At 61.0% G+C, this 115343-nt stretch carries 96 protein-coding genes (1 of these 96 running past the window's edge); 53 read left to right on the top strand and 43 right to left on the bottom strand.

Annotated elements, in window-relative coordinates:
* Nucleotides 1-1241 carry the 5' portion of an NADP-dependent isocitrate dehydrogenase gene (icd, locus tag CRO59_RS13760; RefSeq protein ID WP_003223831.1) on the bottom strand. The gene continues 16 nt to the left of window position 1, outside the view, so the window shows 1241 of its 1257 coding nt (coding positions 1-1241); it begins with the start codon at nt 1239-1241; its stop codon lies beyond the left edge, outside the window.
* Nucleotides 1242-1722: 481 nt separating this feature from the next.
* On the opposite strand from icd, the gene CRO59_RS13750 reads away from it, so the two are divergent.
* The 22 genes from CRO59_RS13750 (at nt 1723) to nuoN (ending at nt 27980) form a co-directional block, all read left to right on the top strand.
* A complete protein-coding gene (locus CRO59_RS13750; protein ID WP_097088115.1) occupies nt 1723-3948 on the top strand; it encodes an NADP-dependent isocitrate dehydrogenase in 2226 nt (741 codons plus the stop codon).
* 190 nt (nt 3949-4138) lie between these two features.
* Nucleotides 4139-4585: an NUDIX hydrolase gene (locus tag CRO59_RS13745; protein ID WP_007964846.1), complete on the top strand. Its 447-nt coding sequence runs from the start codon at nt 4139-4141 to the stop codon at nt 4583-4585.
* Nucleotides 4586-4644: 59 nt separating this feature from the next.
* On the top strand, nt 4645-5769 hold the full coding sequence (gene mnmA, locus CRO59_RS13740; protein ID WP_097088117.1) for a tRNA 2-thiouridine(34) synthase MnmA: 1125 nt from the start codon (nt 4645-4647) through the stop codon (nt 5767-5769).
* Nucleotides 5766-6389 carry a high frequency lysogenization protein HflD gene (hflD, locus tag CRO59_RS13735; protein WP_003223824.1) on the top strand — a complete coding sequence of 208 codons (624 nt, stop codon included), beginning with the start codon at nt 5766-5768 and terminating at the stop codon, nt 6387-6389. The genes mnmA and hflD overlap by 4 nt, the downstream gene beginning before the upstream one ends.
* A 127-nt stretch (nt 6390-6516) precedes the next feature.
* A complete protein-coding gene (gene purB, locus CRO59_RS13730; protein ID WP_027614666.1) occupies nt 6517-7887 on the top strand; it encodes an adenylosuccinate lyase in 1371 nt (456 codons plus the stop codon).
* Between the two features lie 86 nt (nt 7888-7973).
* Nucleotides 7974-9146 carry a cupin domain-containing protein gene (locus tag CRO59_RS13725; RefSeq protein ID WP_003223820.1) on the top strand — a complete coding sequence of 391 codons (1173 nt, stop codon included), beginning with the start codon at nt 7974-7976 and terminating at the stop codon, nt 9144-9146.
* Nucleotides 9139-9564 (top strand): GNAT family N-acetyltransferase, encoded by a 426-nt coding sequence (locus tag CRO59_RS13720; RefSeq protein ID WP_007964849.1) that lies wholly within the window; start codon nt 9139-9141, stop codon nt 9562-9564. The genes CRO59_RS13725 and CRO59_RS13720 overlap by 8 nt, the downstream gene beginning before the upstream one ends.
* A 278-nt stretch (nt 9565-9842) precedes the next feature.
* The gene (locus CRO59_RS13715; protein WP_096795640.1) at nt 9843-10604 is read left to right on the top strand and encodes a secretin N-terminal domain-containing protein; all 762 of its coding nucleotides are present in this window, start codon (nt 9843-9845) and stop codon (nt 10602-10604) included.
* 473 nt (nt 10605-11077) lie between these two features.
* Nucleotides 11078-12403 carry an isocitrate lyase gene (aceA, locus tag CRO59_RS13710; RefSeq protein WP_003223815.1) on the top strand — a complete coding sequence of 442 codons (1326 nt, stop codon included), beginning with the start codon at nt 11078-11080 and terminating at the stop codon, nt 12401-12403.
* Between the two features lie 642 nt (nt 12404-13045).
* Entirely contained in the window at nt 13046-13459 is a 414-nt protein-coding gene (locus CRO59_RS13705) for an NADH-quinone oxidoreductase subunit A (RefSeq protein WP_003223812.1), read from the top strand.
* A gap of 10 nt (nt 13460-13469) precedes the next feature.
* Nucleotides 13470-14144, top strand: coding sequence for an NADH-quinone oxidoreductase subunit B family protein (locus CRO59_RS13700; protein ID WP_003223809.1), 675 nt, complete (start codon nt 13470-13472; stop codon nt 14142-14144).
* A gap of 69 nt (nt 14145-14213) precedes the next feature.
* On the top strand, nt 14214-15998 hold the full coding sequence (gene nuoC / locus CRO59_RS13695; protein ID WP_027614664.1) for an NADH-quinone oxidoreductase subunit C/D: 1785 nt from the start codon (nt 14214-14216) through the stop codon (nt 15996-15998).
* 2 nt (nt 15999-16000) lie between these two features.
* Entirely contained in the window at nt 16001-16498 is a 498-nt protein-coding gene (gene nuoE, locus CRO59_RS13690) for an NADH-quinone oxidoreductase subunit NuoE (RefSeq protein ID WP_003223804.1), read from the top strand.
* Complete coding sequence (nuoF, locus tag CRO59_RS13685; RefSeq protein WP_097088119.1) at nt 16495-17850, top strand: NADH-quinone oxidoreductase subunit NuoF; 1356 nt, start codon at nt 16495-16497, stop codon at nt 17848-17850. The genes nuoE and nuoF overlap by 4 nt, the downstream gene beginning before the upstream one ends.
* Nucleotides 17851-17986: 136 nt before the next feature.
* Nucleotides 17987-20701, top strand: coding sequence for an NADH-quinone oxidoreductase subunit NuoG (gene nuoG, locus CRO59_RS13680; protein WP_097088121.1), 2715 nt, complete (start codon nt 17987-17989; stop codon nt 20699-20701).
* On the top strand, nt 20698-21705 hold the full coding sequence (gene nuoH / locus CRO59_RS13675) for an NADH-quinone oxidoreductase subunit NuoH (protein ID WP_007964859.1): 1008 nt from the start codon (nt 20698-20700) through the stop codon (nt 21703-21705). Before nuoG ends, nuoH begins: the two co-directional genes overlap by 4 nt.
* 11 nt (nt 21706-21716) lie before the next feature.
* Nucleotides 21717-22265, top strand: coding sequence for an NADH-quinone oxidoreductase subunit NuoI (gene nuoI, locus CRO59_RS13670; RefSeq protein ID WP_003223795.1), 549 nt, complete (start codon nt 21717-21719; stop codon nt 22263-22265).
* Between the two features lie 9 nt (nt 22266-22274).
* Complete coding sequence (gene nuoJ, locus CRO59_RS13665) at nt 22275-22775, top strand: NADH-quinone oxidoreductase subunit J (protein ID WP_003223793.1); 501 nt, start codon at nt 22275-22277, stop codon at nt 22773-22775.
* A gap of 3 nt (nt 22776-22778) precedes the next feature.
* Complete coding sequence (nuoK, locus tag CRO59_RS13660; RefSeq protein WP_003180046.1) at nt 22779-23087, top strand: NADH-quinone oxidoreductase subunit NuoK; 309 nt, start codon at nt 22779-22781, stop codon at nt 23085-23087.
* Nucleotides 23084-24937 carry an NADH-quinone oxidoreductase subunit L gene (gene nuoL, locus CRO59_RS13655; protein ID WP_007964862.1) on the top strand — a complete coding sequence of 618 codons (1854 nt, stop codon included), beginning with the start codon at nt 23084-23086 and terminating at the stop codon, nt 24935-24937. The genes nuoK and nuoL overlap by 4 nt, the downstream gene beginning before the upstream one ends.
* Nucleotides 24938-24976: 39 nt before the next feature.
* The gene (gene nuoM / locus CRO59_RS13650) at nt 24977-26509 is read left to right on the top strand and encodes an NADH-quinone oxidoreductase subunit M (protein WP_027614661.1); all 1533 of its coding nucleotides are present in this window, start codon (nt 24977-24979) and stop codon (nt 26507-26509) included.
* A gap of 7 nt (nt 26510-26516) precedes the next feature.
* A complete protein-coding gene (gene nuoN / locus CRO59_RS13645; RefSeq protein ID WP_097088123.1) occupies nt 26517-27980 on the top strand; it encodes an NADH-quinone oxidoreductase subunit NuoN in 1464 nt (487 codons plus the stop codon).
* Between the two features lie 115 nt (nt 27981-28095).
* Here the strand turns inward: nuoN and CRO59_RS13640 are convergent, their stop codons facing one another.
* Complete coding sequence (locus tag CRO59_RS13640; RefSeq protein ID WP_097088124.1) at nt 28096-28560, bottom strand: GNAT family N-acetyltransferase; 465 nt, start codon at nt 28558-28560, stop codon at nt 28096-28098.
* A gap of 370 nt (nt 28561-28930) precedes the next feature.
* Between CRO59_RS13640 and CRO59_RS13635 the strand changes: the two genes are divergently transcribed.
* From CRO59_RS13635 to CRO59_RS13625, 3 genes are all read left to right on the top strand, one after another.
* Complete coding sequence (locus tag CRO59_RS13635) at nt 28931-29281, top strand: toxin (protein ID WP_007964869.1); 351 nt, start codon at nt 28931-28933, stop codon at nt 29279-29281.
* Nucleotides 29271-29585, top strand: coding sequence for a DNA-binding transcriptional regulator (locus CRO59_RS13630; protein ID WP_007964870.1), 315 nt, complete (start codon nt 29271-29273; stop codon nt 29583-29585). The genes CRO59_RS13635 and CRO59_RS13630 overlap by 11 nt, the downstream gene beginning before the upstream one ends.
* 173 nt (nt 29586-29758) lie before the next feature.
* Entirely contained in the window at nt 29759-31084 is a 1326-nt protein-coding gene (locus CRO59_RS13625; protein WP_097088126.1) for an OprD family porin, read from the top strand.
* Between the two features lie 213 nt (nt 31085-31297).
* Here CRO59_RS13625 and CRO59_RS28985 read toward each other — a convergent pair whose 3' ends face one another.
* The 6 genes from CRO59_RS28985 to CRO59_RS13595 form a co-directional block, all read right to left on the bottom strand.
* Nucleotides 31298-31420: a hypothetical protein gene (locus CRO59_RS28985; RefSeq protein ID WP_256214519.1), complete on the bottom strand. Its 123-nt coding sequence runs from the start codon at nt 31418-31420 to the stop codon at nt 31298-31300.
* Nucleotides 31420-31752 (bottom strand): DUF2790 domain-containing protein, encoded by a 333-nt coding sequence (locus tag CRO59_RS13615; RefSeq protein ID WP_097088127.1) that lies wholly within the window; start codon nt 31750-31752, stop codon nt 31420-31422. The genes CRO59_RS28985 and CRO59_RS13615 overlap by 1 nt, the downstream gene beginning before the upstream one ends.
* 66 nt (nt 31753-31818) lie before the next feature.
* Complete coding sequence (locus tag CRO59_RS13610) at nt 31819-32019, bottom strand: co-regulatory protein PtrA N-terminal domain-containing protein (protein WP_097088129.1); 201 nt, start codon at nt 32017-32019, stop codon at nt 31819-31821.
* Between the two features lie 212 nt (nt 32020-32231).
* The gene (locus CRO59_RS13605; RefSeq protein ID WP_097088131.1) at nt 32232-35381 is read right to left on the bottom strand and encodes a CusA/CzcA family heavy metal efflux RND transporter; all 3150 of its coding nucleotides are present in this window, start codon (nt 35379-35381) and stop codon (nt 32232-32234) included.
* A 15-nt stretch (nt 35382-35396) separates the two neighbouring features.
* A complete protein-coding gene (locus CRO59_RS13600) occupies nt 35397-36599 on the bottom strand; it encodes an efflux RND transporter periplasmic adaptor subunit (protein ID WP_097088133.1) in 1203 nt (400 codons plus the stop codon).
* Between the two features lie 49 nt (nt 36600-36648).
* Complete coding sequence (locus CRO59_RS13595; protein WP_097088135.1) at nt 36649-37896, bottom strand: TolC family protein; 1248 nt, start codon at nt 37894-37896, stop codon at nt 36649-36651.
* A gap of 411 nt (nt 37897-38307) precedes the next feature.
* Here CRO59_RS13595 and CRO59_RS13590 point away from each other — a divergent pair, with 411 nt between their 5' ends.
* Together CRO59_RS13590 and CRO59_RS13585 are read left to right on the top strand one after the other, a co-directional pair.
* On the top strand, nt 38308-38982 hold the full coding sequence (locus CRO59_RS13590) for a heavy metal response regulator transcription factor (protein ID WP_097088137.1): 675 nt from the start codon (nt 38308-38310) through the stop codon (nt 38980-38982).
* Nucleotides 38979-40418, top strand: coding sequence for a heavy metal sensor histidine kinase (locus CRO59_RS13585; protein ID WP_097088139.1), 1440 nt, complete (start codon nt 38979-38981; stop codon nt 40416-40418). Before CRO59_RS13590 ends, CRO59_RS13585 begins: the two co-directional genes overlap by 4 nt.
* Before the next feature lie 122 nt (nt 40419-40540).
* On the opposite strand, the gene CRO59_RS13580 is transcribed toward CRO59_RS13585, so the two are convergent.
* The 6 genes from CRO59_RS13580 to CRO59_RS13555 are packed head-to-tail and all read right to left on the bottom strand — an operon-like array spanning nt 40541 to nt 46490.
* Nucleotides 40541-42283, bottom strand: a complete 1743-nt coding sequence (locus CRO59_RS13580) for an ABC transporter substrate-binding protein (RefSeq protein WP_097088140.1) — start codon at nt 42281-42283, stop codon at nt 40541-40543.
* 47 nt (nt 42284-42330) lie between these two features.
* Nucleotides 42331-42603 carry a DUF2160 domain-containing protein gene (locus CRO59_RS13575; RefSeq protein ID WP_027614647.1) on the bottom strand — a complete coding sequence of 91 codons (273 nt, stop codon included), beginning with the start codon at nt 42601-42603 and terminating at the stop codon, nt 42331-42333.
* 10 nt (nt 42604-42613) lie between these two features.
* Complete coding sequence (locus CRO59_RS13570; protein WP_096795652.1) at nt 42614-43414, bottom strand: carbohydrate ABC transporter permease; 801 nt, start codon at nt 43412-43414, stop codon at nt 42614-42616.
* A 9-nt stretch (nt 43415-43423) separates the two neighbouring features.
* A complete protein-coding gene (locus tag CRO59_RS13565) occupies nt 43424-44290 on the bottom strand; it encodes a carbohydrate ABC transporter permease (protein ID WP_007961995.1) in 867 nt (288 codons plus the stop codon).
* A complete protein-coding gene (locus tag CRO59_RS13560) occupies nt 44287-45396 on the bottom strand; it encodes an ABC transporter ATP-binding protein (protein ID WP_027614644.1) in 1110 nt (369 codons plus the stop codon). Before CRO59_RS13560 ends, CRO59_RS13565 begins: the two co-directional genes overlap by 4 nt.
* A complete protein-coding gene (locus tag CRO59_RS13555; RefSeq protein ID WP_097088142.1) occupies nt 45396-46490 on the bottom strand; it encodes an ABC transporter ATP-binding protein in 1095 nt (364 codons plus the stop codon). The genes CRO59_RS13560 and CRO59_RS13555 overlap by 1 nt, the downstream gene beginning before the upstream one ends.
* Nucleotides 46491-46871: 381 nt before the next feature.
* Between CRO59_RS13555 and CRO59_RS13550 the strand changes: the two genes are divergently transcribed.
* Nucleotides 46872-48722 carry a sigma-54-dependent Fis family transcriptional regulator gene (locus CRO59_RS13550; RefSeq protein WP_097088143.1) on the top strand — a complete coding sequence of 617 codons (1851 nt, stop codon included), beginning with the start codon at nt 46872-46874 and terminating at the stop codon, nt 48720-48722.
* A 178-nt stretch (nt 48723-48900) separates the two neighbouring features.
* Here the strand turns inward: CRO59_RS13550 and cysS are convergent, their stop codons facing one another.
* The gene (gene cysS / locus CRO59_RS13545) at nt 48901-50283 is read right to left on the bottom strand and encodes a cysteine--tRNA ligase (RefSeq protein WP_097088145.1); all 1383 of its coding nucleotides are present in this window, start codon (nt 50281-50283) and stop codon (nt 48901-48903) included.
* A gap of 22 nt (nt 50284-50305) precedes the next feature.
* Nucleotides 50306-52006 carry a glutamine--tRNA ligase/YqeY domain fusion protein gene (locus CRO59_RS13540; protein ID WP_027614640.1) on the bottom strand — a complete coding sequence of 567 codons (1701 nt, stop codon included), beginning with the start codon at nt 52004-52006 and terminating at the stop codon, nt 50306-50308.
* A 251-nt stretch (nt 52007-52257) separates the two neighbouring features.
* On the opposite strand from CRO59_RS13540, the gene CRO59_RS13535 reads away from it, so the two are divergent.
* Together CRO59_RS13535 and lpxH are read left to right on the top strand one after the other, a co-directional pair.
* Nucleotides 52258-52764: a peptidylprolyl isomerase gene (locus tag CRO59_RS13535; protein WP_027614639.1), complete on the top strand. Its 507-nt coding sequence runs from the start codon at nt 52258-52260 to the stop codon at nt 52762-52764.
* Nucleotides 52761-53513, top strand: a complete 753-nt coding sequence (gene lpxH, locus CRO59_RS13530) for a UDP-2,3-diacylglucosamine diphosphatase (protein WP_097088147.1) — start codon at nt 52761-52763, stop codon at nt 53511-53513. The genes CRO59_RS13535 and lpxH overlap by 4 nt, the downstream gene beginning before the upstream one ends.
* 125 nt (nt 53514-53638) lie before the next feature.
* Here the strand turns inward: lpxH and CRO59_RS13525 are convergent, their stop codons facing one another.
* The 8 genes from CRO59_RS13525 to CRO59_RS13490 all read right to left on the bottom strand — a co-directional run bounded on the left by CRO59_RS13525 (nt 53639) and on the right by CRO59_RS13490 (nt 66232).
* Nucleotides 53639-55168 (bottom strand): DHA2 family efflux MFS transporter permease subunit, encoded by a 1530-nt coding sequence (locus tag CRO59_RS13525; protein WP_027614637.1) that lies wholly within the window; start codon nt 55166-55168, stop codon nt 53639-53641.
* 138 nt (nt 55169-55306) lie between these two features.
* The gene (locus tag CRO59_RS13520) at nt 55307-56509 is read right to left on the bottom strand and encodes an efflux RND transporter periplasmic adaptor subunit (protein ID WP_096795658.1); all 1203 of its coding nucleotides are present in this window, start codon (nt 56507-56509) and stop codon (nt 55307-55309) included.
* 14 nt (nt 56510-56523) lie between these two features.
* Nucleotides 56524-57993, bottom strand: a complete 1470-nt coding sequence (locus tag CRO59_RS13515; protein ID WP_097088148.1) for an efflux transporter outer membrane subunit — start codon at nt 57991-57993, stop codon at nt 56524-56526.
* The gene (locus tag CRO59_RS13510) at nt 57983-58465 is read right to left on the bottom strand and encodes a MarR family winged helix-turn-helix transcriptional regulator (protein ID WP_097088150.1); all 483 of its coding nucleotides are present in this window, start codon (nt 58463-58465) and stop codon (nt 57983-57985) included. The genes CRO59_RS13515 and CRO59_RS13510 overlap by 11 nt, the downstream gene beginning before the upstream one ends.
* Nucleotides 58466-58702: 237 nt before the next feature.
* The gene (locus tag CRO59_RS13505) at nt 58703-60022 is read right to left on the bottom strand and encodes a hypothetical protein (protein WP_097088151.1); all 1320 of its coding nucleotides are present in this window, start codon (nt 60020-60022) and stop codon (nt 58703-58705) included.
* 94 nt (nt 60023-60116) lie between these two features.
* Nucleotides 60117-63791 carry a translocation/assembly module TamB domain-containing protein gene (locus CRO59_RS13500; RefSeq protein ID WP_097088153.1) on the bottom strand — a complete coding sequence of 1225 codons (3675 nt, stop codon included), beginning with the start codon at nt 63789-63791 and terminating at the stop codon, nt 60117-60119.
* The gene (locus CRO59_RS13495) at nt 63788-65515 is read right to left on the bottom strand and encodes an autotransporter assembly complex family protein (RefSeq protein ID WP_097088154.1); all 1728 of its coding nucleotides are present in this window, start codon (nt 65513-65515) and stop codon (nt 63788-63790) included. Before CRO59_RS13495 ends, CRO59_RS13500 begins: the two co-directional genes overlap by 4 nt.
* A gap of 66 nt (nt 65516-65581) precedes the next feature.
* Complete coding sequence (locus tag CRO59_RS13490; protein WP_097088156.1) at nt 65582-66232, bottom strand: N-acetyltransferase; 651 nt, start codon at nt 66230-66232, stop codon at nt 65582-65584.
* Between the two features lie 304 nt (nt 66233-66536).
* Between CRO59_RS13490 and xthA the strand changes: the two genes are divergently transcribed.
* Together xthA and CRO59_RS13475 are read left to right on the top strand one after the other, a co-directional pair.
* On the top strand, nt 66537-67349 hold the full coding sequence (xthA, locus tag CRO59_RS13480) for an exodeoxyribonuclease III (RefSeq protein WP_095138861.1): 813 nt from the start codon (nt 66537-66539) through the stop codon (nt 67347-67349).
* Between the two features lie 188 nt (nt 67350-67537).
* On the top strand, nt 67538-68872 hold the full coding sequence (locus CRO59_RS13475; protein ID WP_097088158.1) for a substrate-binding domain-containing protein: 1335 nt from the start codon (nt 67538-67540) through the stop codon (nt 68870-68872).
* Between the two features lie 130 nt (nt 68873-69002).
* Here the strand turns inward: CRO59_RS13475 and CRO59_RS13470 are convergent, their stop codons facing one another.
* A complete protein-coding gene (locus CRO59_RS13470) occupies nt 69003-70232 on the bottom strand; it encodes an acyl-CoA dehydrogenase (protein WP_003223710.1) in 1230 nt (409 codons plus the stop codon).
* 157 nt (nt 70233-70389) lie between these two features.
* Here CRO59_RS13470 and CRO59_RS13465 point away from each other — a divergent pair, with 157 nt between their 5' ends.
* The 3 genes from CRO59_RS13465 to CRO59_RS13455 all read left to right on the top strand — a co-directional run bounded on the left by CRO59_RS13465 (nt 70390) and on the right by CRO59_RS13455 (nt 72947).
* On the top strand, nt 70390-71319 hold the full coding sequence (locus tag CRO59_RS13465) for a LysR family transcriptional regulator (protein WP_097088160.1): 930 nt from the start codon (nt 70390-70392) through the stop codon (nt 71317-71319).
* Between the two features lie 178 nt (nt 71320-71497).
* Nucleotides 71498-71899 carry a MerR family DNA-binding transcriptional regulator gene (locus tag CRO59_RS13460; RefSeq protein WP_027614625.1) on the top strand — a complete coding sequence of 134 codons (402 nt, stop codon included), beginning with the start codon at nt 71498-71500 and terminating at the stop codon, nt 71897-71899.
* Between the two features lie 148 nt (nt 71900-72047).
* Nucleotides 72048-72947 (top strand): hydroxymethylglutaryl-CoA lyase, encoded by a 900-nt coding sequence (locus tag CRO59_RS13455; protein ID WP_097088161.1) that lies wholly within the window; start codon nt 72048-72050, stop codon nt 72945-72947.
* Between the two features lie 666 nt (nt 72948-73613).
* Here CRO59_RS13455 and CRO59_RS13450 read toward each other — a convergent pair.
* Entirely contained in the window at nt 73614-75311 is a 1698-nt protein-coding gene (locus CRO59_RS13450) for an AMP-binding protein (protein WP_097088163.1), read from the bottom strand.
* A 359-nt stretch (nt 75312-75670) separates the two neighbouring features.
* On the opposite strand from CRO59_RS13450, the gene CRO59_RS13445 reads away from it, so the two are divergent.
* From CRO59_RS13445 to CRO59_RS13430, 4 genes are all read left to right on the top strand, one after another.
* Complete coding sequence (locus CRO59_RS13445; protein WP_007961115.1) at nt 75671-76834, top strand: isovaleryl-CoA dehydrogenase; 1164 nt, start codon at nt 75671-75673, stop codon at nt 76832-76834.
* A 13-nt stretch (nt 76835-76847) separates the two neighbouring features.
* Nucleotides 76848-78455, top strand: a complete 1608-nt coding sequence (locus tag CRO59_RS13440) for a carboxyl transferase domain-containing protein (protein ID WP_097088164.1) — start codon at nt 76848-76850, stop codon at nt 78453-78455.
* Between the two features lie 120 nt (nt 78456-78575).
* A complete protein-coding gene (locus CRO59_RS13435) occupies nt 78576-79391 on the top strand; it encodes a gamma-carboxygeranoyl-CoA hydratase (RefSeq protein WP_097088166.1) in 816 nt (271 codons plus the stop codon).
* Entirely contained in the window at nt 79391-81340 is a 1950-nt protein-coding gene (locus CRO59_RS13430) for an acetyl/propionyl/methylcrotonyl-CoA carboxylase subunit alpha (protein ID WP_097088167.1), read from the top strand. The genes CRO59_RS13435 and CRO59_RS13430 overlap by 1 nt, the downstream gene beginning before the upstream one ends.
* Nucleotides 81341-81379: 39 nt before the next feature.
* Here the strand turns inward: CRO59_RS13430 and CRO59_RS13425 are convergent, their stop codons facing one another.
* Nucleotides 81380-82039: a LexA family transcriptional regulator gene (locus CRO59_RS13425; protein WP_096795671.1), complete on the bottom strand. Its 660-nt coding sequence runs from the start codon at nt 82037-82039 to the stop codon at nt 81380-81382.
* 131 nt (nt 82040-82170) lie between these two features.
* On the opposite strand from CRO59_RS13425, the gene CRO59_RS13420 reads away from it, so the two are divergent.
* Nucleotides 82171-82509, top strand: coding sequence for a DUF6124 family protein (locus CRO59_RS13420; protein ID WP_097088169.1), 339 nt, complete (start codon nt 82171-82173; stop codon nt 82507-82509).
* Nucleotides 82510-82674: 165 nt separating this feature from the next.
* Here the strand turns inward: CRO59_RS13420 and CRO59_RS13415 are convergent, their stop codons facing one another.
* Nucleotides 82675-82893: a hypothetical protein gene (locus tag CRO59_RS13415; RefSeq protein WP_097088216.1), complete on the bottom strand. Its 219-nt coding sequence runs from the start codon at nt 82891-82893 to the stop codon at nt 82675-82677.
* A gap of 97 nt (nt 82894-82990) precedes the next feature.
* Here CRO59_RS13415 and CRO59_RS13410 point away from each other — a divergent pair, with 97 nt between their 5' ends.
* Entirely contained in the window at nt 82991-84142 is a 1152-nt protein-coding gene (locus tag CRO59_RS13410; RefSeq protein ID WP_097088171.1) for a M14-type cytosolic carboxypeptidase, read from the top strand.
* 149 nt (nt 84143-84291) lie between these two features.
* Entirely contained in the window at nt 84292-85491 is a 1200-nt protein-coding gene (locus CRO59_RS13405; protein WP_097088173.1) for an MFS transporter, read from the top strand.
* Here the strand turns inward: CRO59_RS13405 and CRO59_RS13400 are convergent.
* Nucleotides 85488-86033, bottom strand: coding sequence for a cytochrome b (locus tag CRO59_RS13400; protein WP_027614614.1), 546 nt, complete (start codon nt 86031-86033; stop codon nt 85488-85490). The genes CRO59_RS13405 and CRO59_RS13400 overlap by 4 nt on opposite strands.
* Nucleotides 86030-87124, bottom strand: a complete 1095-nt coding sequence (locus CRO59_RS13395; RefSeq protein WP_097088175.1) for a catalase family peroxidase — start codon at nt 87122-87124, stop codon at nt 86030-86032. The genes CRO59_RS13400 and CRO59_RS13395 overlap by 4 nt, the downstream gene beginning before the upstream one ends.
* A gap of 157 nt (nt 87125-87281) precedes the next feature.
* Here CRO59_RS13395 and CRO59_RS13390 point away from each other — a divergent pair, with 157 nt between their 5' ends.
* Both CRO59_RS13390 and CRO59_RS13385 read left to right on the top strand, forming a co-directional pair.
* Entirely contained in the window at nt 87282-87788 is a 507-nt protein-coding gene (locus tag CRO59_RS13390) for an RNA polymerase sigma factor (RefSeq protein WP_097088177.1), read from the top strand.
* Nucleotides 87785-88540 (top strand): anti-sigma factor, encoded by a 756-nt coding sequence (locus CRO59_RS13385; RefSeq protein WP_097088179.1) that lies wholly within the window; start codon nt 87785-87787, stop codon nt 88538-88540. Before CRO59_RS13390 ends, CRO59_RS13385 begins: the two co-directional genes overlap by 4 nt.
* A gap of 124 nt (nt 88541-88664) precedes the next feature.
* Here the strand turns inward: CRO59_RS13385 and CRO59_RS13380 are convergent, their stop codons facing one another.
* The 7 genes from CRO59_RS13380 to CRO59_RS13350 form a co-directional block, all read right to left on the bottom strand.
* The gene (locus CRO59_RS13380; RefSeq protein ID WP_096795677.1) at nt 88665-89636 is read right to left on the bottom strand and encodes a spore coat U domain-containing protein; all 972 of its coding nucleotides are present in this window, start codon (nt 89634-89636) and stop codon (nt 88665-88667) included.
* Nucleotides 89633-91990 (bottom strand): fimbria/pilus outer membrane usher protein, encoded by a 2358-nt coding sequence (locus CRO59_RS13375; RefSeq protein ID WP_097088180.1) that lies wholly within the window; start codon nt 91988-91990, stop codon nt 89633-89635. The genes CRO59_RS13380 and CRO59_RS13375 overlap by 4 nt, the downstream gene beginning before the upstream one ends.
* 244 nt (nt 91991-92234) lie before the next feature.
* On the bottom strand, nt 92235-93023 hold the full coding sequence (locus CRO59_RS13370; protein WP_097088182.1) for a molecular chaperone: 789 nt from the start codon (nt 93021-93023) through the stop codon (nt 92235-92237).
* 34 nt (nt 93024-93057) lie between these two features.
* Nucleotides 93058-93558 carry a spore coat U domain-containing protein gene (locus CRO59_RS13365; protein WP_095138831.1) on the bottom strand — a complete coding sequence of 167 codons (501 nt, stop codon included), beginning with the start codon at nt 93556-93558 and terminating at the stop codon, nt 93058-93060.
* A 4-nt stretch (nt 93559-93562) separates the two neighbouring features.
* A complete protein-coding gene (locus CRO59_RS13360) occupies nt 93563-94099 on the bottom strand; it encodes a spore coat U domain-containing protein (protein ID WP_027614606.1) in 537 nt (178 codons plus the stop codon).
* Between the two features lie 20 nt (nt 94100-94119).
* Nucleotides 94120-94653, bottom strand: coding sequence for a spore coat U domain-containing protein (locus CRO59_RS13355; protein WP_096795681.1), 534 nt, complete (start codon nt 94651-94653; stop codon nt 94120-94122).
* Nucleotides 94654-94757: 104 nt separating this feature from the next.
* A complete protein-coding gene (locus CRO59_RS13350) occupies nt 94758-95261 on the bottom strand; it encodes a spore coat U domain-containing protein (protein WP_167734198.1) in 504 nt (167 codons plus the stop codon).
* Between the two features lie 305 nt (nt 95262-95566).
* On the opposite strand from CRO59_RS13350, the gene zapE reads away from it, so the two are divergent.
* Entirely contained in the window at nt 95567-96688 is a 1122-nt protein-coding gene (zapE, locus tag CRO59_RS13345) for a cell division protein ZapE (RefSeq protein WP_097088185.1), read from the top strand.
* A 214-nt stretch (nt 96689-96902) separates the two neighbouring features.
* Nucleotides 96903-98216 carry a leucine-rich repeat-containing protein kinase family protein gene (locus CRO59_RS13335; RefSeq protein WP_097088188.1) on the top strand — a complete coding sequence of 438 codons (1314 nt, stop codon included), beginning with the start codon at nt 96903-96905 and terminating at the stop codon, nt 98214-98216.
* A gap of 82 nt (nt 98217-98298) precedes the next feature.
* Here the strand turns inward: CRO59_RS13335 and CRO59_RS13330 are convergent, their stop codons facing one another.
* Nucleotides 98299-99003: a YebC/PmpR family DNA-binding transcriptional regulator gene (locus CRO59_RS13330; protein WP_027614601.1), complete on the bottom strand. Its 705-nt coding sequence runs from the start codon at nt 99001-99003 to the stop codon at nt 98299-98301.
* 219 nt (nt 99004-99222) lie between these two features.
* Here CRO59_RS13330 and CRO59_RS13325 point away from each other — a divergent pair, with 219 nt between their 5' ends.
* Nucleotides 99223-100608, top strand: a complete 1386-nt coding sequence (locus CRO59_RS13325; protein WP_097088190.1) for a type VI secretion system Vgr family protein — start codon at nt 99223-99225, stop codon at nt 100606-100608.
* Between the two features lie 613 nt (nt 100609-101221).
* On the opposite strand, the gene CRO59_RS13320 is transcribed toward CRO59_RS13325, so the two are convergent.
* Both CRO59_RS13320 and CRO59_RS13315 read right to left on the bottom strand, forming a co-directional pair.
* Nucleotides 101222-102613, bottom strand: a complete 1392-nt coding sequence (locus CRO59_RS13320) for an FAD-dependent oxidoreductase (RefSeq protein WP_097088192.1) — start codon at nt 102611-102613, stop codon at nt 101222-101224.
* Between the two features lie 71 nt (nt 102614-102684).
* Entirely contained in the window at nt 102685-104010 is a 1326-nt protein-coding gene (locus CRO59_RS13315; RefSeq protein WP_097088193.1) for an MFS transporter, read from the bottom strand.
* Between the two features lie 270 nt (nt 104011-104280).
* Here CRO59_RS13315 and CRO59_RS13310 point away from each other — a divergent pair, with 270 nt between their 5' ends.
* On the top strand, nt 104281-105153 hold the full coding sequence (locus tag CRO59_RS13310; RefSeq protein ID WP_097088195.1) for a LysR family transcriptional regulator: 873 nt from the start codon (nt 104281-104283) through the stop codon (nt 105151-105153).
* 96 nt (nt 105154-105249) lie between these two features.
* Here the strand turns inward: CRO59_RS13310 and CRO59_RS13305 are convergent, their stop codons facing one another.
* Nucleotides 105250-106110 (bottom strand): LysR substrate-binding domain-containing protein, encoded by an 861-nt coding sequence (locus tag CRO59_RS13305; protein WP_097088196.1) that lies wholly within the window; start codon nt 106108-106110, stop codon nt 105250-105252.
* Between the two features lie 113 nt (nt 106111-106223).
* On the opposite strand from CRO59_RS13305, the gene CRO59_RS13300 reads away from it, so the two are divergent.
* The 3 genes from CRO59_RS13300 to CRO59_RS13290 all read left to right on the top strand — a co-directional run bounded on the left by CRO59_RS13300 (nt 106224) and on the right by CRO59_RS13290 (nt 109047).
* The gene (locus CRO59_RS13300) at nt 106224-107333 is read left to right on the top strand and encodes a 2-aminoethylphosphonate--pyruvate transaminase (protein ID WP_097088197.1); all 1110 of its coding nucleotides are present in this window, start codon (nt 106224-106226) and stop codon (nt 107331-107333) included.
* A gap of 143 nt (nt 107334-107476) precedes the next feature.
* Entirely contained in the window at nt 107477-108304 is an 828-nt protein-coding gene (gene phnX, locus CRO59_RS13295) for a phosphonoacetaldehyde hydrolase (RefSeq protein ID WP_097088199.1), read from the top strand.
* Between the two features lie 194 nt (nt 108305-108498).
* Nucleotides 108499-109047 carry a cytochrome b gene (locus CRO59_RS13290; protein WP_097088200.1) on the top strand — a complete coding sequence of 183 codons (549 nt, stop codon included), beginning with the start codon at nt 108499-108501 and terminating at the stop codon, nt 109045-109047.
* 161 nt (nt 109048-109208) lie between these two features.
* Here CRO59_RS13290 and CRO59_RS13285 read toward each other — a convergent pair whose 3' ends face one another.
* Both CRO59_RS13285 and CRO59_RS13280 read right to left on the bottom strand, forming a co-directional pair.
* On the bottom strand, nt 109209-110135 hold the full coding sequence (locus tag CRO59_RS13285; protein WP_097088202.1) for a 1-aminocyclopropane-1-carboxylate deaminase/D-cysteine desulfhydrase: 927 nt from the start codon (nt 110133-110135) through the stop codon (nt 109209-109211).
* A 161-nt stretch (nt 110136-110296) separates the two neighbouring features.
* Entirely contained in the window at nt 110297-112336 is a 2040-nt protein-coding gene (locus CRO59_RS13280) for an FAD-dependent oxidoreductase (RefSeq protein WP_097088203.1), read from the bottom strand.
* A gap of 206 nt (nt 112337-112542) precedes the next feature.
* Here CRO59_RS13280 and CRO59_RS13275 point away from each other — a divergent pair, with 206 nt between their 5' ends.
* Together CRO59_RS13275 and CRO59_RS13270 are read left to right on the top strand one after the other, a co-directional pair.
* Nucleotides 112543-113673 (top strand): carbon-nitrogen hydrolase family protein, encoded by a 1131-nt coding sequence (locus CRO59_RS13275; protein WP_097088205.1) that lies wholly within the window; start codon nt 112543-112545, stop codon nt 113671-113673.
* 3 nt (nt 113674-113676) lie between these two features.
* Nucleotides 113677-114717, top strand: coding sequence for an AraC family transcriptional regulator (locus CRO59_RS13270; RefSeq protein ID WP_097088207.1), 1041 nt, complete (start codon nt 113677-113679; stop codon nt 114715-114717).
* The last annotated feature ends 626 nt before the right edge of the window (nt 114718-115343 follow it).

Genomic DNA, 115343 nt, shown 5'->3' with positions numbered 1-115343 from the left:
ATCGCCTCACCGAAGCCCGAAGAAGACACCAGTGTTGCACCTTCCATCAGACGCTCGAAGTCATAGGTCACGGTCTTGGCCTTGATGGCGCCGTTGGTGCCCTTGATGATGAGATCCGCCGCTTCGGTCCAGCCCAGATGACGCAACATCATCTCGGCCGACAGAATCACCGAACCCGGGTTGACCTGGTCCTTGCCGGCGTACTTCGGCGCGGTACCGTGGGTCGCCTCGAACATGGCCACGGTGTCGGACAGGTTGGCGCCCGGCGCGATACCGATACCGCCCACTTCCGCCGCCAGGGCGTCGGAGAGGTAGTCACCATTGAGGTTCAGCGTGGCGATCACGTCGTACTCGGCCGGACGCAGCAGGATCTGCTGGAGCATGGCGTCGGCGATGGCATCCTTGACGATGACTTCACGGCCGGTTTTCGGGTTCTTGAATTTCATCCATGGGCCGCCATCGAGCAGCTCGGCGCCGAATTCTTCCTTCGCCACCTCGTAGCCCCAGTCCTTGAAGGCACCTTCGGTGAATTTCATGATGTTGCCCTTGTGCACGATGGTCAGCGACTTGCGGTCGTTGTCCACCACGTATTGCAGGGCCTTGCGCACCAGACGTTTGGTGCCTTCCTTGGAAACAGGCTTGATGCCGATACCGCAATCCTGGTCGAAACGGATCTTGGTGACGCCCATTTCTTCTTTCAGAAACTTGATGACCTTGGTGGCCTCAGGGGAGCCGGCCTTCCATTCGATACCGGCATAAATGTCTTCGGAGTTCTCGCGGAAGATCACCATGTCGACGTCGCCAGGCTTTTTCACCGGGCTCGGTACACCTTCGAACCACACCACGGGACGCAGGCACACATACAGATCGAGTTGCTGGCGCAGGGCAACGTTGAGGGAGCGGATGCCACCACCGACCGGGGTGGTCAGCGGGCCCTTGATGGAGACCACGTAATCCTTGACGGCGTCCAGGGTTTCCTGGGGCAGCCAGGTGTCCTGGTCATAGACCTGAGTCGCTTTTTCGCCAGCGTAAACCTCCATCCAGGAAATCTTGCGCTTGCCCCCGTAAGCCTTGGCCACGGCAGCATCAACCACTTTGATCATCACCGGGCTGACGTCGACGCCAATGCCGTCACCTTCGATGAAGGGGATGATCGGGTTATCAGGAACATTGAGAGAATGGTCTGCATTGACGGTGATTTTGTCGCCGACGGCTGGAACCTGAATCTTCTTGTAACCCATGCTGAACTCCATTGTTTGGATTGAACATCTGGCTTGGTTCGAGCGTAACCCAGTTAAATCAACACGCAAACCCTCTGTTCGCGGCGCGGGCACATCTGGTTTCGTACAAGCCTGAAAGCAAAGGGAAAAGCGCCAAACTCAAGCATTCGCAGCGACTCTACGCCCCACCCGCCCCTGCGACCTTTAGACCAATGGACGAGAATCGTTGCATATGAACCATCGGCAGATTGCCAGCTACCTATGTATAATGCCGCCCGCTGACCAAAGGGTCACGACGGCTGGCCTCTCTAGCACGAGACTTTCCGCCTGATTGGTCGGGTTGTTACCGCAGTCCGACTGCTTGACGCTCTACTGATGCACCCAACATCACCGCGAAGAATCTCGACATTCGGTTCATGGATGACTTTGAACGAACGCGCTTACCCGGCGCCCCTCGAGTTTCTGCGCACGCTTTAGCAAAGAAGAGAGAGTTAATCCGAATATGCCCACCCGCTCGAAGATCATCTATACCTTCACCGACGAAGCTCCAGCCCTCGCCACCTATTCCCTGCTGCCGATCATCGAGGCTTACACCGCCTCGGCCGATATCGCCGTGGAAACCCGCGATATCTCTCTTGCAGCACGCATCCTGGCCAGCTTCCCCGAGCAACTGGGCGACAAAGCCGTAGCCGACCACCTCGCCGAACTGGGCGACCTGGCCGTTACGCCTGAAGCCAACATCATCAAGCTGCCGAACATCAGTGCTTCGGTGCCTCAGCTGCAAGCAGCGATCAAAGAACTGCAAGCCCAGGGTTACAACCTGCCGGACTACCCGGAAACCGTGACCAACGACGCCGAAAAAGAAGCCAAGGCGCGTTACGACAAGGTCAAGGGCAGCGCCGTGAACCCGGTTCTGCGTGAAGGCAACTCCGACCGCCGCGCTCCGCTGTCGGTAAAAAACTACGCTCGCAAGCACCCGCACAAAATGGGCGCCTGGGCCAAAGACTCCAAATCCCACGTCGCTCACATGAGCACCGGCGATTTCTACGGCAGCGAAAAAGCTGCCCTGATCGACGCCGCTGACGCTGTGAAAATCGAGCTGATCGCCAAAGACGGCACCGCAACCGTCCTGAAAGAAAAAACCAGTGTTCAGGCTGGCGAGATCCTCGACTGCGCCGTGATGAGCAAAAACGCCCTGCGCGCGTTCATCGCCGCTGAAATCGACAGCGCCAAGGCGCAAGGCGTACTGCTCTCGGTGCACCTGAAAGCGACCATGATGAAGGTCTCCGACCCGATCATGTTCGGCCAGATCGTTGCCGAGTTCTATAACGACGCCCTGACCAAGCACGCTGACGTGCTGGCCCAGATCGGCTTCAACCTGAACAACGGCATCGGCGACCTGTACGCGCGCATCAAGGCCCTGCCGGCCGAGCAGCAAGCACAGATCGAAGCTGACATCGCAGCGGTCTACGCTGCTCGCCCATCCCTGGCGATGGTCAACTCCGACAAGGGCATCACCAACCTGCACGTGCCGAGCGACGTCATCGTCGACGCCTCGATGCCAGCGATGATCCGTGACTCCGGCAAAATGTGGGGTACCGACGGTCAGTTGCACGACACCAAGGCAGTGATCCCGGATCGTTGCTACGCAACCATCTACCAGGCTGTGATCGAAGATTGCAAAGCCAATGGCGCGTTCGATCCGACCACCATGGGCAGCGTGCCAAACGTTGGCCTGATGGCGAAGAAAGCCGAAGAGTACGGCTCGCACGACAAGACCTTCCAGATCAAGGCTGACGGCGTGGTTCGCGTTACCGACAGCAAGGGCAAGCTGCTGATGGAGCAGGCTGTTGAAGCCGGCGACATCTTCCGCATGTGCCAGACCAAAGATGCGCCGATCCAGGACTGGGTCAAACTGGCCGTCAACCGTGCTCGCGCCAGCAGCACCCCGGCGATCTTCTGGCTGGACCCGATGCGCGCCCACGACGGCGTAGTGATCGAGAAGGTTCAGGCTTACCTGAAGGATCACGACACCAGCGGTCTGGACATCCAGATCATGGCGCCGGTCGATGCCATGAAGTACACCCTGCAGCGCACCCGCGAAGGCAAGGACACCATCTCGGTGACCGGCAACGTACTGCGCGACTACCTGACCGACCTGTTCCCGATCATGGAACTGGGCACTAGCGCCAAGATGCTGTCGATCGTGCCGCTGATGAACGGTGGTGGCCTGTTCGAAACCGGCGCCGGCGGTTCGGCTCCGAAGCACGTGCAGCAACTGGTTGAAGAGAACTTCCTGCGCTGGGATTCGCTGGGCGAATTCCTGGCTCTGGCAGCCTCCCTTGAGCATTTGGGTGTGAACTACAACAACCCGAAAGCGCTGGTTCTGTCGAAAACCCTGGATCAGGCCACCGGTCAGTTCCTCGACAACAACAAGTCGCCATCGCGCAAGGTCGGCAACATCGACAACCGCGGCAGCCACTTCTACCTGGCGCTGTACTGGGCTCAGGCCCTGGCCGCCCAGACCGAAGACGCTGCACTGCAAGCGCAGTTCGCGACCCTGGCCAAAACCCTGACCGAGAACGAGGCGACCATCGTTGCCGAGCTCAACGCCGTGCAGGGCAAGCCAGTGGACATCGGTGGTTACTACCACGCCGACGCCGAGCTGATCAGCAAGGCCATGCGCCCAAGCGCAACCTTCAACGCGGCGATTGCTGCGCTGGTTTAAGGTTGTAAAGGGAACATCACAAACCCCGGCCGTGTGCCGGGGTTTGTGTTTTCAGAATTCACAAAAATCCCTGTGGGAGCGAGCCTGCTCGCGAATGCGGTTTATCATTCACCACCTTCGTTGACTGACCCAACGCTTTCGCGAGCAGGCTCGCTCCCACAGTTGACCGCGCTACCATCGAGGAAACCCTATGGAATGGCTCCCCCACATCACCGTCGCCACCATCGTCGAAGACAACGGCCGCTTCCTGATGGTCGAAGAGCACAAGGCCGGGCGTAATGTGCTCAACCAGCCGGCCGGTCATCTGGACCCGAACGAGACCCTGATCGACGCCGCCATCCGCGAAACCCTTGAGGAAACCGGCTGGGACGTCGAACCCACCGGCGTGATCGGCATTTATCTGTATACCGCGCCGAGCAACGGCGTGACGTATCAACGCGTGTGTTTCAGTGCCAAAGCAGTGAAACACCACCCCGACTATCAACTGGACGACGGCATCGTCGGCGCCAAGTGGTTGACCCGTAGCGAATTAATCGCTCAGCGCGACAACTGGCGCAGCGAGCTGATCATCCGCTGCATCGACGACTATCTGGCCGGCCATCACTTCAGTCTCGAACTGATCCGCCCTTCTCTTTAGCCTTGAGGCCGTGAGCCTGCTAGAATCGCGTCCTTTTTCAAGACACTCATTGAATCCCTATGCGTGATCCAGCCCCTTCTGACACATCCAAGAAGCGCGTCATTGTCGGCATGTCCGGCGGCGTGGACTCTTCCGTTTCCGCTCTCCTGCTGATCGAGCAGGGTTACGAGGTGGAAGGCCTGTTCATGAAGAACTGGGAAGAAGACGACGGAACGGAATACTGCACCGCCATGGACGACCTGGCGGATGCCCAGGCCGTGTGCGACAAGATCGGCATCAAGCTGCACACCGCCAACTTCGCCGCCGAGTACTGGGACAACGTGTTCGAGCACTTCCTCGCCGAATACAAGGCCGGCCGCACGCCGAACCCGGACATCCTGTGCAACCGCGAGATCAAGTTCAAGGCGTTCCTCGACTACGCCATGATGCTTGGCGCCGACCTGATCGCCACCGGCCACTACGTGCGCCGTCGCGACATCGATGGTCGTACCGAACTGCTCAAGGGCCTCGATCCGAACAAGGACCAGAGCTACTTCCTGCACGCTGTCGGCGGCGAACAGATCGCCAAGACCCTGTTCCCGGTCGGTGAACTGGAAAAGTCCGAAGTGCGCGCCATTGCCGAGAAATACGAGCTGGCGACCGCCAAGAAGAAGGATTCCACCGGGATCTGCTTCATCGGCGAGCGACGTTTCAGCGATTTCCTCAAGCAATACTTGCCGGCGCAACCGGGCGAGATCAAGACCACTGAAGGCGAAGTCATCGGCCGTCACCACGGCTTGATGTACCACACCATCGGTCAGCGTCAGGGCCTGGGTATTGGCGGCCTGAAAGATGCCGGCGACGAGCCGTGGTACGTGCTGCGCAAGGATCTGGACACCAACGAGCTGATCGTTGGCCAGGGCAACAACCATCCATGGCTGTTCTCCAGCGCCCTGCTCGCTTCGGAAATCTACTGGGTCAATCCGATCGACCTGAGCCAGCCGCTGCGCCTGACCGCCAAAGTGCGTTATCGCCAGAGCGATCAGGCTTGCACCCTGGAAAAAACCGCAAACGGCTACCGCGCCGTGTTCGACGAACCGCAACGCGCGGTAACCCCGGGTCAGTCCGTGGTGTTCTATGACGGTGAAATCTGCCTCGGTGGCGGCGTGATCGAAGTTGCCGAGCCGTGGAGCGGCCAGGCATGAGCCCGACTCAGGAGCAACTGACGGCGCTGGGCGGGGTGTTTCTCGCCGCCGTGCTGGTCGACCGCATCGCCAAGACCGGGCAGACCAGTGAGGCCGGCCTGAGCTGCATGCTCGGCAGCCTGCTGGTACGCGACCCGAAGGACACACTGGATGTGTACGGCGGCGACGACCTCAATCTGCGCGAGGGTTATCGGGCATTGATCGGCGCCCTCGAGCGCGACCCGAGCACCCTGCAACGCGAACCGCTGCGCTATGCCCTGTCGATGCTCGGCCTCGAACGCCAATTGGCCAAACGTGACGACATGCTCGACACCATTGGCAAGCGCCTGCCGCAGATCCAGTCGCAGGTCGAACACTTCGGCCCGGCCCACGAAAACGTGATCGCCGCCTGCGGTGCGCTGTATCAGGACACCCTGAGCACGCTGCGCCAGCGCATTCAGGTGCATGGCGACATGCGCAACCTGCAGCAACCGAGCAACGCTTCGAAGATCCGCGCCCTGCTGCTGGCCGGCATCCGTTCGGCACGCCTGTGGCGACAGCTCGGCGGCCACCGCTGGCAGTTGGTGATCAGCCGGCGCAAGCTGCTCAAAGAGCTGTATCCGTTGATGCGCAGCGAGTAAATCGTCGCGCAATAAAAGTTTTGTAGTCTGTAGCGCGTAATACGCCGGTCAGTTGGCAACGGACCGGCGGATTTTTTCATGTATGATACGCGCCCCATTTCGTTGCCCGACTGTCCGAGAACACCCCATGCAGCTCTCTTCGCTCACTGCGGTTTCCCCTGTTGACGGCCGCTACGCCGGCAAAACCCAGGCCCTGCGCCCGATTTTCAGCGAGTACGGCCTGATCCGTGCCCGCGTCCTGGTTGAAGTGCGCTGGCTCCAGCGCCTGGCCGCCCACGCCGGTATCCCGGAAGTGCCAGCCTTCTCCGCCGAGGCCAACGCCGTTCTCAATGAACTGGCTGAAAACTTCTCGCTGGAGCACGCTGAGCGCGTCAAAGAGATCGAGCGCACCACCAACCACGACGTCAAGGCGATCGAATACCTGCTCAAGGAGCAGGCGGCCAAGCTGCCGGAGCTGGCCAAGGTCAGCGAGTTCATCCACTTTGCCTGCACCAGTGAAGACATCAACAACCTGTCCCACGCCCTGATGCTGCGCGAAGGCCGTGACGACGTGATGCTGCCGCTGATGCGCCAGACTGCCAACGCCATCCGCGAACTGGCGATCCGTTTCGCCGACGTGCCGATGCTGTCGCGCACCCACGGCCAACCGGCCTCCCCGACTACCCTGGGTAAAGAGCTGGCGAACGTGGTTTACCGTCTCGAGCGTCAGATCGCTCAAGTCGCTGCCGTGCCGCTGCTGGGCAAGATCAATGGCGCCGTAGGCAACTACAACGCGCACCTGTCGGCCTACCCGCAGATCGACTGGGAAGCCAACGCCCGCGCCTTCATCGAAGACGAACTGGGCCTGGGCTTCAACCCGTACACCACGCAGATCGAACCGCATGACTACATCGCCGAGCTGTTCGACGCGATCGCGCGCTTCAACACCATCCTGATCGACTTCGACCGTGACATCTGGGGCTACATTTCCCTGGGTTATTTCAAGCAGCGCACCATCGCTGGCGAAATCGGTTCGTCGACCATGCCGCACAAGGTCAACCCGATCGACTTCGAAAACTCCGAAGGCAACCTGGGCATCGCCAATGCACTGTTCCAGCACCTGGCGAGCAAACTGCCGATCTCCCGCTGGCAGCGCGACCTGACCGACTCCACCGTACTGCGCAACCTCGGTGTGGGCTTTGCTCACAGCGTGATCGCCTACGAAGCCAGCCTCAAAGGCATCAGCAAGCTTGAGCTGAACGCTGACAAGATCGCTGCCGATCTGGACGCTTGCTGGGAAGTATTGGCCGAGCCGATCCAGACCGTGATGCGCCGCTACAACATCGAAAACCCTTACGAAAAGCTCAAAGAACTGACCCGCGGTAAGGGCATCAGCCCGGAAGCGCTGCAGACTTTCATCGACGGCCTGGACATGCCAGCCGAAGCGAAAGCCGAGCTGAAACAGCTGACCCCGGCCAACTACATCGGCAACGCTGTGGCGCAAGCCAAACGCATCTGATCCACCGCTTGACCCGTTTGAGACGCCCGGCCGCGCCGGGCGTTTTTATTCCCGTCTGAAAAATGCTTTTTTTCAATAGGTTACACATGAATCCTGATACTCCTCTTCAACTTCTGGGCGGTCTCACGGCGCGCGAATTCATGCGCGATTACTGGCAGAAAAAGCCGCTGCTGATCCGTCAGGCCATCCCTGACTTCGAAAGCCCGATCGACGCCGACGAGCTGGCCGGCCTGGCCCTGGAAGAAGAGGTCGAGTCGCGCCTGGTGATCGAGCACGGCGAGCGCCCGTGGGAGCTGCGTCGCGGCCCGTTCGCCGAAGACGAATTCAGCAAGCTGCCGGAAAAAGAGTGGACCCTGCTCGTTCAGGCCGTTGATCAATTCGTCCCGGAAGTCAGCGAGCTGCTGGAAAACTTCCGCTTCCTGCCGAGCTGGCGCGTCGATGACGTGATGATCAGCTTCGCCGCCCCGGGTGGCAGCGTTGGCCCGCACTTCGACAACTACGACGTGTTCCTGCTGCAAGGTCATGGCCAGCGCAACTGGAAGATCGGCCAGATGTGCGACTCCGAAAGCCCGCTGCTACAACACGCGGATCTGCGCATCCTCGCCGAATTCCACGAGACCGAAGAGTGGGTGCTGGAACCGGGCGACATGCTCTACCTGCCGCCGCGCCTGGCCCACTGCGGTGTCGCCGTGGACAACTGCATGACCTACTCGGTTGGCTTCCGCGCCCCGAGCGCCTCGGAGGTACTGACCCACTTCACCGACTTCCTCAGCCAGTTCCTGACTGACGAAGAACGCTACACCGACGCCGATGCGAAACCGGTCAGCGATGATCCGCATCAGATCCAGCACGATGCACTCGGTCGCCTGAAAAGCCTGCTCGCCGAGCACATGAGCGACGAGCGCCTGCTGCTGACCTGGTTCGGCCAGTACATGACCGAGCCGCGCTACCCGGAACTGGTGGTCGGCCCGGAAGACGTTGAAGAAGACGACTTCCTCAACGCCCTGCAAGACGGCGCCGTGCTGATCCGCAACCCGAGCGCGCGCCTGGCCTGGTCGGAAGTCGATGACGACCTGCTGCTGTTCGCCAGCGGCCAGAGCCGTTACCTGCCGGGCAAGCTGCGCGAGCTGCTGAAGATGATCTGCGCCGCCGATGCGCTGCATGTCGACAATCTCGGCGAGTGGCTCAACGACGAAGACGGTCGCGGCCTGCTGTGCGAACTGGTCAAACAAGGCAGCCTGGGATTTGCCGATGAATAAGATTCGCGTACGTGTCGCAGACTGGCAAAAGGACAACGCCGAGATCCGGCGCATTCGTGAAACGGTGTTCATCGCCGAACAATCGGTGCCACCCGAGCTGGAATGGGACGCCGATGACGCGACCGCCGTGCATTTTCTGGCGTTCGAAGGCGACTTTCCGATCGGTACCGCCCGCCTGTTGCCCGACGGGCACATTGGTCGGGTTTCGGTACTGAAGGACTGGCGCGGGATGAAGGTGGGCGATGCGCTGATGCAAGCGGTCATCGCCGAAGCCGAAGCCCGCGGCCTGAAAGAGCAGATGCTCAGTGCGCAGGTACAGGCCACGGCGTTCTATGAGCGCCTGGGCTTCAGCCTGGTCAGCGAGGAATTTCTCGAAGCCGGGATTCCGCATGTCGATATGGTTCGGCATTCGGCCTGACCTGAAGTGATCCTGTAATTTCTGGAGATTTTGTGATCTCTGGAGATCCTGTGGTGAGGGGATTTATCCCCGATGGGTCGCGGAGCGGCCCCAAAATTTCAGGTCTGCTTCGCAGCCCATCGGGGATAAATCCCCTCACCACAAAGGCTCTTGAGCCCCCCTCAAAACGCCCCGCCATTTTCCGATGCCGGGGCGTTTTGCTGTCTACGATTCAACTTGCCCCACCCCGGGCCGACAAACTGGCAATATCAAGCCTTTCGAAAGCGGAGATAACGGACATGTCCCTACGCACCCTGCTCACCACCCTGCTGCTCGGTTGCAGTTTTTCGGTGATGGCAGCCACAGAAATCGTGCCCCTCAACTACCGCACCAGCGCCGACATGCTGCCGATGGCGCAAGACTTTATCGGCAAGGACGGTCAGGTCAGCGCCTATGGCAATCAACTGATCATCAAGGCCGAGCCGGACAAGATTCAGGAACTCAAGGCGCTGATTACCCAGCTCGATACTGCGCCCAAACGCCTGTTGATCACGGTTGATACCAATGAAAACAACGGTCGCGGCGATGAAGGCTACTCGGTCAACGGCGCGCAGCCGAATCAGACCCGCATTATCAGCCGCAGCACCGCCAGCCGTGACGGCGGCGTGCAGCAAGTACAGGCCACCGACGGCATGCCGGCGCTGATCCAGGTCGGCCAGAGCGTGCCGATCACCAGCAGCCAGACCAACTCCTACGGCGATTACAGTAGCCAGACCCAATACCGCAACGTCACTCAAGGCTTCTACGTCACCGCCAGCGTCACCGGCGACATCGTTCACCTGGCAATCAGTACCAACCGTGACCGCATGAGCCAGGAACGTCCCGATGTAGTGAACGTGCAAAGTACCGACACAACAGTCAGCGGACGCCTGGGCGAATGGATCACCCTCGCCGGCGTAAATCGCCAGACTCAGGCCGACAAACAGGGCCTGACCCGCAGCTACTCGACTCAAGGCCGGGATGACATGACCTTACGGGTCAAAGTCGACGCCCTGGACTAAAGCACCGAAAACTGACTGATTAGTCGTATTAGACGAAAGATGTAGTGCTTGAAAAAAAGCACTACAAAACGTTTGACGAGCCAAAAAAGCGAAGGCATGATGGCCTCGCTCCCGCTAATCAGAGGCCCTGGCAAGGGCCTTCGAAGCGACGTTCGCACCTACCCCGCGAACCGCTTCGTGTCTGTACCGCCCACAAGGTGTGTTTGACGAGGTTGCCGACTGGAACGAAGTTGTCCCGAGGGACGGAAGCGTAATTAGGTAACCCGGCTTCACGCTGTAGTCCGTATAAAGGCCCACGACGCCCGAATGCGCCCGCAGTCCGCCACTACCTGCTCACTTCCCCTCGAGCCCATCGTTCATCCCGTCGCCTACCCCGCCGAACCCGACTTGACCACCTAAGCTTCTGGTCAGCGAGCGCAGGAATTTTCCACCGCAGAACAACTTTTCATAAAGACGCGACGAGGTTTATCTCCATGGCACTGACACGCGAACAGCAAATTGCAGCCCTTGAAAAAGACTGGGCTGAAAACCCGCGCTGGAAAGGCGTGACTCGCACTTATTCCGCTGCTGACGTCGTCCGTCTGCGTGGCTCGGTTCAACCTGAGCACACCTTTGCGAAAATGGGCGCCGAGAAGCTGTGGAACCTGGTGACCCAGGGTGCCAAGCCGTCCTTCCGCCCAGAGAAAGATTTCGTCAACTGCATGGGCGCCCTGACCGGTGGCCAGGCTGTTCAGCAGGTCAAGGCCGGTATCCAGGCGATCTACCTGTCGGGCTGGCAAGTGGCTGCGGACAACAACTCCGCAGAATCGATGTACCCGGACCAGTCGCTGTACCCGGTGGACTCGGTGCCAACCGTGGTCAAGCGCATCAACAACTCGTTCCGTCGTGCCGACCAGATCCAGTGGAAAGCCGGCAAGAATCCGGGCGACGAAGGCTACATCGACTACTTCGCGCCAATCGTGGCTGACGCTGAAGCCGGTTTCGGCGGCGTGCTGAACGCCTACGAGCTGATGAAGAGCATGATCGAAGCAGGCGCCGCCGGCGTTCACTTCGAAGACCAACTGGCTTCGGTGAAAAAATGCGGCCACATGGGCGGCAAGGTACTGGTTCCTACTCAGGAAGCCGTACAGAAGCTGACCGCTGCACGTCTGGCTGCTGACGTTGCCGGCACGCCGACCATCATCCTGGCGCGTACCGACGCCAACGCGGCTGACCTGCTGACTTCGGACTGCGACCCGTACGACCAGCCGTTCGTGACTGGCGAGCGTACTCAGGAAGGTTTCTACAAGGTACGCGCCGGTCTGGATCAGGCGATTGCCCGTGGCCTGGCCTACGCACCGTACGCCGACCTGATCTGGTGCGAAACCGCCAAACCGGATCTGGAAGAAGCCCGTCGCTTCGCTGAAGCGATCAAGAAGGAATACCCGGACCAACTGCTGTCGTACAACTGCTCGCCTTCCTTCAACTGGAAGAAAAACCTGGACGACGCGACCATCGCCAAGTTCCAGCGCGAACTGTCCGCCATGGGCTACAAGCACCAGTTCATCACCCTGGCCGGCATTCACAACATGTGGCACAGCATGTTCAACCTGGCGCACGACTACGCCCGCAACGACATGACTGCCTACGTGAAGCTGCAGGAGCAGGAATTCGCTGACGCCGCCAAGGGTTACACCTTCGTGGCTCACCAGCAGGAAGTGGGCACCGGCTACTTCGACGACATGACCACCGTGATTCAGGGTGGCTCGTCCTCGGTGACCGCGCTGACCGGTTCGACCGAAGAAGAACAGTTCCACTGATTCGGCTTCGCTGAGCAAACGGCCTTTGCGGATCGTATAGAAAGCTAACCGCAAAGCCGCAAGACTGACGCCCCGACTGGTTCGGGGCGTTTTTTTGCGCGCCGATTCCCCAAACACCACAAAACCCCTGTGGGAGCGGGCTTGCTCGCGAATGCGGTGTGTCAGCCACCGCCTATGCAAACTGACGAGACGCCTTCGCGAGCAAGCCCGCTCCCACAGGTTTAGCGCCGGCCGTGCGACAAAACATTGATCCAGACCAGTACTCAGGTCAGAAAAATCAGCTAAAACGGGCGCCACCGCTACTTGCAGTAACGGGCATATAAGACAACTTTCTGTTTACTGCACCGCTAAACAGTTACAAAACCCCCACAAACGATATTAATTATCATTTAGCCACAACTATGTTCGTTACATTCCCTACAAAACATTATTTGCATAAACCCGGCTAATGCCCGCAACGCATGGGCTGCAGGGCATTGGAGGTACGCTATGTCCTTATTCCAATAAATAATTTCGCTATAGGAATTTTACTTGCCGGGTGTTTAGCCATAAAATCAGCGCGATTGATTGCTGCGACATATCGTCACTGCCTATTTCTTTATCAAGCTCAGAGACCTTTGCTCTCTGTTAAGGATTACCAGCATGCCCGAAGCGACAGGACTCATGGCCCACAACTGGGGCTTTGCCATTTTCCTTCTGGGTGTCGTCGGCCTGTGTGCCTTCATGCTTGGCGTCTCCAGCCTCCTCGGGTCAAAAGCCTGGGGCCGCAGCAAAAACGAACCGTTCGAGTCCGGCATGCTACCTACAGGTGGCGCCCGCTTGCGGCTCTCAGCCAAATTCTATCTGGTCGCGATGCTGTTCGTGATCTTCGATATCGAAGCCCTCTTTCTCTTTGCATGGTCTGTGTCCGTCCGCGAAAGCGGCTGGACCGGATTCGTCGAAGCTCTCGTTTTCATAGCAATTCTGTTGGCAGGTCTTGTCTACCTGTTCCGAGTGGGCGCCCTTGACTGGGCTCCGGAAGCTCGTCGCAAGCGGCAGGCGAAGCTGAAACAATGAGGCTTTGGCAATGCAATACAATCTCACCAGAATCGACCCCGATGCTCCTAACGAGCAGTATCCGATCGGCGAACGGGAAACCGTTTCCGATCCGTTAGAGGATCAAGTTCACAAAAACATTTTCATGGGCAAGCTCGAAGACGTGCTGAGTGGCGCGGTCAACTGGGGGCGTAAAAACTCCCTGTGGCCGTACAACTTCGGCCTTTCGTGCTGCTACGTGGAAATGACCACCGCCTTCACGGCGCCCCACGACATCGCGCGCTTTGGCGCCGAAGTTATCCGGGCATCACCGCGTCAGGCCGACTTCATGGTTATCGCCGGTACCTGCTTCATCAAGATGGCGCCGATCATTCAGCGTCTCTACGAGCAGATGCTCGAGCCTAAGTGGGTTATCTCCATGGGTTCGTGCGCCAACTCCGGTGGCATGTACGACATCTACTCCGTGGTTCAAGGGGTGGACAAGTTCCTGCCCGTGGACGTCTACGTACCTGGCTGCCCGCCTCGTCCAGAAGCATTCCTTCAAGGCTTGATGCTGTTGCAGGAATCGATTGGACAGGAGCGTCGTCCGCTTTCCTGGGTCGTTGGCGACCAAGGCGTTTATCGCGCCGACATGCCTTCGCAAAAGGAACAGCGCCGCGAACAGCGAATCGCAGTCACCAACCTGCGCAGCCCTGACGAAGTCTGATCCAGTCTGTTTCAAAGAAACGAGAAGCTGGCTTCATTCTTTACGTTGACCGAAAGCGAAAAAATAACCATGACTACAGGCAGCGCTCTGTACATCCCGCCTTATAAGGCAGACGACCAGGATGTGGTCGTCGAATTGAACAACCGTTTTGGCGCCGAAGCGTTCACCGCTCAGTCGACCCGCACCGGCATGCCGGTGCTGTGGGTGGCGCGCGCCAGACTCGTCGAAGTCCTGACCTTCCTGCGTAACCTGCCCAAGCCGTACGTCATGCTCTATGACCTGCACGGCGTGGACGAGCGTCTGCGCACCAAGCGTCAAGGGCTGCCATCGGGCGCCGACTTCACCGTGTTCTATCACCTCATGTCGCTTGAGCGTAATAGTGACGTGATGATCAAAGTCGCCTTGTCCGAAAGCGACCTGAGCTTGCCGACCGTCACCAGCATCTGGCCAAACGCCAACTGGTACGAGCGTGAAGTCTGGGACATGTACGGCATCGACTTCAAAGGCCACCCGCACCTGTCGCGCATCATGATGCCGCCGACCTGGGAAGGTCACCCGCTGCGCAAGGACTTCCCGGCGCGCGCCACCGAATTCGATCCGTTCAGCCTCAACCTCGCCAAGCAGCAGCTTGAGGAAGAAGCTGCGCGCTTCCGTCCTGAAGACTGGGGCATGAAGCGTTCCGGGGCCAACGAGGACTACATGTTCCTCAACCTCGGTCCGAACCACCCTTCGGCGCACGGTGCGTTCCGCATCATTCTGCAACTCGATGGCGAAGAGATCGTCGACTGCGTACCGGACATCGGTTACCACCACCGTGGTGCCGAGAAGATGGCCGAGCGTCAGTCCTGGCACAGTTTCATCCCGTACACCGACCGTATCGACTACCTCGGCGGCGTGATGAACAACCTGCCGTACGTGCTCTCGGTCGAGAAGCTGGCCGGCATCAAGGTGCCGGAGAAGGTCGACGTCATCCGCATCATGATGGCCGAGTTCTTCCGGATCACCAGCCACCTGCTGTTCCTGGGGACCTACATCCAGGACGTCGGCGCCATGACCCCGGTGTTCTTCACCTTCACCGACCGCCAGAAGGCATACACGGTGATCGAAGCCATCACCGGTTTCCGTCTGCACCCGGCCTGGTACCGCATCGGTGGTGTTGCCCACGACCTGCCGCGCGGCTGGGACAAACTGGTGAAAGACTTCGTGGAGTGGCTGCCAAAACGCCTCGACGAATACACCAAGGCTGCCCTGCAGAACAGCATCCTCAAAGGTCGGACCATCGGCGTCGCCCAGTACAACACCAAAGAAGCCCTGGAATGGGGAGTCACCGGTGCCGGCCTGCGTTCGACCGGTTGCGACTTCGACCTGCGCAAAGCGCGTCCGTACTCCGGCTACGAGAACTTCGAATTCGAAGTACCGCTGGCCGCCAACGGCGATGCCTACGATCGCTGCATGGTCCGCGTCGAAGAGATGCGCCAGAGCATCAAGATCATCGACCAGTGCATGCGCAACATGCCGGAAGGCCCGTACAAGGCGGATCATCCGCTGACCACGCCGCCGCCGAAAGAGCGCACGCTGCAGCACATCGAAACCCTGATCACGCACTTCCTGCAGGTTTCGTGGGGCCCGGTCATGCCGGCCAACGAATCCTTCCAGATGATCGAAGCGACCAAGGGCATCAACAGTTATTACCTGACGAGCGACGGCGGCACCATGAGCTACCGTACCCGGATCCGTACTCCGAGCTTCCCGCACCTGCAACAGATCCCTTCGGTGATCAAAGGCAGCATGGTCGCGGACTTGATTGCGTACCTGGGTAGTATCGACTTCGTTATGGCCGACGTGGACCGCTAAGCATGAACAGCACGCTTATCCAGACAGACCGTTTCACCTTGAGTGAAACCGAGCGCTCGGCCATCGAGCACGAGCTGCATCACTACGAAGACCCGCGCGCGGCGTCGATCGAAGCCCTGAAGATCGTTCAGAAGGAACGCGGCTGGGTGCCGGATGGCGCCCTGTACGCGATCGGCGAGATCCTCGGCATCCCGGCCAGCGACGTTGAAGGTGTGGCGACGTTCTATAGCCAGATCTTCCGTCAGCCGGTCGGCCGTCACATCATTCGCGTCTGCGACAGCATGGTCTGCTACATCGGCGGCCACGAGTCGGTGGTCAGCGAAATCCAGAACAATCTGGGCATCGGCCTGGGTCAGACCACCGCCGACGGTCGTTTCACCCTGCTGCCTGTCTGCTGCCTCGGCAACTGCGACAAGGCACCGGCGCTGATGATCGACGACGACACCTTTGGCGACGTGCAGCCTGCCGGCGTGGCCAAACTGCTCGAGGGCTACGTATGACCCTGACATCTTTCGGTCCTGCCAACCGCATCAAGCGTTCGGCCGAGACTCACCCACTGACCTGGCGTCTGCGTGACGACGGCGAAGCCGTGTGGCTCGACGAATACCAGGCCAAGAACGGTTACGCCGCTGCGCGCAAGGCCTTCGCCGACATGGCTCAGGACGACATCGTCCAGACCGTAAAAGACGCCGGCCTAAAAGGTCGCGGCGGTGCAGGCTTCCCCACTGGCGTGAAGTGGGGCCTGATGCCCAAGGACGAATCCATCAACATCCGCTACCTGCTGTGCAACGCGGACGAAATGGAACCGAACACCTGGAAAGACCGCATGCTGATGGAGCAACTGCCCCATCTGCTGATCGAAGGCATGCTGATCAGTGCCCGCGCACTGAAAACCTACCGTGGCTACATCTTCCTGCGTGGCGAGTACACCACCGCCGCCAAGCACTTGAATCGTGCCGTGGAAGAAGCCAAGGCTGCAGGCCTGCTGGGCAAGAACATTCTGGGCAGCGGTTTCGACTTCGAACTGTTCGTCCACACCGGCGCCGGGCGTTACATCTGCGGTGAAGAAACCGCACTGATCAACTCCCTCGAAGGCCGCCGCGCCAACCCGCGCTCCAAGCCGCCCTTCCCTGCCGCCGTCGGCGTGTGGGGCAAGCCGACCTGCGTGAACAACGTCGAAACCCTGTGCAACGTGCCGGCGATCATTGCCGACGGCGTTGAATGGTACAAATCGTTGGCCCGCGAAGGCAGCGAAGACATGGGCACCAAACTCATGGGCTTCTCCGGCAAGGTCAAGAATCCGGGTCTGTGGGAGCTGCCATTCGGCGTCACCGGTCGCGAACTGTTCGAAGACTACGCTGGTGGCATGCGCGACGGTTACAAGCTCAAGGCCTGGCAGCCAGGTGGTGCCGGTACCGGTTTCCTCCTGCCAGAACACCTCGACGCGCAAATGTATGCCGGCGGCATCGCCAAAGTGGGCACCCGGATGGGTACCGGCCTGGCCATGGCGGTGGACGACAGCGTCAACATGGTTTCCTTGCTGCGCAATATGGAGCAGTTCTTCGCTCGCGAATCCTGCGGCTTCTGCACCCCGTGCCGTGATGGCCTGCCATGGAGCGTCAAGCTCTTGATGGCCATCGAAGAAGGCCGCGGTCAGCCAGGCGACATCGAGACCCTGCTGGGTCTGGTCGGCTTCCTCGGCCCAGGCAAGACCTTCTGTGCTCACGCACCGGGTGCCGTGGAGCCGTTGGGCAGTGCCATTAAATACTTCCGTCCAGAGTTCGAAGCCGGTATCGCGCCCGCAAGCGCCGCCGTCCCGCCTCTGGCAAGGCCGATCGTAGTCGGCGCGTAAACGCTTAAAAAGGCGAAGGGTCCGTGCCCTTCGCCTTTCGTCCGATGACGCCTTTCGGGGCTGACTGGATTCGGACGGATAACAAGATTCCATTAGCCACGCCCGCTGACACCGGGCCAACGAAGACCTTTGAACCATGGCCACTATCCACGTAGACGGCAAAGCGCTCGAAGTCGACGGGGCAGACAACCTGTTACAGGCATGTCTGTCGCTGGGCCTCGACATCCCTTATTTCTGCTGGCACCCCGCGCTTGGTAGCGTCGGGGCCTGCCGCCAGTGCGCGGTCAAGCAGTACACCGACGAGAACGACACCCGTGGTCGCATCGTCATGTCCTGCATGACCCCTGCCACCGACAACACCTGGATCTCCATCGACGATGAAGAATCCAAGGCGTTCCGCGCCAGTGTTGTCGAATGGCTGATGACCAACCACCCGCACGACTGCCCTGTGTGCGAAGAAGGCGGTCACTGCCACCTGCAAGACATGACGGTGATGACCGGCCACAACGAGCGCCGTTATCGCTTCACCAAACGCACCCACCAGAACCAGCAACTGGGCCCGTTCATTTCCCACGAAATGAACCGCTGCATCGCCTGCTATCGCTGCGTGCGTTTCTACAAGGACTACGCCGGCGGCACCGACCTCGGTGTGTTCGGCGCCCACGACAACGTGTACTTCGGTCGCGTTGAAGACGGCACCCTCGAAAGCGAGTTCTCCGGCAACCTCACCGAGGTCTGCCCGACCGGTGTGTTCACCGACAAGACTCACTCCGAGCGCTACAACCGCAAGTGGGACATGCAGTTCTCGCCGAGCATCTGCCATGGCTGCTCCAGCGGTTGCAACATCTCCCCGGGCGAGCGTTACGGCGAACTGCGTCGCATCGAAAACCGTTTCAACGGTTCGGTGAACCAGTACTTCCTGTGCGACCGTGGCCGTTTCGGTTATGGCTACGTCAACCGCACCGACCGTCCACGTCAGCCAATGCTGGCCGACGGCACCAAGCTGGGCCTGGATCAGGCGCTGGACAAGGCGGCCGATCTGCTGCGCGGTCGCAACATCGTCGGTATCGGTTCGCCGCGTGCCAGCCTCGAAAGCAACTACGCGTTGCGTGAACTGGTCGGCGCCGAGCACTTCTACTCCGGTATCGAGGCCTCCGAACTGGAGCGCATCCGTCTGGTTCTGCAAGTGCTCAAAGACAGCCCGCTGCCCGTGCCGAACATGCGCGACATCGAAGACCACGACGCCGTGTTCGTCCTCGGTGAAGACCTGACCCAGACTGCTGCGCGTATGGCTTTGTCCCTGCGTCAGTCGGTCAAGGGCAAAGCTGAAGACATGGCCGAAGCCATGCGTGTTCAGCCGTGGCTCGACGCCGCGGTGAAGAACATCGGTCAGCACGAACTGAACCCGCTGTTCATCGCCAGCCTGGCGGAAACCAAGCTCGACGACATCGCCGAAGAATGCGTTCACGCCGCTCCGGATGATCTGGCGCGCATCGGTTTCGCCGTGGCTCACGCGCTGGATGCCAGCGCACCGGCCGTTGAAGGTCTGGACGCCGAAGCACTGGAACTGGCTCAGCGTATCGCTGACGCCCTGCTCGCGGCCAAACGTCCGCTGATCATCGCCGGTACTTCGCTGGGTTCCAAAGCCTTGATCGAAGCCGCTGCGAACATCGCCAAGGCCCTGAAGCTGCGCGAGAAGAACGGTTCGATCAGCCTGATCGTGCCGGAAGCCAACAGCCTTGGCCTGGCCATGCTCGGTGGCGAATCGGTCGACGCGGCGCTGCAAGCCGTGATCGACGGCAAGGCCGACGCCATCGTCGTGCTGGAAAACGATCTGTACACCCGCACCTCGAAAGCCAAGGTCGATGCCGCGCTGAACGCTGCGAAAGTAGTGATCGTTGCCGACCACCAGAAGACCGCCACCACTGACCGCGCGCAACTGGTTCTGCCAGCGGCGAGTTTCGCTGAAGGCGACGGTACTTTGGTCAGCCAGGAAGGCCGCGCCCAGCGCTTCTTCCAGGTTTTCGATCCGCAATACATGGATGCGAGCATCCTGGTTCACGAAGGCTGGCGCTGGCTGCACGCCCTGCGCTCGACCCTGCTGAACCAGCCGATCGACTGGACGCAACTCGACCACGTCACCGCTGCCGTGGCTTCGAGCACCGAGCAACTGGCGCGTATCGTCGACGCCGCGCCGTCTGCCGCGTTCCGCATCAAGGGTCTGAAACTGGCGCGTGAGCCGCTGCGTTATTCCGGTCGCACCGCGATGCGCGCCGACATCAGCGTTCACGAACCGCGCACCCCGCAAGACAAAGACACCGCGTTCGCCTTCTCCATGGAAGGTTACTCGGGCTCGGCCGAACCGCGTCAGCAAGTGCCGTTCGCCTGGTCGCCGGGCTGGAACTCGCCGCAAGCCTGGAACAAGTTCCAGGACGAAGTCGGTGGTCACCTGCGTGCTGGCGACCCGGGCACCCGCCTGATCGAAAGCTCCGGTGATTCGCTGAACTGGTTCGCTGCTGCTCCGCGCGCATTCAACCCGGCGCCGGGCACCTGGCAGGCCGTGCCGTTCTACCACCTGTTCGGCAGCGACGAAAACTCGTCGAAAGCCGCACCGGTACAGGAACGCATCCCGGCTCCGTACGTGGCGCTGGCCAAATCCGAAGCGGATCGCCTGGGCGTCAACGACGGTGCTCTGCTGAGCCTGAATGTGGCCGGCCAGACCCTGCGTCTGCCGCTGCGCATCAATGAAGAACTGGGCGCTGGTCTGGTGGCCTTGCCTGCGGGCATCGCCGGCATTCCACCGGCATTCGCCGGCCTGTCCGTCGACGGTCTGCAGGAGGCAGCGCAATGACCTGGTTCACCCCTGAAGTGATCGATGTGATCCTGACGGTCATCAAAGCCATCGTGATTCTGCTGGCCGTTGTGGTCGCGGGCGCGTTGCTCAGCTTTGTCGAACGTCGCCTGCTGGGCTGGTGGCAGGACCGTTACGGTCCGAACCGCGTTGGCCCGTTCGGCATGTTCCAGATCGCCGCCGACATGCTGAAGATGTTCTTCAAGGAAGACTGGACCCCGCCGTTTGCCGACAAGGTGATCTTCACCCTGGCACCGGTGGTGGCCATGTCCGCCCTGCTGATCGCGTTCGCGATCATCCCGATCACCCCGACCTGGGGCGTCGCGGATCTGAACATCGGCCTGCTGTTCTTCTTCGCCATGGCTGGTCTGTCGGTCTACGCGGTGCTGTTCGCCGGCTGGTCGAGCAACAACAAGTTCGCCCTGCTCGGCAGCTTGCGTGCCTCGGCGCAGACCGTGTCCTACGAAGTGTTCATGGGCCTGGCCCTGATGGGCATCGTGGTGCAGGTCGGCTCGTTCAACATGCGCGACATCGTCGAGTACCAGGCGCAGAACCTGTGGTTCATCATTCCGCAGTTCTTCGGCTTCTGTACCTTCTTCATCGCAGGCGTCGCCGTGACTCACCGTCACCCGTTCGACCAGCCGGAAGCGGAACAGGAACTGGCCGACGGTTACCACATTGAATACGCCGGTATGAAATGGGGCATGTTCTTCGTCGGTGAATACATCGGCATCATCCTGATCTCGGCGCTGCTGGTCACCCTGTTCTTCGGTGGCTGGCACGGTCCGTTCGGCATCCTGCCGCAACTGTCCTTCGTCTGGTTCGCACTGAAGACCGCGTTCTTCATCATGCTGTTCATCCTGCTGCGCGCTTCCATCCCGCGTCCGCGTTATGACCAGGTGATGGATTTCAGCTGGAAATTCTGCCTGCCACTGACCCTGATCAATTTGCTGATAACCGCTGCGGTTGTGTTGTGGAACACACCTGCGGTTGCGGTTCAGTGAGGATTTGACCCATGTTCAAATATATTGGCGACATCGTTAAGGGTACCGGTACCCAGTTGCGCAGCCTGGTCATGGTCTTCGGCCATGGCTTTCGCAAGCGCGACACCCTGCAATACCCGGAAGAGCCGGTCTACCTGCCGCCACGCTACCGTGGTCGCATCGTCCTGACCCGTGACCCCGATGGTGAAGAGCGTTGCGTAGCCTGCAACCTGTGCGCCGTGGCTTGCCCGGTAGGTTGCATCTCGCTGCAGAAAGCTGAAACCGAAGACGGTCGCTGGTACCCGGACTTCTTCCGTATCAACTTCTCGCGCTGCATTTTCTGCGGTCTCTGCGAGGAAGCCTGTCCGACCACCGCAATCCAGCTGACTCCGGATTTCGAGATGGCCGAGTTCAAACGTCAGGACCTGGTGTACGAGAAAGAAGATCTTTTGATCTCCGGCCCCGGCAAAAACCCTGATTACAACTTCTATCGTGTTGCAGGTATGGCAATCGCTGGCAAGCCGAAAGGCTCTGCGCAGAACGAAGCCGAACCGATCAACGTGAAGAGCTTGCTGCCTTAAGGAAGAACGATGGAATTCGCTTTCTATTTCGCATCGGGTATCGCGGTTGTGTCCACGCTACGTGTGGTCACCAACACCAACCCTGTGCACGCCCTGCTCTACCTGATCATCTCGTTGATCGCCGTGGCCATGACCTTCTTCGCCCTCGGCGCGCCGTTCGCCGGCGTGCTGGAAGTGATCGCCTACGCCGGCGCCATCATGGTGCTGTTCGTGTTCGTGGTGATGATGCTGAACCTGGGTCCCGCCTCGGTTCAGCAGGAACGCACCTGGCTCAAGCCCGGCATCTGGGCAGGGCCGGTGATTCTCGCCGCCCTGCTGCTGGCCGAACTGCTGTATGTGCTGTTCGCTCACCAGAGCGGTCAGGCCATCGGCCACACCACCGTCGATGCAAAAGCCGTGGGCGTCAGCCTGTTCGGTCCGTATCTGCTGGTGGTCGAACTCGCCTCGATGCTGCTGCTCGCCGCAGCCGTCACGGCGTTCCATTTGGGCCGTAACGAGGCGAAGGAGTAAGACATGCCTGCTATCCCTCTCGAACATGGTCTGGCCGTTGCCGGCATCCTGTTCTGCCTTGGTCTGGTCGGCCTGATGGTCCGCCGCAACATTTTGTTCGTGTTGATGAGTCTGGAAGTGATGATGAACGCCTCTGCCCTGGCCTTCATCGTTGCGGGCGCCCGCTGGGCGCAACCGGATGGACAGATCATGTTCATCCTGGTGATCAGCCTTGCAGCCGCCGAGGCCAGTATTGGCCTGGCGATCCTGCTGCAACTGTATCGCCGCTTCCACACGCTCGATATCGACGCTGCCAGTGAGATGCGCGGATGAACCTAATCTTTCTGACTTTTGTATTCCCTCTGATCGGTTTCCTGCTGCTGTCGTTCTCCCGTGGACGCTGGTCGGAAAACCTCTCGGCGCTGATCGGCGTGGGTTCCATTGGCTTGTCGGCGATTGTCGCCGCCTACGTCATCTGGCAATTCAACGTCGCGCCTCCCGAGGGCGGTCACTACACCCTGGTGCTGTGGAAGTGGATGGCGGTCGAAGGCTTCAAGCCTGACTTCGCCCTCTACATCGATGGCCTGTCGATCACCATGCTCGGCGTGGTGGTGGGCGTGGGTTTCCTGATCCACCTGTTCGCGTCCTGGTACATGCGCGGCGAAGCGGGTTACTCGCGCTTCTTCTCGTACACCAACCTGTTTATCGCCAGCATGCTGTTCCTGGTACTCGGCGATAACCTGTTGTTCCTGTACTTCGGCTGGGAAGGCGTGGGCCTGTGCTCGTACCTGTTGATCGGTTTCTACTACAGCAACCGCAACAACGGTAACGCCGCACTCAAGGCCTTCATCGTGACCCGGATCGGCGACGTGTTCATGGCCATCGGCCTGTTCATCCTGTTCCAGCAAGTGGGCACGCTGAACATCCAGGAACTGCTGGTGCTGGCACCGCAGAAATTCCAGGTCGGCGACTTCTGGATCACCCTGGCGACCCTGATGCTGCTGGGTGGTGCGGTCGGTAAATCGGCGCAACTGCCACTGCAAACCTGGCTCGCGGACGCGATGGCTGGCCCGACCCCGGTGTCGGCACTGATCCACGCCGCGACCATGGTGACCGCTGGTGTCTACCTGATCGCCCGTACCCACGGTCTTTTCACCCTGGCGCCGGAAATCCTGCACCTGGTCGGCATCGTTGGTGGTGTGACTCTGGTACTGGCCGGTTTCGCCGCACTGGTGCAGACCGACATCAAACGTATCCTCGCTTACTCGACCATGAGCCAGATCGGCTACATGTTCCTGGCACTGGGCGTTGGTGCCTGGGATGGCGCGATTTTCCACCTGATGACCCACGCCTTCTTCAAGGCCCTGCTGTTCCTTGCTTCCGGTGCGGTGATCGTTGCCTGCCACCACGAGCAGAACATCTTCAAGATGGGCGGCCTGTGGAAGAAACTGCCACTGGCTTACGCCAGCTTCATCGTCGGTGGTGCTGCACTGGCCGCCCTGCCTCTGGTTACCGCCGGTTTCTACTCCAAGGACGAAATCCTGTGGGAAGCGTTCGCCAGCGGCAACCACGGTCTGCTCTACGCAGGTCTGGTCGGCGCGTTCATGACTTCGCTGTACACCTTCCGCCTGATCTTCATCACGTTCCACGGTGAAGCCAAGACCGAAGCCCACGCCGGTCACGGCATCTCGCACTGGCTGCCTCTGTCGGTACTGATCGTGCTGTCGACCTTCGTCGGCGCCATGATCGTGCCACCGCTGCACGGCGTACTGCCTGAGAGCGTTGGCCATGCCGGTGGTGAAGCCAAGCACAGTCTGGAAATCGCCTCGGGCGCCATCGCTCTGGCCGGTATCCTGCTGGCGGCCCTGCTGTTCCTCGGCAAGCGTCGCTTCGTGACGGCAATCGCCAACAGCGGCATCGGCCGTTTCCTTTCGGCCTGGTGGTTCGCTGCCTGGGGCTTCGACTGGATCTACGACAAACTGTTCGTCAAGCCGTACCTTGCGATCAGCCATGTACTGCGCAGAGACCCGCTCGACCAGACCATCGGTCTGATCCCGCGTATGGCCAAGGGTGGTCACACCGCCCTGAGCCGCACCGAGACCGGTCAACTGCGTTGGTATGCCGCCTCGATGGCTGCTGGTGCCGTGCTGGTAATCGGCGCCATCGTGCTGGTAGCGGTCTGATATGAACCTTGCGAATTTGCGAAAGGAAACGAGCCCGTCATGATTCTGCCTTGGCTAATCCTGATCCCCTTCATCGGCGGCCTGCTGTGCTGGATGGGTGAGCGCTTCGGCGCTACCCTCCCCCGCTGGATTGCGCTGTTGACCATGACCCTGGAACTCGCCCTCGGCCTCTGGCTGTGGGCCCACGGTGACTATTCATTTGCGCCGGCGCCTGGCGCCGATCCGACCTGGGCGCTTGAGTTCAAGCACGTCTGGATCCAGCGCTTCGGCATCAACGTGCATCTGGCCCTCGACGGCCTGTCGCTGTTGATGATCCTGCTGACCGGCCTGCTGGGTATCCTCTCGGTACTCTGCTCGTGGAAAGAGATTCAACGTCACGTTGGCTTCTTCCACCTGAACCTGATGTGGATCCTGGGCGGCGTTGTCGGCGTGTTCCTCGCCCTCGACCTGTTCATGTTCTTCTTCTTCTGGGAAATGATGCTGGTGCCGATGTACTTCCTCATCGCGCTCTGGGGTCACAGTTCTTCGGACGGCAAGAAAACCCGGATCTACGCAGCGACCAAGTTCTTCATCTTCACTCAGGCTTCCGGCCTGATCATGCTGGTGGCGATCCTCGGTCTGGTGCTGGTCAACTTCAACAACACTGGCGTGATTACCTTCAACTACGCCGACCTGTTGAAGACCAAGATGTCGATGACCACCGAGTACATCCTGATGCTCGGCTTCTTCATCGCCTTCGCGGTCAAGCTGCCAGTCGTACCGTTCCACTCGTGGCTGCCTGATGCGCACGCCCAGGCGCCGACTGCCGGTTCCGTCGACCTCGCCGGTATCCTGCTGAAAACCGCGGCCTACGGTCTGCTGCGTTTCGCCCTGCCGCTGTTCCCGAATGCTTCGGCCGAGTTCGCGCCGATCGCCATGACCCTCGGTCTGATCGGGATCTTCTACGGCGCGTTCCTCGCGTTCGCGCAAACCGACATCAAGCGTCTGATCGCCTTCTCGTCCGTTTCCCACATGGGCTTCGTGCTGATCGGCATCTACTCCGGCAGCCAACTGGCGCTGCAAGGTGCAGTGATCCAGATGCTGGCGCACGGTCTGTCGGCCGCGGCCCTGTTTATCCTCAGCGGTCAGCTGTACGAGCGTCTGCACACCCGTGACATGCGTGAGATGGGCGGTCTGTGGTCGCGTATCGCTTACCTGCCGGCGATCAGCCTGTTCTTCGCCGCCGCTTCGCTGGGTCTGCCGGGTACCGGTAACTTCGTCGGCGAGTTCCTGATCCTAATCGGTACGTTCGCCAGTGCGCCATGGATCACCGCGATTGCCACCTCCGGTCTGGTGTTCGGTTCGGTCTACTCGCTGATCATGATCCACCGTGCCTACTTCGGTCCGTCGAAATCGGATTCGATCCTGCACGGCATGGACGGTCGCGAACTGACCATGGTGCTGGGCCTTGCGGCGCTGCTGATTTACCTCGGCGTCTACCCGCAACCGTTCCTCGACACTTCCGCCGCCACGATGCATGGCGTGCAGCAGTGGCTCGGCACCGCCTTCACTCAACTCGCTTCGGCCCGGTAAGAGCGCTATGGAATTCACGATTCAACACTTTATTGCGCTAGCGCCACTGTTGATCACCAGCCTCACCATTATCGTGGTGATGCTGGCAATCGCCTGGCGCCGCAACCACTCGCAGACCTTCCTGATCTCGGTCGCCGGTCTGAACCTGGCCCTGCTGTCGATCCTGCCAGCCCTGAAAGTCGCGCCTCTGGCCGTGACCCCGTTGCTGCAAGTCGACACCTTCGCCTGCCTGTACATGGCGCTGATCCTGGTCGCCACCCTCGCCTGTGTAACCCTCGCCCACGCCTACCTCGGCGATGGCGGTTCGGGTTACCCGGGCAACCGTGAAGAACTGTACCTGCTGATCCTGATGGCCGCCGCCGGGGGTCTGGTTCTGGTCAGCGCGCAGCACCTGGCCGGTTTGTTCATCGGTCTGGAACTGCTGTCGGTGCCGGTCTACGGTCTGGTGGCTTATGCCTTCTTCAACAAGCGTTCGCTGGAAGCCGGCATCAAGTACATGGTGCTGTCGGCCGCCGGTTCCGCGTTCCTGTTGTTCGGTATGGCCCTGCTCTACGCTGACGCCGGCACCCTGAGCTTCGTCGGTATCGGTCAGGCCCTGGCTACCACCAACCTGCCGAGCTCGCTGGCTCAATTGGGTCTGGGCATGATGCTGATCGGTCTGGCGTTCAAGCTGTCGCTGGTACCGTTCCACCTGTGGACCCCGGACGTGTACGAAGGTGCTCCGGCGCCGGTCGCCGCGTTCCTCGCCACGGCGTCGAAGGTTGCCGTGTTTGCGGTGATGGTGCGTCTGTTCCAGATCTCCCCTGCCGCGAGCAGTGGCGTGCTGAGCGACGTACTGAGCGTGATCGCCGTCGCCTCGATCCTGTTCGGTAACCTGCTGGCTCTGACCCAGAGCAACCTCAAGCGTCTGCTCGGTTACTCGTCCATTGCGCACTTCGGCTACCTGCTGATTGCCCTGGTGGCGAGCAAGGGTCTGGCGGTGGAAGCCATCGGCGTGTATCTGGTCACCTACGTGATCACCAGCCTTGGCGCCTTCGGCGTGATCACCCTGATGTCCTCGCCGTACAATGGCCGTGACGCCGACGCGCTGTACGAGTACCGCGGCCTGTTCTGGCGCCGTCCGTACCTGACCGCGGTACTGACCGTGATGATGCTGTCGCTGGCCGGTATCCCGCTGACTGCCGGCTTCATCGGCAAGTTCTACATCATCGCCACCGGTGTCGAGTCGCATCAATGGTGGCTGGTCGGTTCGCTGGTACTGGGCAGCGCCATCGGCGTGTTCTACTACCTGCGTGTGATGGTCACCCTGTACCTGATCGAACCGAACCTGCGCCGCCACGACGCCCAGCTGCACTGGGAACAGAAGGCAGGCGGCGTAATGCTGCTGGCCATCGCCGTGGTCGCGTTCTTCCTCGGTGTGTACCCGCAGCCATTGCTGACTCTGGTTCAGCAGGCGGGTCTGGCGGGCTGATATTCGGCTGGCTGGAAACGGAAACGGCACCTTCGGGTGCCGTTTTTGTTTTAAGGATTCTATGTAGCAACAAATAACCTGTGGCGAGGGAGCTTGCTCCCTCGCCACAATGGCATCACAGTTTCTTCACCATCGGTACACACGCCAGTTGCAGACCCGAAGGTGATTGATAAACCGCGCTCTCCTCCCCGACGTAACCGCAGCGCCGGTAAAAATCGGCAGCGTTCAACGTTGCGTCCAGACACACCTCGGTCAGCCCGAGATCCCGCGCCAAATCTTCGAGAAAGTACAGAACACGCTTGCCCAGCCCACGCTGCATGAAATCCGGGCGAATGAAGATCGCGCCGATTTCACGGTAATCCAGATCGAGCATGCCGGTCGCTACGGCTTCACCCTCGATGCAGCCCAGATAGAAATGTCTCTCCATCAGCGTGTCGTAGCCGTCTTCGGCCGCTCCTTTGGTCCAATCGAGCATTTGCTGCTGGCTGTAGGCACCGATGCATTGGTGCCGGATGGCCAGTCGCCGAATGTCGAATGCGATCTGCGCATCGTCCGGGGTCGCTCTTCTGATGTCGAACATTTCTCTCTCCATGAGGTATGTGCGGACGGGGCATGAAAAAGCCCCGTCCATTGCTGGCGGGGCTTTGGGTAACACGTCAAATGACAAACACGTATGACCTCATGGCCCGCCGGAAGCGGTCATGGAGAAGCACATCATGTTCATTCGAAGTTGGACAGTCATGGGGCGATAGTGCTGCGGATTGTTCCGACACGTCAATTGCTAAGCCTCCTCTCTACTCAATCGAACGTTCTCACCACACTCGTCGATTCGTCCTACAGGTGTTTTTACGACTGGCGTCTACCGTTGAAAAAGGGACGAAAAGCAAGGCCAGGAAGCCTTGACCGATTCGATTATCGAGACAACACTATACGTAGGTAACGTACAGAACATGGATGCTCTATTTATCGAATTACCTGTATTTCAGAAGCACCGAGACGACTATCTGGATGACGATCTGTTTCGCAGCTTTCAATTGGAGTTGCTGAAAAATCCGGAAGCGGGCGATCTCATCGAGGACACAGGCGGGCTTCGTAAAATTCGCTTTAGCGACCAACGAAGAGGGAAAGGCAAGCGCAGCGGATTACGAGTGATTTATTACTGGTGGTCAGGCTTCGATCAGTTCTGGCTCTTTACCGTCTACAACAAAAACGAGCAGGACGATTTGACGCCTGCCCAGAAAAAACTTTTCAGAAAAACACTGGATAGAGAACTCAACGCGAGAAGCCACTATGAAACGTGACATTTTTTCCGAACTGATGGATGGACTGGAAGCACTGGCCGATGAACGCCAAGGCAAAATCACCTTGCGTACCCACAAGGTTCAGCTGCCAAAACTGATGCCGATCACTGCTGAGGAAGTGGTAGCCATCCGTCAGCAACTTAATCTCTCTCGGTCAGTATTCGCGATGTATCTACGCACCAACACGCGAACGCTCGAAAACTGGGAGCAAGGACGAGCAACGCCCAATGCTCAGGCCACAACCCTGATCCGTCTGGTCGAGCGTTTTCCACAGACAATCGAACAACTCGCAGCCCTGACCTGATAGAGGGTTTTCATTCCAGCCACATGACGAAATTGTAATTCCCCCATCACCTTGGCGTTATCCGCAGCTTGCAACGATGTGACCCGGCGACCAATGCCGGCGGGCCTTTGCCCGTCGAACAATAAAACCACGCCGACGCACGTTCCCGTTCTGCCGAACCCAAGGAGTGTTTGATGGTTAACAATACAAAAATGTCGATGGCCGCTTTAGCGGTGGTGGTCGGCACCGGGCCGTCCATGGTGTTTGCAGAAGACAAGCCTGAGGGCTTTGTCGAGGGCAGCAGCCTGACGGTGCTCAATCGCAACTTCTACTTCAATCGTGATCATCGCAACGGCCAGTCCAGCCCCACCGGCAACGGTTACTCCGAAGCCTGGGCGCATGCCGTGATCAGCAAGTTCGAATCCGGTTTCACCCAAGGCACCGTCGGGGTTGGAGTCGATGCGTTTGCGATGATCGGTCTGAAGCTCGATACCGGAGACGGGCGCGACGGCGGGCGCAGTTCGTTCGATGTGTTGCCGGTCAACAGCGACGGCGAAGCACGGGACGAATACACCAAGGTCGGTGGCGCTGCGAAAATTCGGGCGTTCGATACGGTGGTCAAGGTTGGCGATGTGTTCCCGGCCAATCCGGTGGTCGCGGCGGGTGACTCGCGCTTGCTGCCGGAAAGCTTTCGCGGGGTGACGGCGAGCAACACCAGCATTGAAGGTCTGTCGGTGCAGGGCGGTCGTTTGCATGCGATGAGCCAACCGGTGTCCAGCGACATGCGCGAAAATTTCGCCACGTTCTACGCAGGCCCGGTCAACTCGCCGTGGATCGCTTATGGCGGTGGTGATTATGTGCTGAACAAGAACCTTAGTCTCAGCCTGTATTCCAGTCGCCTCAAGGATGCCTGGAACCAGTATTACGCCGGCACCGCATGGACCTACCCACTGTCGGATGACCTGTCGCTGTTCGGCGGCTTGAACTATTACAAGGCAGTCGACGAAGGCAAACAACTGCTCGGCGAATTCGACAACAACATCTGGAGCGGCCGCGTCGGCGTGAAACTCGGCGCGCACTCCGTCGCCCTCTCCCACCAGCGCAACAACGGCAACGACGACTTCGATTACCTGCGCCAGTCCGACTCGATCTTCCTCGACAACTCGATCCAGTACAGCGACTTCAACTCGCCGAAGGAGCGTTCGTGGATGGTGCGTTATGACCTCGACATGAGCACCTACGGCGTACCCGGTCTGTCGTTCATGACCCGTTACGCACGTGGCACCGACGCCGACTATTCCGACGCCAACGCCGTGTACATGCGCCGCGATGCCGAAGGCAATCCGCTTACCGACCAGAAGCGCTGGGAGCGCGACATCGAAGTCAAATACGTGGTGCAGAGCGGTTCGATGAAAGACCTGTCACTGCGTTTGCGCCAGGCCACCACCCGTGCCACGGCGTTCGAGTCGGACCTGGATGAAGTGCGGGTGATCGTCGAATACCCGCTGGCGATTCTCTGAGTTTCCCCGAGCAATACCATTCACCTTTAGAAGCTCCTTGCTCCTTTGGTCAGAGGTGAATTTTTTGGCGCCCTTCGGGGCGCCTTTTTTATGCCTTTCCGAAATCACGCCGCAGAAAACTGTGGGAGCGGGCTTGCTCGCGAAGGGGCCATGTCAGTCAACATCAGTGCTGAATGACACACCGCTTTCGCGAGCAAGCCCGCTCCCACAGGGTTATGCGCTGGCTTCGACGTTATCCAGTGCCTTGCTCACCGCCAATTCGCCAAGCATGACCACCTGCGCAATCCTCAGCAGCGCATTGCGACCCGGGTTTGAAATACAAAACGTCTGGCTCATCAGCCACCGCTGTTGCGGCACACGCCTGCCACGCTGTACTTGAGCGTATTGAGCTGCCCTTGCGAGTCTTCGTAAGTCATGGCCGTCGGCACCACCGAGCAAGCCGGCTGCGGCTTCACCACGCTGACGATTTTCACCACGTCGAGCTTCATGCCGTATTCGTATTCCTTGACCACCGGCGCCGCTTTGCCGCGCTCGGCGGCGTATTGCTCCATGGCTTTGGCGTTGGCGCTGAAAGCACGTTCGAAAGTGCGATCGCCGCCGCCTTCACCCAGTGCATTTACCGACATCGCCATGACGCCGGCGAAGGTCATCCATTTGATCAACTGCATGTTTACTCCTCCGTAAAAAAGCCCGGCATCGGCACACGACAACGGGCTTGTTCCAGTGCGCCGGGCTTACAGGTCTTTGGTCTTGTCGTCTTTCTTCTCGTTGACCACGACCGGGTCGCGGGCCTGTTCCTTGGCCACGAACAGCTCCACCGCGCGATCATTGGCGGTCATCATGCGGTCGAAGGTGCGGTCACCACCGCCTTCGGCCATGGCCAGTGACGACAGCATCAGGGCGGTTGCGAAGGTGCTGAGTTGGGCGAATTTCATGGTTGATTCCTCGTTTAAGTAACTGACGGGATCAAAGTAACAAGGCGCACCTTTCGTGACGGTGGCGGGGGAATTACATATCCGTTATCTGCCGGATCAGTGCACGGAACCCATGTGGGAGCGGGCTTGCTCGCGAAAGCGGTGTGTCATCCAATATTGATGTCGACTGACACGGCCTCTTCGCGAGCAAGCCCGCTCCCACAAGGGATCACCTATTCAGACGGTACGGTGTCCTCATCCCGGCGATGGGCGATCTGGTACAGCGCGGGCAAGATCAGCAACGTGAGAATCGTCGAGGACAGAATCCCGCCAATCACCACCGTCGCCAGCGGCCGCTGCACTTCGGCGCCGGTGCCCGTCGCCAACGCCATCGGAATAAACCCCAGCGACGCCACCAACGCGGTCATCAACACCGGCCGCAAGCGCGTCAGCGCGCCGACGTTGATCGCCTCCGTCAGCGACCTTCCTTCCTCACGCAAATTGCGAATGAACGCGATCATCACCAGTCCGTTGAGCACCGCTACCCCGGACAACGCGATAAACCCCACGCCTGCGGAAATCGACAGCGGAATATCCCGCAACCACAGCGCCATCACCCCGCCAGTCAAGGCAAACGGAATCCCGGTAAACACCAGCAAGCCGTCCTTGAGGTTGTTGAACATCATGAACAGCAACCCGAACACCAGCAGCAACGCCACCGGCACCACAATCTGCAGGCGCTTGGCCGCCGATTGCAGTTGCTCGAACTGCCCGCCCCAACTGGTCCAGTAACCGGCAGGCACCTGCACCTCGCGCTCGATCAGCGCACCGGCCTCGCTGACGAACGAGCCGATATCCCGCCCGCGCACGTTGGCGCTGACGATCACCAGACGCTTGCCGTTTTCGCGGCTGACCTGGTTCGGCCCGAGCACCAGATCGAGGCTGGCGACGTCCTTCAGCGCGATAAACCCGATCTGATTCGCCGCACCGCTCAGCGCCGGCACCGGAATCAGCAACGCCGACAAGCCGTCGATGTCCTTGCGCATCGCATCGGACAAACGCACCACCATGTCGAAGCGCCGATCGCCTTCGTACAAGGTGCCGGCCTGACGCCCGCCCACTGCCACAGCGATGGTGTCCTGCACATCACCGACGTTGAGCCCGTAACGCGCCGCCTTGTCGCGGTCGATGTTGATGGTCAGCACCGGCAACCCGGTGGTCTGCTCGACTTTCACTTCAGAGGCGCCGTTGACCTTTTGCATCGCCGCCGCGATCTTCGCTGCCGTGGCATTGAGCACATCCATGTCATCGCCGAACACCTTGACCGCGACATCGCTGCGCACACCGGAGATCAGCTCGTTGAAGCGCAACTGGATCGGCTGCGACAGCTCATAGTTGCTGCCCGGCAACGTCGCGGCGGCTTGTTGCAACTCGGCCATCAGGGTTTCGCGGGACTTGTTCGGGTCTGGCCATTGATCCTTCGGTTTGAGCATCACGTAGCTGTCGGAGATGTTCGGCGGCATCGGGTCGGAAGCGATTTCCGCCGTACCGGTGCGGGCGAACACCCGTTCAACCTCCGGCACTTTGGCCAGGATCAGCGTTTCCAGGCGCTGCTGCATATCCACCGATTGCGTCAGGCTGGTGCCCGGCACGCGCAGCGCTTGCAGGGCGAAATCGCCTTCACTGAGGCTCGGCACAAACTCGCTGCCCATGCGGCTGGTGAGCACGCCGCTGAGCACGATCACCGCCAACGCCGCGCCCACGGCCACCGCGCGATGGGCCATAACCCAGGCCAACGCCGGCGCATACACCCGACGGGCGCCGCGCATCACCACGCCCTCTTCTTCCTTGACCTTGCCGGTGACGAACAGCGCAATCGCTGCCGGCACAAAGGTCACCGACAGCAGCATCGCACCGAGCAACGCGATGACCACGGTGAACGCCATCGGGTGGAACATTTTCCCTTCGACGCCGCTCAACGCGAAGATCGGCAGGTACACCACCATGATGATCAACTGGCCGAAAATCAGCGGGCGCCGCGCCTCTTTCGCCGCGGCGAAGACTTCCTTGAAACGCTCGGCACGGGTCAGCAAGCGGCCGTGATGCTGCTGCGCATGCGCCAGACGACGCAGGGTGTTTTCGACGATCACCACCGCGCCGTCGACGATGATGCCGAAGTCCAGCGCGCCGAGGCTCATCAGGTTGGCGCTGACCTTGTTGCTGAACATGCCGGTGAAGGTGAACAGCATTGACAGCGGAATCACCATCGCCGTAATCAGCGCGGCGCGGATGTTGCCGAGGAACAGGAACAGAATCGCGATCACCAGAATCGCGCCTTCGATCAGGTTCTTTTTCACCGTGGCGATGGCTTTGTCGACCAGGTGCGTGCGGTCGTACACCGGCACGGCGATCACGCCTTGCGGCAAGGACTTATTGATCTGTTCGAGCTTTCTCGCGACTGCTTGCGAGACGGTGCGGCTGTTTTCGCCGATCAGCATGAACACGGTGCCGAGCACCACTTCCCGACCGTTTTCGGTGGCCGCACCGCTGCGCAACTCACGGCCGATTTCCACCGTGGCGACATTCTTGACCCGGATCGGCGTGCCGTCGACATTGGCCATGACAATGTTAGCGATGTCCTCGGTGCTCGCCACTTGCCCCGGCGCGCGAATCAGCAATTGCTCGCCGCTACGCTCGATGTAACCGGCGCCGACGTTGGCGTTGTTGCGCTCCAGCGCGGTGATCAGATCGGTGAGGGTGAGCTTGTACGCGGCGAGGCGTTTCGGATCGGGCGCGATCTGGTATTCCTTGGCAAACCCACCGATGGTGTTGATCTCGGCAACGCCCGGCACGTTGCGCAATTGCGGCTTGATGATCCAGTCCTGAATCACCCGCAGATCGGTCGGCGTGTAGGCTGTGCCGTCGTCCTTCAACGCGCCCTCCTGCGCCTCGACCGTCCACAGAAAGATTTCACCGAGGCCGGTTGAGATCGGCCCCATCACTGCTTCCGCGCCTTCGGGCAATTGCTCCTTGGCGATCTGCAGACGCTCGTTGACCAGTTGGCGGGCGAAGAACAGGTCGGTGCCGTCCCTGAAGATTACCGTGACCTGCGACAGCCCGGAGCGCGACAGCGAGCGGGTCTGCTCCAGCGCCGGCAAACCGGCCATCGCGGTTTCAATCGGGAAAGTGATGCGCTGCTCGGTTTCCAGCGGTGAGAACCCGGCGGCGCCGGTGTTGATCTGCACCTGGACGTTGGTGATGTCGGGCACGGCGTCGATCGGCAGTTTCTGATAACTGGCGATGCCGAGGCCGGCCATGAGCAGAACGGCGAGCAGCACGATGATGCGCTGCTCGATGGCAAACTGGATCAGGCGTTCGAACATGGGGACCTTCCAGAATTAATGACTGTGCTCGGCTGAGGCTTTGCCCAGCTCCGACTTGAGGACGAAGCTGCCGGCGCTGGCGACTTGCACGCCCGGTTCCAGCCCTTGAGTGACTTCCACGTGGCCGGCGGCACGGCTGCCCAGTTCCACCGCCTGCGCCTTGAAGCCGTCGTCGGTACGCACGAACACCGTGGGTTTGTCCTCGACGGTCTGGATCGCGGTTTCCGGTACGGCGACTTTGGCCTGGCGGCTCTCGGTGGCGACCAGTGCGGTGACGAACAGCCCCGGACGCCATGAGCCCTGCGGGTTTTCCAGCGTCACGCGCACGGTCGCGGTGCGGGTCTGTTCGCCGAGTAGGCTGCCGACGTACGCCACGCTGCCGCTCACTTCGGCCTTCAGTTCAGGCGCGCTGACGGTCACCGGTTTGCCCACCTGCACTTTGGTCAGATCCTTGGGCGAGACACCGAAGGTCACCCACACGCGAGACAAGTCCGAAAGGGTAAACGCCGCCGTGGTTTCATCGACCACCTCGCCCGACGTCAGGTGTTTTTCCACCACCACGCCGTCGAATGGCGCGCGCAGTTCGTAGCGATTGCCGCCGGTGGCGACCATGCTGCCGCTGAGCACGCTGATTTTTTGCCGGGCGTTGTTCATGGCGATTTCCGCTTCTTGCAAGGCCTGGCGCGCCTGCAGAAAATCCTGCTCGGCGGAGATCTTGTCCTGCCACAGTTTTTTCTCGCGCTCGTAGGTGGTGCGCGCCAGCGCCAGGCGACGTTGCGCGGCGGCCTGTTCGCTGCGCTGATCGGAGATCTGCTGACTGGCGATCACCGCCAGCAACTGGCCCTTTTTCACCGGTTGCCCGAGGTTAACCGCCACCGACTCGACCACCCCCGGCACGCGCGGCACGACGTGTGCCGTGCGGTCCTCGTCGAAGCGCACTTCGCCGGGAAACGACAAGCCGAGACTGATGCTTTGCGCCCGGGCCTCGGCCAGTTGAATGCCTGCGGCGGCGATCTGCTCGGCGCTCAATTCGATGTGGCCTTCTTCGGCATGTTCGCCTTCGGCGGCAGCGCCCTCCTCGGCGTGATCGGCGTGATCGGCGCGTTCGGAGGCCTCATCGGCATGCGCGTCGATAGTTGAATTGGCCGGCCACATCGAACCGATGCCAATGCCGAGCGCCAAGGTCGCCACCGCGACCACCATCAGTTTTTTATCCATGGAAACTCCTCTGCGCCGTGCCATCGCGCAGTTGTCTGAAAAGTGAAATTCAAGGGCTGACGCTGAGGTCGCCGAAGATCCGTTCGAGGCGCACGCGGGCCTCGGTCGCCTCGCTGACGGCCTGGATGTATTGGCTGCGCGCGGCGATCAGGGTGCGCTGGGCGTCGAGTACGTCGAGGAAACCGAACTTGCCCATTTCGAAACCACGGGTGGCGCTGTCCACTGCACTTTGTGCGGCGGGCAGGATGGTCTGGTTGAACGCGTTGACTTCGCCGTTGGCGGTCTGCCATTGCTCAAGGCTGGTCTGGACTTCGGTGCGCAAACGCAGCTCGGTGGCGTTGCGCAGATCCCGAGCCTGATCGCTGCGCCGTGCGGCGGCGAGCACATTGCCCTGATTGCGGTTGAACAGCGGAATCGGCATCGACAGCCCGACCACGTTGACCCGTTCGCGCTCGGTTTCGCTGTACTGGCTGCCGATGCTCACCGTCAGATCAGGAATGCGCTGGGACTTTTCCAGGCCCAACGAGGCTTCGCGCTGATCGATCTGCAGTTTCGCCAGACGCAGCTCGGCGGTCTGGTTCAGACGCTCGAGCAAACGGCCGGGCGGCGGCAGCGTGGCGAGGTTTTGCGTGGCGGCCTGGACGTTGGTCGAAGTCGGCAACGGTGCGCCCATGACCTGCGCCAGTTGCTGATAGGCGTTGGCCTGATCGCGCTCGGCGCGGCTCACCTCCAGGCGCACTTCCGAGAGCTGCACCTGTGCTCGCGTACCTTCGACCGGCGATGATTTACCGGCCTCGATCCGCCCTTGGGCCACGCGCACACCGTGCTCGGCCAGTTGCAGCGACTGGCGCGCCAGCTGCAAGCGTTGCTGCGCGGTTTGCGCGCTGTTGAACGCTTGAATCACATCGGCGCGCAAGGCATTGCGCTTGCGCTCCAGCTCGATGCCGGCGGCGTCCTGCGCGCGGCTGGCGACATCGATGCGCGCGCCGCGTTTGCCGCCCAGTTCAATCGGCTGACTGAGCATCACCGTGGTGGTGCGCGAGTTGCGCCGGGTGTCTTCGGCCTCCCACGACACCTCGGGATTGGGGATCAGACCAGCCTGCTGGCGATCGCCCTCGGCAATGCCGATTTCCCACTGCGCGGCGGCGAGGTCGGGGTTACCGGCTAAGGCACTTTGCAGCGCCTGGTCCAGCGTCAGGGTCGATGCGCTGGCCAGGCTGCTGCTCGCCAGCAACAAGAGGCCGCTGGCGGTTTTGTTCAGGCGTGATCGCGCCGTCAGTTCGATTAAACCGGGCAATGGAGGACTTCCTTTAATTCAGGATTTTTCGATGCCGCCACGTTAGGGTTTTGAACTTATCGACAAGGTGACTGGAACATTACAAATCCGTTATCCACGGTTCAGCAAAGTTGTTTTGTTCTAGGATGCGAAGTGCAAAAGGCTTTGCCGTAATACATGGAAACAAATACTCGGTAGTTATCTGCCGAACAGCACTTGCCTGAATGAAATACATGTCTGCTGGCGCATTCAGACTGCGACAGGCTGTCGCGGATGGCCGTTTTAAAGGCCTCCAAGATTGACCCTGTAGCCACTACAGCCTTTACCGTATTCATCATTCAGTTATTGAACAGCGTCCGGAGACCTTACAAAAACCATAACTTTCCCGGCCACCTTAATTAAATATCCCTTAAATAAAAGTGGTGATAGATCATGCGAATCCTTGTCGTTGAGGACGAGCTTAAAGCTGCCGAATACTTGCATCAGGGTTTGACCGAAAGTGGTTATATCGTTGACCACGCCGCCACCGGTGCCGATGGCTTGCATCTGGCGCAACAGCAGGCTTATGACCTGATTATTCTCGACGTGAACCTGCCGGAACTGGACGGCTGGGGTGTGCTGGAGCAACTGCGCCGCACCCACTCGACGCGGGTGATGATGCTCACCGCGCGCGGGCGGCTGGCGGACAAGATTCGTGGTCTGGACCTGGGCGCCGACGACTATCTGGTCAAGCCGTTCGAGTTTCCCGAACTGCTGGCGCGGGTGCGCACCCTGATGCGCCGCAGCGAAAACATACCGGTGCCGCAGGTGTTGAAAGTCGCTGATCTGGAACTGGATCCGGGCCGGCATCGGGCTTTTCGTGGCAAGCAGCGCATCGACCTGACCACCAAGGAATTCGCCCTGCTGCACTTGTTGATGCGCCAGTCCGGCGAGGTGCTGACCCGTACGCAGATCATTTCGCTGGTGTGGGACATGAATTTCGACTGCGACACCAACGTGGTCGAAGTGTCGATCCGGCGCTTGCGGGCGAAGATCGATGACCCGTTCGACAACAAGCTGATTCACACCCTGCGCGGTGTCGGCTACGTGCTGGAGGCCCGCGAATGAAGCCGGCCAGCCTGTCGATGCGCCTCGGTCTGACGGTGAGTATTCTCGGTGCGCTGTTGGTGGTGTTTCTGGCGATCCTTGCCTATTTCGCCCTGACCCATGAGCTGAATGCACTGTCCCGCGACAGCCTGCAAAAGAAGATGGCGCAGGTGGAGCACAGCCTGTCGCTGTATGTCGACGCCAACGAAGTCAGTGGCAAGCCGCACATTCTGCTTGATCAGGTCATGGGCCATGACAACCTGACGCTGACGATTTATGACCGTTCGAACCTGCGTACGCCGCTGCTCAAATCCGGCTCGGGACTGAAGGATCCACGCGCCGAATTACGCGCAGTACGAGGCACTACCGAGCAGTTGGCCTATAGCGACAGCATCGATGACGAGGGTGCGAAGTTCCTTACAGCGTCGAAGCTGATTCGGCTCAAAGACGGCAGCAGCGTGCCGGTGCTGCTATCGATGGACAACGCGCACGATCAGGCGCTGCTCAGCGCCTATCTGCGCTCGACGCTGATTGCCTTGCCGCTGTTGCTGGTGTTCATCGGCCTGACGGCGTGGGGCGCGGTGCAGCGTGGACTGGCGCCGCTGCGCGAGTTTCGCAAAGTGGCGGCGATGGTCTCGACGCAGGATCTGGAGCATCGGCTGTCGGTGGTGAACATGCCGCAGGAGTTGAGCGAACTGGCGCAGGGCATCAACTTCATGCTGCATCGACTGGATGCCGGGGTGCAGCAGTTGTCACAGTTCTCCGATGACCTGGCGCATGAGTTGCGCACGCCGATCAACAACCTGATGGGCAAGGCCCAGGTGACGCTGTCTCGCGAGCGCACGAGTGAGGAATACCAGGACGTGCTGGTGTCGTGTACCGAGGAGCTGGAACGCGTGGCGCGGATTGTCTCGGACATGCTGTTTCTGGCGCAGGTCAGTCACCCGTCGGCACTGGCGCCGTTTGAATCGGTGACGCTGGAGGCGGAAGCGGCGAAGGTCGCGGAGATGTTTTCGCTGGCGGCGCAGGACAAGCAGATTCATTTGAATGTTGTTGGCAGCGCATCGGTGTTGGGCGATCGGCTGATGATCCAGCGGGCGATTTCCAATCTGCTGTCGAATGCGCTGCGTCATTGCCCGAACGGCAAAACCATCACCTTGCTGATCGAGCAAGGCGCGACGCAGGCTTCACTGCTGGTCAGCAATCCCGGCACCGGCATCGAGGCGCAACACCTGCCGCACCTGTTCGACCGCTTCTACCGCGTCGACAGCGCCCGCTCGCGCTCACAGGGCAGCACCGGGCTGGGGCTGGCGATCGTACGCTCGATCATGAGCCTGCATCAGGGGGTGGCGGAGGTGAAAAGCTTGCCCGGCGTCATGACCGTATTCCGCCTCGGTTTTCCCGCGGCGACCCCCATGGCCCCATCGCTTGCAGGCAAGCTCCCACAGGGACAGTAGTCATTCACAAAATATGTGGACGCCGCCAAAACCTGTGGGAGCGAGCTTGCTCGCGAAAGCGGTAGATCAGGCAACAAAAAAACGGCACCTTACGGTGCCGTTTGCCTTTCACACATCAACCATCACTTGCGCGCATCCGCCCACGATTTCAGCAGTTCGTTGTAGCTCACGGTCTCGCCCTTCGGCTTCTCGTTGGCCAGTTTCGGTTTCGGTGCGCCTGGCTGGTCGAACCAGTACTGTGCGTCGCGCTCCGGGTTCATTTTCGGGGCGCATACTGCTTGCGCCTTGGAGCGTTCGAGGCGCGACATGATCGCGTCCTGATCCTTGGCCAGGCCGTCCAGCGCCTGTTGCGGAGTCTTCTCGCCGCTGGCCGCTTCGGCGATGTGGCTCCACCACAATTGCGCCAAGCGCGGATAGTCCGGCACGTTGGTGCCGGTCGGGGTCCATTGCACGCGGGCCGGGCTGCGGTAGAACTCGACCAGGCCACCGAGTTTCGGCGCCAGATCGGTCATCGCCTGCGAGTTGATGTCCGACTCGCGGATCGGCGTCAGGCCGACGATGGTTTTCTTCAGCGACACGGTTTTCGAGGTGACGAACTGCGCGTACAGCCACGCCGCGAGCTTCTGCTTCTCAGGCGTGGATTTCATGAACGTCCACGAACCCACGTCCTGATAGCCGAGCTTCATGCCCTCTTCCCAATACGGCCCGCGCGGCGACGGTGCCATGCGCCATTTCGGCGTGCCGTCGGCGTTGACCACCGGCAGGCCCGGTTTGGTCATGTCGGCGGTGAACGCGGTGTACCAGAAGATCTGCTGGGCGATGTTGCCCTGCGACGGCACCGGTCCCGACTCGGAGAAGGTCATGCCCGCCGCTTCCGGTGGCGCGTAGGCCTTGAGCCAGTCGACGTATTTCTGCGTGGCGAACACCGCCGCCGGGCCGTTGGTGTCGCCGCCGCGGGTCACACTGGAACCAACCGGATGGCAGTCCTCGACGCGAATCCCCCACTCGTCCACCGGCAAGCCGTTGGGCAGGCCCTTGTCGCCGCCACCGGCCATGGAGAACCAGGCATCGGTGAAGCGCCAGCCCAGCGACGGGTCTTTCTTGCCGTAGTCCATGTGACCGTAGACGCGTTTACCGTCGATTTCCTTGACGTCTTCGCTGAAGAATTTGGCGATGTCTTCATAGGCCGACCAGTTCACCGGCACGCCCAATTCGTAGCCGTACTTTTCCTTGAATTTGGCTTTCAGATCGGCGCGTTCGAACCAGTCGGCGCGGAACCAGTACAGGTTGGCGAACTGCTGATCGGGCAATTGATAGATCTTGCCATCCGGCGCGGTGGTGAACGAGATGCCGATGAAGTCCTTGATGTCGAGGGTCGGCGAGGTGAAGTTCTTGCCTTCGTTGGCCATCAGGTCGGTGATCGATTCGGTTTTGCCGTAGCGAAAGTGCGTACCGATCAGGTCCGAGTCGTTGACCCAGCCGTCGTAGATGTTCTTGTCCGACTGCATCACCGTCTGCATTTTTTCCACCACGTCGCCTTCTTGCAGCAGGTCGTGGGTGAGCTTGATCCCGGTGATTTCGCTGAAGGCCTTGGCCAGCACCTTGGACTCGTATTCGTGGGTGGTCAGGGTCTCGGAAACCACTTTGATTTCCATGCCGCGAAACGGCTCGGCGGCCTTGATGAACCACTTCAATTCTTCGAGCTGCTGATCGGCCGTCAGGGTCGACGGCTTGAATTCACTGCCGATCCATTTTTTCGCCGCGTCTTCGTAGGCATCGGCCCAGGCAGATGCGCTCAAACCGCTGAGTGCCAGCATGGCTGCCAATGAAATGCTATGTCGCAGCTTATTGTTTTTGTCGAACATAGAGACCTCCAGTTTGAGTTACGGAGCACGATTGCCGAGCGACTCGACTAGCCCCAGCGCATCACAACCAACAGCCACACCAGAGACAGCGCGGACGCTACCCAGATGCTCCAGTCGGTGACGCCGATTACCAGCAGATGCAGGTAGGCGCTGCCGAGAAGACCGATGAACAAGCGATCGCCACGGGTGGTGGCAATCGGCAGAAAACCTCGCCGCAGGATGCTCGGCGAGCGCAATTCCCAGGTGGTCATGCCCACCAGCAACAGGCCGATGGCGATAAAGAACCCCGCCGTGGGGGTGGTCCAGCTCATCCATTCCATCATGCATTCCTCAGACCCGACCCAGGGCAAAGCCCTTGGCCACGTGGTTGCGAACAAACCAGATCACCAGCATCCCCGGGAGGATGGTCAACACCCCCGCCGCTGCCAGCACGCCCCAGTCGATGCCCGAGGCCGACACCGTGCGCGTCATCACCGCCGCAATCGGCTTGGCATTCACCGAAGTCAGCGTGCGCGCCAGCAGCAGTTCGACCCAGGAAAACATGAAGCAGAAAAACGCCGTGACGCCGATGCCCGAGCCGATCAGCGGGATGAAAATCTTCACGAAGAACTTGGGAAAGCTGTAGCCGTCGATGTACGCGGTTTCGTCGATTTCCTTGGGCACCCCGGACATGAAACCTTCAAGAATCCACACCGCCAGCGGCACGTTGAACAGGCAGTGCGCCAAGGCCACGGCGATGTGCGTGTCGAACAGCCCGATCGACGAATACAACTGAAAGAACGGCAACAGAAACACCGCCGGCGGCGCCATGCGGTTGGTCAGCAGCCAGAAGAACAGGTGCTTGTCGCCAAGGAAGCGATAGCGCGAAAACGCATAGGCCGCCGGCAGCGCCACACTCAGCGAGATCACCGTGTTCAGGCTGACGTAATACAGCGAATTGAGATAACCGGTGTACCAGCTCGGATCGGTGAAAATCACCTTGTAGTTGTGCCAGGTGAAATCCTGCGGAAACAGGGTCAACCCGCCGAGAATTTCGGTGTTGCTCTTGAACGACATGTTCAGCAGCCAGTAGATCGGCACCAGCAGAAACAGGATGTACACCAGCAACGGAACAAGTTTTCTTTTGCTCATGGCCGGGCCTCAGCGGTTGGCGTCGGAATGGGTCATGGCGGTGTAGAACAGCCACGAGACCAGCAGGATGATCAGGAAGTACACCAGCGAAAACGCCGCCGCCGGCCCCAGATCGAATTGGCCGACCGCCATCTGCGTCAACGTCTGACTCAAGAAGGTCGTGGCATTGCCCGGCCCGCCGCCAGTGAGCACGAATGGCTCGGTGTAGATCATGAAACTGTCCATGAAACGTAGCATCACCGCGATCAGCAGCACGCTCTTCAGCTTCGGCAACTGAATATGGCGGAACACTGCCCACGCCGAGGCGCGGTCGATCCGCGCCGCCTGGTAATACACATCGGGAATCGCCCGCAGCCCGGAGAAACACAGCAACGCCACCAGCGAAGTCCAGTGCCAGACGTCCATCACCAGCACCGTGACCCAGGCGTCCATGGTGTTGGCCGCGTAGTTGTAACTGATGCCCAGCGCATTCAGGCTCGAACCGAGCAGACCAATGTCAGCGCGGCCGAAGATCTGCCAGATGGTGCCGACCACGTTCCATGGGATCAGCAGCGGAATCGCCAGAATGATCAGCACCACTGACGACCAGCGGCCCTTGGTCGGCATGGTCAGGGCGACGGCGATACCCAACGGAATTTCGATCAACAGCACGCACGCCGAATAAATGAACTGACGCAGCAACGAGTCATGCAGACGCGGATCGAGCAGCACCTGTTTGTACCAGTCGGCGCCGACGAAGTAGCGGCTGGACTGGTCGAAAATGTCCTGCACCGAATAGTTGACCACGGTCATCATCGGGATCACCGCACTGAACGCCACCAGCAGAAATACCGGCAACACCAGCCACCAGGCCTTGTTGTTCTGCACCTTGTTCATGGCTGCACCTCGTCGTCGGCTTCGAGCAGAAACTCATCGGCATAAACCATCAGCCACTGCGCCGGAAAACTGATGTACGCCTTGCCCTGCGGTACCGGTTTGTCTTCGGCCAGACGCACCTTCAGCGGCGCGCCATCGAGGTCGAGGGTGAGGATCTTGTAGGTGCCGAGGTCTTCGACGTGGACCACCCGCGCCTGCATCGCCTCGTCAAACGGCTCGTCCCAGACATGGATGAACTCCGGGCGGATGCCGACCTTCAGATTTTTCCACTGACCGTGTTCGATATGCCGTTGCAAGGCGTCGGACAGTGGCAAGTGCGTCGAAGCGAAACCGACCCCACCCGGCTGCGGCTGCACCTCGATCAGGTTCATCCCCGGGCTGCCGATGAAGTAGCCGACAAAGGTGTGAGTCGGCCGCTCGAACAATTCCCGTGGCGTGCCGAACTGCACGATCTGTCCGCCGTACATCACGGCGATCTTGTCGGCGAAGGTCGAAGCTTCGAGCTGATCGTGGGTGACGTAGACCATGGTGATGTTGAACTGCTCGTGGATCTGCTTGAGCTTGCGTCGCAGCTTCCATTTCAGATGCGGGTCGATCACCGTCAGCGGCTCGTCAAAGAGGATCGCCGAGACATCGTCGCGCACCAGGCCACGGCCCATGGAGACTTTCTGTTTTTCGTCGGCGGTGAGGTTGCGCGCCTTCTTGCTCAGCAAGTTTTGCAGGTCGAGGACTTCGGCGATTTCCTGCACCTTGCTGTGCACTTTCGCCTCGGCCATGCCCTGATTGCGCAGGGGGAAGGCCAGGTTATCGAACACGGTCATGGTGTCGTAGACCACCGGGAACTGGAACACCTGGGCGATGTTGCGCTTCTCCGGGGTCAGGTCGTTGACCGCTTTGCCATCGAACAGCACATGCCCTTGCGAGGGGCTGAGCAGGCCGGAAATGATGTTGAGCAAGGTCGATTTGCCGCAACCCGAAGGGCCGAGCAAGGCATACGCGCCGCCCTGCTCCCAGATGTGGTCCATCTCGCGGATCGCGTAATCGTCAGGCCCGCTCGGCTGCTTGCTGTAACTGTGGGCGAGGTGCTGCAAACGGATTTCGGCCATCAGGCAACCCTCGCGACACGTTGGCCCGGTGCCTGCACCAGACGGCCCTGCGCATCGAACACGAACAGTTTGTGGGTCGGGATGTAGATGCGGATCGGCGCATCGACGTCGTATTCGTGAACGCCCGGCAGGTGCAGCACCAGCAGGAAATGCTCGTTGCGCACGTGCAGGAAGGTTTCCGAGCCGCTGATTTCCGCCACTTCGACGGTCACCGCCAGCTCCAGATCGTCATCGTTGCTCGGCACCAGCGAGATATGGCTGGGGCGCACGCCAAAGCGAAACTCGCCCTCGCCTACAGGACGCAGGTCGACGTTCAGCGGAAAGTGCACGAAATTGGCGAAGCTGACTTCGTTGCCGGCAATGCGCCCGGGCATCAGGTTGATCGGCGGTTCGGAGAACAGCTCGGCGGCCAGCACCGTTTGCGGCTGGTGGTAGACGGAAGTCGAGGCGCCGCTCTGGATCACCCGGCCCTCGTGCAGAATCGTCGTGGTGCCGCCCAGCGCCAACGCTTCGTTCGGTTCGGTGGTGGCGTAGATCGCAATGGTGTGGCGGGCCTTGAACAGCTCGCGCATCTCTTGGCGCAGTTCTTCGCGCAGCTTGTAGTCGAGGTTGACCAGCGGCTCGTCAAACAGGATCAGTTCGGCATCCTTGACCAGCGCCCGGGCCATCGCCGTGCGCTGCTGCTGACCGCCGGACAGCTCCAGCGGATAGCGCTGCAGGAACTTCTCGATGCGCAGCATCTTCGCGGTTTCCAGCACTTTGCTATGGATGATTTCTTTGGAAACACCGGCCTGACGCAGCGGCGAGGCGATGTTCTCGAACACGGTCATGGTCGGGTAATTGATGAACTGCTGATAAACCATCGACACGTTGCGCAGGCGCACCGGACGCTGGGTGACGTCGACGCCGTTCATCAGGATCCGGCCGCTGTCGGGCTTGTCCAGGCCTGCCATCAGGCGCATCAGGCTGGTCTTGCCCGACAGCGTGCGGCCGAGCAAAACGTTGAAGGATCCGGGTTCGAATTTCAGGCAGGCATCGTCGATCCAGGTCTGGCCCTCGACGGTGCGGCTGACGTGCTCCAGGGTGAGTGACATGGCTCGGCCTTTTTATTATTGGAGTCAAGCGACCTGTGCAGCAGAGCGACATTCGTGCCAGAAATGGCAAGTGGTTGATTTGTCGCGAAAAGGGCTGAAAACGCGGGGATCGGGCGTTCATTGCTGAACACATTTGAACAGTTGGGCGATTGACAATGAACAATAGTGAACAACACTCTATGAACGCTTTTTGCCCAAATTCTGTGAACGATGAAAATCCAATGTGGGAGCGGGCTTGCTCGCGAAGGCGGTGTGTCAGTCGATGTAAATGTGTCTGATATACCGCTTTCGCGAGCAAGCCCGCTCCCACAGTTTTGATCTGTGTTGGTTTTGAAAGCAGTGCCATAACAACAATAAAATGCCCTTCAGAGGCCCACCACCATGGCCGCACCTGCCCCGCCGCTGTCCCACGACGCTATTGTCCAGACCTCCTGGCAACGTTGCCGCGCCTTCGGCCTTGACCACCAGAGCGCCCCGGCCTTCGATCAATTGCCCGCCGCCGGCATCGCGCAGCTGCTCGACCGTCACCACGCGCTGGTGCAGACCACCCATCAGGAAGTGCTGCCGTACTACGAGAACATCCTCAGCAACTCCAATTGCCTGATCATGCTCGCCGACCATCAGGGTCAGGTGCTGACCTCGTGGGGCACTCAGCGCTTTATCGAGCCGAACCTGGCCCGAGGGTTTAGCGCCGGGGCGAGCTGGATGGAACGCTGCAGTGGCACCAATGCGATCGGCACCGCGCTGGCCTGCGAACAGGCGGTGCACATCGAGCACGATGAACACTTTCTGAAAGCCAACCGTTTCATGACCGGTTCCGCCGCGCCGATTTTCGATGCCGAGCGCAAGGTTATCGCCGTGCTCGACGTGTCCAGCGACAGTTACCTGCCGCCCTCGCACACGCTGGGCATGGTCAAGATGATGAGCCAGACCGTGGAGAACCGGCTGATCCTCAACCTGTTCCACGGCCAGCACTTTCAACTGACGTTCAACACCGGGTTGAACAACCTCGACAGTCAGTGGGCTGGTTTGTTGATTTTCGATGAGAGCGGGCAGGTGCTGTCGGCTAATCGCCGGGCGGACAATCTGCTCGGCGTGCGCCTGTCGCGGGTCAGTGTCGAGAGCCTGTTCAACGTGTCGCTGCTGGAGTTGATCAATCAGCCGGATGGATTGCCGTTCGCCCTGCAGACCTCCGGGCGCAACCGTTTTCAGTGTTTGCTGAAGCGCCCGCAACAGGCAGCGGTTCAGCCTCGGGTATTTGCTGAACCGAAGAGCGCCGAAAAGTCGCTCAAACCCGCGGGCGCCATCAGCCTCAGCACCCTGCACTTCGGTGACAGCCGGGTGGAAAAAGCCGTGCGTCAGGCCGAACGCCTGCTGGAGAAAGACATTCCGCTGCTGATCCACGGCGAAACCGGAGTCGGCAAGGAAGTCTTCGTCAAAGCCCTGCACCAGGCCAGTTCGAGAAGCAAACAGGCATTTATCGCCGTCAACTGCGCGGCGATCCCCGCCGAACTGGTGGAATCAGAACTGTTCGGCTATGAAAAAGGCGCGTTCACCGGCGCCAACCAGAAAGGCAGCATCGGCCTGATCCGCAAAGCCGACAAAGGCACCCTCTTCCTCGACGAAATCGGCGACATGCCGCTGCCCACTCAGGCGCGGTTGTTGCGGGTATTGCAGGAGCGTTGCGTGCAACCGGTAGGCAGCAGCGAATTGTTCGCGGTGGATCTGCGGATCATCTCGGCGACCAACCGCTCTTTACGCGAGCAAGTGCAATTGGGCCGATTTCGTGAGGACTTGTACTACCGAATTGGCGGTTTGACACTGGAACTGCCGCCGCTCAGAGAGCGCAGTGATAAAGAGGCGCTGTTCAAACGCCTGTGGGAGCAGCATCGCGAACCGACGCAATGGGCCGGACTCAGCCGCGAAGTGCTGGAGCTGTTCGAGCGGCACCCGTGGCCGGGCAATTTACGTCAGGTCAGCAGCGTGATGCAGGTGGCACTGGCAATGGCCGAGGAGCAGCCAGTGCGGCCGGAGCATTTGCCGGATGACTTTTTTGTCGATCTGGAGATGGAGCCGGTGGAGAGCGTGCAGCCGCTGGGGCTGGATCTGAATGATGTGGAAGCGTTGAACCGGGAGTTGAAAGCAGCCGGGGGGAATATTTCGCATCTGGCACGCAGGCTTGGGGTCAGCCGCAATACGCTCTACAAGCGCTTGCGGCAGGCGGAGAGCTGACTGCTACGCAGTCAATCGCGAGCAGGCTCGCTCCCACAGGGGATGTGTGTCGCGCAAAGATCCACTGTGGGAGCGAGCCTGCTCGCGAAGGCATCAGCCCTGGCACTGCAGTAATTAAGCCATGCGCATAAACAAAAACCCGCACAAGGCGGGTTTTGTTTTAAAGCGGATCAGGCAATCAGTCAGCCAGACGCCAGGTCGTACCACCCTTGCCGTCTTCCAGCACCACGCCCATGGCGGTGAGCTGGTCGCGGATGCGGTCGGATTCGGCCCAGTCTTTGCCGGCGCGTGCCGCCAGACGTGCAGCAATCAGCGCGTCGACTTCAGCCGCATCGACACGCCCTTCGGCGCCCGCTTGCAGGAAGTCATCGGCTTCCAGCTGCAACACGCCCAGCACGCTCGCCAGTTCTTTCAGACGTGCCGCCAGACCGGCCGCCGCATTGAGATCGCTCTCGCGCAGACGGTTGATCTCACGCACCATCTCGAACAGCACCGCGCAGGCTTCCGGCGTGCCGAAGTCGTCGTTCATCACCGTGGTGAAACGCTCGACGAAGGCTTCGCCGCCGGCCGGAGCAACGCTCGGCAGGCCTTTCAACGCGTGGTAGAAACGCTCGAGTGCGCCCTTGGCGTCCTTGAGGTTGTCTTCCGAGTAGTTGATCGCGCTGCGGTAGTGGCTCGACACCAGCAGGTAACGCACGACTTCCGGGTGGTACTTGTCGAGCACGTCACGAATGGTGAAGAAGTTGTTCAAGGACTTGGACATCTTCTCGCCATTGATACGGATCATGCCGCAATGCATCCACGCGTTGGCGTAGGTCTTGCCGGTGGCCGCTTCGCTTTGGGCGATTTCGTTTTCGTGGTGCGGGAACTCGAGGTCGCTGCCGCCGCCATGAATGTCGAAGGTTTCACCGAGGCAGCAGGTGGACATCACCGAGCACTCGATGTGCCAGCCCGGGCGCCCGGCGCCCCACGGCGATTCCCAGCTCGGCTCGCCCGGTTTGGCGGCTTTCCACAGGACGAAGTCCAGCGGATCTTCTTTCGACTCGTCGACTTCGATGCGTGCACCGATGCGCAGGTCTTCGATCTTCTTGCGCGACAGCTTGCCGTAGCCCATGAACTTGGCGACGCGGTAGTACACGTCGCCATTGCCCGGGGCGTAGGCGAAGCCCTTGTCGATCAGGGTCTGGATCATCGCGTGCATGCCCGGAATGTGATCCGTGGCGCGCGGCTCCATGTCCGGCTTCTTGATGTTCAGGCGCGCTTCGTCTTCGTGCATCGCGGCGATCATGCGCTCGGTCAGCGCGTCGAACGACTCACCGTTCTCGCGGGCACGATTGATGATCTTGTCGTCGATGTCGGTGATGTTGCGCACGTAGGTCAGGTCGTAACCGCTGAACCGCAACCAGCGGGTCACCAGGTCGAACGCGACCATGCTGCGGCCGTGGCCGAGGTGGCAGTAGTCGTACACGGTCATGCCGCACACGTACATGCGCACCTTGTTGCCATCCAGCGGCTTGAAGACTTCTTTGCTCTTGGTGAGCGTGTTGTAGATCGTCAGCACTTTATATTTCCTTGACGCTAAATCACTGGCCCCACGAATCACGCAGGGTCACGGTACGGTTGAATACCGGCTGACCTGGTTTCGAGTCCTTGATGTCGGCGACGAAGTAGCCTTCGCGCTCGAACTGGAAACGGTCTTCCGGCTGTGCATTGCCAAGCGATGGCTCAGCACGACAACCGGTCAGCACTTGCAGTGAGTCAGGGTTGATGTTGTCGAGGAAACTCGCGCTGTCTTCGGCCTTCTCCGGGTTCGGAGAACGGAACAGGCGATCGTACAGACGCACTTCGCACTCGATGCTGGCAGCGGCCGGCACCCAGTGGATCACGCCTTTGACCTTGCGGCCTTCAGGGTTCTTGCCGAGGGTGTCCGGGTCGTACGAGCAACGCAGCTCGACGATGTTGCCGTCGGCGTCCTTGATCGCTTCGTCGGCACGGATCACGTAGCTGCCACGCAGACGCACTTCGCCGTTCGGCTCCAGGCGCTTGTAGCCCTTTGGCGGTTCTTCCATGAAGTCATCGCGGTCGATGTAGATCTCACGGGCGAACGGCAGCTGGCGCACGCCGAGTTCTTCTTTCTGCGGATGACGCGGCAGTTCGAGGTTCTCGACCTGACCTTCCGGGTAGTTGGTGATCACGACTTTCAACGGGCGCAGCACGCACATGGCGCGCGGCGCGTTTGCGTCCAGATCCTGACGGATGCTGAACTCGAGCATGCCGAAATCGACCACGCCATCGGAACGGTTGGTGCCGATCATGTCGCAGAAGTTACGGATCGACGCCGGCGTGTAGCCACGGCGACGGAAGCCCGACAGCGTCGACATGCGCGGGTCGTCCCAGCCATTGACGTGCTTTTCATCGACCAGTTGCTTGAGCTTGCGCTTGCTGGTGATGGTGTAGTTCAGGTTCAGGCGGCTGAACTCGTACTGACGCGGGTTGGCCGGCACCGGCAGGTTTTCCAGGAACCACTCGTACAGCGGACGATGGCTTTCGAATTCCAGGGTGCAGATCGAGTGGGTGATGCCTTCGATGGCGTCCGACTGACCGTGGGTGAAGTCATAGTTCGGGTAGATGCACCACTTGTCACCGGTCTGGTGGTGATGGGCGTGGCGGATGCGGTACATGATCGGGTCGCGCAGGTTCATGTTCGGCGAGGCCATGTCGATCTTCGCGCGCAGCACGCGGGCACCGTCCGGGAACTCACCGGCGCGCATGCGCGCAAACCAGTCGAGGTTCTCTTCCACCGAACGGTCGCGGAACGGGCTGTTCTTGCCTGGCTCAGTCAGGCTGCCACGGTATTCCTTGGCCTGCTCCGGGGTCAGGTCGTCGACGTAGGCCTTGCCGGCCTTGATCAGCTCGATGGCCCAATCGTGCAACTGGTCGAAATACTGCGAGGCGTAGCGCACTTCGCCGGACCACTCGAAGCCCAGCCATTTGACGTCGGATTCGATCGCGTCGATGTATTCCTGGTCTTCCTTGGCCGGGTTAGTGTCGTCGAAACGCAGGTGCGTGACGCCGCCGAACTCCTGGGCCAGGCCGAAGTTCACGCAGATCGACTTGGCGTGGCCGATGTGCAGGTAGCCGTTGGGCTCAGGCGGAAAACGGGTGACGATCTGGGTGTGCTTGCCCGAGTCCAGGTCTGCCTGGATGATCGGCCGCAGGAAATTGACCGGCACGGCAGGGCCGGACTTGGCATTCGAGGTAGGGTCGACAGTGGGCTTGCTCATAGGATCCTTGACTTACATGTGCGCGGCCGCAAAGGGGGCCAGACAAAACAAAGCCGCTATCATAGCCGATGCTGTCAAGGGCCTGACAGAGCGCGGCCTATAAAGGAGCGCATTTAATCGAAGGGTTTTGGAAAAACAGCCTCGAAATTCGCGCCTGTCACGCTAAACTGCGCTCCTTGGCCGAAGCAGGCTGAACCGGTTGTGGGGCTGAATGTCCCAGAACCACGAATTCCTTATAAAGAGTAGCGATCATGACTCAAGTCAAACTGACCACCAACTACGGCGACATCGTCATCGAACTGGACGCGGAAAAAGCGCCAATCACCGCTGCCAACTTCATCGAATACGTCAAGAAAGGTCACTACGAGAACGTAGTGTTCCACCGCGTGATCAAGGGCTTCATGATCCAGGGCGGCGGTTTCGAGCCTGGCATGCAGGAAAAGAAAGACAAGAGCCCAAGCATTCAGAACGAAGCTGACAACGGTCTGAAGAACGAGAAGTACACCGTTGCCATGGCCCGCACCATGGACCCGCATTCGGCCTCGGCGCAGTTCTTCATCAACGCCACCAACAACAGCTTCCTCAACCACACCGCCAAGACCGCTCAGGGCTGGGGTTATGCCGTGTTCGGTAAAGTCGTTGCCGGTACCGACGTGGTCGACAAGATCGAAGGCGTTGCCACCACTTCCAAGGCCGGTCACCAGGACGTGCCGAAAGACGACGTGATCATCGAGAAAGCCGAGATCATCGAAGCGTGATATTGCTGATTTCAGACTTGCATCTGGAAGAGGAGCGCCCGGACATTACCCGGGCGTTTCTGGATTTGCTCGCCGGACGCGCCCGCTCGGCGAGTGCGTTGTACATCTTGGGCGACTTTTTCGAGGCGTGGATTGGCGACGATGCCATGACGCCCTTCCAGCGTTCCATCTGCCAAGCCCTGCGCCAGTTGAGCGACAGCGGCACGGCGATCTTTCTGATGCACGGCAATCGCGACTTCCTGCTCGGCAAGGCCTTCTGCAAAGCAGCCGGCTGCACGCTGTTGAAGGACCCGAGTGTCGTGCAGTTCTATGGCGAGCCGGTGCTGCTGATGCACGGCGACAGCCTGTGCACCCGCGATGTCGGCTACATGAAGTTGCGGCGCTACCTGCGCAACCCGATCACCTTGTTCATCCTGCGCCACCTGCCGCTGAGCACCCGCCACAAACTGGCGCGCAAGCTGCGCAGCGAAAGCCGCGCGCAGACGCGGATGAAGGCCAATGACATTGTTGATGTCACGCCTGAGGAAATTCCGCGGATCATGCAGCAATACGCGGTGAAAACCCTGATTCACGGCCACACCCATCGTCCGGCGATCCACAAGCTGCAACTCGGCGAGCAAGCGGCGAAGCGGATTGTGCTGGGGGACTGGGATCGTCAGGGTTGGGCGTTACAGGTGGATGAGAACGGGTATGCCCTGGCACCGTTCGACTTTGCTCCGCCGCCGGCCCTGCCCGCTCACGCAATCTAAAAGTCAAACACAAACCACTGTAGGAGTGAGCCTGCTCGCGATAGCGGTGTACCAGTCAACGAAGATGTTGAATGTGATACCGATATCGCGAGCAGGCTCACTCCTACATTTTGACCGCGTTTTGCTTAGTGACCGCTAGCGGCCGGCCCGGCCTTCGCAGCAAACGGCGGCTTCGCCAGCCACACAATCAGAATCAGCCCCATAAAGCCCCAGCCCAACAACGTGAAGTAATCCACGGTGGAGAGCATGTACGCCTGGCTGGTGAGGATCTGATCCATCTGCGCATAAGCCGATTGGCTCGCGCCGCCTAAATGGTTCAAGGTCTCGCGAGTCGCCGGTTCGAAGGTACTGATACTTTCGCTCATGTACGCATGATGCTGATCGGCGCGGCGGATCCAGATCCACGTGGTCAACGATGCCGCAAAGCTGCCGCCCAAGGTGCGCAGGAAGGTCGCCAGGCCTGCGCCGTCGGCGATCTGGCTTGGCGGCAGGTCGGACATCAGGATGCTCAGGGTCGGCATGAAGAACAGCGCCACGCCAATACCCATGAACAGCTGCACCAGAGCGATGTGCTGGAAGTCCACCTCGTTGGTGAACTCGGCGCGCATGAAGCAGCTCAGGCCAATCGCGAGGAACGCCAGACCGGCCAGCAGGCGCAGGTCGAACTTGTTCGCGTACTTGCCGACAAATGGCGACAACAGCACCGGCAGAATCCCGATCGGCGCCACCGCCAGACCGGCCCAGGTCGCGGTGTAACCCATCTGGGTTTGCAGCCACTGCGGCAGGATCAGGTTGATGCCGAAGAACCCGGCGTAACCCAACACCAGCACCAGCGTGCCGATGCGAAAGTTGCGGTGCGCGAACAGGCGCAGATTCACCACCGGGTGCTGGTCGGTCATTTCCCAGATCACAAACACCGCCAGCGCGATCACCGAAATCGCCGCGCCGATGATGATGAAGTTCGACTCGAACCAGTCCAGGTCATTGCCCTTGTCGAGGATCACCTGCAGCGCGCCGACGCCGATGATCAGCGTGATCAGACCGACGTAGTCCATCGGCTGGCGACTGGTCTCCACCGGGCGCTTGGCCAGTTGCGAGCGCACCACCATCACCGCAAAGATGCCGATCGGTACGTTGATGAAGAAGATCCACGGCCAGCTGTAGCTGTCAGTAATCCAGCCACCAAGAATGGGACCTGCAATTGGCGCGACCACCGTGACCATCGCCAGCAACGCCAGGGCCATGCCGCGCCTCGCGGGGGGATAGACCGCGATCAACAGGGTTTGCGTCATCGGATACAGCGGCCCGGCGACCAGGCCCTGCAGCACGCGGAAACCGATCAGTTCCGGCATCGAGGTGGAGATGCCGCAGAGAAACGAGGCCAGCACGAACAGAATCGTGGCCCAGAGAAACAGCTTCACCTCGCCGAAACGCCGACTGAGCCAACCGGTCAGCGGCAGCGCGATGGCGTTGCTCACGGCGAACGAGGTGATCACCCAGGTGCCCTGCTCCGAACTCACCCCGAGGTTGCCGGAAATGGTCGGCAGCGCCACGTTGGCGATGGTGGTGTCGAGCACTTGCATGAACGTCGCCAGCGACAGGCCGATGGTGCTGAGCAACAGGCTGGGCGGCGTGAAAGAGGCGTTATTGCTCATTGTGAATCCTATGAAACCTGATGGTCGCCGCAGCCCTGTAGGAGTGAGCCTGCTCGCGATAGCGGTGTGTCAGACCCAATTTTCTCGACTGATACACCGCTATCGCGAGCAGGCTCACTCCTACAAGGTCAGTGCAGGTCAGCGTTGCGCGGTCTTGCTCACCGCAGCGCTGTTGTCGTGGATCAGTTGCGCAATCATCGCGTCGGCTTCGGCCAGTTGGCGGTCGTAGACGTTGGTGCTGAACGAGGCCTTTTGCGGCGGTTGCTGAGCCAGCACCGGGCCGCTCTGGTCGTGCAGGTTCACTTCTACGTTGGTTGACAGGCCGACCCGTAGCGGGTGCTTGGCCAGTTCTTCGGCGTTGATGTGAATCCGCACCGGCACACGCTGCACGATTTTGATCCAGTTACCGGTGGCGTTCTGCGCCGGCAACAGGGCGAACGCGCTGCCGGTACCGGCGCCGAGGCTGTCGACGGTGCCGCTGTACTTCACGCTGCTGCCGTAGATGTCGGACTCGATGTCCACCGGTTGGCCGATGCGCATGTCACGCAATTGGGTTTCCTTGAAGTTGGCATCGATCCACAGTTGATCCAGCGGAATCACCGCCATCAGCGCGGTGCCCGGCTGCACACGCTGACCGAGTTGCACGGTGCGTTTGGCGACGTAACCGGTGACCGGCGCGATCAGGGTGCTGCGGGCATTGGTCAGGTACGCCTGACGCAGATCGGCAGCGGCCGACATCACGTCCGGGTGCGACGAAACCACGGTGTCATCGACCAGCGCGCTGGTGGTTTTCAGTTGCTGCTTGGCGTTGGCCAGGGCGTTTTGCGCCGAGGTCAGGTCGTCGCGGGCGTGGGACAGTTCTTCCTGGGAAATCGCCCCGCCAGCAGCGAGGTTTTTCCGGCGGTTGTAGTTGTCCTGTGCTTTCTGTACTTCTGCCTGTTGCGCGTTGACCTGGGCTTTCATGCCATCGACGTTGCTGTACAGGCCGCGCACCTGACGCACGGTACGCGCCAGTTTTGCCTGAGCACTTTGCAGGCCGACTTCGGCGTCGTTCGGGTCGAAGTTGATCAGCACCTGCCCTTCGTGAACCAGATCGCCGTCGTCGGCGCCGATGCTGACCACGGTGCCGGTGACCAACGGGGTGATCTCCACGACGTTGCCGTTGACGTAGGCGTCGTCGGTGCTTTCGTTGAAGCGCCCGATGAATTCGTGATACGCCCAGACGCCGGCCCCGGCGAGCAGGACCACGACGGCCAGCACCAGCAGCATGAATTTGCGCTTGCGCGGATTGCCGGTGTCGGGGGTGTTGGTTTGAGTTTGGGTGTTTTCGGCAGTGGCCATGACAAATACCTGAATTAGTTGTGCGACGTGGCTGGGGTGGCGTTGGCTGCGGTCAGGGTTTCACCCTGAAAGCCGCCGCCCAGCGCTTGCATCAGTTGAATCGACAGGTCGATCTGCTCGGCATTGAGGTTGGCCAGCTGACGCTGGGCCTGCAGCAATTGCTGCTCGATGCTGAGCACGTCCAGGTAGTTGCCGATGCCGGAACCATAACGCTGGACGACGGTGTTGTAAGAATCCTGAGCAATCTCGGTGGCGTGCTGCTGCGCGCCGATCTGCCGGCCGATGTCACGCAACTGGTTGATCGTGTCGCTGACATCACCGAGGGCTTTCACCAGACTTTTGTTGTACTGCGCCACCGCCAGATCGTAATCGGCGTCGCGCGCATCGAGGTTGGCGCGCAGGCGTCCACCGTCGAAGATCGGCACCGAAATGGTCGGGGCGATGCTGAAGAAACGACTGGCCGACCCGAACATCGCGTCACCCAACAAGGATTCGGCACCGGCCGAGGCCGTGAGGTTCAAGTTGGGATAGAAGCGGGTTTTCGCCGAGTCGATGTCTTTGCTCGCCGCTTCTACGCGCCAGCGCGCAGCGACCAGATCCGGACGCCGACCGAGCAGCTCCGCCGGCAGCACCGACGGCACCGCCACGGCGCTGGCTTGCAGGACTTTCGGCCGGGCGATTTCGTTGCCGCGATCCGGGCCTTTGCCGAGCAGCACGGCCAGGGCGATTTTCGCGCTGTTCAGACGTTTTTCAGCGTCGATCAGGCTGGCTTCGGAACTGGCCTCAAGGCTTTGGGTTTGCTGGAACTGGTACTGGCTGTCGATCCCGGCACTCAAGCGGCGCTGGCTCAGATCGAGCATCTGTTTGGTGCGTTTCAGATCGTCGTTGGCCAGGTCGTAAACGATATGCGCCTGACCCAGATCGCTGTAGGCGCGGGCCACGTCGGCGGCGAGGGTCAATTGCGCGGCCTGACGGTCGACTTCGGCAGCGCGAGCCTGACCGAGTGCAGCTTCCCACGCATCGCGCTGACCGCCCCACAAATCGAAGTTGTAATTGAAGCCTGCGCTGACATTACGCACGGTGGCGTAGGCATCGCCCTGCCCGCGCGGGTCCTGATCCTTGGCCAGGCGCGAACGGCTGATGCCGGCGCTGGCGTCGAGGGTCGGATAGCGTTCGGCATCGGCGGCATACGCGGCGGCGCTGGCCTGATGCGCGCGGGCTTCGGCGATCTGCATGTCCGGGCTGTCGTGCAGCGCTTCGCGGATCAGCCCGTCGAGTTGCGGATCGCCAAGGCTGGTCCACCAGTCGCTCTTCGGCCATGCCGCCGGCGACAGAGTCACGCCGTTGAGCGACTGGCCGACTTTCAGGCTTTTCGCGTCGAGGTTTTTGCCCTGTGTGTCGAGGCCGCTGTAATTGGCGCAGCCGGCGAGGATCATCGCCGACAGCACCAGGGTCAGGCTGGTGCGCAAGGTTTTACCGCTCATTGTGTTCACCTAACCGCTGGATAGTGATCGGATCACCGGCTGCCAGCAGGATTTTCTTGAGGATGTATTCCAGGGTTTTCAGCTCTTCACGAGAGATGGCGCCGGCCAGTTCATTCATCGCATCGGCGCCGATGAAGGGCAGGCGATCGGCCAGTTGCTGGCCCTGCTCGGTGAGCTTGAGCTGCACCTGACGGCGATCGCCTTCGCTGCGTTGGCGAGCCAGGAAACCTTTCTGCTCCAGACGATCGAGCATGCGTGTCATCGAACCGCTGTCCAGCGACAAATGCCGACACAGCTCGGCCGGGGTGTCGACGCCGTACTGGGCCATGATGATCAACACCTTGAACTGCGCGGCGGTGATGCCGTGGGGTTCCATGTGGGTATCGATGATCCGGTCTTTGAGCAGCGCGGCACGGCCGAGCAACAGGCCGAGATGGCAATGTTTGAATTCGTCCGGGGTGAAATGCTTCATGTGCTCACCTAATAACTGCCTAGGCAGTGAATGTATGTCGAGATGTTACTGCCTAGGCAGCGAATGTCAACGTAATAGTTAGGTTGCTTTGTAATTAGTTGACCAGTGGACTGGGTTTTTGTGTTGGCCGCACTGACGCTTTCGCGAGCAGGCTCGCTCCCACAGGGATCTCATGCATACATGGATCAATGTGGGAGCGAGCCTGCTCGCGAAGGCAGCGACTCGGTGTAACGTCGGTCAGGATTTGTCGGAAGGATGCACAGCCGGCGGCTGGAGGGGATGCACTTCGCGCCCGCGCAAAGCAGTCACTGCATAACCGCAGGCGCGTTTGATCACCGCATACATGCTGTGCCAGCCCGGCGGTGCCGGCTCGATGGCGGCATGCAGCGCCCGTGCGTAATCAAGCACCAGACCGGGCGTCCAGGCCATCACTTCGGCGCGTTTACGCACCTGCGCCGCCACCCAGAACTCGGGGCTGAGTATCACTCTGGCGAAATCGAGCATGCTCGAATGCCCGCGATTCATCGCTCCTTCAAGGGCTGCTTCGAGGCTATGGGCGACGGCACTCGAGCAGTTGCGGCTGGTGAGATTGTACGTGCTGTTCTGCCGATATTCGCTCCAGAACGCCTGCAACCGCCGGGCGTCGTAGTGAGCAAAACTGACCTGAACCGAAGACGGGCACCAGTCGGCCACCTCCCCCGCATAGTCTGGCAGAAACCGCCCGGCGACATCGTTGTTCGGCGTCGCCCGCAGCAAGCGCACGAAATCCCCCGCCGAACGATCGATGTCGTCCAGCGGGTAATGGCTGATGTAAATCTCCGGGCCACATTCCAGCGCCGCGTGGCCGGCGGAGATCACGCCGTTGATGTCGACTGCGGCGATATAACGATTGAGCAAGCGGTTGCGCACCAGGGTGTCATCGACGGTGCCGCTGGGGGTCCAGACATGAATGACCAATGCGTCGCTGCTGGCCGGCGCACTGAGCGCAACAGCGTTTGTCAGCGGCGGCAGGTGCCTGAAGCGCACGGCTTGGCGCAACAACGCACAGCCCGAGAGAAACAGGCTCATGCCGATGCAGAACGGCACCGTGCCCTTGTACAACGTCGGATACGGTTCAAGGATAAACAGGCCATAGCCGATTTCGAACAATCCGGTCAGCAACGACAATTGCCAACCGACAAAGCGCACCACCACCGCAGCCGCCAGCCTGAAGACCCCGTCAACGATGAAAGCCCCGCCAAACAGCACCGCCAGAATCAGCCCGGCAGCATGTTGCCGGTCAACGATCAGCAGCCCCAGCAAGAGAAACGCCAGACCTCGCGCTTTACGCAGGGCCGCAGCGGTCCCGGTTTGCGGGGCCGGCACCAGCAGCAGGATCAGCGCTTCGAGCAACAACAGATAGCCGAAGAGATGCAGCGGAAAATACAGCACACCGTCCAGCGCATCGATGAAGATCGCCACCCCGGCCGCGCCCCAGACAATGCCGGTCAGCGCCAGTGCCGACCAGCGTTTGCGGACAAAGTCGTTACCGAGCAAGACCATACTCAAGCGGACCATAGGCGCAACCGGCAAGGTTTTGAGGGTTCGGTGAGTCTAATACATCCTGGAAAAACCGGATCGCAGCGTCACGACCCGGCTATTGGCCACGTTCTCAGAAATCGCGCTTGTAGAAGATATCCAGCGAACTGGCGACACCGCTGGCGGCTTCGACATAAACCTTCTTGCTCAGCTTGTAACGCAGCGCGATGGTGTTGGCCGGCTCGAACACGCCGACGCCATAACGCAGGCTGAGCTTTTCGGAAATGTTACCGCTGGCAACCACGCTGGTGGTGTTGCCGCTGCCCTGGGTATCGAGCTGGAAGTCCTGAATCCCAAGGTCTTTGGCCAGGCCGCTGGTGACCCCGGAACTGCCCATCAAACCCAGGCCCAACGCCGCTTGCGCGAGCATGTTGTTGTCTTCGCCGTTGGTGCTCAGCGGACGCCCCAGTACCAGGTAGGACAACGCCTGCTCCTGACTCATGGCCGGTTCGGAGAAGATTTGCGTGGTCGGTTGCTCGGCGCTGCCGCTCAGGCGGATACCGGCGATCACGTCGTCGGTCTGGCGGATCGCTTCGATGTCCAGATACGGCTGATCGATCGGGCCGGCAAACAGCAGCCGCGCACGACGCACGTTCAGGCGCTGGCCATAGGCGCGGTAACGGCCGTCGTTGAGCCACAGCTCGCCACGGGTGTCCATGTTGTCGCCGATGTGCACGTGACCTTGCAGGTTGGCGGTCAGGCCGAACCCGGCGAAGCTCAGTTTGTCTTCGCCGACCACCACGTCGATGTCCATTTTCATCGCCAGCGGTGGTTTGCCCTCTTCGGTCTGCGCGCCAACGATGATCGTGTCGTCGGACACTTTCACCGTCGATGGCGGCAGTTCACGCACGGTGATTTCGCCTCGCGGCACCTGTACCTTGCCGGCGATTTTCAGCTCATCGCCGGCCATGGAAATCTTCAGGTCCGGCGCCACTTCCAGCTTGGCGTACGGCTCGACGGTGACCGGCAATTGCGTGCCCTTGAGCGCCAGATCGACCACCAGCGCCTGGCCCCAGGCGACGTTACCGTTCAGGCTGCCCTGCCCACTCTTGCCGCTGTTCCAGCCACCGTCGAGGCGCACCGATTCGCCGGCAATCACCGCGGTGAGTCGCAGATTCTGCAACTCCATCGGCAACTCGGCGCCAGACACTTCGCCGTCGCTGAGTTGCACGGTGCCGTTGACCAGCGGCGCCAGCAGCCCGCCGGAAATCGTGCCGCTGCCATTCAGGCGCCCGGTCAGTTTCTCGACCATCGGCACAAACGGCCGCGCCACCGACAGGTCCAGCCCGCTGAGACGGAAAGAACCACTCAGCGGTTTGTTTTTCGGCAACGGATTGAGCTGCGCCTGCACCATCAACTCGCCGAGTTTGCCGCCGACGAAGTTGAGTTCGGTATCGACGCGCTTCGGCGTGAGTTTGCTGGTGAGCTTCAGGGTCTGGTACGGGAAGTCCAGCCACTGATCCTTTTCCTTCATGCGCAAGGTGCCGCCGCTGGCGTCGACGCTGACCACGCCGTTCGGGCCGCTGGCTGGCAGGTCCAGTTGCAGATCGGCGTTGAGCTTGCCCTGCCAGGCGAAGTCTTTCGGCAACCATTGCGCCAGACTTTCGATCGGGAACTGCTTGAGGTGGTAACGCAGTTTCGGCTCGGGCAGCAGGCGCTGGTCTTCACCGCACAGACTGGCATTGCCGGACATCCAGCAATGCGCGCCGAAGTTGATCTTGCCGTCGGCCAGACGTTCGAGTTTGGCCGGGCTCTGCAGTTTCCAGTCCTGGCCGCCGGCCTGAATATCGCCGCTGGCCAAACGACCGCGCCAGTTGCCCTTGTCCAGATTGCCGTCCAGGCCAAGGGCCAGTTTCAGCTTCGGCCCGAGCAGGTCGAGGTTGAGTTTCTGGCTCTTGATGTCGCCCTGCGCGCTGGCGGTCAACACGCCGAGGTTGGTGTCGCCGGCCTGAATGCCGCTGCCCTTGAGGTCGATCTTCGCCCGTTGCGCGCTGTCGAGCGTGGCGTCGAGGTTGAGGCTTTGCAGGCGATTGTCCTGGAACGCCAGTTGCGAACCTTGCAGATCAAGTTTGCCTTGCGGAGCTTTCAGCGTACCGGCAACGTTGACCTGACCCGTGACCTGCCCCCGCAGCTGCGGCCAGAGCTGGGCCAGACGCGTCAGTTTGATGTCGATCTGGCCGGTGAGTTTCTGTTGCAGGCTGCCCTTGCCGCTGATGCTGTTATCGCCGAGGCGGATTTGCAGGGCGTTGAGGTTCCATTGCTCACCGGCACCGTCGGCCTTGGCCTGGAGGATTGCCGGTTGCCCGCGCAATTTGCCTTTGAGGTCGAGGTCGGCGCTGAGGCTCAGGCGATCGTTCTTCATTTCGCCTTTGCTGCGCAGCGGCCCGGCCAGGGTGCCCGGCAACTCCGCAACCCAGTACGCCGGGTTCAGCGCAGAGAGATCCAGCGCCGTGTCCCAGGCGATGCCGTCGGCGAACTGCACATTGACATGACCTTCGGCCTTGCCCTGCCCGGCTTCCATTTTCAATTGCGGCAAGGCGATCTGTTTCAGGCTGCCGCTGAACGGACTGCTCAGGCTGAACGCCCCCGCCGGGCCATCGAGGTCGGCGGCGAAGTTACCGAGGTACTGACCGTCGGTGTAGGAGACTTCGCCGGTGAAGGTACGCAAGGCAACTTGCGGCTCGTCGATTTCGTTATACAGCCGATGCCACGGGAAATCCTGCCAGTTGATGTTGGCCTGAGCCGTGAGGCCCTTGCTCCAGTCAACGCTGCCGGTGAGCTTGAGGCTTTGTTTGTCGTTAGCCGTCAGGTCGAGGCCGGCGATCTGCGCACCGCTGGCATCGACCTTGCCTTTGAGCAGCAGCGCCACCGGGCCTTTATCGGCGGGCAGCGTGGCGTTGCCGTTGAGCTGATAACCGTTTTTCAGGTCACCGTCGCCGGTCAGTACCAATTGATTGAGTTGCAGGGTGTCCGGCAAATCGGCGCTGGGTTTGAACGCCTCGGAGGTGATGCGCACCTTGGCCGGCAGATTTTCCGCCAGCGGTTGCAGTTCGCCGCTCAACTGGCCGTCGAGGTAGCCACGGCTGTCTGCATGCAGGTTGAGGGTTTTCAGCAGATCGCCGTCGACTTTCAACGCCAGCGTCCAGGGGCCTGTGCCTGGGGACGGCAGGCTCAGGTCACCGGCGATGTTCAGCGGCCAATTGCCGGTCGGTTGCAGCAGGCCGGAGAGATTCAGGCTGAGGTCGTCGCGCTGCAGTTTCACGCTGTCGATCTGCAGGCCCTGGGCCGTCCAGTGCGCCGCCAGTTGCAGGCCCTTGAGCTGCTCGCTGCCGTTGAACAACAGGCTGCCGACTTGTACGTCACCGAGTTCGATGGCCACCGGCAGTTGCAGATCCGGCAGTTTGATCGGGCCGCTTTCAGTGGTTTCTTCACTCGGCGGGAATTGCAGAATGACCTGATCGGCCTTGAGCTGTTCGATGCACAAAGTCATGCGGGTCAGGCACAGCGGTGACCAGGCGAAGATTGCCTTGTTCAGCTCGACGCGACTGCTGTCCTGCTGCCACAGCAGATGATCGGCGCTCCATTGGCCACCGAGACGGCCCTGGAAATTCTCCACGCTCAAACCCGGCACCAGGCTCAGCGCCCAACGGCTGCCGGCCTGCGTCCCGAGTACCGCGCTGATGCTCAATACAATTAACAACAGCAACGCCAGCAGTGTCAGTGCCGCTATTTTCAAACCACGCTTCACAGCTCAGGCCCCATGGAAAAGTGCAGCCGGATGCCGCCGTCGTCGTCCAGCGCGTGGGCCAGGTCGAGGCGAATCGGCCCCACCGGCGAGACCCAGCGCACACCGATACCGACCCCGGTCTTGAGGTTCGGCAGTTCGAGTTTGTTGAAGGAGTTGCCCTGGTCGACGAAGGTCGCGACCCGCCATTTCTCGGCAATCGAGTACTGATACTCGACGCTGCCGGCCACCATGTAGCGGCCGCCGATGCGGTCGCCCTTGGAGTTTTCCGGGGACAGGCTCTGGTAGTCGTAACCGCGCACGCTTTGATCGCCGCCGGCGAAGAAACGCAGCGACGGCGGTACCGAGTTGTAACCGTTGGTGGCGCTGCCGCCGACCTGCACCCGACCGAGGAAGCGGTGGTTGTCGAACACCGTGGTCAGGCCCTTGATGAGCGCCGTGCCATATAAAAGGTTGTTGTCCGAGCCAAGGCCTTCTTTCGCCACTTTGCTTTCGAAGGTCAGGCGATAGCCGTTGTGCGGGTCGATGCGGTTGTCGCTTTTCAGGTACGAGTAACTGATGCCGGGCATCAACAAGGTACTCAGGCCGGAGTCGTCGCCAAGTTCATATTCTTCACGCTGCCATTTCAGCGAGATCACTCGCTGCCAGCCGCTGGGCAACTTGCTGTGCCATTCCGGGCCGAAGGTCAGCAGCTTGCTCAGGGTGTCCGAGCCGTCGATGTTTTCAAATTGATAACCACCGGCCCAACGCAGTTTGTCGGTCAGCGGTGGGTCGAGCGGGATGTCATAGAACAACCCGACGTTCTGCCGTGGCGCCGACAACTCGGCTTCCCAGCCGTAACTGTCGCCCTGCGGGTTGACCCAGTGGCGCGTCCAGTTGGCCTTGATCCGTGGGCCGACGTCGGTCGAATAACCGAGGCCCAGGCCCATGGTGCGTGGTTTGCGGGTGTCGAGTTTGACGTCGACCGGGATCACATCGTTTTTCGCCGCCGTCGGCGCCGCATCGACGCGCACGCCTTCGAAATAGCCACTCGATTGCAGGTCGCGGTTGAGTTCGGCGATCAGCTCGGAGTCATACGGATCGCCAGCCTTGAACGGCACCATGCGTTGCAGCAGGTCTTCGTCGAACGGCGTATCACCCTCGAAACTGACTCTGCCCAGCGCATAACGCGGGCCGCTTTCGTAGATCAATTCAACGTCGGCCACCCCGGCACGCGGGTCGACCAGGAGTTTCTGACTGGTGAAATGGCCACTGAAAAAACCGAAGCGCGAGGCCTGGTTCTGGATCAGGCGTTTGGCGTCTTCATAACGCCCATGGTTGAGCACCGCGCCGGACTTGAGCGTGTCACTGCTCGGCACACGAAAGGATTTGAGGGAGGCAGCAGGGCCATCGACGCGGATGGTCACATTGCGCAGACGAATCGGCTCGCCGGGATCGATGTTCAGCACCAGGCGCGGCTTGTCGCCGCCCTTCACATCACTTTCGATCTGCGGCTGGTAATAACCCAAGGCCTGCGCAGCTTTGCGCGCCTGCTCCTCGGCCCCGCGACTGAAGCGCAGCAAGGCTTCTTCATCACGATCGCCGAGGCTGCCGATATAGCCTTCTATATTGGCCTTGAGTTCGTCGTTGGACGGTTTGATCCGCACGTCCAATTCACTTTGCGCCAGCGCCGCGCAGCTGGTTAACAGCATGAGCACGCCACTGGTAAATCTTCCTGGAAACTTCATAGGCGCGGATGCTATCACGGGCTTGGGAGCGTGATAGAACAGGAAATTTCCTGAAAAGTTCTATGGCTAAGCCGTTGCAGTTTGTAACACCTGCGGATTGGCGTGGAAAAACACGTGCTCGCGCACCGGGCCGACGGCCACTTCGCCGATCTCTTCGTAGCCCTGGCGTTTATAGAATTCCAGGTAACGCGGGTTGCCGGTGTCGAGCACCACGCCTTGCGAGGTTTCGTCCACCGCGCACCAGTTGTGCACCGCCGTCAGCAACTGCTCGCCGAAGTGTTTGCCCTGAAACTGCGGATGAATCCCCAGCAGCGGCAGCATGTGCACCGAGTCGCGGGGCACGCAGGCGGCCACCGCATCGTGATATTCCAGATAGCGCCGGGTGCAGCGGAATCCGGTGCTGAGCACCATGCGCAGGCGCCATGCCCAACTTTCGGTGATGCCCAGGCGACGCTGCGGCGGCGCGATCAGGGCGATGCCGATCAGCCGGTCGTTGACCAACAGGCCGATGGCCGGCTGATCCTGCAGAAAGTGCTGTTTGACCAGTTCCCGCACCGTGGCCCGCACGCGCTGCTCGTAACCCGGCCGCTCGGCCTCGAACAGGTAACCGAAGGTCGGCTCGTGGCGATAGGCCTGATACAGCAGCGATCGGGCTTCGCGCGAGTAACCGCGGTCGAGCATGTGGATGTCGGCGATGGCGGTCTGGGTTTCAGGCATAACGGTGATTCTCCCCCGGGGCGCGGCTCAAATGACTGCGCTCTTGATGGTACGAACCTTTTGCGGGTGGCGCAGTTCCCCACAGGTATAGACCAACTCGGGATCTTCATCGACTGGGCGGCCGCCATCGCGAGCAGGCTCACTCCTACAGGGGGTACGCATTCCAATTGTAGGAGCGAGCCTGCTCGCGATGGCGTCAGCTCGGGCAACCCACATCCCACAGATGAAAATGATTTCTCCCACCCCACACTGGCCCCCATCCCACATGTCAGCTAGCATCGCCCTTTTGCCAGGACTGCCGACCATGAAGATTGTTTCCTTCAACATCAACGGACTGCGCGCCCGTCCGCATCAGCTGGCAGCGCTGATCGAAAAGCATCAGCCGGACGTGATCGGCCTGCAGGAAACCAAGGTCCACGACGACCAGTTCCCGCTGGAAGAAGTGCGTGCGCTGGGCTACCACGTTTATTTCCACGGTCAGAAAGGCCATTACGGCGTCGCCCTGCTTTCGCGCAAAGAACCGATTGCGATCCACAAAGGTTTCGCCAGCGATGAAGAAGACGCGCAGCGTCGCTTTATCTGGGGCACTTTCGCCGACGCCAATGGCGTGCCGGTGACCATCATGAACGGCTACTTCCCGCAGGGCGAAAGCCGCGACCACCCGACCAAATTCCCGGCCAAGCAACGCTTCTACAGCGACCTGCAAACCCTGCTGGAAAGCCAGTTCCACAACGAGCAGCCGCTGGTGGTGATGGGCGATGTGAACATTTCCCCGGAAGACTGCGACATCGGCATCGGCCCGGACAACATGAAGCGCTGGTTGAAAACCGGCAAATGCAGCTTCCTGCCGGAAGAGCGCGAGTGGATGGCCCGCCTGAAAAACTGGGGCCTGACCGACAGCTATCGCCACTTGAACCCGGACGTGACCGACATGTTCAGCTGGTTCGACTATCGCAGCCGTGGTTTTGAAGACGAACCGAAGCGCGGGCTGCGGATCGACGTGATCCTCGCCTCCCACGGCTTGCTGCCGCGGGTCAAGGATGCGGGCGTGGACTATGAACTGCGCGGGATGGAAAAGCCGTCGGATCATGCGCCGATCTGGCTTGAGCTGGCCTGATCTCAAGCTTTAAGAGAACCTTGTAGGAGTGAGCCTGCTCGCGATGACGGTGGATCAGTCGATGTGTTTATTGGCTGATACTCCGCCATCGCGAGCAGGCTCACTCCTACATTGGATCACTGTCATGTTTTGGTCATGCGCCTGACTTAATCTCCCCGGCAATCCCCTTGGCCTGATTCGGTGCCGGCATGATCCTGCGTGTTCTGTTCGCTTTTCTGTCGAGTGCATGGCTGACGGTCAGTGCCGCCACCCTGCCCATCCCTGAAAACGGCCCGGCATTGCGCATTCAGGGTTCCAACACCATTGGCGCCGATCTGGGCCCGGCGTTGGTCGAAGGTTTCCTGCGAGAGCAAGGCCTGCTCAAAGTCCACCGCGAAAATCCCGACACCGCCAACGAACAACACATCGTCGGCCAGACTGCCCAAGGCAAACGGGTGGTGATTGAAGTCGCCGCCCACGGTTCCAGCACCGGGTTCACCGCGCTGAAAAGCGCCAGTGCCGACCTCGCCGCCTCCTCCCGACCGATCAAGGACAACGAACTGCTCAGCCTGCAAGCGCTCGGCGACTTGAAAAGCGCCGCCGCCGAGCAGGTGATTGCCATCGACGGCCTGGCAATCATCCTTCACCCCGACAACCCACTGCAGCAACTGGACACCGAGCAACTGGCGCGGGTCTTCAGCGGTGAGGTGAAAACCTGGGAAGACCTCGGCGGTCGCGGCGGCGCGATTCATTTATATGCGCGGGATGATCAGTCCGGCACTTACGACACGTTCAAGGAACTGGTGCTGGGTCGGCGTGGGAAAAGTCTGAGTTCCAGTGCGAAACGCTTCGAATCCAGCGAGCAATTGTCCGACGCGGTGAGCAGTGATCCGCAGGGTATCGGTTTCATCGGTCTGCCATATGTGCGCCAGGCCAAAGCCGTGGCGATTGCCGACGGCGCATCGCAATCGATGTTGCCGCTCAACAGTCTGATTGCCACTGAGGACTATCCGCTGTCGCGACGCCTGTTCTTTTATCTGCCGCCCAATAGCCAGAATCCGTGGGCATCGGCACTGGTGGCGTTTGCGCAAAGCCCACAGGGCCAGAAGATTGTCGCGGCCAACGGCTTCATCAGCCAGACCGTGCACGCGATGACCGTGACACCGAATGCGCTGATGCCCGAGGGTTATCAATCCCTCAGCCGCCATGCCCAGCGTCTGACAGTGAACTTCCGCTTCGAAGAAGGCAGCGCCAGTCTCGACAACAAGGCACGGCAGGATCTGGCGCGGGTACTCGACTATATAAAGCGTCACGCCAAGACCGAGCGCGCGGTGACGCTGGTGGGGTTTGGCGACGAGAAAGACGATCCGGCCCGCGCCGACCTGCTGTCGAAGCTGCGGGCGATGGCGGTGCGCCGTGAATTGGTGAAGAACGGCGTGGTGATGCGCGAAGTGCGCGGGTTTGGCGCGTTGATGCCGGTGGCGGCGAACAGTGCGGATGAAGGCAGGATCAAGAATCGGCGGGTTGAGGTTTGGGTGTATTGAGCCTGATGTTGATGGACTGAATGGGCTGGCCCCTTCGCGAGCAGGCTCGCTCCCGCAGTGATCGCATTCTTCCATTTGGTATGCGGTCTAATGTGGGAGCGAGCCTGCTCGCGAAGCCGGCGACGCGGTCTTAATGACCGCTGCGCAGCATTTCCTTCGGCACATACTTGCCAATCTCGAACTTGCCGATCGCCGCGCGGTGCACTTCGTCCGGGCCGTCGGCCAGGCGCAGGGTGCGCTGCATGGCGTACATATAGGCCAGCGGGAAATCGTTGGAGACCCCGGCCCCGCCGTGGATCTGGATCGCTCGGTCGATCACCCGCAGCGCCACGTTCGGCGCGACGACCTTGATCTGCGCAATCTCGCTCTTCGCCACTTTGTTGCCGACGGTGTCCATCATGTACGCCGCTTTCAGGGTCAGCAGGCGCGCCATGTCGATTTCCATCCGCGAGTCGGCGATCTTGTCGACATTACCGCCCAGACGCGCCAACGGTTTGCCGAACGCGGTACGGCTCACCGAGCGTTTGCACATCAGTTCCAGTGCGCGTTCAGCCATGCCGATCGAGCGCATGCAGTGGTGAATCCGCCCTGGACCTAGGCGACCCTGAGCTATTTCGAAGCCGCGACCTTCGCCGAGCAGAACGTTTTCGTACGGCACGCGCACATTGTCGAACAGCACTTCAGCGTGACCGTGCGGTGCGTCGTCGTAGCCGAATACCGGCAGCGGGCGGACGATTTTCACCCCGGGGGTGTCAACCGGCACGAGGATCATCGAGTGCTGCGCATGGCGCGGTGCGTCAGGGTTGCTCAGGCCCATGAAGATCAGAATCTTGCAGCGCGGGTCGCAGGCGCCGGAAGTCCACCATTTCTTGCCGTTGATCACCCATTCATCGCCATCACGCACGGCGCGGGCAGCCATGTTGGTGGCGTCGGACGAGGCCACGTCCGGCTCGGTCATGGCGAACGCCGAGCGGATCTCGCCGCGTAGCAGCGGTTCGAGCCAGCGCTGCTTCTGCTCTTCGTTGGCGTAGCGCACCAGCACTTCCATGTTGCCGGTGTCCGGCGCCGAGCAGTTGAACGGCTCCGGCCCCAACAACGAACGGCCCATGATTTCCGCCAGCGGTGCATATTCAAGGTTGGTCAGGCCGGCGCCGAGTTCCGATTCCGGCAGGAACAGATTCCACAGCCCTTCGGCCTTGGCCTTGGCTTTGAGCTCTTCCATGATCGCGGTCGGCTGCCAGCGATCACCCTCGGCAACCTGGCGTTCGAACACGGCTTCGGCCGGGTAAACGTAAGTGTCCATGAACGCGGTCACGCGCTCACGCAGTTCTTGCACCTTGGGCGAATAAGCGAAATCCATGAGCAATTACCTTCTATGGGCAGAGGTTGTTCAAATCATGCAATCGATGCTAGAACAGCACTGATAATTTACCTAGCCTATTCTCGGCGTGTATAAACATTCATCACCGATATATGATCCGCTGATCGTCAGCCCCTAGAACAAGAGAAGCCGCGTTATGAATCTGAGTAAGGTCGACCTCAACCTTTTCATCGTCTTCGACGCGATTTACACCGAAGCCAACCTGACCCGCGCCGGGCAGATTGTCGGGATTACCCAGCCGGCGGTGTCCAACGCGCTGGCGCGGTTGCGCGAGACCTTCAACGATCCGCTGTTCGTGCGCACCGCCCAAGGCATGGTGCCGACGCCGATGGCGCAGAACATCATCGGCCCGGTGCGCAACGCGCTGTCGCTGCTGCGGGTGTCAGTCCAGGAGAGCCGGATTTTCAACCCGGCGCAGGCGGTGAAGACTTATCGCATCAGCATGACCGACCTCACTGAGGCGGTGATCCTGCCGCCGCTGTTCCAGCGTTTGCGGCGTCTGGCGCCGACGGTGATCATTGAAAGTTTCCTGTCAAAACGCCGCGAGACCACCAAGGAACTGGCGGCCGGACGCCTGGATTTTGCCGTCGATGCCCCGCTCAACACCGACCCGCAGGTGCGCCACGTCAAGCTGATGGAAGACCGTTACGTCTGTGCGATGCGCAAGGGACATCCGCTGGCGGGCAAGGAAAAACTGTCGCTGGATGACTATCTGTCGCTGACCCACATCCACATTTCCAGCCGCCGCAGTGGTCTGGGCTACGTCGATCTGGCGCTGGGCAAAATGGGCATTCAGCGCAAGATCGCCCTGCGCTCGCAGCATTATCTGATGGCGTCGCAGGTCATGCAGCAGACCGACATGGTGATGACGGTACCCGAGCGCTTTGCCCGGCGTAATGACTTGCATGCGTTCAACCTGCCGGTCAACGACGTGCCGCCGCTGGAGACTCACCTGTATTGGCATGAAAGCACCGACCAGGACCCGGCCAATCGCTGGATGCGCGAGCAGATCATCGAGTTGTGCCAGCAGGTGGCGGCGCAGGAGAAGAAGCTGGAGAAGGTGTAAGTCTTTGCACCGAGTCGCTGGCATCGCGAGCAGGCTCACTCCTACATACGACCGCGTTTCAATTGTAGGAGTGAGCCTGCTCGCGATGAGGCCCACAAGAACACCGCAGATCATCCTGCTTGACGTAAACGTCAACTCGCCATTAGCTTAGCGTCAAGACCTTTTTCCGAGCGCTTTCATGAGCAGCCAGACCTACAGCATTTCCGACCTCGCCCGCGAGCTGGACATCACCACCCGGGCGATCCGCTTTTATGAAGAACAAGGCCTGCTCAGCCCCGAGCGTCGTGGCCAGGAACGCATCTACTCGCCGCGCGACAAGGTCAGCCTGAAGCTGATCCTGCGCGGCAAGCGCATCGGTTTCTCCCTGGCCGAATGCCGTGAGCTGATCGAGCTCTATGACCCGTCCAGCGGTAACACCAAACAGCTCAACAGCATGCTGGCAAAAATCGGCGAGCGCCGCGAACAGCTCGAGCAGCAGTTGCTCGACATCGAACAGATGAAGCTGGAACTCGATACCGCTGAAGAACGCTGCGTGCAGGCTTTGGAGCAGACGCTGAAGAGCCAGCAGATAGCGCAGTAATCAGCCACAACTCATTCCCTGTGGGAGCGGGCTTGCTCGCGAAGGCGGAGTGTCAGGCGACAAATTTTGTATCTGATACACCGCCTTCGCGAGCAAGCCCGCTCCCACAGGGACCTCATGTAATTCCGAAAATGAGCAGGTCAACCCCATGTCCCTCCCCTCCCAAGTACGCCTGATCGAAGTCGGCCCGCGCGATGGCCTGCAGAACGAAGCCCAACCGATCAGCGTGGCTGACAAGGTGCAACTGGTCGACGCCCTGAGCGCCGCCGGTTTGGCTTACATCGAAGTCGGCAGTTTTGTCTCACCAAAATGGGTGCCGCAGATGGCCGGCTCCGCCGAAGTGTTTGCGCAGATCCAGCGCAGGCCCGGTGTGACCTACGGCGCACTGGCGCCGAATCTGCGCGGCTTTGAAGACGCGCTGGCAGCAGGCGTGAAAGAAGTCGCGGTGTTCGCCGCCGCGTCCGAGGCGTTCTCGCAGCGCAACATCAATTGCTCGATCAGCGAAAGCCTGGCGCGCTTCGCACCTATCATGGAAGCGGCGAAACAGCATGGCGTTACCGTGCGCGGTTACGTGTCCTGTGTGCTCGGCTGCCCTTATGAAGGCGAGGTCGAACCGGAACAAGTGGCGATGGTCGCCCGCGAGTTGTATGCGATGGGCTGCTACGAAGTGTCCCTCGGCGACACCATCGGCACCGGCACCGCCGGCGCGACCCGGCGGTTGTTCGAAGTGGTGTCAGCGCAAGTGCCACGGGAAAAACTCGCCGGGCACTTCCACGACACCTACGGCCAGGCGATGGCCAACATCTATGCCAGCCTGCTGGAAGGCATCGCGGTGTTCGACAGCTCTATCGCCGGCCTCGGCGGCTGCCCGTACGCCAAAGGCGCGAGCGGTAACGTCGCCACCGAAGACGTGGTGTACCTGCTCAACGGCCTGGGCATCGAGACCGGTATCGACCTGGACGCCTTGATTGCGGCGGGTCAGCAGATCAGCGCGGTGCTCGGTCGCCCGAGCGGTTCGCGCGTGGCCAAGGCCCGTAACGCCCAGTGAGGGCGAAGGTGTTACCGCTGTGTCCGAAACGTGGGCGAAGTCGAGTAACACGGAAACAAATTGTCTGGTTTGCCCTGAAGGAAAAATCCTTCAAAAATCTCAAGGCATTGATTTACAAGGGATTTAAAAAGTTGGCACGGCTTCTGCTATCTCTATGGCATAACAAGAATAAAAAGCAGCAAACCAATAAAAATAAGACGTACCGACTCTGACATAACAAAAACAACACGGCAGAGACGCAGCTAACAGATTTTTTTGGAGAAGGTGTGCTTTTCAGGGTGCTCTCAGGAGTGACCCGCAACCGGGCAGAGAACAATAAAACTACCTTCAGGTAGCTCCCGAATCGGTTGGATCGTTTAACGAGAAAGCAGATCAGCGCTCAAAAAAATACGTTTGCTCTTGACCCCGGATGGGGGTCGCCAAAAACAGCGGTAAAGGGCCACGGTTGCCAAAAACAACAACAGACCGCCCCTCAAAAATAAAAAGAGCACGCGACGACAAAATTAAAGGGGAGCCTCGGCTCCCCTTTGTGCTTTCTGTGATTCCCGAATCCCCCGCCGCCCCTTGTAGGAGTGAGCCTGCTCGCGATAGCGGTGTGTCAGTCGATGCAAATATTGACTGAGACACCGCTATCGCGAGCAGGCTCACTCCTACATTTGATTGTTGTCAGGCCTGCTTTTCGCGGAGCTCCTCGATACTGATCTCACGCATCCGAAACTTCTGGATCTTGCCCGTCACCGTCATCGGAAACTCCTCCACAAACTTGAAGTAACGCGGCGTCTTGAAGTGGGCGATGCGCTCCTTGCACCACGCTTGCAGCTCTTGTTCGGAGGCACTGTGGCCGGGATGGAATTTGATCCAGGCGACAATCTCCTCGCCGTAACGCGAGCACGGAATGCCGATCACTTGTACGTCCGCCACCGCCGGGTGGGTGAAGAAAAACTCTTCGAGCTCACGCGGATAAACGTTCTCGCCGCCGCGAATGATCATGTCCTTGTTGCGCCCGGCGATGTTCACGTACCCCTCATCGTTCATACTCGCCAGATCGCCGGTGTGCATCCAGCCGGCCTCGTCGATGGCTTCGGCCGTGGCTTGCGGGTTGCTCCAGTAACCGAGCATCACACTGTAACCGCGGGTGCACAGCTCACCGATCGTGCCGCGCGGCACCAGGTTGCCCGCCTCGTCAATGATCTTGCTTTCCAGTTGCGGCTGAGTGCGGCCGACGGTGGTCACGCGCAGTTCAAGTTCATCGTTGGGTCCGGTCTGCAGCGACACCGGACTGGTCTCGGTCATGCCGTAGGCAATCTGCACTTCGCTCATGTGCATCTCGCTGATGACCCGGCGCATTACCTCGATCGGGCAAGTGGCGCCGGCCATGATCCCGGTGCGCAGGGTCGACAGGTCGAACTCGGCCCGCTGCGGTTGATCGAGCATGGCGATGAACATGGTTGGCACGCCATAGAGGCCGGTGGCTTGTTCTTCGGCGACGGTTTGCAGGGTCAGTAACGGGTCGAACGCGTCGTTGGGATAAATCATGGTGCTGGCGTGGGTGATGCAGCCGAGGTTGCCCATGACCATGCCGAAGCAGTGATACAGCGGCACGGGGATCACCAGGCGGTCGCTCGGGGTCAGGCCGATGCTTGCGCCGACCATGTAACCGTTGTTGAGGATGTTGTAGTGACTGAGGGTCGCGCCCTTGGGGAAACCGGTGGTGCCGGAGGTGTACTGGATGTTCACCGGTTGATCGAAGTGCAGGCTGTCGCTGCGCTCACGCAGTTGTTCGGGCGAAACACTGCTCGCCAGATCGGCCAGTTGCGACCACGGCAGGAAGCCCGACGGTGGCTGTGCGTCGAGGCTGATCACCCCGCGCAAATCCGGTAGACGTTCGCTGCGCAACTGGCCGATGGATTGCTCGGCGAGTTCCGGCACCACTCCTTGCAGCATGGCGTGGTAGTTGGAGGACTTGAACGCGCCGGCGCAAACCAGCCACTGGCAACCGGACTGTTTGAGCACGTATTCCAGTTCGGAACTGCGGTAGGCCGGGTTGATGTTGACCAGGATCACGCCGAGCTTCGCCGTGGCGATTTGCGTGATGCACCACTGCGCACAGTTCGGCGCCCATATGCCAAGCCGATCGCCGGCCTGCAAACCTAGCGCCAGCAAGGCTCTGGCGTGCAGATCGACGCTATGGGCCAGCTGCTGCCAGGTGTAGCGCAACTGCTGATGCCGTACGACCAGCGCTTCACCGTGCGGGTGTTGCGCGACAGTCTGATCGAACTTCTGCCCGATGGTCATCGCCAACAAGGCTTTGTCCTGTGAGCCTCGCGTATAGCTGCGCTGCGGGTTTGCACTGGGTTGATCCATGACGACCCCTATTGTCTTTATTAGTGGGTTTACCGGGATTTTGCTCTTGGCGGGAGTCAACTGTGGCGAGGGGATTCATCCCCGATGGTGTGCGAAGCGCACCCTCAGTTTTTCCTGTTGAACCGCATTCACAGGTTTTGGGTCGGCTTCGCCAACCATCGGGGATAAATCCCCTCACCACACAAGCCCGCTCCCACCAAAAGCACTCCGCTTTCAATCCTGAACTGGTCCTACTCTCGTCTATGTTGACGTTAACGTAAAGGGTGATTGACAGCCATTCGTCACAGGCTTACGTTAACGTAAAGGTGAGAGCCGCTCGACCGCCCTCCCCACCCTACAAAAAAGCCAAAAGGTGACCCATGAGCTACCCATCCCTGAACTTCGCCCTCGGTGAAACCATCGACATGCTGCGCGATCAGGTTCAGTCCTTCGTCGCCGATCAGATCGCCCCACGCGCCGCGCAGATCGACCGCGACAACCTGTTCCCGGCCGACATGTGGCGCAAATTCGGTGACATGGGCCTGCTCGGCATCACCGTGCCGGAAGAGTACGGCGGTGCGGGTCTGGGTTACCTGGCGCACGTGGTGGCGATGGAAGAAATCAGCCGCGGCTCGGCTTCCGTGGCGCTGTCCTACGGCGCGCACTCCAATCTCTGCGTCAACCAGATCAACCGCAACGGCAACCACGAACAGAAATCCAAATACCTGCCGAAGCTGATCAGCGGCGAACACGTCGGCGCACTCGCCATGAGCGAGCCGAACGCCGGCTCCGACGTGGTTTCGATGAAACTGCGCGCCGACAAACGCGGCGACCGCTTCGTGCTCAATGGCAGCAAGACCTGGATCACCAACGGCCCTGACGCCAACACCTACGTGATCTACGCCAAGACCGACCTGGAAAAAGGCCCGCACGGCATCACCGCGTTCATCGTCGAGCGCGACTGGAAAGGCTTCAGCCGCAGCAACAAGTTCGACAAGCTCGGCATGCGCGGTTCCAACACCTGCGAGCTGTTCTTCGATGACGTCGAAGTGCCAGAAGAAAATATCCTCGGCGTGCTCAATGGCGGCGTGAAAGTGCTGATGAGTGGCCTCGATTATGAACGCGTGGTGCTGTCCGGCGGCCCGACCGGGATCATGCAGTCGTGCATGGACCTGATCGTGCCGTACATCCACGATCGCAAGCAGTTCGGCCAGAGCATTGGCGAATTCCAGCTGATCCAGGGCAAAGTCGCCGACATGTACACCCAGCTCAACGCCAGCCGCGCCTACCTGTATGCGGTGGCCCAGGCCTGCGAGCGTGGCGAAACCACGCGCAAGGACGCCGCCGGAGTGATCCTCTACACCGCCGAGCGCGCCACGCAAATGGCCCTCGACGCGATCCAGATTCTCGGCGGTAACGGCTACATAAACGAATTCCCGGCCGGGCGTCTGCTGCGTGATGCCAAGCTCTACGAAATCGGCGCCGGCACCAGTGAGATCCGGCGCATGCTGATCGGCCGCGAACTGTTCAACGAAACCCGCTAAAACGGAGCTGCACATGGCTATCCTGCATACCCAGCTCAATCCCCGTTCAGCGGAGTTCGCCGCCAACAGCGCGGCGATGCTTGAACAGGTCGACGCGCTGCACACCCTGCTCGCCCAAGTGGCGCAGGGCGGCGGCGCGAAAGCCCAGGAACGTCACACCTCGCGGGGCAAGTTGCTCCCGCGCGAACGCATCAACCGTCTGCTCGATCCGGGCTCGCCGTTTCTCGAGATCAGCCAGCTCGCCGCACACGCCGTGTATGGCGAAGACGTACCGGCCGCCGGGGTGATTGCCGGGATCGGCCGGGTCGAAGGCGTCGAGTGCATGATCGTCGCCAACGACGCGACAGTGAAAGGTGGCTCGTACTACCCGCTGACCGTGAAAAAACACCTGCGCGCGCAGACCATCGCCCAGCAGAACCGCCTGCCGTGCATCTATCTGGTGGACTCGGGCGGCGCCAACCTGCCGCGTCAGGACGAAGTGTTCCCGGATCGCGAACACTTTGGCCGGATCTTCTTCAACCAGGCCAACATGAGCGCCATGGGCATTCCGCAGATCGCCGTGGTCATGGGTTCGTGCACCGCGGGCGGCGCTTATGTGCCGGCGATGGCTGACGAAGCAATCATGGTGCGCAATCAGGCAACGATTTTCCTCGCCGGCCCACCGCTGGTGAAAGCCGCGACCGGTGAAGTGGTCAGCGCCGAGGACTTGGGCGGTGCGGATATGCACTGCAAGATTTCCGGCGTGGCCGACCATTACGCCGAGAGCGACGAGCACGCCCTCGCCCTCGCCCGCCGCAGCGTCGCCAACCTCAACTGGCGCAAGCTCGGCGAAGTGCAGCAGCGCACGCCGATTGCGCCGCTGTACGCCAGCGACGAGTTATATGGCGTGGTTTCGGCCGACGCCAAACAGCCGTTCGATGTGCGCGAAGTCATTGCGCGGCTGGTCGACGGTTCGGTGTTCGATGAATTCAAGGCATTGTTCGGCACCACGCTGGTCTGCGGTTTCGCGCACCTGCATGGATACCCGATCGCGATCCTCGCCAACAACGGCATCCTCTTCGCCGAAGCCGCGCAAAAAGGCGCGCACTTCATCGAACTGGCCTGCCAGCGCGGCATTCCGCTGCTGTTCCTGCAGAACATCACCGGGTTCATGGTCGGCCAGAAATATGAGGCCGGCGGCATCGCCAAACACGGCGCGAAACTGGTGACCGCCGTGGCTTGTGCCAAAGTGCCGAAATTCACCGTGATCATCGGCGGCAGTTTCGGCGCCGGCAACTACGGCATGTGCGGGCGCGCTTACGATCCGCGCTTCCTGTGGATGTGGCCGAATGCGCGCATCAGCGTGATGGGTGCCGAGCAGGCGGCGGGCGTGCTGGTGCAGGTCAAGCGCGAGCAGGCCGAACGCAGCGGCCAAGCCTTCAGCGCCGCGCAGGAAGCCGAGATCAAACAACCGATCCTCGACCAGTACGAAGAGCAGGGTCACCCCTACTACTCCAGCGCACGCCTGTGGGACGACGGCGTCATCGACCCGGCGCAGACCCGCGATGTGCTGGCCCTGGCCTTGTCCGCGTCGTTGAACGCGCCTATCGAACCGAGCCGCTTCGGCGTGTTCCGGATGTGATGCTTTTTTTGTGGGAGCGAGCCTGCTCGCGAGGACGGTCTGTCAGCTCCGGATACTTCGACTGATACACCGCTTTCGCGAGCAGGCTCGCTCCCACAAGAACCGTGGAGACGGAAGAATATGAGCGACTTCAACACCCTCGAACTGCAGAGCGACCCAAGGGGTTTCGCCACCCTGTGGCTCAATCGTGCGGAAAAGAACAACGCGTTCAACGCCGAAATGATCCGCGAACTGATTCTGGCATTGGACAAGGTTGCCAGCGACGCCAGCCTGCGTTTCCTGTTGGTGCGCGGGCGTGGCAAGCATTTCAGCGCCGGCGCCGATCTGGCGTGGATGCAGCAATCGGCCGAACTCGATTACCACACCAACCTGGACGATGCCCGCGAACTGGCGGAGCTGATGTACAACCTCGCCAAGCTGAAAATCCCGACCGTGGCCGTGGTGCAGGGCGCGGCGTTCGGCGGCGCGCTGGGGCTGATCAGTTGCTGCGACATGGCAATCGGCGCCGATGACGCGCAATTCTGTCTGTCGGAAGTGCGCATCGGCCTGGCGCCGGCGGTGATCAGTCCGTTCGTGGTGCAGGCCATCGGCGAACGTGCCGCGCGTCGTTATGCGCTGACTGCCGAGCGCTTCGGCGGGCAGCGTGCGCGAGAAATCGGTTTGTTGTCCGACAGCTACCCGGCTGCCGAACTCGATCAAGCGGTCGAGCAATGGATCGACAATCTGCTGCTCAACAGTCCGGCCGCGATGCGCGCCAGCAAGGATCTGTTGCGCGAAGTCGGTAACGGCGCGCTGACCCCGGCGCTGCGCCGCTACACCGAAAACGCCATCGCGCGCATCCGCGTCAGCCCTGAAGGCCAGGAAGGCTTGCGCGCCTTCCTGCAAAAACGTGCACCGAGCTGGCAAACCGCAACCACCACCAAGGAGCCGCGTTGATGAGCGCACCTGTTCTCACCACCCTGCTGGTGGCTAACCGTGGCGAAATCGCTTGCCGGGTCATGCGTACCGCAAAGGCCTTGGGCCTGACCACCGTCGCCGTGCACAGTGCCACCGACCGCGAAGCGCGGCACAGCCGGGAGGCGGATATCCGCGTTGATCTCGGGGGCAGCAAAGCCGCCGACAGTTATCTGCAAATCGACAAGCTGATCGCGGCGGCCAAGGCCAGCGGCGCGCAGGCGATTCACCCGGGGTACGGTTTCCTGTCGGAGAATGCCGGCTTCGCCCGTGCCATTGAACAGGCCGGGCTGATTTTCCTCGGCCCGCCCGCTTCGGCCATCGACGCGATGGGTAGCAAATCCGCAGCCAAGGCGCTGATGGAAACCGCCGGTGTGCCGCTGGTGCCGGGCTATCACGGCGAGGCGCAGGATCTCGAAACCTTCCGCGATGCCTGCGCACGCATTGGCTATCCGGTACTGCTCAAGGCCACGGCCGGTGGCGGCGGCAAAGGTATGAAAGTGGTTGAGGACGTCAGCCAACTGGCCGAAGCGCTGGCCTCGGCGCAGCGTGAGGCGCAGTCGTCGTTTGGCGATTCGCGGATGCTGGTGGAGAAATACCTGCTCAAGCCGCGTCACGTGGAAATCCAGGTGTTCGCTGACCAGCACGGCAGCTGCCTGTACCTCAACGAGCGCGATTGCTCGATCCAGCGCCGGCACCAGAAGGTCGTCGAAGAAGCCCCGGCCCCGGGCCTGACCCCGGAACTGCGCCGCGCCATGGGCGAAGCGGCCGTGCGTTCGGCGCAGGCGATCGGTTACGTCGGTGCCGGCACCGTCGAGTTTCTGCTCGATGCGCGTGGCGAATTCTTCTTCATGGAGATGAACACGCGCTTGCAGGTCGAGCACCCGGTCACCGAAGCGATCACTGGCCTCGATCTGGTGGCGTGGCAGATTCGTGTGGCGCGCGGTGAAGCGCTGCCGATCACCCAGGATCAGGTGCCGCTCAATGGCCATGCGATTGAAGTGCGCCTGTATGCCGAAGATCCGTCGAATGATTTCCTGCCCGCCACCGGACGTCTGGAGCTTTACCGTGAATCGGCCGCCGGACCGGGGCGTCGGGTGGATAGCGGGGTTGCAGAAGACGATGAAATTTCGCCGTTCTATGACCCGATGCTCGGCAAGCTGATCGCCTGGGGCGAGGATCGCGAGCAGGCGCGCCTACGGCTGTTGAGCATGCTTGATGAGTTCGCGATTGGCGGCTTGAAGACCAACATCAACTTCCTGCGGCGGATCATCGCGCATCCCGCGTTTGCCGCCGCGGAGCTGGATACCGGGTTTATTCCGCGTTATCAGGAAACGCTGCTGCCCGCTCCGGGTGAGCTGAGCGATGAGTTCTGGCAGACCGCAGCACAGGCTTTCGCGCAGAGTCTGCCGGGCGCTGTTCGGACGGATGACCTGGGTTCGCCGTGGGCGTTGAACAGCGGGTTGCGCGCAGGGTTGCCGGCGGAAGTCACCTTGCACTTGAGCTGCGAAGGTCAGGATCGGGCGTTGACCTTGGGCAGCACCGACAACGCCAAACTGTCGGATGAAGCATTGGTCGTCGAGCACGATGGCGTACGTCGCACCTTGCGCGCCATTCGTCAGGGCGATTCGCTGTACCTGCAATGGGAAGGCGAGTTGCGGCGTATTCAGATGTTCGACCCAATCAGCGCCGTCGACGCCAGCCACAGCCATCAGGGCGGTCTGACTGCGCCTATGAACGGCAGCATCGTGCGGGTGTTGGTGGAGGCCGGGCAATCGGTCGAGGCCGGTGCGCAACTGGTGGTGCTGGAGGCGATGAAGATGGAGCACAGCATTCGCGCGCCCCATGCGGGAGTGATCAAAGCGCTGTATTGCCAGGAAGGCGAAATGGTCGGCGAAGGCAGCGCTTTGGTGGAACTGGAAGCCGAGTAAATGGGAGATCGATCCTACGCCGAGCGAGGATCGATCTGACTAGAAACGCGCCGTGGCCTGAACCACCACGCCGATGATTCGACACTCATCGGTGAACAGGGCTTTGGGCCAGGTCGGATTGAGCGGTACCAGATAACGCTGGCCGCCCTCTTCGTCGAGCTTGCGGAAGATCGCTTCGTCGCAGCCCTGCCACTGGGCGATCACCAGTTTGCCGGGCAGCGCCTCCACCTCCGGGTCCACCAGGATCAGCATGCCTTCGGCGATGCTCTGACCTGAAGGTGCGGTCATCGAATTTCCCGTCACGGTCAGCCAGAACGCTGCGCCACGGGCGTGATAGTCCGTCAGTTCGAAGCGCTGCTTGTCATGCGTCGGGGCGTAAGCGGCGGTTGCACTCTCGCGCGATTCGCACGGCGTGTGCCAATCGCTGACCGGATAGCGGAAATACGGGTTGTACTTCTGCGCCAGCGGCATCTCGTCATCGTCGGTCTCCTGCGGCTCGCGAATCACCAGCACCACTTCAAGGAAGTCCATCCCCAGCGCCTGCAATACGCGGTTCATTTCCGTAATACCCGGCTCGCGACGTTTGTTCAGCCAATGGCCGATCCCGCCCTGGGACATGCCGACGCGCTCTCCGAGCTCTGTTTGAGTGATTTTGAGTTCACTCATCTTGGCCTTGACCAACTCAATCCATTTATCCATGTGCGGCACCTTACTTGCCCCGCCTTCGGCCGGCAAAACACATATTGTAGTATTTAAATCCTCGTCACAACTACGCATCGTACTATGCTGGAAGCACGGACTTTCAATCGAACAAGGAGTGCCCCTTCACCATGAATATCAGCAGCAAAGACTTGCCCGATCTGCAAATGGACACCACGTTCACCTCCCCTCAAGGCAACGCGGCAGCGCAGCGAGCACTGGACTATTACTTGAAACCAGCTGTTTCAGAACCCGAGGTCGACGAGCGATTTTTCAATGTAAAACGCCATCTCAGCGGCGAAGAGGCCCTCGTGCACGCGTCGGATCTGTTGCGCTGCGCAGCCGCCACCGCCTTCAAGGCAGCCGAAAACCTGCAGGGCGCGAGCCGCGACCTGGCATTTTCGGTGGTGCATATGGTGGATATGGCGCGGGCGATGGTCGACCATTCAATTGATGGCGAACAGCTCTGACGGACACGGGAAGCGGACGGACAGAAAAGAATTTTCCGATCGCGCAGATAAAAACATTTGACTTGCAAATGATAATGATTATTATTGCAAGCAGCTGGTCGCGAGATCAGTCGATGGACCAGAGACCTTAGGTCGGTCTTCTGGACTATCTCCTCATCAGGCTAATCACGGTTTTTGACCCGGCTTTTTGCCGGGTCTTTTTTTGCCCGTTTTTCGGGCTTGTGGCTTCAGGCTAATGAAGTCTTTGGGTGCTGCAAATTCGATGGCGCGGATAATATCAAAAGAATATCGCTTGGCAAGCAAAGCCCGGCCCGATTGGGGCAAACTAATGACAATTAGCACTTGAGAATCAATCGCACAGTCTCTAAGCTGCTTGCGCGTCACGGAAGACGCCCCCCACCGCAACCCGCAATTTCCCTCGGTTTCAGCCCTGTCTTGCGTGTAAAGTAGCCGCCATAAAAATCATATTCAGGAACCGATTATGACCGTGGCCAAATCTTCGTTCGACATCAGCGCCAACTTCGACAGCGGCAACATTCAAGTCATCGACATCTCCAATCCGCTCAACCCGGTTCTGGCCATTCGCCCGGATACCCGGAGCGCGCATTTTCAGTGGTTCCACTTCAAGGCCAGCGGCCTGCACGTTGGCCAAGAGCATTGGTTTCGTCTGAATAACGCCAGCCAATCCTCGTACAACAAAGCCTGGACCGGTTATCAAGCCGTGGCGTCCTACGACCATGTCAACTGGTTCCGCGTACCAACGATTTTCGAAGGCGACTGTCTGCGCTTCTCCCTCGAAGCCACGCAGACCCACGCCTGGTTCGCCTACTTCGAACCCTACAGCCGAGGTCGTCACGACTGGCTGATCGAGCAAGCGCTGACCAAGGCCGGCACCGAACTGCTGGCCACCGGCAAAAGCGTCGAGGGTCGTGACATTCAGCTGCTGCGCAAGGGCAGCGGCGCCGAAGGCCAGCGCAAAATCTGGATCATCGCGCAACAGCACCCGGGCGAACACATGGCCGAATGGTTCATGGAAGGCGTGATCGAACGCCTGGAGCGCCACGACGACCCGGTGCTGAACAAGCTGCTGGCCAGCGCCGATCTGTATCTGGTACCGAACATGAACCCGGACGGCGCCTTCCACGGGCATTTGCGTACCAACGCCATGGGCCAGGACCTGAACCGCGCCTGGCAGAGCGCCAGTCAGGACATCAGCCCAGAGGTACTTTTCGTACAACAGCAGATGGAAAAGTACGGCGTCGATCTATTCCTCGACGTACACGGTGATGAAGAAATTCCCCACGTGTTCACCGCCGGTTGCGAAGGCAACCCGGGTTACACGCCGCGCATCGAGAAGCTCGAAGAGCATTTCCGCACGCACCTCAAGCACACCACGAAAGACTTCCAGACCAAATATGGCTACACCCGCGACGAACCGGGTCAGGCCAACATGACCCTGGCCTGCAACGCGGTCGGCCAGAAATACGACTGCCTGTCGCTAACCCTGGAAATGCCGTTCAAGGATCACGACGACCATCCGAACAAAGAAACGGGCTGGTCGGGCAAGCGCTCGAAACAGTTGGGCAAGGACGTGCTGACCACCATCGCCGACATGGTCGATACCCTGCGCTGATCCCTCCCCCGCTCCCCCCAAAGATCGCAGCTGTGTCTGCGATCTTTTTTTTGCGCAATCAAACGCCATGACCAACAAGGTTGCAAATTAAAACCAGAATGCTTACCGTGATTCTGGTTTTAATTTGAAACCCAAAAAGGAAACAGGGCATGCAACCTCAACCTCTCAAAAGCAGCGTGGTGCTGCTGTTTGCCGTCGCCTGTGGACTGGCGGTGGGCAACGTGTATTACGCGCAGCCGCTGCTGGACGCCATGGCCGATGCCTTCGCCATGTCACCGGCAACCATCGGCATCGTCATTACCCTGACGCAAATCGGCTATGGCATCGGTCTGGTATTGCTGGTGCCACTCGGCGACCTGCTCAACCGACGGCGACTGATCGTCACCCAGACCCTGCTCTCGGCCGCCGCGCTGTTGATGATCGCGCTGGCACCCAGCAGTGTGTGGTTGCTGCTCGGCATGACCCTGACCGGTTTGCTCGCGGTGGTGACGCAAGTGCTGGTGGCCTACGCCGCGACCCTGGCGATCCCGGCGCAACGCGGCCGGGTGGTCGGCGTCGTCACCAGCGGCATCGTCGTCGGCATTCTGCTCGCGCGCACCATTGCCGGGGTCATGGCTGATCTGGCGGGTTGGCGGGCGATCTATCTGCTGTCGGCGGGGCTGACGCTGCTGATGGCACTGCTGCTGTTGCGCGTCTTGCCCAGGGATGAAGCCGCGCAGCCCGCAAGCCGTTACGGCGCGCTGATCGCTTCGGTATTCAGCCTGTTCAGGCAAGAGCCGGTGCTGCGCCAACGGGCGATTCTCGCGCTGCTGACCTTTGCCAGCGCCATGGTGCTGTGGACGCCGATGGTGCTGCCGCTGGCCGCCCCGCCGCTGTCGTTATCCCATAGCGAAATTGGCCTGTTCGGCTTGGCCGGCGCCGCCGGTGCACTCGCCGCCGCGCGCGCCGGACATCTGGCTGATCGCGGTCTGGGCCAATGGGTCAGCGGTCTGTCGCTGCTGCTGATGCTCGCCTCGTGGCTGCCGATCGCCCTCACCCAGTCCTCGCTGTGGGCGCTGTTGCTCGGCGTGATCACCCTCGATCTGGGCTTGCAGGCCGTGCACGTCACCAGCCAGAGCATGATCTACAGCGTACGCCCTGAAGCGCAAAGCCGCCTCACCGCCGGCTACATGCTGTTCTATTCGATCGGCAGTGCATTGGGTTCGATTACCTCGACGGCGATGTACGCCTGGGCCGGCTGGATCGGCGTGTGTCTGCTTGGCGCCGTTATCAACGCAGTGGCGCTGGGTTATTGGTGGCTGACCCTGAGAAGTGGCGCACCGCAGCGGTGCGCCACACAGACGGGTTAATCGCGATCGCGACCGCGCAACATGCTGTCGAGCACCTCGTCGCGACGCACCCAACCATGGAACAGTGCCGCTGCCAGGTGCAACAGCACGGTCAGGAACAACAGGTACGCCAGATAGCCATGCGCCTTGCGCAGCAGGGCAAACACTTGCGCATCGGCCGGCAGGATCGACGGCAACTGCAAGGTATTGCTGAGCATCACCGGCTCCCCGGACGCACTGATCATCGCCCAACCGAGCAGCGGCAGCACCAGCATCAAGGCGTACAACAACACATGCGAAGCCTTGGCCGCCATCACCTGCCAGCCCGGCAGATCCGCCGGCAGCGGCGGCTGTCGAGTGGAAAACCGCACCAACAGACGCACGACCACCAGCAGCAGAATCGCGATCCCCAGCGGTTTGTGCAGATGAATCAGCCATTCATGCCGCTGTGAAACCGAAGTGACCATGCCGGCGCCAATGAACAACATGGCGATGATCATCAGCGCCATCAGCCAGTGCAGCAGCCGCGCCAGCAGCGCGAAATGAGTCGGTTGCGTGCTCATGGGCGAGCCTCCTGTCTGGCGGCGGGCAATTGGCTGACTTCACTGGTGCGCCGTAGATAAGAATCGGCGTAACCGGCGGAACGCGCCGCGAGCAGCGGGTCGTCGGAGCCTTCGATCCCGGCTGGCAGCACCAGCGGATCGTAGTTGATGTCGCGGCATTCGCCGCTGAGCTGCGGCTGAGTCTTCTCCAGCACCAGCGTGCCGGCGTTGATCACCTTGCGACCCTCGGGCCAGGTTTTGCTGGCATCGTTCACCGGATCACCGGGGTTGGCCAGGGTGATATTCAACTGCCAGCGCAACGGTCCCTCGGCCAGGCGCTGCACCAGATCCTTTTCGAGAAAATCCGCGCCCTCCGGCGCCGAGGCTCCGGCGGCATCGCGCGCCAGTGGCGTGACACTCCAGCGCACCGCCTGCTTCTGCCCACTGGCGTTGACCAGATAGAACGCATTCACGCTGTTGTAGGTTTCAGTGGCATAGCTGGCCGACGGTTTGGCGGTCTTCACCCACGTCAGAAACGGCACGGCTTCCGGGTGCGCGGCAAAGAATGCCGGCACTTTCGACGGATCCGGTTTACCCGTGGCCGGATCCGGAGACTGCGCCTGCTGCAACTGATAGAACGCCTCGGGGGTGCCAACCGGGAACACCGGCATGCTGTTCATCCCGGTGCGCCATTGCTGACCGTTGGCCTGGGTGAAACGCAGCGCGAGACTGCGGATCGGCACGCTGCTGTCCGGGGCGTAGGGATTCCCTGCCGGCAATGCGAAGCGCCCGACCACCGGAGTCTGCGCCTCGTTGAACACCTGCGCCGAAGAAAACGCCCGCGCCTCGCCACTGCTCTCGAAATGCCCGATCACGCACACGCCCTTGGCGTGGTTGCGCCGGAACCCGGGATGCACGCCGTTGTTTTTCTCCAGCACATCGACCAGCGCCTTGGGCGTCAGACGTTGTGGGTCAAGGTTACCGTGCACGTAGGCAAACGCCCCGGCCACTGCGGCAACCACCACGGCAATCGCCGTCAGGCGCAACACTGTGCTCGCGGCACTCAAGGGCGGGCGCGACGACCTGCCCGGCGGTGAAGTGCGATCAACCATGAATAACTCCAGGGCCATCGGCCACAAGTAGGAAGAATCAGCAAGACGCACCCCATCAGGATTTATTCCATAGCCCGGTATTTATTTTTCCGAACGTGGAATAACCTCGAACGGCAGACGTCTCCCTAGTCCACAGCGTAGTGACTAGTAGAAATTCATGAGCGAATTCGACGAACAGTTGAGAGAAATCATTCCCAGATTGCGCCGCTTTGCCGTGTCGTTGACCCGCAACAGCAGCAGCGCCGACGATCTGGTGCAGGCCAGCCTCGAGCGGGCCCTGTCCGGCTGGAGCGCGAAACGCGCCGAGGGTGATGCGCGCGCATGGCTGTTCGCGATCCTCTATCGGCAGTTTCTCGACGCCCATCGGCGCTCGCGTCGTTATGCGCGGATGCTCGAATTCTTCACCGGTCGCGACGACGCCGAACCCTCGACCGAGCGTACCGTGATCGCCCAATCGACCCTGCAAGCCTTCGATCGCCTGCCCACCGAACAACGCGCGCTGTTGCTGATGGTCTCGGTCGAAGGCCTGAGCTACAAGGAAGTCGCGGACATCCTCGACGTCCCCACAGGCACGGTGATGTCGCGCCTGTCCCGCGCCCGCCAGGCCTTGCGCCAGCTCAGCGACGGCGAAATCAGCAGCCCTTCTTTGCGGATACTCAAATGATCAGCATGCCCCCCAGCGAGCGCGACCTGCACGCGTACGTCGATCACCAACTCAACGAAGCCGACCGGCGTCTGGTCGACACCTGGCTGACCACTCACCCGGAAGCCGCCGCGCAGGTGCGCGCCTGGCAGCACGACGCCCAGTTGTTGCGCGCAGCCCTGGGCGGTGCCTTGCAGCAACCGGCCAATCCGGAACTCGATCCGACGCTGATTCGCCAGCGCCTCAAGCGTCAGTCGCGTCGTCACCTGGCCAGCGCGGCGGTGTTGCTGATCGCGGTCGGCATCGGCGGTTTCAGTGGCTGGCAGGCGCGGGAAATGACCCTGGTGCGCTCATCCACACTACCGATGACCGATGCCTTGCAGGCCTATCGTTTGATCGCCCAGCAAGGGATATTACCGGCGGACTACAAGGTCGACACTGACGGCGACATGCAGCATTGGCTCGACCGCTATTTCACCCGGGCCAGTCGCTTGCCGGATCTGAAATCCGCCGGTTTCGAACCGGTCAGTGGCCGCCTGCTCAGCACCGATGAAGGCCCGGCGGCGATGGTGGTGTATGAGGATCGCAGCGGCCACAAGGTCAGTTTCTACGTGCGGCCACCGGGGCCGAAGAACACCTTCCTGCCACGCGGCAGTCGCAGCGACGGCGATCTGCAGGCCGATTACTGGTCCGGTGGCGGGTACAACTATGCGATGGTCAGCCCGACGGATTCGCCGGCGGTACAGCAATTGAGGCAGTCACTGCCATTGTGAAAACTGCGCCAATCCCCCTGTGGGAGCGGGCTTGCTCGCGAAAGCGGTAGATCAGTCACCATCATTGCTGAATGACACACCGTATTCGCGAGCAAGCCCGCTCCCACAGGGGTCATCGTATGAGTCAGAACCCTACATCGAGCACCACATTGTCCAAATACGTCCCCGCCGGCGGTGTGGTCTGATCGGTGTAGATCTTCGCGTTGTAGTTGAAGATCTGGCTCCCGGTGCCCAGACCATTTCCTGGATTGACCTCGGCGTCAGTGCTCGACCGGCGCGCACTGCCGACACTGCCCCAACGAGTAGTCCCGGCGCTTTTGAAGATGTCGTAGGCCAGATAATTACTTCCGGAAATCATCCGCCGCCGACCGCCGACACTGACCGGGTTCTGTCCGTCGCTCAAACCGACGGTGTAGGCGCTGCCCTTGGTACAGGCCAGATTGATGGTCTGCCCGGTCACCGGGGTAAAAGCGCTGATCACCGGTGCGCTGCCGAAGGCAATGTTCGGCGCAGTAATCGTGCAGTCGTTGGACACGGTCAGGTTCACCGTCAACGTCGCGGTACCGCTATTGATGTCGCGCCCCAGACAAACACTGCCGATACCGATCCCGGAGCAGTAATTCCAGTTCCAGAAAATGCTCAGGGTTTCCGTATAAACCCCGGCGGCGACGTTACTGCCAATGGTCGTGCCCAGATACAGCGGCACGGTTTTCGGGGTGGTGCCGTTGAGCAATCCCAAGGCATCGATAATGCCGTTACGGGCGAAGTCGAAGGCGCTGCCACGGGTGACCGGGTAGCTGGTGCTGTTGTTGGCGTAGATCGTGTAGCCGATGACGTCGCCAGTCGGCCCGAGCAAACCACTCTGGGTCGAGGTGATGGTGGCGTAGAAATGGTCGTTGCTGGTCAGCAATGACAACAGCGAACCGGTACAACTCAACCCGGCATTGAGCGTGGAACTGGGCTGCGTCGTGGTGCGCACAGCAATCGAACTGATCGAACCGAACGCCGCCGGCGTGGTGCTGACCACCGAGCACAAGGCCTGCGCCATCCCCGGCAACAGTAACGCCAGACACAGGCAAATCCGCGCCGCGTTCATTGGCACACCAACGGGCCGATCAGCGGCACCTGGCTTTGCTGCATGTCCACGGCGAATTGCGCGTTGCAGGTCTTGCCGTCGGCCAGCGTCACCTGCAACGAGTTCTGCGCCTGGAGGTTTTCCAGATAGACCAAGCCGTCCCAACCGACCACCGTGCGCGCGCCACTCTGCTCGTGCAGCACGCCCGCGCCCAATGGCAATTCACGCTGCTGCGCATCCACCAGCACAATACTCGCAGCGATCACCCGGGTCAGTGGAAACTCCAGTAAATAACCGCTGCCACGGCGTACGGCGATGCGCTGTTCGACGTTGGGGCTGCGCACGTTGGCCGGCAGATTCAGCGGATCGATTTCGTATTTGCCGCGGTAGTACGCGCTGCTCCACGGCACCAGCAAGTGGCCGTTTTTATCGGTTTGACCGACCTGCTGGTTTTCGTAGCGCACCGGAATGTCGGCGAAACCCTCGGTGCTGACCACCACAAACGCGTCGTCGATGCGATTGGCGGCGAACACTTGGCGGTCCATCCACACCAGCGAGCCACTGGCATCGGCCCAACGGGTCTCGGCGTCGGACGTGCCGTAGACCCCGGCCTGCAACTGCACCGATTGCAGACGCCAGGTCACGTCGGCCTGGCGATAGTCTGGACCGTCACCCTTGGCATACCCCAGATTGAAACCGACACCGCCCTCGGTCGGCACCGAACGACTGTAATTGACCCGCTGCTGACTCTGCCCGGTCTTGCTGCGCTCGCTGCTGATCGCCAGGCTGCCGCGCAGATCGAACGGGATCACCAGTTGCGCCTGCACTGCCCAGTGGCTATCGCCGATCTCGCGATTGGCCGACAGATAGAGGCTGCTGTTGCGCCACAGCGGCTTGCTCCAGCTCAGGTTGAGCAGACGCGTGCGCGAATCGTCCGCCGCGCGCACGTCGAAATAACCGGCACCGAGGCTGCCCCAGCGCTCTAGGTTGACGCTCAGGGTCGCCTGCTCGCTGCGCCGGCTGAGGCTGATATAAGGGCTGTCGATCACGCTGAGGTCGGCGTACTGATCGCGGCGTTGCAGGCGCTGCCAGGAAAAACTGTAGCGCTGGCTGCTGTACTGATAACCGAGACTCAACTGCTCGCCGCCGTCGCCGTCGAATCGGCTCTGACTGATGGCGCTGTTGAGTACGCCGAAATTGCCCAGACGCCAATTGCCGCCGATCCCGCCGAGGGTCAGCGAGTCAGCCGCTTCGGCGTGGCTTTCCAGGGTGAAGCTGTCGCTGACACCATAGCGCAGGCTGCCGGAAGTCACGCCAGGGCCATAGCTGAAGTCCTTCAAACCGTAATCGCGGCGCAACGTACCGGCCGCCACCGAGAAATCACTCAGGCCTTTTTGCAGCAGACTGCTGGTGACATAGAACGGCACCGTGGTCGACACCTGCCGCCCCAGCGCATCGGTGGTCACCACCACGGCCTCACCGGCGCCGTTGATGAAGGGAATGTTGGTCAGGGTATACGGACCCGGTTGCAGGTCGGTGCTGCTCGACTTGTAGCCGTTGATGAACAGATCCACCGACGACGGCACCGCGGCCTCACCGGCGAACTGCGGCAACGGATAGGTGACCAGATCCGGACGCACGGCAAAGTCCCGCGAGAACTGCACACCGCCCAGACGCACCGAGTTGCTCCACGGCAAGGCGCCGCTGATCACGTCCCCGCCCTCGTAGGTGAGCATTCGCTCGTCGTCGGAGTAACGCCAGGTGGTGTCGTAGCGCAGGAAGCCGTTGTCCAGTGTGCTGACCGAATCGCCGGACAAGGTGCGCCGGTACTGCCCGGTGTTGGACAACGTGCCCCAGCTATCGAACAGCCGCACCTCGTTCCACGCCGCCAGATAAGTGCCGGCATCGTCGGTGTCGTTGAGGTACAGGTCATAGTTGAACAACGCGCCGAAACTGCTCAGCGCCGGGGTGCGCGGATAGTTCTCGCGATTACCGATGAACTGATCCGGCAGCCACTGCGGTGGCACCACCAGCAGCAGGCGCTGGCCGACACTGTCGTATTCGCTGTGCAGTCCAGGCAGGCCGTCGAGATCAACTTCAGCACCAGGATTGCCCGGCAGTTTCATCCCGGTTTCAGCCAATACGCTGGCCGGCAAAAACAGATGCCCGTCACGTTGCTGCACCGCCACCAACCGCCCGGTGTTCATCTGATTGACCACCAACTCCAGAAACAACTGTGCATCACTCACGGCCTCCATGCCGCTGGGCGGTGGCGGTAGTTCGCCGGCCTCGGATGGTTGCACGAACATCAGGCAACACGCGCCGGTCATGAGCCACAACGGACGCTGAATACGACGAGCCCATCCCGGGCTCATACACGCTTTACGTCCGTCAATGGACTCGATCCTCCTGATGCCACTCTTGCCAAAGCCAGTTATCTTTCTCTGGAATTTTGACGACACGATGCATTCATTGTGGCGAGGGAGCTTGCTCCCGCTCGGCGGCGCAGCCGTCGTCAGAACTGTTTGAGCGGACTACCTGACACGGCTTGGGGCTGCATCGCAACTCAGCGGGAGCAAGCTCCCTCGCCACAAAAGTCCACTCGGCATGGCTCCCTTTTCAGCGTCCCGGCGCAATGCTCTGCACCTGCGCCCCGCCATTGACTCGCACTTGCAACGCCGACTCACTCGCCAACGCCCCAGGTGCCGGCCAGCGCATCACCGCGCCCGGCAGCACATAACCCAGCAACCCCTCGGCTAATGGCTTGCTCTGTCCACCCTGTTTGATCACCACGTCGGTCAGCCGCGCATGCACCGCGCCCTGATTGCGCACTTCGATATACGGTCGACCGTCCACCGCCACCGTGCGCCAGCTCAGTTGCGGCACACCGATACCCTTGGGATCACGCGGGCGGGTGCTGTCTTCCTTGCTCCACAGCCCCGCGCCGTAGGCAAACAAGGGCACCGAATAGCGCATCTGAAAGCGGATCGCGGCTGCGGTTTTGCCGCCCTCGGAAGCCGGCGGCTGGGCAGAAGGGATTTCGTCGATGATGATCCGGTAGGCCAGTTCCTGCCCCGGCGGCACATCCTTGGTCCGGGTCAGGCGCACCAGTTGTTTTTGCCCCGGCTCGATCTTCGCCACTGGCGGGCTGCCGATCACGTCGCGCTGGTTCTGGTACTGCTCTGCAAAGCCGCTCTGGCTCCAGCCGAACACGCGGATCTGCAGGTTGGCGGTTTCCGTGCCACGGTTTTCCAGCCATAGCGCACTGGCCTGTTGATCGGCCTCCAGCACCGGATCGATCGGCCAGATCAGCACCGAACTGGCGGCCTGCGCATGGCCGGCCCCGAGCATGACCAGCGCCAGCAACGCGCCCTGCAACAACGAATGCCCAGACGTAACTGCCCCCATGAACCTGCTCCTTGTCGGCCATTCAAATGTCGCTTTACCACGACAGCTGCACCTGCAACACGTCGCTGTACGTCCCCCCGGGCTGATTGCCCGGCAATTGCACCTGACCGTAAATCGGCAGGCTGATGTTGTTCGCATCGCTATAGGCCACCGCCACGCTCTGGCCGATGCCCAGGCTCTGGCTGTAAGCCGCATCGCGAAACAGCGCATACGCCACCCGCGCACTGCCGCTGTTGATCTGCATGTGGCGACCGCTGCTGTTGTACTGGCCGCCATCGACCGTCATGTTCAGTGCCACCCCCGGCGTGCATTGCAACTGCACGCCGCCGGTCAATGCCACTTGCACCGTGCCGGTCGCGAGGGCCGAACTCGAACCGAAATTCAGTCCGCCGTAATTCGACACCCCGCCCACCACCAGGCATCCCGGCGTGATGGTCGCGCTGACCTGAAAGCTCTGGCTGGTCGCCGCCCCCAGCGGCAGCGGCACACTGCCCGCACAGAGCAGGAGCAGCGCGGCACAGCCTTGGCGGCGCATGGCATCAGAACGTCAGTTCAACAGCGACGGTGTCGGTGTACGTCCCCGCCGGCAGTCCAGCCTTGCCCACCGCCTGACCGTAGATATTCACCGTCTGCGCCACGCCAGTGCTGGTCGCCAGGTTGATCGTGCCGTCGATCGGCAGCAGTTGCGAATGCCCGGCATCGGTGTAGAAGTCGTACGGCACGTAGTTGGCGACACCGTCGTACAGTGCGCGAGCGCCGCCCGGCGACTGCCCATCGTGAGCACCGGCGCGCACTTTGACCACCGGGGTCGTGCCGCTGGAACAGAGAATCGACAACGCCCCGCCGCCACCGCCCAGCACTTGTCCGCTGGCGGTGGTGAACAGACTGTTGGCGGTACCGAAGTTCAGCGCACCGAAGTTCAGCCCGGTGGAGCCACCGGCACCGTTGACCTGACAGCTGCTGATCAGGGTCAGGCTGGCGGTGATCTGGCCGGTGACCGTGGTGGCGGCGTGGGCACTGGAAACCAGCGTCAGGCCGAGCAACGACAAACCTATCCTTGATGCAAACTTGCGCATGGTGTCCGTCCTCTACGGGGTTACCAGTCGAGCGTCACCGTCAGCGTGTCGGTGTAGACACCTGCCGGAACCGCGCGGGTATTCGCCACCACCGTGCCAAACACCGGAATCGGTATCTGCGCACCGCTGGTGACAGCGAAATTGTGTTGCTGACCAATGCTGTAGCGCTGGCTGCCGGAGGCATCCAGAAAGAGTTGGTAAGGCAGGGTCTGACGCCCGTTGCTCAGGCGGCGGGTGGTGCCGTCACCGTGGCTGCCGCCATCGATGGTGACGGTGAAACCGGTGACCGAAGGATTGCAGGCGACATTCAGCTTGCCGCTGCTGTCGCCGTCGAGACTGGCCTTGATCGGCGCGTTCCACGTCGGCCCCTGCTGACCGAAATCGAGGGTGCCCAGATTGCTTACCGGGATCGCCGGGGTGGCGCTGTTGGTGACTTCGCACCCGGCGATCAGGATCAGCCGCGCATTGATCTGCCCACTGATCGCCGCCTGTGCGTCGTCAGCGAGCAACAGCAACGTACCCGTGGCGATAACCATCCAGTGCTTGCCTGTCATAGCGTCCGTCCTACTCCTTCAGGATGCCTGCGTACCTTGCGTTCAGGATTGAACGCCCCTTCCCTGCGCAATCCGCCTCCAGCGGATTGCCTGAAATCCTGCACTCACCAAGTCACGGTGACTTTCACCAGATCCGAATAGCGGCTGACCTGCGGCACCTGCGCCAGACGCTCGATCCGCGCGTAAAGCGGCAACTCCACCGTGCCGGTGTCCGGCACCCGGCCGCTGACTGGCACGTTCACCACCAGCGGCACCCGGCGCGCCGCGTCCTGATACAGCCGATATGGAATCGGCTGGCTCCCCGCCGCCCCCGCCATGTAGCGAACCTCGCCAACGCCACCATGCAGGCCACCGTCGACCCGCAGTTGATACGGCGTGTCAGGGTTGCATTCCAGACGTGGCAACCGTTGGTTGGTCAGCGCCGCACCCAGTGGCCCGGCCGGGTCGTCGAGACGCGCAATACTGCCGAAATCCAGCACGCCCAATTGTTCGATACCCGCCTCGCGCTGTTGGCCGATCAACTGGCAGCCACGCTGCACGTCAACGCGGACTTCGACCTGAAGATCCGCCGCATGCACCGAGGCCCCAAGCACCCCGAGCAGGCCCATCACCACACGTACAATCACTGTCCCATTCCTTGTGAGGGAACATCCTGGATGAAGTTACTGTGCTTCAGGGTAGCAACGGACAACGAATCCGCCAGTCGATTGGATCCATGGATCTGCCGGGATATGTTTCGAAAGTTTGGCAACACGGCGAATTACATCGCTGAAAATAGCTGTACGTCCCGCACAAATCTGTTCAGTGATCGCCCACAGTCGACGAGCCGCGATGGAAGCCGGGCGCAGCCTCTGGTTACACTACGGCGCCGCGCTCCCGGGCGCCGGTCTGATGAACACGGAGTGACTGCACTGTGCCCTCTCGAGCGCCCAAACGATCGCCACTGACCCTACGCTGGTCGGCGCTGCGCCGCTGGTTCGCCAAGGGCCGGCCCGCGCATGCCGGGCATGACGCGAATGCCCAGTCGATCCGCGACTATTTCCGGCACAAGGCACATGGTCAGGGTTACACCCTCAGCCACAGCCAGCAGCGGGTGATCGATTGCATGGCGCAGCAGGCCAGCCTGTTGTTCGGCGCCAAGCCGCAAATGCCGCCGAGCCTGTACCTGCATGGCGCGGTCGGACGCGGCAAGAGCTGGCTGCTCGACGGTTTTTTCCAGGCACTGCCGACCGCGCAGAAACAGCGCGTGCATTTCCATGAATTCTTTGCCCGGTTGCATCAGGGCATGTTCAACCATCGCGAACAAGACGACGCTCTCGGCGTCACCCTCGACGAGCTGTTAGCCGATTGCCAGGTACTGTGTTTCGACGAATTTCATGTGCATGACATCGGCGATGCGATGCTCATCACCCGCCTGTTCAAGGCCTTGTTCGAGCGCGGGATTCTGCTGCTGGTGACTTCCAACTATCCGCCGGAAGGCTTGCTGCCCAACCCGCTCTATCACGCGCGCTTCAAACCGGTGATCGAATTGATCAACGCCCGAATGCAAGTGATGGAGGTCGGCGGCCCGCACGATTACCGCAGCCAGGCGAGCAACCATGCGCATCAGGTTTTCACGCAGGGCCACTATGTGTGGCCAGCCACCGCAACCCAGCGCCAGGCGCTGAACCTGCCGCCCGAAGGTGCCCCGGCCATTGCGTTGCCGGTGGGCAGCCGACACGTTCAGGCGCGCCTGTGCGATGGCAGCCGGATCGCTTTCACCTTCAGCGACGTGTGCGAGCAACCGACAGCGGTGATGGATTATCTGGAGCTGTGTCGGCGTTTCGACCAGTGGATCATCGACGACCTGCCGGAACTCGGTGAGTGCTCGATCGCCGCACAACAGCGCTTCATCAACCTGATCGACGTGCTCTACGACCAGGACAAGCACCTGACCCTGCTCAGCCGCTTGCCACTGCGCGAGGCCCTTGGCGGGAATGCCATCGATCTGGCGCGCACCCGCAGTCGCCTGGGGCAGTTGCAGGAAACCCACTGATCCCATTGATCACCACCGATTACCACTGTGGGAGCGAGCTTGCTCGCGAAAGCGGAGTGTCAATGACAAATCACTGACTGACAGGACGCCTTCGCGAGCAAGCTCGCTCCCACAGAGGATCAGAGCGTTCTTCAGTGCAAATCCCGGCTTTGCCGTTATCATGTCGCCCATTCCGAGCGCCCGGCGCTTCTTTCCTTTGATAGTGAACATCCCCATGCACACCCTTGCTCAATTGCGCGCCGGCGAGTTGTCGGGCATTACCCGGCTGGATCTGTCTTGCGGCCTGACCGAGTTCCCCCGGGAGATTTTCGAACTGGCCGATACGCTGGAGGTGCTCAACCTCAGCGGCAACGCCTTGAGCAGTCTGCCCGATGATCTGCATCGCCTGACCAGGATGCGCATTCTGTTTTGCTCGGACAACCACTTCACCGAGGTGCCGGAATGCGTCGGAAAATGCGCGGCGCTGACGATGATCGGCTTCAAGGCCAACCGCATCAGCCACGTGCCGGGCGCAGCACTGCCGCCGCTGCTGCGCTGGTTGATCCTGACCGACAACTGCATCGAAAGCCTGCCCGTCGAACTGGGTGAGCGCCCGTATCTGCAAAAACTGCTGCTGGCCGGCAATCGCCTGCAAGCGCTGCCCGCCTCAATGAGCCAGTGCCATCGCCTGGAGCTGATCCGCATCGCCGCCAACCAGATGCGTGAACTGCCGCAGTGGCTGCTGACCCTGCCGAGTCTGACCTGGCTGGCGTATGCCGGCAATCCGCTGGAAACCGAAGCCGATGCCGCCGCGCTGGAAGCCACGCCGCTGATCGACTGGTCGGCGCTGCGTCTGGAACAGCGCCTGGGCGAAGGCGCCTCGGGGGTGATTTCCCGGGCACAGTGGCAGCGCGACGACGGCTCGCAGGTGCCGGTCGCGGTGAAGCTCTATAAAGGTGAAATGACCAGCGACGGTTCGCCGCTGCACGAGATGAACGCCTGCATCACCGCCGGCCTGCACCCGAACCTGATCCGCGTGGAAGGCCGTATTCACGGGCATCCTGATGGCCAACACGGGCTGGTGATGCAACTGATCGACCCAAGCTTTCGTAACCTGGCGGCATTGCCGAGCCTGGCGAGCTGCTCGCGGGATGTGTATGCCGAGGACTGCCGCTTCAGTGCCGAAGTGGCGCTGAACATTGCCAAGGGCATCGCTTCGGCGGCTGAACACTTGCATCAACAGGGCATCACCCACGGCGACCTCTACGGCCACAACATTCTGTTGAACGATCAGGGCGATTGCTTGCTCGGGGATTTCGGCGCGGCGTCGTTCCATGCCACCACCGACAACCTGGAAACCCGGGCACTGCAACGCATCGAAGTGCGGGCGTTCGGGGTTCTGCTCGGGGAATTGCTGGCGCGCGTCGACTCGGGGTTGAGCGATGAACAACGCGAGGTGCTGGAGGCGCTGGAACAGCGTTGCTGTCAGCCGGACGTGCTGGCGCGGCCGGGGTTCAGCGAAGTGATTCAGGTATTGCACACACAATGACAAAAAGATCGCAGCCTGCGGCAGCTCCTACAGGGTTATGTGTACACCTGTAGGAGCTGCCGCAGGCTGCGATCTTTTGATCTTAGCCCGCCAGACCGACAAACATGTCCTGCACGTCGTCGTGGTTGTCGAGGCCTTCGAGGAACGCTTCAACTTCAGCCATCTGCTCGGCGCTCAGGCCGCTGACCGGGTTCTTCGGCTGGTAGCCGAGTTTGGCCGACAGCACCGTGAAGCCTTGCTCAGGCAGGGCTTTCTGCACGGCGTCGAGGTCGGTCGGATCGGTCAGGAACAGGGTCGCGCCCTCTTCGCCCGGCTCGAAGTCCTGGGCACCGGCCTCGATCGCGGCCATTTCCGGATCGGCGTCCGGGGTGTCCGGCGACGCTTCGATCATGCCGACGTGGTTGAAGTCCCAGGCCACCGAACCGGAAGCGCCCAGTTGACCCTTGCGGAACGCCACGCGGATTTCCGCGACGGTGCGGTTGATGTTGTCGGTGACGCACTCGACGATCAACGGAACCTGATGCGGTGCGAAACCTTCGTACGTCACGCGGTGGTACTGCACGGTTTCGCCCAGCAGGCCGGCGCCTTTCTTGATGGCGCGGTCCAGGGTTTCCTTGGGCATCGAGGCTTTCTTGGCCTGCTCGACCACCAGACGCAGGTGTGCGTTGGTGGCGGTATCGGCACCGTTGCGGGCAGCGATGGTGATTTCTTTCACCAGTTTGCCGAAGATCTTGCCCTTGGCGTTGGCTGCCGCTTCTTTGTGTTTAACCTTCCACTGTGCGCCCATTACTCACTCTCTTGATCTGTGGCGCCGAGACATCTATTGGCCGACGCGTGGCGCCAAGTTTATACGGCCTAAAGTCGGCAATCGACCAAAAAAATCATTGTTGAATCGACATCGTCACCACGACTTGTAGGGCGATTCTGAAAAGCCCACCAGCCATGACCATTCGTGCTCGCGTTTTCGTACCCTCTGCCGTCCGTATTGCCCACAGAGCCCGTACGAATGCTCAATGATAAGGAAACCCCGTTCACCCTGACCCTGACCGACGGCCCGCTGTGCCTGCCGGTCTTGCGTTTCAGTGGCAAGGAAGCACTCAATCAGCCGTTTCGCTTCGAGATTGAAATGATCGGTCTGGCACCGGCGTTGCCCCCAGGCAGTCTGCTGCGCCAACCGGCGTTCCTGCGCCTGGGCGCCGATCACGGGATCCACGGTCTGATCCACAGCGTCAGTTGCGAGCATCGCGCCAGCCACCGCATCGGCTACCGGCTGATCCTCGTCCCGCTGCTGATGAGTCTGGACCAGCCGCCCCGGCGCCGGGTCTTCGTGCAAACGAGCGTGCCGACGATCCTCGCGCAATTGCTCGGCGAGCATGAGTTGCCGGCGGACAGTTACCGGATCGAAATGAGCGTCGGCCAATACCCGCCGCGGCCCTTTTGCATCCAGTACGAAGAAAGTGACCTGGCCTTCGTGCAACGGCTGTGTGAGGAGGAAGGCATCCACTATCACTTCGAACATCACCCGAACGGGCATGTGCTGGTGTTTGCCGATGACAACCTCAGCCTGCCGCAGGAACCGTTGCCGGTGCCGTTTGGCATCACCGACGACACACCATCACCGCGCGTCAGCACGCTGTTTCAGCGCCATGACGCGCCACCGGTGATGGCTGCGCACGGCATTCGCAACCGCGGGCAGGAGGCCATCGCCACCGACGCGGCCAACCATCCCGTGCCCGCACTCGCACCGCAGAACCTGTCCGGCGAACAGCGTCACGCCGAACAACGCAGCCGTCGCCATCTGCAGCGCCAGCGCTGTCAGACGCGCTCGATCCGGGGCACCTGCGATTGCAGCGCGTTGCGCAGCGGGCATCTGTTACAGATCAGCGAGCATCCGATCAATACCTTCAATGAACAATGGTTGATCACCGAACTGCACCACCAGGGCCAGCACCCCTCGATCCTCGACCCGACCACTGATGTGCATCGCTATCGAAACGACTTCACTGCCCTGCCCTGGTCAAGCGATTTTCGCCCGCCATTGGCACAGCCGCGCCCGAACATCGGCGGCTACCATCTGGCAAAAGTGCTGGGATCGCCCGGCCAGCCCGCGCAACTGGATGATCGCGGGCGCATCGGCGTCAACCTCTGGCCGGCGCAGACAACTGAGTCTGCATGCCTGTGGCTGCCAATCGCACTGACCGGCGCCGGCCGGCTCGCCACCCACCAGTTGCCCCGCGCCGGCAGTGAGGTGTGGGTCAGCTTCCTCGACAGCGACCCGGATCGACCGATTCTGTGCCTCGCCAACCCACGCCCTGCGCCACCGAGTGAAACACCACCACCGCGCGACAGTAGCCTGTTGCTCGATTGGCTGCTGCACGGTGCCGATCCCTAAGCGCCGCAGACATTGGCATTGAGTACACCTGGAAGAAACTGGGTGGTTGTGAGGTCGCTATCGCTGGCAAGCCAGCTCCCACAGTTGGATTGGGTGTGGGCTGTTGGAGGTGGGTCGGCTCGTAGGCCGCCTTCGCGAGCAAGCTCGCTCCCACAGTGGATTGGGTGCGGGCAGTTGGAGGCTGGTCGGCTCGTAGGCCGCCTTCGCTGGCAGGCCAGCTCCCACAGGGAGCTAAAGCCAAGCGCATGCTTTTCACCACTCAAATGGCCGAGTGTCAGCTCGCCGAAAGCTCTTGATCTTGCCGTGCCGGCCCCATCGGCAGGCTGAGTGAAGGGGTTTATCCGGGGGTGGGAGCGCAGCGACCGTTCGACGAAGTCGAACACATCGAGAGGAGGTGCAGCGAAGCAAACCGTAGGCGCTGCCCCCCGGATGAATCCCGTAACGAAGGAACCCGAGCCTAGGCGAGGGCCGTACGCCGGGGCCAAGCCTTTTGCTTACTTTTCGGCGTCTGGAAAAGTGAATCGCTGTAAGAGCGAAACCATAAGAAGCCGTTACCGCAGAAACGGATATGTACTCGGTAACCCAAAAGAACGCAGCGCTCGCCAGCCCCCAATCACCCCTTGTCAGCCTTCCCCGCCGCCGCCGCAAACTTCGCCAACCGCACATCCAGATGCCGCGGCCGCCGCCCATGATCCTCAGCCCGCTCCTTGCGCCGAATCGCATTACGCACCATCAACGACCCCAGATACCGAATCGGCTCCGGCGGAAAATACCCCAGCGGCCCGTTCACCAACGGCGAACGGGTCCAGGGGTTATCGAGCCCCTGCACCAACGAGGCAAGAATCTGCCCGCCCATGTGACACGGCCCGACGCCACTGCCGGAATAACCAAAGCCATAAAACACATTGCCACTGGCACTCATCTGCCCGAAAAACGGCAACCCGGTGACCGAGCGATCCGACGGCCCGTTCCACGTCGCGTCGATCTTTACATCGGCAAACGCCGGGAAGAAGTTGCCGAGACTGCGTTTGAGCAACCCAGCATATGGCGAAGGCTGATCGAACACCGGCAGCATCCGCCCACCATACGCAAACGTGTTACCACCCTTGCCAAGCATGATCCGGCCGTCCGGCGTGTTGTGGTAGTAGTGCACGAAAATCCGCGAATCGAGCACCGTAACGCCGCTGGTCAAACCGATGTCCTGCAGCAGATCCGGGCGCGGTTCGGTGATCAGCATGTCGCTGGAGACAATCGCCACGCTGCGTTCGAACTGCGGAAACGCGCGGGCCATCCACGCATTCATCGCCAGTACCACACGGTCGGCTATCACGCAGCCCCCAGCAGTGTGAATACGCGCCGGACGGCCCTCCTCCAGGCCGGTCATCGCCGTGTTCTCGTGGATCTTCACGCCCAGTTGTAACGCCACCCGACGCAGCCCGCGCACCAGTTTGCCCGGCTGCACACTGGCCGCCGCTGGCGAGAACCAGCCCTCCAGATGCTTGCTGGAACCGGCCATGCGCTGCACATCGGCCACCGGGCGTTGGGTAAAGGAGTTGATGCCATTACGCTCCAGCGCCGCGATCACGGCGTCGGTCGAACCGACCTGCGCCTTGTTGGTGGCGGTGTACAGCGTGCCGTCGAGGCGATAATCGGCATCGACGCCGTACTGTTCGCAGAACTCGCCGATGGCGTGGATGCTGCGCTCGGATTCCTTGACCAGGCGCACCGCCTCCTCGACACCGAACAGGCGCTCGAGGGTGAAATACTTGGCCGACCACGACAACGCACACCCACCGTTGCGCCCACTGGCACCGGCGCCGCAGATGTCGGCTTCGATCAGCAATACGTCGAGTTCAGGATTCTGCTGCTTGAGCATGATCGCCGTCCACAACCCGGTGTAGCCGCCGCCGACGATGCACACGTCGGTGCGTACTTCGCCTTGCAGTGACGAGCACATCGCGGATGGGTCGGCCTGCAAGGCTTGCTCGAGCCAAAACGGTCGCATGGGATTCTCCAGTCAGATGGCCACGACACAGCCTGCCGCGAGTGCCGCAGCAGGCCGCAGGGCAAGGGTTTTCAGTTACGCAGGGGTTTGATGGTCAGCGGGCAATTGGGAATGGCCGCGCGCGGTTCCATCACCCCGACCGGGCGGCTGTTCCAGTGCGGAATCAGCACCAGCGCCGAGAACAAAGCGCAGCCGGCGAAGACGATGAACACCGTCACCGAATCGAAGTAACCCGGCAGCAATCCGCCGAGCACCGCACCGACCGAACCGCAACCATTGACGAAACCGGCCGCCGTGGCGCCGGCCTTGGCCTTGCCGAAGTCGATGGCCGCGGCGCCGCTGATCATCGAATCCGGTCCGTACAGGGTCAGGCCCATGACAAACAGCAGCGCCACCACCAGCATCACGCTGCCGGTGTGCAAGGCTCCCATGAACAGCGCCAGGGTCACGGTCAGCGCCAGCAGGCTGAGGACGCAGGCCGGCATGCGCCGGGCGCCGAACAGTTTGTCCGAGGCCAGACCGATCATGATCGGCCCGAGCAGACCGGCCAGTTCGAACGAGGTGGGAATGATCGCCGCGCCGACCTTGCCGACACTTGGCATCTGCTCAAAGACGATCACCGGGCCCCACAACAGAATCGCGTAACGCGCCGGTTTCAACATGAAATACGCCAGGCCCAGCACCAGCACCGTGCGGTTGCGCAGGATTTCCTTCAACGGCTCCCAGACACTGAGTTTGCTGTTGGCTTCGGTTTCCGCGGCACTGAGTTCCGGCTCCGGCTCCACCGCCGGCAGGCCGACGTCTTCCGGTTTGTTGCGCTGAAAAATGAAGAACAACAGCGCCACCACCGCGACCACTGCCGCGCTGGAAATGAACGCCGCATGCCAGGTGCCCATCAGCGTATACGCCCACCAGCCGGCGAACGGCGAGGCCACCAGACCGCCAAACGCATAGCAGGAACTCCACAGACCTAGCACGCGCCCGCGCTGTTCCGCGGGGAAGAAACTGCCGAGGTTTTTGCACAATCCCGACCAGCCGGTGGACTGCGCCAGCCCCTGGATCAGCATGCAAGTGGCGAAGATCGGCAAGGTCGCGAAACTGCCCATCACCAATGCCGCGCCAGCAGAAATCAGCAGCCCGCCAAGCACCACGACCCTCGGGCCGAAACGGTCGGCAAGCATGCCCCAGGTGAATTGGCCGATGGCGTAGGCCGCCAGATAGATCGCATCGAGGTTGGCCATGGCCATCTTGTCGAGCATGAAGGTCGGGTCTTCGGCAATGCCCAGTTTGGCCACCGAAAACGCTTTGCGGGTGAAATAGAATGCGGCGTATGCGAGCCAGGTGACAGCGAAAATCTGCATGCGCCAACGCGCAATGGTGCCGATGTGCTTGTTCATTGTGGTTCTGACCTCAGGGTGTGAGTGTGCCGGCAGAATCGTTAAGTAAACGCCTTTGTTTTTTATTGTTGAGCACTGCGCCAGCGCCCCATCCCTGATGGCGATAGCGGTCAGATGAGTCCTGTTGTTGCACGCACAGGCTCATCGCCAACGCTGCTGTCCGAGCGGACAGTCAGCGCTGGCGTGAGCGGATCAAAGCAATTACTGTTTAATAAATAAAATCGATTTATCGTATTTCACACATAAGCTCAGCTTGTTACTGGAGGCTGCATGTCGGTGTCCCACGCCCAGCTCAAAGCCTTCCACGCCGTGGCCGTCCATGGAAGCTTTACCAAAGCCGCCGAACGGCTTTTTCTCACGCAACCGGCGATTTCCGACCAGGTGCGCAAGCTTGAAGAACGCTTTGGTGTGTTGCTGTTCCATCGCAACAAGCGTTCGGTGCGCCTGACCGATCTCGGTGAGCGGCTGCTGGCGATCACTCAGCGGCTGTTTGTGATCGAGGCTGAAGCCCAGGAACTGCTGCAGGAATCCCAGGCGTTGCAGACCGGCAGCCTGATTCTCGCAGTGGACGCGCCGATACACGTGCTGCCGCAGATCGCGCGGTTCTGTGAGCGGTATCCGGGGATCAGCGTGAAGATCGAGACCGGTAACACCGATGAATCGCTGTTTCGCCTGTTCAACTATCAGGCCGATCTGGCGCTGCTCGGGCGCGATGTCACTGATGAACGTCTGCTGTGCGTGCCGCTACGCAACGACCCGATGGTGGCGTTCGTCTCGCGCCATCACCCGTGGGCCGAGCGCGAGTCGATCTGTCTGGCCGATCTCGATGACACGCCGCTGGTGCTGCGCGAGCACGGCTCGGTAACCCGCCAGACTCTGGAAGAAGAAATGGCCCGCGCCGGTTTTCGCATTCGTCCGGCAATCCAGGTCGAGGGCCGGGAAGCCGCGCGCGAGGCGGTGGTGGTGGGGATCGGTGTGGGGGTGGTGTCGGCGGCGGAGTTTGGCGCGGATTCGCGGGTGTGTGCGTTGCCGATCACCGATTGCACCCGGCGGTTGACCGAGACGCTGGTGTGCTTGCGCGAGCAGAGTTCGCGGCGGGTGGTGGCGACATTTCTCGAGATGGTGCGCGAGAGTCTTGGGTAAACCGGTCTGGTCCCTTCGCGAGCAGGCTCGCTCCCACAGTTGAAATGCATTCCAATGTGGGAGCGAGCCTGCTCGCGAAGGACGCACCACGGTGTATCAGCCTGGCGCCAGACCGAAGAACGCTTGAATCAGGCGCAACTCCCGCCGCCGCTCCATGCAGCCAATCATGTGCCGATTGACCAACCCGTCGCCGACGATCGGAATCGCCACCACCCGCGGGTCATGGCTGACCTCCACCGAAGACACCACACCCACCCCCAGCTCCGCCGCCACCGCTTCGGTCACCGCCTCACGGCTGTCCAGTTCCAGCAGCACCCGTGGAATGACCGTCGCCTGCGCACACGCCTGATCAAAGGTGCGCCGGGTGATCGAACTCGGCTCGCGCAACACCATGATCACCTGATCCAGCTCCTTGAGCTTCACTTCGCCGGCACGCTGCGCCCACGCATGCGCCGCCGGCACCAGCGCGCAGATCCGCGATTCGCTCAACGCTTGCAGATGCAGGCCCTTGCGCGGTTCGACCTCGGTCAGCACCGCCACGTCCGCATGCTCGGACAACAGCGCGGCGAGGGTTTCCTGCGCATTGCCCAGACGCAAATTCACCGTGATCCCCGGATAGCGCGCACGCAGGCTGGCGAGCATCGGCATGACCATGTGCGGGCCGTCCGCCGCCACTTCGAGGCGCCCGGTGAGCAACTGACGATTGGCTTCGAGCAGGGTTTGCGCTTCTTCGGCCAAACCGAACATGGCGCGGGTGATCGCCGCCAGTTTGGTGCCCTCCTCGGTCAATTCCACCCGGCGTGCGGTGCGACGCAACAAGGTGATCTGGTAGTGCTCCTCCAGCGCCTTGATGTGTCCGGTGACCGCCGGCTGACTGATGAACAGGCGCGCGGCGGCGCGGGTAAAGCTGCCTTCCCGGGCCACGGCGTCGAAGGCGCGCAGCTGGAACAGATTCATGGATAACCCTCACTGATGGCTGGCATAACAACAAACAATTTGATTGATAGACCGCCGAATTGCAACGTATGCCCCGTAGCTTCATCCCACAGCGCTATCGCGAGGACACACGAATGAGTACTGCCGCACCCATCCTGCTCACTCCCGGCCCGTTGACCACGTCGGCCCGCACCCGCCAGGCAATGATGATCGACTGGGGGTCATGGGATGACCGCTTCAATCAACTGACCGCCAGCCTCTGCGAGCAATTGCTGGCGATCCTCAACGGCGCCGCCACTCACCACTGCGTGCCATTGCAGGGCAGCGGCACCTTCGCTGTCGAAGCCGCCATCGGCACCTTGGTACCGCGTGACGGCAAAATCCTCGTGCTGATCAACGGTGCCTACGGCAAGCGTCTGGCGAAGATCTGCGAAGTGCTCGGCCGCTCGTTCAGCACCTTCGAAACCGCCGAAGACGAACCGACCACCGCTGCCGACGTCGATCGTCTGCTGCGCGCCGATGGCGACATCACCCATGTCGCGCTGATCCACTGCGAAACCAGCACCGGCATCCTCAACCCGTTGCCGGAAATCGCCGACGTCGTGCAGCAACACGGCAAGCGCCTGATCATCGATGCCATGAGCTCGTTCGGCGCGTTGCCGGTGGACGCGCAAAAAGTCCCGTTCGATGCGCTGATCGCCGCCTCCGGCAAGTGTCTGGAAGGCGTGCCGGGGATGGGTTTTGTCTTCGCTCGCAAGGAATCACTGGCTGCTTCTGCAGGAAACTCGCATTCGCTGGCGATGGATCTGCATGACCAGCACAGCTACATGCAGAAGACCGGCCAGTGGCGCTTCACCCCGCCGACCCACGTGGTCGCGGCGCTGCATGAAGCGCTGCTGCAATACAACGAAGAAGGTGGCCTGCCCGCTCGCCATGCGCGCTACGCCGCCAACTGTCAGGCGCTGATGGAAGAGATGGGCAAGCTCGGCCTGCGCAGCTTCCTGCCGGCAGCGATCCAGGCCCCGATCATCGCCACCTTCCATGCCCCGCAAGATCCGCGCTACCAGTTCAAGGACTTCTACGAACGGGTCAAGGCCAAGGGTTACATCCTCTACCCCGGCAAACTGACCCAGGTCGAAACCTTCCGCGTCGGCTGCATCGGCCACGTCAACCCGGACGAAATGCGCCAGGCCGTGGCAGCAGTGGGAGAAGTGCTGCGCGAGATGGAAGTCCTCGATATCTGAAACGCCACTAATCCCCTGTGGGAGCGGGCTTGCTCGCGAAGGCGGAGTGTCAGCCGCCATTAATGTTGAATGTGCCGCCGCATTCGCGAGCAAGCCCGCTCCCACAGTTTTGAACCGTATTGCCAACTCAGGAATTGACTGCCATGAACTACACCAACCCAAACAAACTGCAAGCCGCGATCCTCGACTGGGCCGGCACCGTGGTCGATTTCGGCTCGTTCGCACCGACGCAGATCTTCGTTGAAGCCTTCGCCGAATTCGACGTTCAGGTCTCCATCGAAGAGGCCCGTGGCCCGATGGGCATGGGCAAGTGGGACCACATCCGCACCCTGTGCGATCAGCCGCAGGTCGCCGAGCGTTATCGCAAAGCTTTCGGCCGCACCCCGACCGACGATGACGTGACCGCGATCTACAACCGCTTCATGCCGCTACAGATCGAGAAGATCGCCGAGCACTCGGCGCTGATTCCCGGCGCGCTGGAAACCATTGCCAACCTGCGTCAGCAAGGGATCAAGATCGGTTCCTGCTCCGGCTACCCGAAACAGGTGATGGACAAGGTCGTGGCGCTGGCCGCTACCAACGGCTACGTCGCCGACCATGTAGTCGCCACCGACGAAGTGCCGAACGGTCGCCCATGGCCGGCTCAGGCCCTGGCCAACGTGATCGCCCTGGGCATCGACGACGTCGCGGCCTGCGTGAAGATCGATGACACCGTGCCGGGCATCCTCGAAGGTCGTCGCGCCGGAATGTGGACCGTGGCGCTGATCTGCTCGGGTAACGCGCTGGGCCTGGACTACGCCGGCTACCGGGCGCTGGGCAGCGACGAACTGGCCAGCGAACGCAAACGCATCCACGCGCTGTTCGCCGATTCGCGCCCGCACTACATGATCGACACCATCAGCGACCTGCCGGAAGTGATTGCCGACATCAACAAGCGTCTGGCCAACGGTGAGATGCCGCAATCGAGCTGATCGCGCCTTTTCGTCAAAACAATAGAAAACGCCAGGGTCTTCGCGACACTGGCGTTTTTTTTTGGCTAAAGCCCTGACTCAGCGCAGTGAAACTCCGATCAGCCTCAGGCAAATCTGCCAAAGGGGATTACAGTTAAAGCATGCCGTCGCACAAGAACGGCACGTGGCGACCCTGATCTGTGAGGAAACACCGTATGCCGTGGACAAGTTCCGAATCCCGCTACAGCACCGTGTCCGTGCTGCTGCACTGGCTGATGCTGGTCCTGTTGATCCTGGTGTATGCCAGCATGGAGTTGCGCGGGATTTTTCCCAAAGGCAGTGGCGGCCGCTCGCTGATCCGCGAAGTGCACTACATGCTCGGCCTGACCGTGTTCGTGCTGGTGTGGTTTCGCCTGGTAGCGCGCAGCATCGGCCCGGCACCGAAAATCTTCCCGGCCTCGCCCCAATGGCAGACTCTGCTGGCGCGGGTGATGCACTGGTTGTTGTACCTGTTCATGATCAGCATGCCGATTCTTGGCTGGCTGATTACCAGCGCCGAGGGGCATCAGGTGATGTTCTACGGTTTCGATCTGCCGTTGCTGGTTCATGAAGACAAGGCATTCGCCAAGCAGGTGGAGCACTGGCACGTGTTGATCGGCAACATCGGCTACTGGCTGATCGGCCTGCATGCGCTGGCGGGGCTGTATCACCATTATGTGGTGGGCGATAACACGTTGCTGCGGATGATGCCCAAGCGCGGTTGAACACCAACTCGGTAAATTTCCCCTGTGGCGAGGGAGCTTGCTCCCGCTGGGCTGCGCAGCAGACCTGAATCCTGAAAATCTGGACTGTCAGGCAAACTGTATTCGCTGAATCGACGACGGCTGCGCCGCCGAGCGGGAGCAAGCTCCCTCGCCACAGAAGTTCAACTGTAGGAAGTGAATCCGCGGCGCCCCTGCAAACCGCCGGTATGAACAAAGATCAACCGGGTGCCTGGCTCAAATCTGCCGGCCTCAATCTGCTCCTTGAGCATCAACAAAGCCTTGCCGGTATACAGCGGCTCCAGCGGGACGCCGCTGCTCTGTTCAGTTTTGTCGATGAATTCGAGCAACACCGGATCGACTTTGGCGAAACCACCCCGACTCGCGTCGAACAATGCGTAATTCGTCATTGCCATATCCGTCTCCCGAACGATCGCCTCCACCTGCGCCGCCACGCCATGATCTTCCGGCACCGCCAGCGCGCCGTACACCGCACGCTCTCCCGCCTCGGCGAGTACCAGCCCTGCCAGAGTCGTCCCGGTGCCGCACGCCAGCCACCAGCCGTGGTAATCGCTCCAGCCTAGCGAGCTCAGTCGCGAACCCACCTGCTCCTTGAGCGCTTTGCAGCCCAGCGCACCGGCCAATCCGCCGCCACCCTCTGGCACTGCGTGCAGATTCGGGAACTGCGCCTGCCAAGGCTCCCAGAATCCGGGCTCATGCCGCGCCCGATAGCCGCCGTAACCGAGCCAGTGCAGTTGCATGCCGAACGCCTGCAAGTCCTCAACCGTGGGCGTCTGCTGTGGATGGCCACGCAACAGCCCAACGGTTTCGAAACCCAGACGCTTGCCAGCCGCAGCCAGCGCATGCAGATGATTGGAATGCGCGCCACCCAGGCTGATGATGCCCTGCGCGCCGGCACGGTCGGCGGCCTTGAGATGCTCGACGAGCTTGAACCATTTGTTGCCGCTGATCAGCGGGTCGATCCGGTCCAGACGCAGGATCGCGACCTCGATTCCGGCGTTGGTGAGCCAGTCGAGTTGAAGCAATTCGAGGGGGGCTTGGGGTAGCCAGTTGGCGGGAGGAAGAAGCATGGGCGACTGATCATTCGAGGCAGAGCCGGCATTCTAGTCGCTCACAGGACGCCATCGCGAGCAGGCTCACTCCTACAGGATCCGCGCCATCCATAAATGTTGCGCACACTGCCAATCCACTGTGGGAGCAGGCTCGCTCCCACAGGGGGGATTCGTGGTGGTTAAAGTTCAGCGGCGAGGCGCGAACCCTGGTTGATCGCGCGCTTGGCATCCAGCTCCGCCGCCACATCGGCGCCGCCGATCAGGTGCACGTTCTGCCCCGCCGCGACCAGACCTTCCTGCAGCTCGCGCAGTGGATCCTGGCCGGCGCAGATCACGACATTGTCCACCGCCAGCACTTGCGGCTCGCCGGTTTCGCCGATGCGGATGTGCAGGCCTTCGTCGTCGATTTTCAGGTATTCGACGCTGTTGAGCATCTGCACCTGCTTGTTCTTCAAGCCCGTGCGGTGAATCCAGCCGGTGGTCTTGCCCAGGCCATCACCGACCTTGGTTTTCTTGCGCTGCAACAGGAACACTTCGCGAGCCGGCGCGTGCGGCGCAGCTTTGATCCCGGCCACGCCACCTCGCGCTTCCAGGTTCGTGTCGATGCCCCACTCTTTCCAGAACGCGGTGCGATCCAGACTGGTGGCCACGCCTTCGTGCACAAGGAATTCCGAGACATCGAAACCGATGCCGCCCGCGCCAATCACCGCGACACGCTTGCCCACCGGTTTGCGCTCAAGGATCACGTCCAGGTAGCTCAGCACCTTGGCATTCTCGACGCCCGGAATCGCCGGCACACGCGGCGCGATGCCGGTGGCGAGGATGATTTCGTCGTAACCGCCCTCGACCAGCTTCGCCACGTCGACGCGAGTATTCAGGCACACCTCGACATTCGTGGTCTGCAGCTTGCGCTTGAAGTAGCGCAGGGTTTCGAAGAATTCTTCCTTGCCCGGCACACGCTTGGCGATGTTGAACTGGCCGCCGATTTCGCTCGCGGAATCGAACAAGGTCACCTGATGCCCGCGCTCGGCGGCCACGGTCGCGGCGGACAGACCGGCAGGGCCGGCACCGACCACGGCGATCTTCTTGATCTGTTGCACCGGCAAATAGTTGAGCTCGGTTTCATGGCAGGCACGCGGGTTGACCAGGCAACTGGTGAGTTTGCCGCCGAAGGTGTGATCGAGGCACGCCTGGTTGCAGCCGATGCAGGTGTTGATTTCGTCGGCACGGCCTTCTGCGGCTTTGTTGACGAAGTCCGGATCGGCGAGGAACGGCCGTGCCATCGAGACCATGTCGGCGTCGCCTTCGGCGAGAATCTGCTCGGCAATTTCCGGGGTGTTGATGCGGTTGGTGGTGATCAGCGGAATGTTCACCGAACCACGCAGTTTGGCGGTGACCTTGCTGAACGCCGCGCGCGGCACCTTGGTGGCGATGGTCGGGATCCGCGCTTCGTGCCAGCCGATGCCGGTATTGATGATGGTCGCGCCGGCCTGCTCGATGGCTTTGGCCAGGGTCACGATCTCTTCCCAGCTGCTGCCGCCCTCGACCAGATCGAGCATCGACAAACGGAAAATGATGATGAAGTTCGGCCCGACTGCTTCGCGTACGCGGCGGACGATTTCCACCGGCAGGCGCATGCGGTTCTCGTAGCTGCCGCCCCAGCGGTCGGTACGGTGGTTGGTGTGCGCGGCGAGGAACTGGTTAATGAAATAACCTTCCGAGCCCATGATCTCCACTCCGTCGTACTCGGCGCTCTGCGCCAGTACCGAGCAGGTGACGAAATCGCTGATCTGTTTCTCGATGCCCTCCTCGTCCAGCTCTTTGGGCTTGAACGGGTTGATCGGCGCCTGAATCGCGCTTGGCGCCACCTGTTTCGGGCTGTAGGCATAACGCCCGGCATGGAGGATCTGCATGCAGATCTTGCCGCCCGCCTCATGCACTGCGCGGGTGACGATGCGGTGCTTGAGCGCTTCTTCCTCGGTGGTCAGCTTGGCTGCGCCGGAGTACACGCCGCCCTCGTCGTTCGGGCCGATACCGCCGGTGACCATCAGGCCGACGCCGCCACGGGCACGCTCGGCGAAGTACGCTGCCATGCGTTCGAAGCCACCCGGTTTTTCTTCAAGGCCAGTGTGCATCGAACCCATCAGGGTGCGGTTGCGCAGCGTGGTGAATCCCAGGTCCAGCGGGGCCAACAGGTGCGGGTAATGAGCGGCGGTCATCGGTAACTCCACAACGTGCGATCACGGAAATTGCGGGAGCTCTGCGTCCCCCGTCAGTCATGTTCGACAGACTAAGAGTCGCACTGCTGTCACTCAATGACCGAAACTGACAACTTATTGATCCAAATGCGCAGCGCCCCTTGGCAAGCGCAGGCATGCGCCCTACCCTAGTCGCCACACCCTGTACCCGGCTGTTGTTGGTTTTCATGCGCAAACTTCTGTATCTGTTTTTCTCCATGGCCATCGTTGCCGCCCTGACCACCTACGCCATGTGGGCGGCGGACCGGCCGGCGGGGCATTACCTGTCGGATCTGCGCATCAAACTGGCGGTCGATCAGGGCACGCCCGCCGACCGTGGCAATCTGCTGGGCATCCAGCCGGAACTGTTTCCGACCGACTACCAAAGCCCCGAGCGCCTGCACCGCAAACTCGCGGCCTATCTGCAGCAGGCACAGGATCAGGGGCTGCTGAACGAAAAAACCGTGGTGGTACTGCCCGAGCATGTCGGCACCTGGCTGATGATCAGCGGCGAGAAAGACGAGCTGTATCAGGCCCCGACCCTGGTCGAAGCGATGAACTGGCTGGCGGCGAGCAATCCGTTGCTGTTCGCCCGCGCCTGGCTCACTGCCAAGGGCGAAAATCGCCTCGACGACGCGCATCTGCGGATGAAGTCCAAAGCCATGGCCAAGGATTACCAGACGTTATTCGGTGGTCTGGCCAAGGAATTCCACGTCACACTGGTGGCCGGTTCCATCGTCCTGCCCGAACCGAGCATTCGTGATGGCCAACTCAAGCCCGGCAGCGGCGCGCTGTTCAACAGCAGCGTGGTGTTCGGTAGCGATGGCGTACCGCTGGGCCAGCCCCAGCGGCAGATGCACCCGATCTTCGAACAACGTGACGTGATCGGAAGCGAAGACGAGCACGCGATCAACGTGATCGAGACCCCGGCCGGGCGTCTGGGTGTGCTGATCGGCAGCGACAGCTGGTACCCCGACAACTATCGCCGACTCGACGAGCAAGGCGCGCAACTGGTGGCGGTGCCGGCCTTCGTCGTCGGTCACGACGCCTGGAATCAGCCGTGGGCCGGTTACAAGGGTTCGAGCACACCGGGGTCGGTCAGCCTCAAGCCCGGGGAAATCAGTGAAGGTCAGGCCTGGCATCGCCTGACACTGACCGCGCAGCCGCCGAGCAGTCGTGCGATCGCCGGCATGAGCGTGTTCCTGCGCGGCCAGTTCTGGGACAAGCCTGGTTCGGGACAAAGCTTCCTCAGCAGCAACGGTCAGCAATTCGCCGATGGCGAAGCCCGTGGCGCGCGTCTGCTGAATATCTGGTTGTAAGCCATGAAGCCGCTGCCGATGCGCCTGGGGGATCTGTCGGTAGGTTTCGTGCATAGCCTCGCTGATGCCGTGCGCAGCCAAGGTGCCGATCCGCAAGCGTTGCTTGAACAATACGGGCTGGATGCCGCGCGACTGGCCGAGGCCGGCGCGCGGTTGTCGATTCCGCGCTACATGCGTCTGGGGCACAGCGCGATTCAGTTGACCGGCGATCCGGCACTGGGCTTGCGCATGGGCCAGCTCAGCCGCTTGAGTCAGGCCGGGCTCGCCGGGGTCACTGCCGCGCAGGCGCCGACCGTGCGCGAGGCCGCCCGTTGTCTGATCCGCTTCGAGCCGCTGTACGGCTCGAATTATCGCGGGCAGTCGAGTTTTCACGAAGACGCCCATGGCGCCTGGCTGCGCTTCTATTCGATCAGTCCGTACAACGCCTATAACCGTTTTGTAGTGGATTCGATCATCGCCGGCTGGCTGCATCAACTGTCCAGCGTCGGTCGCGAGCCACTGCGCGCCGAGCGCATCGAGATCGAATTTGACGCGCCGGACTACCGCGACGCCTACAACGTCTTGGGCGACTGCCCAATCCAGTTCGGCGCTGAGCGCAATCAATTGCGCCTGAACCTGAACAGCCTCGCACAGCGTAATCCCGAGCACTGCCCGAGTACCTGGCGGCATCTGCTGCAATTGTGTGAACGAGAACTGGAGCAATTGACCCGCACCCGCAGCCTGCGTGAACGCATCACTCAGCTGTTGGGGCCGTTGCTCAATGGTGGCCGGGAACCCGACCTGGAAGAAGTGGCGGCGCGCCTGAAGCTGCCGACCTGGACGTTGCGGCGCAAACTGGACGAGGAAGGCACGCAGTTTCGCGCGATCCTCAATGACACCCGCCGTGATCTGGCGATGACCTACATCCGCGACACCGAACTGGCGTTCGGCGAGATCGCCTACCTGCTGGGCTTTGCTTCAGCCGAGGCGTTTCAACGCGCCTTCAAGCGCTGGAGCGGCCAGACCCCCGGCGAGTTTCGCCGCAGTCATCGCAAAACCGCCTGACGCCTTAAAGCTCGGTGGCGTCTTCGGCCGGCTCTGGCTGATCCAGTTCATACGCCTGGAATTCGAGCAGTTCTTCTTGATAGTCGTCCATCGTGTGATCCCCCTGCTGCCCGTTTGAAAATAGCCCGGTCAACTGACCAGTGCCTCGAGCCTATCGTGCCCGTATGAAGGAAAAGTGACATCCCGCCTTCATGAATAAAACGTAGCAGGTGGTCAGGAATTTATCGCAGGATTTTTGTCGGGGGAATGTAACGAGATTTGAGTACACCACAAAACAAATGTGGGAGCGGGCTTGCTCGCGAAAGCGTCAGTACATTCAGCATCGATGTGACTGAACAACCGCTTTCGCGAGCAAGCCCGCTTGTGTCTGAGTAAGGGGATAAACTCTGGGGTGAGAGGGGTGGATGGCAAGCTGTGAGTCCGCGGTGCTTAAAGCACGAGTGGGAGCAAAGCTGCCATCCACCTTTCTACTCTGGCCCCTAAGCCCGAACAGTTGGACGAGCGCCACTCGAATCACAAGCGTGGGCAAAGCCAGAGCACTCTCACTTCTGAGTGTAAGAGGGTTTTGCCATGATTTCCTGGGTCGGCATCGATATCTCCAAATCCAATCTGGTCGTCTGGGTTCA

The organism is Pseudomonas sp. LAMO17WK12:I5 (genome assembly GCF_900215165.1).
Taxonomy (GTDB): domain Bacteria; phylum Pseudomonadota; class Gammaproteobacteria; order Pseudomonadales; family Pseudomonadaceae; genus Aquipseudomonas; species Aquipseudomonas putida_A.
This window is presented reverse-complemented; position numbering and strand designations above follow the sequence as displayed.

Bases quoted from the DNA above. Each gene is read 5' to 3' on its own strand.
- CRO59_RS13605 (WP_097088131.1), bottom strand. From the start codon at position 35,381: ATGTTCGAACGCCTGATCCAGTTTGCCATCGAGCAGCGCATCATCGTG.
- CRO59_RS13380 (WP_096795677.1), bottom strand. From the start codon at position 89,636: ATGAACGCGGCGCGGATTTGCCTGTGTCTGGCGTTACTGTTGCCGGGG.
- CRO59_RS13375 (WP_097088180.1), bottom strand. From the start codon at position 91,990: ATGAGCCCGGGATGGGCTCGTCGTATTCAGCGTCCGTTGTGGCTCATG.
- CRO59_RS13630 (WP_007964870.1), top strand. From the start codon at position 29,271: ATGAAACGTGACATTTTTTCCGAACTGATGGATGGACTGGAAGCACTG.
- CRO59_RS13590 (WP_097088137.1), top strand. From the start codon at position 38,308: ATGCGAATCCTTGTCGTTGAGGACGAGCTTAAAGCTGCCGAATACTTG.
- CRO59_RS13490 (WP_097088156.1), bottom strand. From the start codon at position 66,232: ATGCCTGAAACCCAGACCGCCATCGCCGACATCCACATGCTCGACCGC.
- CRO59_RS13445 (WP_007961115.1), top strand. From the start codon at position 75,671: ATGAGCTACCCATCCCTGAACTTCGCCCTCGGTGAAACCATCGACATG.
- CRO59_RS13305 (WP_097088196.1), bottom strand. From the start codon at position 106,110: ATGAATCTGTTCCAGCTGCGCGCCTTCGACGCCGTGGCCCGGGAAGGC.
- CRO59_RS13430 (WP_097088167.1), top strand. From the start codon at position 79,391: ATGAGCGCACCTGTTCTCACCACCCTGCTGGTGGCTAACCGTGGCGAA.
- CRO59_RS13335 (WP_097088188.1), top strand. From the start codon at position 96,903: ATGCACACCCTTGCTCAATTGCGCGCCGGCGAGTTGTCGGGCATTACC.
- CRO59_RS13615 (WP_097088127.1), bottom strand. From the start codon at position 31,752: ATGCAGTTGATCAAATGGATGACCTTCGCCGGCGTCATGGCGATGTCG.
- CRO59_RS13425 (WP_096795671.1), bottom strand. From the start codon at position 82,039: ATGGATAAATGGATTGAGTTGGTCAAGGCCAAGATGAGTGAACTCAAA.
- CRO59_RS13395 (WP_097088175.1), bottom strand. From the start codon at position 87,124: ATGGTTGATCGCACTTCACCGCCGGGCAGGTCGTCGCGCCCGCCCTTG.
- xthA (WP_095138861.1), top strand. From the start codon at position 66,537: ATGAAGATTGTTTCCTTCAACATCAACGGACTGCGCGCCCGTCCGCAT.
- nuoG (WP_097088121.1), top strand. From the start codon at position 17,987: ATGGCCACTATCCACGTAGACGGCAAAGCGCTCGAAGTCGACGGGGCA.
- CRO59_RS13360 (WP_027614606.1), bottom strand. From the start codon at position 94,099: ATGCGCAAGTTTGCATCAAGGATAGGTTTGTCGTTGCTCGGCCTGACG.
- CRO59_RS13570 (WP_096795652.1), bottom strand. From the start codon at position 43,414: ATGAGCAAAAGAAAACTTGTTCCGTTGCTGGTGTACATCCTGTTTCTG.
- nuoH (WP_007964859.1), top strand. From the start codon at position 20,698: ATGACCTGGTTCACCCCTGAAGTGATCGATGTGATCCTGACGGTCATC.
- CRO59_RS13470 (WP_003223710.1), bottom strand. From the start codon at position 70,232: ATGGATTTCGCTTATTCGCCCAAGGTGCAAGAACTGCGTGAGCGCGTG.
- nuoJ (WP_003223793.1), top strand. From the start codon at position 22,275: ATGGAATTCGCTTTCTATTTCGCATCGGGTATCGCGGTTGTGTCCACG.
- CRO59_RS13350 (WP_167734198.1), bottom strand. From the start codon at position 95,261: ATGGGCCTGCTCGGGGTGCTTGGGGCCTCGGTGCATGCGGCGGATCTT.
- CRO59_RS13565 (WP_007961995.1), bottom strand. From the start codon at position 44,290: ATGAACAAGGTGCAGAACAACAAGGCCTGGTGGCTGGTGTTGCCGGTA.
- mnmA (WP_097088117.1), top strand. From the start codon at position 4,645: ATGCGTGATCCAGCCCCTTCTGACACATCCAAGAAGCGCGTCATTGTC.
- CRO59_RS13700 (WP_003223809.1), top strand. From the start codon at position 13,470: ATGCAATACAATCTCACCAGAATCGACCCCGATGCTCCTAACGAGCAG.
- CRO59_RS13270 (WP_097088207.1), top strand. From the start codon at position 113,677: ATGAAGCCGCTGCCGATGCGCCTGGGGGATCTGTCGGTAGGTTTCGTG.
- CRO59_RS13315 (WP_097088193.1), bottom strand. From the start codon at position 104,010: ATGAACAAGCACATCGGCACCATTGCGCGTTGGCGCATGCAGATTTTC.
- CRO59_RS13285 (WP_097088202.1), bottom strand. From the start codon at position 110,135: ATGCTTCTTCCTCCCGCCAACTGGCTACCCCAAGCCCCCCTCGAATTG.
- CRO59_RS13550 (WP_097088143.1), top strand. From the start codon at position 46,872: ATGGCCGCACCTGCCCCGCCGCTGTCCCACGACGCTATTGTCCAGACC.
- CRO59_RS13635 (WP_007964869.1), top strand. From the start codon at position 28,931: ATGGATGCTCTATTTATCGAATTACCTGTATTTCAGAAGCACCGAGAC.
- CRO59_RS13365 (WP_095138831.1), bottom strand. From the start codon at position 93,558: ATGCGCCGCCAAGGCTGTGCCGCGCTGCTCCTGCTCTGTGCGGGCAGT.
- CRO59_RS13510 (WP_097088150.1), bottom strand. From the start codon at position 58,465: ATGAAGCATTTCACCCCGGACGAATTCAAACATTGCCATCTCGGCCTG.
- CRO59_RS13475 (WP_097088158.1), top strand. From the start codon at position 67,538: ATGATCCTGCGTGTTCTGTTCGCTTTTCTGTCGAGTGCATGGCTGACG.
- CRO59_RS13625 (WP_097088126.1), top strand. From the start codon at position 29,759: ATGGTTAACAATACAAAAATGTCGATGGCCGCTTTAGCGGTGGTGGTC.
- CRO59_RS13390 (WP_097088177.1), top strand. From the start codon at position 87,282: ATGAGCGAATTCGACGAACAGTTGAGAGAAATCATTCCCAGATTGCGC.
- CRO59_RS13745 (WP_007964846.1), top strand. From the start codon at position 4,139: ATGGAATGGCTCCCCCACATCACCGTCGCCACCATCGTCGAAGACAAC.
- CRO59_RS13465 (WP_097088160.1), top strand. From the start codon at position 70,390: ATGAATCTGAGTAAGGTCGACCTCAACCTTTTCATCGTCTTCGACGCG.
- CRO59_RS13440 (WP_097088164.1), top strand. From the start codon at position 76,848: ATGGCTATCCTGCATACCCAGCTCAATCCCCGTTCAGCGGAGTTCGCC.
- nuoL (WP_007964862.1), top strand. From the start codon at position 23,084: ATGAACCTAATCTTTCTGACTTTTGTATTCCCTCTGATCGGTTTCCTG.
- CRO59_RS13505 (WP_097088151.1), bottom strand. From the start codon at position 60,022: ATGGTCCGCTTGAGTATGGTCTTGCTCGGTAACGACTTTGTCCGCAAA.
- CRO59_RS28985 (WP_256214519.1), bottom strand. From the start codon at position 31,420: ATGAGCCAGACGTTTTGTATTTCAAACCCGGGTCGCAATGCGCTGCTG.
- CRO59_RS13410 (WP_097088171.1), top strand. From the start codon at position 82,991: ATGACCGTGGCCAAATCTTCGTTCGACATCAGCGCCAACTTCGACAGC.
- CRO59_RS13435 (WP_097088166.1), top strand. From the start codon at position 78,576: ATGAGCGACTTCAACACCCTCGAACTGCAGAGCGACCCAAGGGGTTTC.
- nuoI (WP_003223795.1), top strand. From the start codon at position 21,717: ATGTTCAAATATATTGGCGACATCGTTAAGGGTACCGGTACCCAGTTG.
- CRO59_RS13640 (WP_097088124.1), bottom strand. From the start codon at position 28,560: ATGTTCGACATCAGAAGAGCGACCCCGGACGATGCGCAGATCGCATTC.
- CRO59_RS13535 (WP_027614639.1), top strand. From the start codon at position 52,258: ATGACTCAAGTCAAACTGACCACCAACTACGGCGACATCGTCATCGAA.
- CRO59_RS13715 (WP_096795640.1), top strand. From the start codon at position 9,843: ATGTCCCTACGCACCCTGCTCACCACCCTGCTGCTCGGTTGCAGTTTT.
- CRO59_RS13515 (WP_097088148.1), bottom strand. From the start codon at position 57,993: ATGAGCGGTAAAACCTTGCGCACCAGCCTGACCCTGGTGCTGTCGGCG.
- nuoK (WP_003180046.1), top strand. From the start codon at position 22,779: ATGCCTGCTATCCCTCTCGAACATGGTCTGGCCGTTGCCGGCATCCTG.
- CRO59_RS13600 (WP_097088133.1), bottom strand. From the start codon at position 36,599: ATGGATAAAAAACTGATGGTGGTCGCGGTGGCGACCTTGGCGCTCGGC.
- CRO59_RS13370 (WP_097088182.1), bottom strand. From the start codon at position 93,023: ATGGGGGCAGTTACGTCTGGGCATTCGTTGTTGCAGGGCGCGTTGCTG.
- CRO59_RS13280 (WP_097088203.1), bottom strand. From the start codon at position 112,336: ATGACCGCCGCTCATTACCCGCACCTGTTGGCCCCGCTGGACCTGGGA.
- purB (WP_027614666.1), top strand. From the start codon at position 6,517: ATGCAGCTCTCTTCGCTCACTGCGGTTTCCCCTGTTGACGGCCGCTAC.
- CRO59_RS13495 (WP_097088154.1), bottom strand. From the start codon at position 65,515: ATGAAGTTTCCAGGAAGATTTACCAGTGGCGTGCTCATGCTGTTAACC.
- aceA (WP_003223815.1), top strand. From the start codon at position 11,078: ATGGCACTGACACGCGAACAGCAAATTGCAGCCCTTGAAAAAGACTGG.
- CRO59_RS13705 (WP_003223812.1), top strand. From the start codon at position 13,046: ATGCCCGAAGCGACAGGACTCATGGCCCACAACTGGGGCTTTGCCATT.
- CRO59_RS13575 (WP_027614647.1), bottom strand. From the start codon at position 42,603: ATGGAATGGATGAGCTGGACCACCCCCACGGCGGGGTTCTTTATCGCC.
- CRO59_RS13520 (WP_096795658.1), bottom strand. From the start codon at position 56,509: ATGGCCACTGCCGAAAACACCCAAACTCAAACCAACACCCCCGACACC.
- nuoM (WP_027614661.1), top strand. From the start codon at position 24,977: ATGATTCTGCCTTGGCTAATCCTGATCCCCTTCATCGGCGGCCTGCTG.
- nuoF (WP_097088119.1), top strand. From the start codon at position 16,495: ATGACCCTGACATCTTTCGGTCCTGCCAACCGCATCAAGCGTTCGGCC.
- CRO59_RS13725 (WP_003223820.1), top strand. From the start codon at position 7,974: ATGAATCCTGATACTCCTCTTCAACTTCTGGGCGGTCTCACGGCGCGC.
- CRO59_RS13275 (WP_097088205.1), top strand. From the start codon at position 112,543: ATGCGCAAACTTCTGTATCTGTTTTTCTCCATGGCCATCGTTGCCGCC.
- CRO59_RS13325 (WP_097088190.1), top strand. From the start codon at position 99,223: ATGCTCAATGATAAGGAAACCCCGTTCACCCTGACCCTGACCGACGGC.
- CRO59_RS13300 (WP_097088197.1), top strand. From the start codon at position 106,224: ATGAGTACTGCCGCACCCATCCTGCTCACTCCCGGCCCGTTGACCACG.
- CRO59_RS13560 (WP_027614644.1), bottom strand. From the start codon at position 45,396: ATGGCCGAAATCCGTTTGCAGCACCTCGCCCACAGTTACAGCAAGCAG.
- CRO59_RS13720 (WP_007964849.1), top strand. From the start codon at position 9,139: ATGAATAAGATTCGCGTACGTGTCGCAGACTGGCAAAAGGACAACGCC.
- CRO59_RS13385 (WP_097088179.1), top strand. From the start codon at position 87,785: ATGATCAGCATGCCCCCCAGCGAGCGCGACCTGCACGCGTACGTCGAT.
- hflD (WP_003223824.1), top strand. From the start codon at position 5,766: ATGAGCCCGACTCAGGAGCAACTGACGGCGCTGGGCGGGGTGTTTCTC.
- nuoN (WP_097088123.1), top strand. From the start codon at position 26,517: ATGGAATTCACGATTCAACACTTTATTGCGCTAGCGCCACTGTTGATC.
- CRO59_RS13330 (WP_027614601.1), bottom strand. From the start codon at position 99,003: ATGGGCGCACAGTGGAAGGTTAAACACAAAGAAGCGGCAGCCAACGCC.
- CRO59_RS13355 (WP_096795681.1), bottom strand. From the start codon at position 94,653: ATGACAGGCAAGCACTGGATGGTTATCGCCACGGGTACGTTGCTGTTG.
- CRO59_RS13460 (WP_027614625.1), top strand. From the start codon at position 71,498: ATGAGCAGCCAGACCTACAGCATTTCCGACCTCGCCCGCGAGCTGGAC.
- CRO59_RS13320 (WP_097088192.1), bottom strand. From the start codon at position 102,613: ATGCGACCGTTTTGGCTCGAGCAAGCCTTGCAGGCCGACCCATCCGCG.
- nuoC (WP_027614664.1), top strand. From the start codon at position 14,214: ATGACTACAGGCAGCGCTCTGTACATCCCGCCTTATAAGGCAGACGAC.
- phnX (WP_097088199.1), top strand. From the start codon at position 107,477: ATGAACTACACCAACCCAAACAAACTGCAAGCCGCGATCCTCGACTGG.
- nuoE (WP_003223804.1), top strand. From the start codon at position 16,001: ATGAACAGCACGCTTATCCAGACAGACCGTTTCACCTTGAGTGAAACC.
- CRO59_RS13290 (WP_097088200.1), top strand. From the start codon at position 108,499: ATGCCGTGGACAAGTTCCGAATCCCGCTACAGCACCGTGTCCGTGCTG.
- CRO59_RS13580 (WP_097088140.1), bottom strand. From the start codon at position 42,283: ATGTTCGACAAAAACAATAAGCTGCGACATAGCATTTCATTGGCAGCC.
- CRO59_RS13455 (WP_097088161.1), top strand. From the start codon at position 72,048: ATGTCCCTCCCCTCCCAAGTACGCCTGATCGAAGTCGGCCCGCGCGAT.
- CRO59_RS13310 (WP_097088195.1), top strand. From the start codon at position 104,281: ATGTCGGTGTCCCACGCCCAGCTCAAAGCCTTCCACGCCGTGGCCGTC.
- CRO59_RS13400 (WP_027614614.1), bottom strand. From the start codon at position 86,033: ATGAGCACGCAACCGACTCATTTCGCGCTGCTGGCGCGGCTGCTGCAC.
- CRO59_RS13420 (WP_097088169.1), top strand. From the start codon at position 82,171: ATGAATATCAGCAGCAAAGACTTGCCCGATCTGCAAATGGACACCACG.
- CRO59_RS13585 (WP_097088139.1), top strand. From the start codon at position 38,979: ATGAAGCCGGCCAGCCTGTCGATGCGCCTCGGTCTGACGGTGAGTATT.
- CRO59_RS13555 (WP_097088142.1), bottom strand. From the start codon at position 46,490: ATGTCACTCACCCTGGAGCACGTCAGCCGCACCGTCGAGGGCCAGACC.
- CRO59_RS13450 (WP_097088163.1), bottom strand. From the start codon at position 75,311: ATGGATCAACCCAGTGCAAACCCGCAGCGCAGCTATACGCGAGGCTCA.
- CRO59_RS13540 (WP_027614640.1), bottom strand. From the start codon at position 52,006: ATGAGCAAGCCCACTGTCGACCCTACCTCGAATGCCAAGTCCGGCCCT.
- CRO59_RS13525 (WP_027614637.1), bottom strand. From the start codon at position 55,168: ATGAGCAATAACGCCTCTTTCACGCCGCCCAGCCTGTTGCTCAGCACC.
- CRO59_RS13405 (WP_097088173.1), top strand. From the start codon at position 84,292: ATGCAACCTCAACCTCTCAAAAGCAGCGTGGTGCTGCTGTTTGCCGTC.
- CRO59_RS13750 (WP_097088115.1), top strand. From the start codon at position 1,723: ATGCCCACCCGCTCGAAGATCATCTATACCTTCACCGACGAAGCTCCA.
- CRO59_RS13610 (WP_097088129.1), bottom strand. From the start codon at position 32,019: ATGAAATTCGCCCAACTCAGCACCTTCGCAACCGCCCTGATGCTGTCG.